This window comes from Oceanospirillum sediminis, from assembly GCF_014164585.1.
GTDB classification, from domain to species: domain Bacteria; phylum Pseudomonadota; class Gammaproteobacteria; order Pseudomonadales; family Halomonadaceae; genus Oceanospirillum; species Oceanospirillum sediminis.
In genome coordinates this window covers 1-115343 of record NZ_JACJFM010000004.1, presented here as the reverse complement: position 1 = coordinate 115343, position 115343 = coordinate 1, and the positions used below count along the sequence as shown (strand labels likewise).

At 46.0% G+C, this 115343-nt stretch carries 113 protein-coding genes and 1 tRNA gene; 72 read left to right on the top strand and 42 right to left on the bottom strand.

The features are described from left to right. The first annotated feature begins 420 nt into the window (after positions 1 to 420). The 21 genes from H4O21_RS04630 (at position 421) to H4O21_RS04530 (ending at position 26015) form a co-directional block, all read left to right on the top strand. Positions 421 to 723: a hypothetical protein gene (locus H4O21_RS04630; RefSeq protein ID WP_182807684.1), complete on the top strand. Its 303-nt coding sequence runs from the start codon at positions 421 to 423 to the stop codon at positions 721 to 723. 237 nt (positions 724 to 960) lie between these two features. Further along, positions 961 to 1611 carry a hypothetical protein gene (locus tag H4O21_RS04625; RefSeq protein ID WP_182807683.1) on the top strand — a complete coding sequence of 217 codons (651 nt, stop codon included), beginning with the start codon at positions 961 to 963 and terminating at the stop codon, positions 1609 to 1611. Between the two features lie 2 nt (positions 1612 to 1613). Beyond that, on the top strand, positions 1614 to 3128 hold the full coding sequence (locus H4O21_RS04620; RefSeq protein WP_182807682.1) for a hypothetical protein: 1515 nt from the start codon (positions 1614 to 1616) through the stop codon (positions 3126 to 3128). 110 nt (positions 3129 to 3238) lie between these two features. Beyond that, positions 3239 to 3961: a hypothetical protein gene (locus tag H4O21_RS04615; protein ID WP_182807681.1), complete on the top strand. Its 723-nt coding sequence runs from the start codon at positions 3239 to 3241 to the stop codon at positions 3959 to 3961. A gap of 256 nt (positions 3962 to 4217) precedes the next feature. Next, positions 4218 to 5177: a phage tail tube protein gene (locus tag H4O21_RS04610; protein WP_182807680.1), complete on the top strand. Its 960-nt coding sequence runs from the start codon at positions 4218 to 4220 to the stop codon at positions 5175 to 5177. 220 nt (positions 5178 to 5397) lie between these two features. Next, positions 5398 to 5760 carry a hypothetical protein gene (locus H4O21_RS04605; RefSeq protein WP_182807679.1) on the top strand — a complete coding sequence of 121 codons (363 nt, stop codon included), beginning with the start codon at positions 5398 to 5400 and terminating at the stop codon, positions 5758 to 5760. Continuing rightward, the gene (locus tag H4O21_RS04600) at positions 5760 to 6104 is read left to right on the top strand and encodes a DUF1799 domain-containing protein (RefSeq protein ID WP_368737522.1); all 345 of its coding nucleotides are present in this window, start codon (positions 5760 to 5762) and stop codon (positions 6102 to 6104) included. Before H4O21_RS04605 ends, H4O21_RS04600 begins: the two co-directional genes overlap by 1 nt. A gap of 98 nt (positions 6105 to 6202) precedes the next feature. Beyond that, positions 6203 to 13489 carry a coiled-coil domain-containing protein gene (locus tag H4O21_RS04595; protein WP_182807677.1) on the top strand — a complete coding sequence of 2429 codons (7287 nt, stop codon included), beginning with the start codon at positions 6203 to 6205 and terminating at the stop codon, positions 13487 to 13489. Continuing rightward, positions 13489 to 14853 carry a hypothetical protein gene (locus tag H4O21_RS04590; RefSeq protein WP_182807676.1) on the top strand — a complete coding sequence of 455 codons (1365 nt, stop codon included), beginning with the start codon at positions 13489 to 13491 and terminating at the stop codon, positions 14851 to 14853. The genes H4O21_RS04595 and H4O21_RS04590 overlap by 1 nt, the downstream gene beginning before the upstream one ends. Continuing rightward, complete coding sequence (locus H4O21_RS04585; RefSeq protein WP_182807675.1) at positions 14853 to 15677, top strand: hypothetical protein; 825 nt, start codon at positions 14853 to 14855, stop codon at positions 15675 to 15677. The genes H4O21_RS04590 and H4O21_RS04585 overlap by 1 nt, the downstream gene beginning before the upstream one ends. A 16-nt stretch (positions 15678 to 15693) precedes the next feature. Further along, the gene (locus tag H4O21_RS04580) at positions 15694 to 16410 is read left to right on the top strand and encodes a hypothetical protein (protein WP_182807674.1); all 717 of its coding nucleotides are present in this window, start codon (positions 15694 to 15696) and stop codon (positions 16408 to 16410) included. Between the two features lie 32 nt (positions 16411 to 16442). Next, positions 16443 to 17432 (top strand): hypothetical protein, encoded by a 990-nt coding sequence (locus H4O21_RS04575; RefSeq protein WP_182807673.1) that lies wholly within the window; start codon positions 16443 to 16445, stop codon positions 17430 to 17432. A 6-nt stretch (positions 17433 to 17438) separates the two neighbouring features. Further along, a complete protein-coding gene (locus tag H4O21_RS04570) occupies positions 17439 to 17927 on the top strand; it encodes a hypothetical protein (RefSeq protein WP_182807672.1) in 489 nt (162 codons plus the stop codon). A 279-nt stretch (positions 17928 to 18206) separates the two neighbouring features. Further along, positions 18207 to 19508, top strand: a complete 1302-nt coding sequence (locus H4O21_RS04565; RefSeq protein ID WP_182807671.1) for a diguanylate cyclase domain-containing protein — start codon at positions 18207 to 18209, stop codon at positions 19506 to 19508. Between the two features lie 205 nt (positions 19509 to 19713). Next, entirely contained in the window at positions 19714 to 21981 is a 2268-nt protein-coding gene (locus H4O21_RS04560) for a methyl-accepting chemotaxis protein (protein ID WP_182807670.1), read from the top strand. A 196-nt stretch (positions 21982 to 22177) separates the two neighbouring features. Then, positions 22178 to 22825: a hypothetical protein gene (locus tag H4O21_RS04555; RefSeq protein WP_182807669.1), complete on the top strand. Its 648-nt coding sequence runs from the start codon at positions 22178 to 22180 to the stop codon at positions 22823 to 22825. Positions 22826 to 23046: 221 nt separating this feature from the next. Further along, complete coding sequence (locus tag H4O21_RS04550; RefSeq protein ID WP_220495507.1) at positions 23047 to 23610, top strand: isochorismatase family protein; 564 nt, start codon at positions 23047 to 23049, stop codon at positions 23608 to 23610. 23 nt (positions 23611 to 23633) lie between these two features. After that, complete coding sequence (locus H4O21_RS04545) at positions 23634 to 24047, top strand: GFA family protein (protein WP_255487134.1); 414 nt, start codon at positions 23634 to 23636, stop codon at positions 24045 to 24047. 128 nt (positions 24048 to 24175) lie between these two features. Then, complete coding sequence (locus H4O21_RS04540; protein WP_182807668.1) at positions 24176 to 24484, top strand: DUF1272 domain-containing protein; 309 nt, start codon at positions 24176 to 24178, stop codon at positions 24482 to 24484. A gap of 38 nt (positions 24485 to 24522) precedes the next feature. Next, entirely contained in the window at positions 24523 to 25521 is a 999-nt protein-coding gene (locus H4O21_RS04535; RefSeq protein WP_182807667.1) for a GlxA family transcriptional regulator, read from the top strand. Between the two features lie 287 nt (positions 25522 to 25808). Continuing rightward, complete coding sequence (locus H4O21_RS04530) at positions 25809 to 26015, top strand: cold-shock protein (RefSeq protein ID WP_182807666.1); 207 nt, start codon at positions 25809 to 25811, stop codon at positions 26013 to 26015. 281 nt (positions 26016 to 26296) lie between these two features. On the opposite strand, the gene H4O21_RS04525 is transcribed toward H4O21_RS04530, so the two are convergent. Both H4O21_RS04525 and H4O21_RS04520 read right to left on the bottom strand, forming a co-directional pair. Further along, positions 26297 to 27274: a SapC family protein gene (locus H4O21_RS04525; protein ID WP_182807665.1), complete on the bottom strand. Its 978-nt coding sequence runs from the start codon at positions 27272 to 27274 to the stop codon at positions 26297 to 26299. A gap of 601 nt (positions 27275 to 27875) precedes the next feature. Then, a complete protein-coding gene (locus H4O21_RS04520; protein WP_182807664.1) occupies positions 27876 to 28805 on the bottom strand; it encodes a LysR family transcriptional regulator ArgP in 930 nt (309 codons plus the stop codon). A gap of 172 nt (positions 28806 to 28977) precedes the next feature. Here H4O21_RS04520 and H4O21_RS04515 point away from each other — a divergent pair, with 172 nt between their 5' ends. After that, positions 28978 to 29604 (top strand): LysE/ArgO family amino acid transporter, encoded by a 627-nt coding sequence (locus H4O21_RS04515; RefSeq protein ID WP_182807663.1) that lies wholly within the window; start codon positions 28978 to 28980, stop codon positions 29602 to 29604. Positions 29605 to 29954: 350 nt separating this feature from the next. On the opposite strand, the gene H4O21_RS04510 is transcribed toward H4O21_RS04515, so the two are convergent. The 8 genes from H4O21_RS04510 to gloB all read right to left on the bottom strand — a co-directional run bounded on the left by H4O21_RS04510 (position 29955) and on the right by gloB (position 41151). Then, on the bottom strand, positions 29955 to 31610 hold the full coding sequence (locus H4O21_RS04510; RefSeq protein WP_182807662.1) for a hypothetical protein: 1656 nt from the start codon (positions 31608 to 31610) through the stop codon (positions 29955 to 29957). Positions 31611 to 32045: 435 nt separating this feature from the next. After that, positions 32046 to 32858: a phosphatase PAP2 family protein gene (locus H4O21_RS04505; protein WP_182807661.1), complete on the bottom strand. Its 813-nt coding sequence runs from the start codon at positions 32856 to 32858 to the stop codon at positions 32046 to 32048. A gap of 48 nt (positions 32859 to 32906) precedes the next feature. After that, positions 32907 to 34454, bottom strand: coding sequence for an ABC transporter ATP-binding protein (locus H4O21_RS04500; protein WP_182807660.1), 1548 nt, complete (start codon positions 34452 to 34454; stop codon positions 32907 to 32909). A gap of 9 nt (positions 34455 to 34463) precedes the next feature. After that, on the bottom strand, positions 34464 to 35504 hold the full coding sequence (locus H4O21_RS04495; protein WP_182807659.1) for an ABC transporter permease: 1041 nt from the start codon (positions 35502 to 35504) through the stop codon (positions 34464 to 34466). A gap of 1 nt (position 35505) precedes the next feature. Beyond that, the gene (locus H4O21_RS04490) at positions 35506 to 36594 is read right to left on the bottom strand and encodes a microcin C ABC transporter permease YejB (protein WP_182807658.1); all 1089 of its coding nucleotides are present in this window, start codon (positions 36592 to 36594) and stop codon (positions 35506 to 35508) included. A 6-nt stretch (positions 36595 to 36600) separates the two neighbouring features. Further along, positions 36601 to 38421 carry an extracellular solute-binding protein gene (locus tag H4O21_RS04485; RefSeq protein WP_182807657.1) on the bottom strand — a complete coding sequence of 607 codons (1821 nt, stop codon included), beginning with the start codon at positions 38419 to 38421 and terminating at the stop codon, positions 36601 to 36603. A 191-nt stretch (positions 38422 to 38612) separates the two neighbouring features. Further along, entirely contained in the window at positions 38613 to 40367 is a 1755-nt protein-coding gene (locus H4O21_RS04480) for a lytic transglycosylase (protein WP_182807656.1), read from the bottom strand. A 22-nt stretch (positions 40368 to 40389) separates the two neighbouring features. Then, positions 40390 to 41151 carry a hydroxyacylglutathione hydrolase gene (gloB, locus tag H4O21_RS04475; RefSeq protein WP_182807655.1) on the bottom strand — a complete coding sequence of 254 codons (762 nt, stop codon included), beginning with the start codon at positions 41149 to 41151 and terminating at the stop codon, positions 40390 to 40392. A gap of 101 nt (positions 41152 to 41252) precedes the next feature. On the opposite strand from gloB, the gene H4O21_RS04470 reads away from it, so the two are divergent. From H4O21_RS04470 to H4O21_RS04395, 16 genes are all read left to right on the top strand, one after another. Beyond that, positions 41253 to 42044 (top strand): class I SAM-dependent methyltransferase, encoded by a 792-nt coding sequence (locus H4O21_RS04470; protein WP_182807654.1) that lies wholly within the window; start codon positions 41253 to 41255, stop codon positions 42042 to 42044. Positions 42045 to 42188: 144 nt separating this feature from the next. Beyond that, positions 42189 to 42641: a ribonuclease HI gene (gene rnhA, locus H4O21_RS04465; RefSeq protein WP_368737521.1), complete on the top strand. Its 453-nt coding sequence runs from the start codon at positions 42189 to 42191 to the stop codon at positions 42639 to 42641. Positions 42642 to 42720: 79 nt separating this feature from the next. Beyond that, positions 42721 to 43428, top strand: coding sequence for a DNA polymerase III subunit epsilon (dnaQ, locus tag H4O21_RS04460; protein ID WP_182807652.1), 708 nt, complete (start codon positions 42721 to 42723; stop codon positions 43426 to 43428). Positions 43429 to 43449: 21 nt separating this feature from the next. Then, positions 43450 to 44220: a hypothetical protein gene (locus H4O21_RS04455; protein ID WP_182807651.1), complete on the top strand. Its 771-nt coding sequence runs from the start codon at positions 43450 to 43452 to the stop codon at positions 44218 to 44220. 10 nt (positions 44221 to 44230) lie between these two features. Then, a complete protein-coding gene (locus tag H4O21_RS04450) occupies positions 44231 to 45163 on the top strand; it encodes a type II secretion system protein N (RefSeq protein ID WP_182807650.1) in 933 nt (310 codons plus the stop codon). 42 nt (positions 45164 to 45205) lie between these two features. Then, positions 45206 to 47188, top strand: coding sequence for a type II secretion system secretin GspD (gene gspD, locus H4O21_RS04445; RefSeq protein WP_182807649.1), 1983 nt, complete (start codon positions 45206 to 45208; stop codon positions 47186 to 47188). Next, positions 47181 to 48689, top strand: coding sequence for a type II secretion system ATPase GspE (gene gspE, locus H4O21_RS04440; RefSeq protein WP_182807648.1), 1509 nt, complete (start codon positions 47181 to 47183; stop codon positions 48687 to 48689). Before gspD ends, gspE begins: the two co-directional genes overlap by 8 nt. 2 nt (positions 48690 to 48691) lie before the next feature. Next, positions 48692 to 49903, top strand: coding sequence for a type II secretion system inner membrane protein GspF (gene gspF, locus H4O21_RS04435; protein WP_182807647.1), 1212 nt, complete (start codon positions 48692 to 48694; stop codon positions 49901 to 49903). 156 nt (positions 49904 to 50059) lie between these two features. Beyond that, complete coding sequence (gene gspG, locus H4O21_RS04430) at positions 50060 to 50536, top strand: type II secretion system major pseudopilin GspG (RefSeq protein ID WP_368737518.1); 477 nt, start codon at positions 50060 to 50062, stop codon at positions 50534 to 50536. A gap of 3 nt (positions 50537 to 50539) precedes the next feature. After that, the gene (locus H4O21_RS04425) at positions 50540 to 51133 is read left to right on the top strand and encodes a pilus assembly FimT family protein (protein ID WP_182807646.1); all 594 of its coding nucleotides are present in this window, start codon (positions 50540 to 50542) and stop codon (positions 51131 to 51133) included. A 52-nt stretch (positions 51134 to 51185) separates the two neighbouring features. After that, complete coding sequence (locus tag H4O21_RS04420; protein WP_220495506.1) at positions 51186 to 51680, top strand: type II secretion system protein M; 495 nt, start codon at positions 51186 to 51188, stop codon at positions 51678 to 51680. Positions 51681 to 51747: 67 nt separating this feature from the next. Continuing rightward, on the top strand, positions 51748 to 52158 hold the full coding sequence (gene gspI, locus H4O21_RS04415) for a type II secretion system minor pseudopilin GspI (RefSeq protein WP_182807644.1): 411 nt from the start codon (positions 51748 to 51750) through the stop codon (positions 52156 to 52158). Then, positions 52155 to 52811, top strand: a complete 657-nt coding sequence (gene gspJ, locus H4O21_RS04410) for a type II secretion system minor pseudopilin GspJ (protein ID WP_306667865.1) — start codon at positions 52155 to 52157, stop codon at positions 52809 to 52811. The genes gspI and gspJ overlap by 4 nt, the downstream gene beginning before the upstream one ends. Beyond that, a complete protein-coding gene (gene gspK, locus H4O21_RS04405; RefSeq protein WP_182807642.1) occupies positions 52812 to 53870 on the top strand; it encodes a type II secretion system minor pseudopilin GspK in 1059 nt (352 codons plus the stop codon). It begins immediately after the preceding gene. After that, positions 53867 to 54553 carry a type II secretion system protein GspL gene (locus H4O21_RS04400; RefSeq protein WP_182807641.1) on the top strand — a complete coding sequence of 229 codons (687 nt, stop codon included), beginning with the start codon at positions 53867 to 53869 and terminating at the stop codon, positions 54551 to 54553. The genes gspK and H4O21_RS04400 overlap by 4 nt, the downstream gene beginning before the upstream one ends. Before the next feature lie 226 nt (positions 54554 to 54779). Beyond that, entirely contained in the window at positions 54780 to 55436 is a 657-nt protein-coding gene (locus H4O21_RS04395) for a GNAT family N-acetyltransferase (RefSeq protein WP_368737517.1), read from the top strand. A 76-nt stretch (positions 55437 to 55512) separates the two neighbouring features. Here the strand turns inward: H4O21_RS04395 and H4O21_RS04390 are convergent, their stop codons facing one another. From H4O21_RS04390 to H4O21_RS04375, 4 genes are all read right to left on the bottom strand, one after another. Then, positions 55513 to 58047, bottom strand: a complete 2535-nt coding sequence (locus tag H4O21_RS04390) for a S8 family serine peptidase (protein ID WP_182807639.1) — start codon at positions 58045 to 58047, stop codon at positions 55513 to 55515. 67 nt (positions 58048 to 58114) lie between these two features. Further along, on the bottom strand, positions 58115 to 58282 hold the full coding sequence (locus H4O21_RS04385; RefSeq protein WP_182807638.1) for a hypothetical protein: 168 nt from the start codon (positions 58280 to 58282) through the stop codon (positions 58115 to 58117). Positions 58283 to 58791: 509 nt separating this feature from the next. Then, entirely contained in the window at positions 58792 to 59403 is a 612-nt protein-coding gene (locus H4O21_RS04380; protein WP_182807637.1) for a peptidylprolyl isomerase, read from the bottom strand. Positions 59404 to 59540: 137 nt separating this feature from the next. After that, positions 59541 to 60110, bottom strand: coding sequence for a lysophospholipid acyltransferase family protein (locus tag H4O21_RS04375; RefSeq protein ID WP_182807636.1), 570 nt, complete (start codon positions 60108 to 60110; stop codon positions 59541 to 59543). A gap of 402 nt (positions 60111 to 60512) precedes the next feature. On the opposite strand from H4O21_RS04375, the gene ercA reads away from it, so the two are divergent. The 4 genes from ercA (at position 60513) to H4O21_RS04355 (ending at position 66265) form a co-directional block, all read left to right on the top strand. Beyond that, a complete protein-coding gene (ercA, locus tag H4O21_RS04370) occupies positions 60513 to 61676 on the top strand; it encodes an alcohol dehydrogenase-like regulatory protein ErcA (RefSeq protein ID WP_182807635.1) in 1164 nt (387 codons plus the stop codon). Further along, on the top strand, positions 61660 to 63087 hold the full coding sequence (locus H4O21_RS04365) for an ATP-binding response regulator (RefSeq protein ID WP_182807634.1): 1428 nt from the start codon (positions 61660 to 61662) through the stop codon (positions 63085 to 63087). The genes ercA and H4O21_RS04365 overlap by 17 nt, the downstream gene beginning before the upstream one ends. A gap of 238 nt (positions 63088 to 63325) precedes the next feature. Then, on the top strand, positions 63326 to 64369 hold the full coding sequence (locus tag H4O21_RS04360) for a tetratricopeptide repeat protein (RefSeq protein WP_182807633.1): 1044 nt from the start codon (positions 63326 to 63328) through the stop codon (positions 64367 to 64369). Between the two features lie 606 nt (positions 64370 to 64975). Further along, the gene (locus tag H4O21_RS04355; protein WP_182807632.1) at positions 64976 to 66265 is read left to right on the top strand and encodes an NAD(P)/FAD-dependent oxidoreductase; all 1290 of its coding nucleotides are present in this window, start codon (positions 64976 to 64978) and stop codon (positions 66263 to 66265) included. Positions 66266 to 66329: 64 nt separating this feature from the next. Here H4O21_RS04355 and H4O21_RS04350 read toward each other — a convergent pair whose 3' ends face one another. Then, on the bottom strand, positions 66330 to 67889 hold the full coding sequence (locus tag H4O21_RS04350; RefSeq protein ID WP_182807631.1) for a DUF4139 domain-containing protein: 1560 nt from the start codon (positions 67887 to 67889) through the stop codon (positions 66330 to 66332). Between the two features lie 595 nt (positions 67890 to 68484). Here H4O21_RS04350 and H4O21_RS04345 point away from each other — a divergent pair. Beyond that, entirely contained in the window at positions 68485 to 69603 is a 1119-nt protein-coding gene (locus tag H4O21_RS04345; RefSeq protein ID WP_182807630.1) for an NAD(P)/FAD-dependent oxidoreductase, read from the top strand. A gap of 32 nt (positions 69604 to 69635) precedes the next feature. Here H4O21_RS04345 and H4O21_RS04340 read toward each other — a convergent pair whose 3' ends face one another. Then, complete coding sequence (locus H4O21_RS04340) at positions 69636 to 70406, bottom strand: MBL fold metallo-hydrolase (RefSeq protein ID WP_220495505.1); 771 nt, start codon at positions 70404 to 70406, stop codon at positions 69636 to 69638. Between the two features lie 7 nt (positions 70407 to 70413). Next, the gene (locus tag H4O21_RS04335; RefSeq protein WP_182807628.1) at positions 70414 to 72078 is read right to left on the bottom strand and encodes an HD domain-containing phosphohydrolase; all 1665 of its coding nucleotides are present in this window, start codon (positions 72076 to 72078) and stop codon (positions 70414 to 70416) included. Positions 72079 to 72367: 289 nt separating this feature from the next. Here H4O21_RS04335 and thrS point away from each other — a divergent pair, with 289 nt between their 5' ends. The 8 genes from thrS (at position 72368) to H4O21_RS04295 (ending at position 79603) form a co-directional block, all read left to right on the top strand. After that, complete coding sequence (gene thrS, locus H4O21_RS04330; RefSeq protein ID WP_182807627.1) at positions 72368 to 74263, top strand: threonine--tRNA ligase; 1896 nt, start codon at positions 72368 to 72370, stop codon at positions 74261 to 74263. 24 nt (positions 74264 to 74287) lie between these two features. Next, positions 74288 to 74827: a translation initiation factor IF-3 gene (infC, locus tag H4O21_RS04325; protein ID WP_368737520.1), complete on the top strand. Its 540-nt coding sequence runs from the start codon at positions 74288 to 74290 to the stop codon at positions 74825 to 74827. A 112-nt stretch (positions 74828 to 74939) separates the two neighbouring features. Then, a complete protein-coding gene (gene rpmI, locus H4O21_RS04320; RefSeq protein ID WP_182807626.1) occupies positions 74940 to 75134 on the top strand; it encodes a 50S ribosomal protein L35 in 195 nt (64 codons plus the stop codon). A 30-nt stretch (positions 75135 to 75164) separates the two neighbouring features. Beyond that, positions 75165 to 75521, top strand: a complete 357-nt coding sequence (gene rplT, locus H4O21_RS04315; protein WP_182807625.1) for a 50S ribosomal protein L20 — start codon at positions 75165 to 75167, stop codon at positions 75519 to 75521. 120 nt (positions 75522 to 75641) lie between these two features. Continuing rightward, positions 75642 to 76625: a phenylalanine--tRNA ligase subunit alpha gene (gene pheS / locus H4O21_RS04310; RefSeq protein WP_182807624.1), complete on the top strand. Its 984-nt coding sequence runs from the start codon at positions 75642 to 75644 to the stop codon at positions 76623 to 76625. A 90-nt stretch (positions 76626 to 76715) separates the two neighbouring features. Then, positions 76716 to 79094 (top strand): phenylalanine--tRNA ligase subunit beta, encoded by a 2379-nt coding sequence (gene pheT, locus H4O21_RS04305; protein WP_182807623.1) that lies wholly within the window; start codon positions 76716 to 76718, stop codon positions 79092 to 79094. Between the two features lie 4 nt (positions 79095 to 79098). Further along, positions 79099 to 79413, top strand: a complete 315-nt coding sequence (gene ihfA / locus H4O21_RS04300) for an integration host factor subunit alpha (RefSeq protein ID WP_182807622.1) — start codon at positions 79099 to 79101, stop codon at positions 79411 to 79413. A gap of 113 nt (positions 79414 to 79526) precedes the next feature. Next, positions 79527 to 79603, top strand: a tRNA-Pro gene (locus H4O21_RS04295). 93 nt (positions 79604 to 79696) lie between these two features. Here the strand turns inward: H4O21_RS04295 and H4O21_RS04290 are convergent. The 16 genes from H4O21_RS04290 to H4O21_RS04215 form a co-directional block, all read right to left on the bottom strand. Next, the gene (locus tag H4O21_RS04290; protein WP_182807621.1) at positions 79697 to 80833 is read right to left on the bottom strand and encodes a tyrosine-type recombinase/integrase; all 1137 of its coding nucleotides are present in this window, start codon (positions 80831 to 80833) and stop codon (positions 79697 to 79699) included. A 12-nt stretch (positions 80834 to 80845) separates the two neighbouring features. Further along, positions 80846 to 81052 carry a helix-turn-helix domain-containing protein gene (locus H4O21_RS04285; RefSeq protein WP_182807620.1) on the bottom strand — a complete coding sequence of 69 codons (207 nt, stop codon included), beginning with the start codon at positions 81050 to 81052 and terminating at the stop codon, positions 80846 to 80848. Further along, positions 81049 to 81381: a hypothetical protein gene (locus H4O21_RS04280; protein WP_182807619.1), complete on the bottom strand. Its 333-nt coding sequence runs from the start codon at positions 81379 to 81381 to the stop codon at positions 81049 to 81051. Before H4O21_RS04280 ends, H4O21_RS04285 begins: the two co-directional genes overlap by 4 nt. Then, positions 81362 to 81670, bottom strand: coding sequence for a hypothetical protein (locus tag H4O21_RS04275; RefSeq protein ID WP_182807618.1), 309 nt, complete (start codon positions 81668 to 81670; stop codon positions 81362 to 81364). The genes H4O21_RS04280 and H4O21_RS04275 overlap by 20 nt, the downstream gene beginning before the upstream one ends. Before the next feature lie 98 nt (positions 81671 to 81768). After that, positions 81769 to 81948, bottom strand: a complete 180-nt coding sequence (locus H4O21_RS04270) for a hypothetical protein (protein WP_182807617.1) — start codon at positions 81946 to 81948, stop codon at positions 81769 to 81771. Further along, entirely contained in the window at positions 81926 to 82279 is a 354-nt protein-coding gene (locus tag H4O21_RS04265; protein ID WP_182807616.1) for a hypothetical protein, read from the bottom strand. Before H4O21_RS04265 ends, H4O21_RS04270 begins: the two co-directional genes overlap by 23 nt. Positions 82280 to 82293: 14 nt before the next feature. Further along, complete coding sequence (locus H4O21_RS04260) at positions 82294 to 82626, bottom strand: hypothetical protein (protein WP_182807615.1); 333 nt, start codon at positions 82624 to 82626, stop codon at positions 82294 to 82296. An 11-nt stretch (positions 82627 to 82637) separates the two neighbouring features. After that, positions 82638 to 83456, bottom strand: a complete 819-nt coding sequence (locus tag H4O21_RS04255; protein ID WP_182807614.1) for a hypothetical protein — start codon at positions 83454 to 83456, stop codon at positions 82638 to 82640. A 24-nt stretch (positions 83457 to 83480) separates the two neighbouring features. Beyond that, positions 83481 to 83729 (bottom strand): hypothetical protein, encoded by a 249-nt coding sequence (locus tag H4O21_RS04250; RefSeq protein ID WP_182807613.1) that lies wholly within the window; start codon positions 83727 to 83729, stop codon positions 83481 to 83483. Between the two features lie 79 nt (positions 83730 to 83808). Continuing rightward, complete coding sequence (locus H4O21_RS04245) at positions 83809 to 84162, bottom strand: hypothetical protein (RefSeq protein WP_182807612.1); 354 nt, start codon at positions 84160 to 84162, stop codon at positions 83809 to 83811. Positions 84163 to 84271: 109 nt separating this feature from the next. Continuing rightward, complete coding sequence (locus H4O21_RS04240) at positions 84272 to 85417, bottom strand: hypothetical protein (protein ID WP_182807611.1); 1146 nt, start codon at positions 85415 to 85417, stop codon at positions 84272 to 84274. A gap of 113 nt (positions 85418 to 85530) precedes the next feature. After that, positions 85531 to 85698, bottom strand: a complete 168-nt coding sequence (locus tag H4O21_RS04235) for a hypothetical protein (RefSeq protein ID WP_182807610.1) — start codon at positions 85696 to 85698, stop codon at positions 85531 to 85533. Positions 85699 to 85874: 176 nt separating this feature from the next. After that, positions 85875 to 86366, bottom strand: a complete 492-nt coding sequence (locus H4O21_RS04230; protein WP_182807609.1) for a hypothetical protein — start codon at positions 86364 to 86366, stop codon at positions 85875 to 85877. 17 nt (positions 86367 to 86383) lie between these two features. Continuing rightward, on the bottom strand, positions 86384 to 86659 hold the full coding sequence (locus tag H4O21_RS04225; protein WP_182807608.1) for a hypothetical protein: 276 nt from the start codon (positions 86657 to 86659) through the stop codon (positions 86384 to 86386). Positions 86660 to 86805: 146 nt separating this feature from the next. Next, positions 86806 to 87189, bottom strand: a complete 384-nt coding sequence (locus tag H4O21_RS04220) for a hypothetical protein (protein WP_182807607.1) — start codon at positions 87187 to 87189, stop codon at positions 86806 to 86808. Positions 87190 to 87329: 140 nt separating this feature from the next. Next, complete coding sequence (locus tag H4O21_RS04215; protein ID WP_182807606.1) at positions 87330 to 87950, bottom strand: hypothetical protein; 621 nt, start codon at positions 87948 to 87950, stop codon at positions 87330 to 87332. Positions 87951 to 88059: 109 nt separating this feature from the next. On the opposite strand from H4O21_RS04215, the gene H4O21_RS04210 reads away from it, so the two are divergent. Next, the gene (locus H4O21_RS04210; RefSeq protein ID WP_182807605.1) at positions 88060 to 88896 is read left to right on the top strand and encodes a hypothetical protein; all 837 of its coding nucleotides are present in this window, start codon (positions 88060 to 88062) and stop codon (positions 88894 to 88896) included. Here the strand turns inward: H4O21_RS04210 and H4O21_RS04205 are convergent. The 3 genes from H4O21_RS04205 to H4O21_RS04195 all read right to left on the bottom strand — a co-directional run bounded on the left by H4O21_RS04205 (position 88885) and on the right by H4O21_RS04195 (position 89998). Continuing rightward, on the bottom strand, positions 88885 to 89223 hold the full coding sequence (locus H4O21_RS04205; protein ID WP_182807604.1) for a hypothetical protein: 339 nt from the start codon (positions 89221 to 89223) through the stop codon (positions 88885 to 88887). The genes H4O21_RS04210 and H4O21_RS04205 overlap by 12 nt on opposite strands. Before the next feature lie 231 nt (positions 89224 to 89454). Then, a complete protein-coding gene (locus H4O21_RS04200) occupies positions 89455 to 89727 on the bottom strand; it encodes a type II toxin-antitoxin system RelE/ParE family toxin (RefSeq protein WP_182807603.1) in 273 nt (90 codons plus the stop codon). Continuing rightward, complete coding sequence (locus tag H4O21_RS04195) at positions 89720 to 89998, bottom strand: type II toxin-antitoxin system RelB/DinJ family antitoxin (RefSeq protein WP_182807602.1); 279 nt, start codon at positions 89996 to 89998, stop codon at positions 89720 to 89722. Before H4O21_RS04195 ends, H4O21_RS04200 begins: the two co-directional genes overlap by 8 nt. A 206-nt stretch (positions 89999 to 90204) precedes the next feature. Between H4O21_RS04195 and H4O21_RS04190 the strand changes: the two genes are divergently transcribed. After that, on the top strand, positions 90205 to 91182 hold the full coding sequence (locus H4O21_RS04190; protein ID WP_182807601.1) for a hypothetical protein: 978 nt from the start codon (positions 90205 to 90207) through the stop codon (positions 91180 to 91182). Here the strand turns inward: H4O21_RS04190 and H4O21_RS04185 are convergent. Beyond that, complete coding sequence (locus H4O21_RS04185; RefSeq protein ID WP_182807600.1) at positions 91104 to 92132, bottom strand: hypothetical protein; 1029 nt, start codon at positions 92130 to 92132, stop codon at positions 91104 to 91106. The two genes, H4O21_RS04190 and H4O21_RS04185, sit on opposite strands and share 79 nt — an antisense overlap. 248 nt (positions 92133 to 92380) lie before the next feature. Next, positions 92381 to 93565, bottom strand: coding sequence for a type I restriction endonuclease (locus H4O21_RS04180; protein WP_182807599.1), 1185 nt, complete (start codon positions 93563 to 93565; stop codon positions 92381 to 92383). Between the two features lie 619 nt (positions 93566 to 94184). Here H4O21_RS04180 and H4O21_RS04175 point away from each other — a divergent pair. Both H4O21_RS04175 and H4O21_RS04170 read left to right on the top strand, forming a co-directional pair. After that, positions 94185 to 94874: an SLATT domain-containing protein gene (locus tag H4O21_RS04175; protein WP_182807598.1), complete on the top strand. Its 690-nt coding sequence runs from the start codon at positions 94185 to 94187 to the stop codon at positions 94872 to 94874. A 45-nt stretch (positions 94875 to 94919) separates the two neighbouring features. Then, a complete protein-coding gene (locus H4O21_RS04170) occupies positions 94920 to 96659 on the top strand; it encodes an AIPR family protein (RefSeq protein WP_182807597.1) in 1740 nt (579 codons plus the stop codon). A 369-nt stretch (positions 96660 to 97028) separates the two neighbouring features. Here the strand turns inward: H4O21_RS04170 and H4O21_RS04165 are convergent, their stop codons facing one another. Then, positions 97029 to 97658 (bottom strand): LexA family protein, encoded by a 630-nt coding sequence (locus H4O21_RS04165; RefSeq protein WP_182807596.1) that lies wholly within the window; start codon positions 97656 to 97658, stop codon positions 97029 to 97031. Between the two features lie 140 nt (positions 97659 to 97798). Here H4O21_RS04165 and H4O21_RS04160 point away from each other — a divergent pair, with 140 nt between their 5' ends. The 15 genes from H4O21_RS04160 (at position 97799) to H4O21_RS04090 (ending at position 109451) form a co-directional block, all read left to right on the top strand. Beyond that, positions 97799 to 98014 (top strand): transcriptional regulator, encoded by a 216-nt coding sequence (locus H4O21_RS04160; protein ID WP_182807595.1) that lies wholly within the window; start codon positions 97799 to 97801, stop codon positions 98012 to 98014. A 41-nt stretch (positions 98015 to 98055) separates the two neighbouring features. Beyond that, a complete protein-coding gene (locus H4O21_RS04155) occupies positions 98056 to 98535 on the top strand; it encodes a phage regulatory CII family protein (protein ID WP_182807594.1) in 480 nt (159 codons plus the stop codon). 12 nt (positions 98536 to 98547) lie between these two features. Then, a complete protein-coding gene (locus H4O21_RS04150) occupies positions 98548 to 98925 on the top strand; it encodes a hypothetical protein (RefSeq protein ID WP_182807593.1) in 378 nt (125 codons plus the stop codon). Positions 98926 to 99372: 447 nt separating this feature from the next. After that, positions 99373 to 99531: a hypothetical protein gene (locus H4O21_RS04145; RefSeq protein ID WP_182807592.1), complete on the top strand. Its 159-nt coding sequence runs from the start codon at positions 99373 to 99375 to the stop codon at positions 99529 to 99531. A 171-nt stretch (positions 99532 to 99702) separates the two neighbouring features. After that, positions 99703 to 101004, top strand: coding sequence for a helix-turn-helix domain-containing protein (locus tag H4O21_RS04140; RefSeq protein ID WP_182807591.1), 1302 nt, complete (start codon positions 99703 to 99705; stop codon positions 101002 to 101004). Beyond that, a complete protein-coding gene (locus tag H4O21_RS04135; RefSeq protein ID WP_182807590.1) occupies positions 100968 to 101729 on the top strand; it encodes a DnaT-like ssDNA-binding domain-containing protein in 762 nt (253 codons plus the stop codon). Before H4O21_RS04140 ends, H4O21_RS04135 begins: the two co-directional genes overlap by 37 nt. Beyond that, complete coding sequence (locus H4O21_RS04130; RefSeq protein ID WP_182807589.1) at positions 101659 to 102531, top strand: replication protein P; 873 nt, start codon at positions 101659 to 101661, stop codon at positions 102529 to 102531. The genes H4O21_RS04135 and H4O21_RS04130 overlap by 71 nt, the downstream gene beginning before the upstream one ends. Further along, positions 102509 to 103186, top strand: a complete 678-nt coding sequence (locus H4O21_RS04125; RefSeq protein ID WP_182807588.1) for a hypothetical protein — start codon at positions 102509 to 102511, stop codon at positions 103184 to 103186. Before H4O21_RS04130 ends, H4O21_RS04125 begins: the two co-directional genes overlap by 23 nt. Before the next feature lie 908 nt (positions 103187 to 104094). After that, complete coding sequence (locus H4O21_RS04120) at positions 104095 to 105003, top strand: hypothetical protein (protein WP_182807587.1); 909 nt, start codon at positions 104095 to 104097, stop codon at positions 105001 to 105003. 580 nt (positions 105004 to 105583) lie between these two features. Then, positions 105584 to 106360, top strand: coding sequence for a nicotianamine synthase family protein (locus tag H4O21_RS04115; RefSeq protein ID WP_182807586.1), 777 nt, complete (start codon positions 105584 to 105586; stop codon positions 106358 to 106360). 67 nt (positions 106361 to 106427) lie between these two features. Next, positions 106428 to 107801: a PD-(D/E)XK nuclease family protein gene (locus H4O21_RS04110; RefSeq protein WP_182807585.1), complete on the top strand. Its 1374-nt coding sequence runs from the start codon at positions 106428 to 106430 to the stop codon at positions 107799 to 107801. A 201-nt stretch (positions 107802 to 108002) separates the two neighbouring features. Continuing rightward, positions 108003 to 108257: a type II toxin-antitoxin system Phd/YefM family antitoxin gene (locus tag H4O21_RS04105; RefSeq protein WP_182807584.1), complete on the top strand. Its 255-nt coding sequence runs from the start codon at positions 108003 to 108005 to the stop codon at positions 108255 to 108257. Continuing rightward, positions 108247 to 108510, top strand: a complete 264-nt coding sequence (locus H4O21_RS04100) for a Txe/YoeB family addiction module toxin (RefSeq protein ID WP_368737516.1) — start codon at positions 108247 to 108249, stop codon at positions 108508 to 108510. Before H4O21_RS04105 ends, H4O21_RS04100 begins: the two co-directional genes overlap by 11 nt. A gap of 322 nt (positions 108511 to 108832) precedes the next feature. Next, positions 108833 to 109150, top strand: coding sequence for a type II toxin-antitoxin system RelE/ParE family toxin (locus H4O21_RS04095; RefSeq protein WP_368737515.1), 318 nt, complete (start codon positions 108833 to 108835; stop codon positions 109148 to 109150). Continuing rightward, positions 109137 to 109451, top strand: coding sequence for a helix-turn-helix domain-containing protein (locus H4O21_RS04090; protein WP_182807582.1), 315 nt, complete (start codon positions 109137 to 109139; stop codon positions 109449 to 109451). Before H4O21_RS04095 ends, H4O21_RS04090 begins: the two co-directional genes overlap by 14 nt. An 82-nt stretch (positions 109452 to 109533) precedes the next feature. On the opposite strand, the gene H4O21_RS04085 is transcribed toward H4O21_RS04090, so the two are convergent. Continuing rightward, a complete protein-coding gene (locus tag H4O21_RS04085) occupies positions 109534 to 110409 on the bottom strand; it encodes a phage antirepressor N-terminal domain-containing protein (RefSeq protein ID WP_182807581.1) in 876 nt (291 codons plus the stop codon). A gap of 685 nt (positions 110410 to 111094) precedes the next feature. Between H4O21_RS04085 and H4O21_RS04080 the strand changes: the two genes are divergently transcribed. Both H4O21_RS04080 and H4O21_RS04075 read left to right on the top strand, forming a co-directional pair. After that, the gene (locus tag H4O21_RS04080) at positions 111095 to 111358 is read left to right on the top strand and encodes an ATP-binding protein (RefSeq protein WP_182807580.1); all 264 of its coding nucleotides are present in this window, start codon (positions 111095 to 111097) and stop codon (positions 111356 to 111358) included. 266 nt (positions 111359 to 111624) lie between these two features. After that, positions 111625 to 113607, top strand: coding sequence for a hypothetical protein (locus tag H4O21_RS04075; RefSeq protein WP_182807579.1), 1983 nt, complete (start codon positions 111625 to 111627; stop codon positions 113605 to 113607). On the opposite strand, the gene H4O21_RS04070 is transcribed toward H4O21_RS04075, so the two are convergent. Together H4O21_RS04070 and H4O21_RS04065 are read right to left on the bottom strand one after the other, a co-directional pair. Beyond that, positions 113608 to 114708: a D-alanine--D-alanine ligase family protein gene (locus H4O21_RS04070; protein WP_182807578.1), complete on the bottom strand. Its 1101-nt coding sequence runs from the start codon at positions 114706 to 114708 to the stop codon at positions 113608 to 113610. Positions 114709 to 114713: 5 nt separating this feature from the next. Then, a complete protein-coding gene (locus H4O21_RS04065) occupies positions 114714 to 115217 on the bottom strand; it encodes a tyrosine-type recombinase/integrase (RefSeq protein ID WP_255487143.1) in 504 nt (167 codons plus the stop codon). Positions 115218 to 115343 lie beyond the last annotated feature (126 nt).

Here is a 115343-nt window from a genome sequence, read left to right as displayed (position 1 = left end):
GCGCTAACATACAGCTATCCTGAAAATAAATGAATTCAAAGCCCTGATGCTTCTTAAGAGCATCGGGGCTTTTTATTGCCTGCTATTCAGAGCAAAACCAGAACCGGGCAGCAATACTGATGTTTATAAAAGGTTAACTGGTAAGCCTGAAATGCTGTGCAATACTTCAAATGTCAGGCTGTGCATAGCAGAGCCAGATAACGCAACGGATTAACGCTTTGTTGAGCCTTGCCGGTATCAGACTCCCCGTATGGAGCCCTTAGCAGTATTAACTTTCCTGAAGCGATTAATATCTGTCGGGTTTCGTTTTGCCCTGATCTGTTTATAAGCTGTCAGGGCTTTTTTATGCCACCTGATTTTCACTGAACACTGACCGAGGAAGCCAACAGGCCTGACGTCAGACTGACCTCAGGGAATCTTATGACAAAGGCCGGAACTGTAAGTCGTGGAAGCAGCACTGCTATGGAACGTCATGCACAAACGATTCTGGCAGGGGTGATCACTATTCTGCTGAGCTGGGTAGGGGTCACACTGACCGATTCGGCATCCAATATTGCTCGTTTAGAGGAACGCCTTGTTGCTCTGGGGCGAGAGGTTCAGATGCTGAGAAATCAACTGGGCAACCAGTATACGCAACGGGATGCTGAGCGTGATTTTTCTGCAATTCGTGCTCGTTTGAATGAGCATCAGAACCGCATTAATCAACTGGAACAACAAAATTGATGTAACCTCGGAGTTCGGGTTTTACACCACTCTTGTTTTCTATTTCTGATCCGGAATTTCACAGGTCTCCATTGACTAAAACGCTGATGAAATCCCTCCGGGTCACTTTCCAAACTCAACAGCATTCAACCGGGTATTGCACCTGGTTCTGACTCTGTTGTTATTCAACATTATTTATGAGCAAGTTTTACGTATCAGGCTTGATACGCGTTTGCTCATGCTCTGGAGATTTTTCTTATGAGTTGTACTTGTACTCAGGATACCGCATGCGATCACGCTATGCCGGGTTCAATTGAAGTTAAAGGTGATCTGATTCTGCACGAAGGCAGCACGCTGAATTTTGGTTGTTGTGAAGATCCTTGCGATGATCAATCTGGTGGCGGAACTGGTAGTGATACAGATACTTATCTGGATAGCGTTACTACTGATGCGACTGGTCTGTCGACACTGACCATGAACACAGGCACCACTTTTACCATCCAACAGGCTGTAACCAGTGTGAACGGTAAAACAGGTGATGTGGTGATCGACCCGGTAACTCTGGGTGTTATGCCATATCAGCAGCTGACAGAACTGAATCAGACAGCAGGTGTGCCAACCACGGTAAATTTCAATACTCAGGACTTCAGTCTGAAACGCGATGTGCATGCACTGATTCTGCGTGATGGTTCCGCAGACAGTAATATTGTAACTATTGCGGGCTTTGATAGCGCTGATGCCGATGACTTTAACGCCTCTGCTCGTACTGTGTTTGACGGTACTATGCACCCGGAACAAAAACAGGAATCTATCTCAATGATTAATGTTCGGGCCACAGGTAGTGGTCGCGCATTTTCTCATATGATCAGTTTTTCTGAGCTGAACGATATTCTGGTAGAGGAGATTTAATCATGACTGATATTACAATTAACAGTACAACACTGACATTCCCGAAAATCTGGTACTGTAACGCTGAAACAGGTGACGATTTTGATACAGGCGATGGTAGTGCCTCAGCGCCTTTTAAAACTCTGGCACGTTGTAACGAATTGGCATCTGCAGGCGACGCCATCAAGCTGCAAGCTGTTTCTGATCCGGAAACTTACCGTTATCCTGCTAATTTCAAACTTGAAAAGAACATCTCTTTTATTGGCGAAGAAAATAAGGCAATTATCGGAGCCAATGATAGTGAATCATTTTTCTCAAGCTCGAATGCCGGGCTGATTCGATTCTATCAGTGTACTTTTAAAGGGAAAGAAGGCTTTAGAAGCTGTAGCCAGGACTCTGTTATCGAGTGTTATGCCTGTGTGACTGATCTGAATATTTCAGCTTGGGGCTATCCTTATGGCGCATTGGATAATTTACGATTCTTTAATTGCTTAGTATTAGGCGCTAAAGGCGAAAATGCATATGAAAATGGCGTACGGGATCATGCTACATTTTACGATAGTGTAATTCTGGCGACTCAAGGTCTGGCTGGATATGGAGATATTCGCCTGGTTCGTTCATGGGTTAATGGGCAATTCTTCACTGACTCAGTGGAGGGAGCCTTTACCCCAATGACATTTGATGAAAACTATTCGATCAATGGTGATTATACCTTAACGTCTGGTTTCTCATCTGGTCATTCAGATGTCGGGGTTTATTCTGGCGACTTTAGCTGGGATGGTAATGGCGCTTCAAACCCGGTTATGAGTTTCTTGTTCAGAAATGCCTCCGGTGCTGCATTTAAATACGACGCGGGCAGTTTCGTTCAGGTCAATGCATCAGAACCAACTGAAACAGATTTTATTACTCACGGTATGAACTCTATCCCTGATATTTCTATCTCTGAGCTGGCAGCCTGGGAGCCATCTGGTCAGTTTGCTCTGGAATACTATGACAGCGGTGCTGACAGTAATTCTGTAAAACAACTGCGTATTACCTCTGTTCCAAAAGCCAGGATTGCATTGCCAAAAAATACCATCAGTGTAAGCGGTGTTTCTGAGCTGAACGGCATTAATATTGTGCAGAATCTGGCGGCGACCGGTGCCAGCCGTTTTGTTGTCAGCGTTGATGGCAGCAGCTGGAAAGCCTGGAATGGTAGCAGCTGGGTGGATCTGAATGCTCTGGCAGTTGATCAGAACAGTGCTGATTATCTGATGGCTAATGGTATGACAGAAGCACAGGTGGCAGCACTGAGCTGGACTGAATTGCAGCAGCTGTATACCGGTAACCCAACAGCCATTGCTGTGGCTTATGCGGTAGAAGCGAAAGCGATTAACGATACAGCCGAGATCGATCATGTTGAGCTGACAGTGACACATTCTGGTCAGAAATGGGTGCGTGACCATGGCCAGATTGAACTGGAAATTACCGGCTCACATTTTACTGCAACCCCTGCTATTAACTGTACTTATAAGGTGAATTATCAGGATGCAATCTGACGGCCTGATTCGCTTTTTTGCCCTCTGTAACCTGCGCTGATGCAGGTTTTTTTATGCCTGCAGTTCGGGTCATGTTCTGATCCGGACTGCAGCGTAACCGGACACCGGATATGAATATTCAAACTTTACTGGAAAACGGTGGCGTCACCGTGATGCCTTCCGGGCAGATCAGCCGTGGCGCTGATGACACAGAACCGGCTGTTTTTGCCTTACTGGGAACGATTCTGACAGGCTCCGTTTACCCACTGGCATTACCGGGTGGTATCAGCAGTACGGAATATCTGCTGTATCAGCCGATTGGTCAGGAATATATTGAAACCGACGGTTACCGGATTATTAAAGCCGAAACTTATCGGGTGTCGGTTTTTGCGGATAGTTTTACCCGGGTACAAACGCTGAGTCAGGCACTTAAATTTGCCGTGGCCGATCATAAACCTGCCGGATTATTTGCATTTGCTCTGCTGAATATCTGGTCGGAATTTTATTCCGGATCGGGTTTATACCGGGTTGACCTGGATATTCAGGTCTTGTCGCTTCCGGCTGCCGTGCAGTGGCCTGCAGTATCTTTTCATCGGCTGGATGCCAGAGCCACAGACAATGAACAGTCGCCTGGTCTGAGTCAGTCAGTGACCGAGTCCTGTGCTCTGATTCTGATCAGCCCTGAAGCTCAGGTGGACAGCCTGCGTCAGCAGGTTTCGAACCTGCTGTTGGGGCAACTGCCGGATGAACTGGCGGATTGCTACCACTACAAAAAAGGCAAGCATATACAGACTCTGGGGCCTTTAACCCTGTGGCAGGATGTTTATCAGTGGCGTCGTTATTTCAGATCCTGAGTCTGTAAGTTGAGACAGATTATCTGACCTGCTGAAACGACGGAATGGATGCCGCCACGTTTTAATAACGGATTATGACAGAAGCATTCTGCTGCCCTGTTCTTCCAATCGAATCTTTCTGACCTGAAATGGAACCATCCTTCAGGTCTTACCCTGCATATCAGACCAAGCCTTAATTGAATACAGGAACGAATACGCTCCGACGGTTGGCTGACGTCTGCATGATGCATTATTAAACCGAAAATCGGAGATTTTTATGCCAACACCTCTGCTGTTTAAAAACAAAGTTCTTCTGGCAAAAGCTGAAACCACTTACGGCACAGACCCGACCCCGGATGGCAGCAACGCTATTGTGACCAAAAACCTGAGCATCAGCCCTTATGAGGGTAACCGGGTCAGTCGTGAAATCGATCGCGCAACTCTGGGTAATGATCTGGAATTTAACACCGGCCCTTACGTTACCGTCACCTTTGACGCTGAACTGGCGGGCGCTGGCGCTGCAGGCACAGTGCCAGGCTATGGTGTACTGCTGCGTGCCTCTGGTCTGGAAGAGACCATTACTGCAGCTCCCGATCCGGCGGCTAAAGTGGTTTATCAGCCTGTATCCAGTCAGTTTGAAAGCTGCACACTGTACTTCCAGCAATCCGGTCAGCTGCACAAAGTTACCGGTGCTCGCGGTACGGTGAAATTCTCACTGCAGAAAGGCGCAATGCCGAGCATGAACTTTACCTTTACCGGTATCTGGCATGCTCCTGAAACGCTGGCCAGTGCACCATCAGTGGATACATCAGCCTTTAAAACACCACTGCCGGTTAACGCTGCTAATACTACGACTTATAACGTTCACGGCTATAGTTGTCGTGCTGAAGGCCTGGATATAGATCTGGCTAACAACGTGGTATATCGCAACGTGATTGGTGGTGAATCAGTAGAAATTACTGACCGTACTCCAACAGGTCAGGTTACGGTAGAAGCGCCTGATCTGGCGACAAAAGACTTCTTCGACGCAGTTGCCAGTCACGATGGCGTTACTACCGGTCCGGTAGAGCTGGTACACGGTACTGTGGATGGCAGCATCGTTGAACTGAAAGCCCCGAATGTACAGCTGTCCTCTATCAGTGCAAATGACTCAGACGGCATTCTGACTTATCAGATGGATGCTCGCCTGATCCCGACCAATGCCGGTGATGACGAACTGCAACTAATTGTTCGCTGATGCCCACTCTGCTCAATCGCACGGCCGTAACTCCGGCCACCTGGTTTCGTGAATAGTGCAATCTCATTGCGCTGCGAAACATCGGCTTAACCTGCCTTACGCGGGTTAAGCCTTTCTGATCCGGCTTCTGGATAGATAAAGCCACGGATCGTTTTACCTTACTTCCTTTTATCACAAGCACTTAACGCTTTTCCTGTTATTAAAATCTGGAGAAATATTTATGTCTTTTGTACTGGCACCTCGTAACGAAATTAAAACCCGTGTTGCACTGAACATTCCGGGTGACTTCGGCAAAACAGAAAAAGCGCATATCGAGGTCACCTGGACCCGACTGCCTGTGTCTGACAAAAAAGCGATCACCGAAGAGTTTCAGGCTGGCACCTTGAATGACGAAGATGCACTGGATCGTCTGATTCTGAACATCAACGGCTGTCAGACACCAGAAGGCGAGAAAATCGCATACACCAGCAATCTGCTGATTCAGCTGCTGGAGGAAGATTACATCCGTAAAGCACTGGTGGATGAAATGATGGCCCTGCTGTACGGCAAAGAAGCGCTGGAGGCGATCCGCAGAAAAAACTAATCGACTGCGGAGAATACTGGGCGGGGCTACGTAGCGGCAGTCAGCAATCGGATGTTGATGAAGACTGCCAGTTCTTTCAGCTGGACAAACAGCCAGAAGACTCGCCGCCCGAGCACATGGACGTGTTACCAGAAAACTGGCTGGCACTGCAGATATTCCTGCAATGCCAGACCCAGTGGCGGGTGATAGCCGGTATGGGTGGAGCATTTTATCAGGGTCTGGATTACCCCTCTGTTGATGTCGTAATCCGGCTTCAGGCCCCAAAGAAAAAGCGCAGAAAAACATTTCAGGCCGTGCAGCTGATCGAGCAGGGAGCACTGTCGCGCATTAATGAAAAAAATTAACCGTATGTAGCTTCGCAAAGAGGCTTCCTTTTACGTCTGAAGCAAGAATATGAAAGCAATGGATTTATTAGTTATTAAATCTATAGAGGGGAACTGATATGAGCTTACCAGTAATAGCAAGAACACTTATATCAAACTTAGATAGTGTTGCAAAAGCATTAGGAGAGTTTGCTGGCAAAGTTGGTACAGATATAGTTAAAAGCATTCATGCTACGAATGAGATACAGATTGCATCTCAAACACTAGGTATGTCTGCTCAAAAGTTCAGTGAATTCCAGTTTGCAGCCAACTCTGTAAATGTAGATGGTAAAGAATCTGCTGCGATGCTAACTAATGTTACTGCAAAAATTTTTGCATTGGCAGATGGGCGAGATAAAGAACTAGCTGCAAAATTAGGTGGACTTAATATCAACTTTAAAGAGTTAACAAAGCTATCGCCTGATAGGCAACTCATTAATTTATCTCGCGCTATTAATAATCTTGATAATCAGAATGAGCAGGTTTTTGTAGCTAACGCATTTGATAAGTTGTTACCTAGGTTACTGCCTATACTGGATGATAATGGTGAAAAGTATGCCGAACTTGTTAATCAGGCAAGAGATCTTAATGTATCAATATCTGACGCTGATGCTGCTATAATAGCTCAATCAGCCAGATCTCTTAAATTATGGGAGGCTGCAAAACAGGGTTATATTGATAAAGCTGCATTAGAAAGCCATTCTTTTTTTAAAGGTGGTTTTGAAGCCAATACTGCAAGATTAGATCTTGCTTTTGAAACTTTTTTTCCTGAGCATGAAACGCAACGTTTATATGATAATGCTAAAGACTTAGCTGGCATATCTAATGAGATAAATGTTAGTCTTGATAAAAATGGAAAAGATGATTACCTTACTGTTGTCGATTCTATATCTAAGACAGAGGTAATAATAAATAATTTAAAAAATAAGATTGATAATATCGATCATTCAATTAATTATCTTCAAGCTGGTGTCGTTGATGGTAAATATGATGAAGGCCTGGTTGATAAAAATATATCTGCCTATAAAAAAGCATCTAATGCCTATAATCGTGATTTGCAGTATTATAAAAATGAGTTGAATGATCTTAAAATCACTTTAAGCGAGTTTGAGAAGGTTAGTAAGGACCGTGCTAAGGAAGTCGATGCACACTCAGATTCACTTGATAAACAAGGAAAGTTGATTGATGATAATAGTAAGGCTTTATCTAATCAAATTGATGTTGTTACGCAGTCAACCTCTGGTTTTTATAAAGCATCTACCTTTTTGGGTGACTATAACTATACCCTTGATCAATCAATAGGGTATATCAGCAGGAATACTTCAGAGCTAAACAATTTTCATAGGATTTTAGGTGAAACTAAAAGTTCTGTAGGAAGTGGTATAAATCTTCTTTCAATAAACCCGGGTATGAATGATATAAGAGCAGCTTCTTATGAAATTAATGAAGTTGTTAAGCATACAAATATTGCAGCTCAATCATTTGATGATATTGGAAGCAGGCTTGAGGTTGTAGATAATCGAGTTGGCGGGATACTTAATAGTAGTAAAACTGTAAGTCTTGGCTTTCAAGTAAGGCAAAAAGAGCATGCTGAGGTTTTGGAACATACTTCAGATAAGGTAAATGCAAACTCAGAAGCAACAGGTTTGCTGAATGAGAGATTAGAAAGTGCTACTATATTAATTGAAGGGTTTAAAAATCAGTCAAAAGAATTACCATCTTACCTTCTGGATAGCAAAGCTGGAATGGATGAGTTAGGTGACTCTATATCAAATAACTCGATAAAACTGGAAGAAGGCGAAGAAAAAGCAATTAGTTTTTCTCAAGTTTTAGACTCTACATTACATGATGCTTCAGGCCAGTTAGATGGCATTTTAAAAAATTCATTTGACCAACTCGACGGTGTTTTTGAAAACTTCTGGGATGATTTCAAACTTGATTTTGACGATTTAGGGCAGAGTATTGAGGGTTCTTTCGAAGGGATGCTGAAAAGTATAGAGCAATCGTTTTCTGACTCTTTGAAAGAAATGGCTCATGAGGCCATTACTCGTCCAATTGTACTAGGCATTCAACAGGCGATTTTGGGGGACAACGGAAATTCTGCTAATACTTCTGCATCTGGTTCAGGAACAGGTGGTTTAAATCCTATTTCATTGCTTAGCTCTGATGGTGGAGTCAGCGGTTGGTTATCCAGCACATCTATTAGCGATGGTTTTGCATCTGTTATGGGGCCATCAAACTCACTATCAGGTAATGTAGCTGCTGTAAAATCAGGAGGCTTTACCCATATTCAAGGGCCGAGCAATCTGTCAATGGGAGTTTCTGCTATCGGCGGTTATGCCGCAGGGGAGCTGCTGTTTGATGGAGAGGGTTACTCAAGTCAGTTAGGCAGTATTGGATCGATGGCAGGGAACTACCTAGGAACAACGTATCTTGCCACTATGACGAACTTAGGTTCATTCGCAGGTCCAATTGGTGCTATAGCAGGTGCCCTTGTTGGAGCTATTGCAGGATCAATGTTCGCAGAGAGCAAACCTGAATTTGATTTCAGAACCCGTGACAGCGGATCAACAGATAAACGTAAATTTGAAGATGAAGAATCAGGTGTTATCGCACAATCAGCATTTGGTGAGCTAGGCTTTGATGCTGAGAATACGAATAAGCTTAAAAAAACCTTTGGTGGTTTTGATAAAGCGACCTCATTTCTGACAGGGTTGGCGGCAATGGATAATACTGTTGCTGCTTTGGCTCAGTCCGATGCTGAGCTACAGGCGATGATAGATATAGTCCAGCAAGTCAATATTGAGGCTGATAATCCTAAAGGTGTGTTGGACCAGATTTCAGATCGTTATCTGTCTGCATTAAGCCAGACAACCAGCCGATTGACTAGGGGGTTAAGTGCTGAGTTGGTAACGATGACTCGCCAAGAATACAGTGTTATAGATGATGCGTTTTTTGATTATAGCTTTCAGCAATGGAGTGTCAGTATTGAGAACGCTCTGTTAGAAGAGTTTTTGAAACTTGATTTGGGCAAAGCCATCCCTGCAATCACATCAATTATTCAAATGGAGCGTATAGGCGATGCAATTGGTGGTGCTGTTACAGATGATTTGTATCGTGCATTAAATGATGGGGTAGCAGAAGGCGCTGATTTATCTGAATTAACAGCTCACCTGAGCGGAGCGATGACCGCTTTGCCTGCACTTGAATCATTAAATAGTAGCTTTGATATAACGGCTATTGGTGCATTAGAAGCTGCCAGTAATATTGTCGAATATGCAGGTGGGATACAAAACTTATTATCTTCTCAGCAACAGTATTATGATCTTTATTATTCTGAAGCAGAAAAAACAGCGGCTCAACAAGAGTTAATGGCAGCACAGTTTGAAAAGCTGGGTATGGCATTACCTGAAAGCAAAGATGGTTTCCGGGAGCTTGTTGATGGACTTGATCTGACGACAGAAAAAGGACAAAAGACTCATGTTGCATTGATGGCCTTAGCGCCTGCATTTGCTGAATTTGATGAACAAATACAAAAGACCCGGCAAACCTTTCAATCCATTTCTGATAATGTCAGTCAGTCGTTAAAACCGGTACTCAGTTCTGCTGAAACACTGGAAAACACTCTGGCGAAAATAAATTTATCTGATAAAACACTTACTGATGCGCTTGTTTTCATTCAGGGACTCAGTACTGATGAGCTGGCATCGGAAGCTGAAAAGTTTGGACTGAATCCTGAAGAATCCGCAGAACTGGTCAATTCACTTGTTGAAGCCAATAATCGTCTTCGTGAATCTTATCGCTCACTGCATCAGCAAATAGGTGAGATGTTAAATCCGAAAACATCGGCTGAAAAAGCAGATGAATCTCTGATGGCGTTGGGTTTTAGTAATCAATCTGTCCAGAGTGTTCTGGAAGAGCTATATGATCTCAGTTACGAAGAGTGGGAGAAAAAAGCCGCAGAGCTGGGAATTGGCGTTGAAGATTTTCAACAGCATGTCAGTGATCTGGTTGCTGTACAGTCAGAACTTGATGCTGAGATTAAAGCCATCACAGATACATTCAAAGAACTTGTGTCCAGTGTAAAAAGTGCTCTTGAACCTGCTGAAACACTGAATGGTGCATTAGGAAAACTGGGTTTGTCCGGAAAGACTGTGACAGAAGCCCTTAATGAAATCAGTAGTATGAGTGCTGAACAATTGCAGTCCATGACAGAGGGGTTGGGTCTTGATGCTAAAAAGTCAGCCACCTTGATCAATCTTCTGATTAGTGCCAATGAACGGCTGCGTGATTCTTATCGTTCCATATCTGAGCAGATGAAAGAGGTACTCAATCCTCTGTCCTCTATGGACAAAGCGAATCAGGCTCTGAGTGCTCTGGGCTTTGCTGATCAGTCCATTCATTCTGTATTGAGCTCTTTGTCAGAGATGGATTATGAATCCTGGGAAGCGCAAGCGAAATCTCTTGGTATTGACCTGGAAGTTTTTCAGGGGTACGTGGGGGATCTGGTCGCTGTTCAGTCTGAGTTAAGTTCGACAATCAGTGGCATTTTGTCTGGGGTAGAAAACACCCTGACACCTGCGAAAACGCTTGATGAAGCACTTAATGAGCTGAGTATGACAGGCGAAACTGTTACATCCTCTTTGAATCAGATCAATAGTATGAGTGTTGAAGAGTTACAGACAACTGCTGAAAACCTCGGGCTGGATGCGGGAGAAACGGCTGATCTGATTAATATTCTGATTAATGCTAATGAGCGTCTGCGTGAATCTTATAAGTCTCTGCACAACCAGATTGATGAGTTACTTAATCCTCAGTCAATGGCAGAGAAAGCAGGGACATCTCTTGTTGCATTAGGGTTTGAAGGGCTATCGATTACTGATGCTCTGACAGAGTTGCATAGCCAGAATTATGATGTGTGGGAAACCAGTGCCAGCGAACTAGGAATCAGTTTTGATGATTTCATTGGACATGTCGGAAATTTAGTAGATGACATGCAGGCTGAGGTAGAACGTCTGGATCAGATCCGTTCAGGATACAGTAAAATAGGGCTGGATTTTGATGCTGTTCTGGGAACAGATGCTTCCGGGAGCGATAGGGATTCTGCTCAATCTCATCTTGATTTCCAGCAGGGCTTTGCGGATAGCCTGGGAATCTCCCTGGATGATGTTGGTTCGGAATTCAGTACCGGGTTTGATCAGTATACTCAGGCTGCTTACAGTGACTTAGAGCTTCTGGATGTCCAGCGTGGTAACCTGGCGCAAAAACTGGAACAGTTCAGTGATCTGGATGGGTTCTCAGCAGGTATGAGCATTAGTGAATTCAGGATTGCTTTGAAGCAGGCTGAGGAGGATGCCGCAGCTGGTTTAATTTCTGCAACTGAACTTGGTCAATGGGCCGCTGCAGCTGTTGTGATGGGGGAAATGGATAGCGTAGTCAGTCAGATCGCCAATCTGGATGTTTCTGCACTTTCAGAGTTATACCCCCAGATAAAAGATCTTGAAGATTATCTAACCAGTCTGAATGAATATTATGCCGATCAGCTTAAAGAAATAGAAGAAAGATATAGTAATCAGATCGGGCTTCTTAAACAGCAGCGTGATATTGCAATAGATCTTAAGAAGTTTGTTGATGGTATACGTTTATCTGAGTGGGACCCGGCTGGGCCGCAGGAAAAACTGATATTTGCAGAGAAGGAATTTAATCGTCTGCTTGAAGCTGCTAAGGGTACGGATGAAGATGCTATCAAAGCTGCCGGAGAGCTTCAGTCTGCATCCAATACCTATTTGCAGCATCTGGATGGTTACTATGGGCGCTCAGATACTTATACCGACAAGTATACTGATGCAATGGATCGTCTGAATAATCTGGGAATTGAACTGGAGACACGTTCTACAGAAGAAAAAATTGAGGCGCTTAATCAGCAAATGCTGGCGGAACAGAAAGCGTTAAAGATTGCTGCAGAGAAGGAAGTTCAATGGGCTGAGAGCCAGAGTAAAGCACTGACTGGCATTGACGGTTTGCTAGCCGGATGGCCTGCAAAGTTTGAAGATCTGTTTGACAATGCTGCGACTAAGATTGGTGGAGAAGTTGCTGGAGCGCTGAATAAACCGCAAAAACCAGAGATCAATCTGGAAAATGACAGTGATGTTGATTCGATAATGAGTCGTGCGGAAGCCATTGATATTCTATATCAATCTTTAATAGCTGATGTTTCTCATAACGATCTTCTGAATGCAAAAAATATTCTGGGTATTCGGAATGACCAGGAGCTGAGTGATTTCCTATCCAGAACCAACGGTATGGGATATTACGATGCTATTGGTGTTATTAAGGAATCAGTGAATGGTGTACCAACTGAAGACTTCCACTCAGCTGCTGTAGTCTTAGGGATCTCTACTTTCACCGAAGTAGCAGAGATTGTTAACGGATCTCTTGATCATCTCCTTAATGAGAAAAAAGCACTACTGACTTTCTCTGAAATGATGTCTGCTCTGAAAGCAGAAGGGCAAGATAGCCTGGTTGATCTGAATGGGCAGCAGTTATCGGAACAAAGAGGGCTGGTTTCTCTTGGTAATCAGCAGTTATCAGAACAAAGGTGGCTTGCTTCCCTTAACTCCCAGCAATTGTCGGAGCAAAGGGGGCTTCTCCGTCTTGAGCAAGAGGAGTTAAGTTGGTCAATTCAGCAGTTTGAACAACTAACAGGAATGAATTCGATATTAGGAAACTGGCCTGCAGAGTTTGGTGTTCTGCTTGATAAGCATGCCAGTCAGATTAGTGCCATAGTTACTTCTGCGATTCCTGATCCTGTTGTGACAACCCGCTATACAGGCTCGTCTTCAGGTAATTCAGGTACTACATCTGATTCTTCTTCTGGAAGTAGTGTCAACACAGCTGATACTTCCGGAGCTGGATCACCTGATATGACAGAAGGTCAGGCTATAGCCATTGTTAAACAAGCCGCTGCGACTGAAAAATGGGGAAGTGTACCCGGTTATCTTGAGGCTGTCGGTGTTCTGGGAATCAGCAGTCAGGCTGATATAAATGCGATTGTTGATGGATCTCATGCTAAAGGCCTGGGTCGGGTGCCTTTCAATGGTTATCGTGCTGCTCTGCATAAAGATGAAATGGTACTGCCAGCAGATATTTCAGATCATATCCGCGCTTCTATGCGTTCAGCTACGGATCAGCATAATCGTACAGACCCTGAGATGTTACGAGAACTTCAGCAGTTACGGGCAGAAGTGGCTTCTCTCCGGGCAGAGCAAAGTCAGGCGAACCAGACTGCGCAGCGTCAGAGAGACGATCAGCATCGTGCGACAGAATCTGTTGCTCGAACTAATCGCAAAGTGGTGGAGGTGGTGTAATGATTACGGATGATCAGTATCAGCACTGGTTGCGTCAGCCTAATGAACCCAGAGTTCTTCTGGCTGAGCTGGAACATAGTGCCGGTAAAGAATATGTTGCTAATCACCCTTATATCAGTCATCCGGGTGATAGTGTTCCAAACCAACCGTACAATGATATTTTGTCGGGTGTGTTTGATATAACCAGTCGCCTGGATGCCTTACTGGCAGTCGGTGATCTGCAGTTAACAGATGATAGCAGCATCAGTCATTGGCAGGAATATCTCTGGCGAGGGTATCCGGTTGTTCTGAAACTGGGGGCGCCGGACTGGTCGCTGGATGATTTTCGCATTATTGCCAGGCAAACAAACGGTGGTGTGCAGGAAGCTCGTCGAGGACGAATGGTGTTGAGTCTGTATGACGCCTCAGCCCGATTAGATAAGTCCATTGAACGGCCTGAAATTAACGGTAAGGATCGCCCTGAGCCTTTAATTCTGGGCGATGTTTTTGGTGTTCCGGCTATTCGAACGGATACTCAGAGTCTCAATTATATTGTCAGCTGGTTGCCGATAACCTCTGTAATTGTCCGGGATGGTAATGGACCCGTAATGAGCCACAGTCCTGATTATCCCAGTGGACAATTTGTAACCCAATCCTATACGCCCAGGTCTATCTCCTGTGAAGTCAAAGAGCCGCATAATACTGCGGCTCTTGTGTTTCAGTGGGTCGCTGATCGTTATGGTCTGACTCTTATGCCGGTGTCTGTGCCTGATTATAAACTGGGATTGTATTACGACGGAGAAGTGACTGGTCGGCAGATTCTGGATGATGTCTGCAGATCAATTGGGGCACACTGGTCTATCACATTACAGGGTGAACTGCAGGTCCGGCAGCTCACCCTGCCAGGGCCGGCTGATTTCGAACTTTATGCTGATGATATTGCTCAGGATCAGGTTGCTCTGATCAGAACAGAAGAACCCTGGCGCGAACTCAGGTTTAACTTTTCTCGTAATCACACCCCTCTCTCTGAAGTAGCCGGATCGGTGAATGACAATGACCCGGCTATGGCCGAGCGCTTAAGGCAGGACTGGCTGACTGAAACCCGCACTCATAACCTGCCGGATTATCCTCTGGCACCGGAACAAAGTCTGGATACAGTTATTGCTGATCGAGCGGATGCTGTTACAGAAAGTACACGCCGCATGTCGATACGTGCAGAACGGCATGAAGTCTGGGAACTGGAGGTTTTTATTGTCTGGAGCGGAGATATTGTCGGCTCTGCCGTTCATATCAATCATTCACGCCTGACAGGGCGGATTGGCAGGGTGATAAGTGCCCGTATGTCGCCTACGCAGGATAAAACAGTGCTGGAGGTCTGGTACTGATGACACAAATGAGAATTCTGGCCCGGAATCTTCATGATGTTGCGACACTGACCGCAACGAGCGAAGCAATGCCCGTGGCTTACACTCAACGTTCTGAACGCCCTATGGTATGGCGCTCGGCTAACTTACAAAAACAGGTTCTTAATGCTGTTTTACCTCATGGTTCCTATATCAATTGTATTGCAATAGCCCGGCACAACCTTGGTGCTTTAGGTAATGTGCAGATTGAGATTCTACAGGATAGCAACCTTGTACATGACAGCGGTGATATTGCTACCGCAATGCTTATTCCGGCAGGTGTCTGGCGGGCAGGAATTGATCCATGGGGAGCGTCCTATAACGATAAACTTCCTGGCGGTGCATCTCTGGTTCTTTACTGGCTGGATACTCCCATTATTGCAGATAGCTACCGAATCACTATGACGTCGTCATCTGATAATGACTATTTTGAAGTCGGACGTATTTTTGCCGGGTTGTCATTCTCGCCATCGGTCAATATGAGCTACGGTCTTCAGCTGGAATGGCTGGAAACAGGCGAGCATGTGCAAACCGAAGGTGGTTCGCTAAGAACAATAGGCACTGGAGATCTCCGGCGATCCTTTACCTTAAAGCTGGATTGGTTGAATGAAACGGACCGGCAGAAGCTGATTACTGAGCTTGTTAAAAACAGAATGAACAGTGACCTGCTGGTTTGTTTGTATCCGGAATCTGACGGTGTTCATATTCTTGAACACACGATGGTCTGCAGACGTATTAACTCTGTCAGACATGTTCACTCCCACTATCAGAACTGGCAGTCAGAACTGTCATTTATGGAAGTCTAACAAGAGGGTATTTTCTATGTCGGAAACAATAACTATCCGAACTCCTGGGCCTATTGATCTTACACAGTATAAAGTTCAAGTCGGCGATACGACTGAGTTTATTGAAAAAATAAACGGTACTCAAGTGGATGTAGAAAACTGGGCGCAACAACTTACATGGTGCGCCAGTGATTTGCAGAATGCAGTCAGTCAAATTGGTGATCGCTATGCTGATGTTGTACAAAGAAGTAATCAGGTTTCAGAAGACTTACAAAGTGCTCGTGACTTAATGGATGTGAGTTTAAACCCGGCTATTGAGGATGCAGTAGAATATATTTCCAGCTTATTCTCGGATGGTAATGCAAGTGCTATCTTAAACCCTGAATTAAAATTAAAAGCATCATCAGATATATCAAAGTCAGAGCCAGTTGTTTTGAATAGTAATGGTACAGTATCTCCTGTAGGGATTGACGGAGGATATATTGGAGCATTAAATAAAATAACAAGCGAAGATACCTTGTATCGCGCTGCTGTTTATGTTGAGCGTTACTCTGCTTTTATAGTAGCTTATGCTAATTATAAGTGTATTAAGTTTGTTATGGTTGGAGTATCTGGGGGGGATGCTTATGTTCTTGATGAAGGTGTTGTTTTTGTTGGTAATTCCTTTGTCCATATGTATGAGGATAGGGATGGGAATATCGATGTTTTTTTTGTGGTGGTCCACATAGTAAATCAAAACTCTATACAAAAATAACTATTAGCGAAACGACTGCGATTGTTCAACCTGTGCAAAATTTAGGAGAGTTGAATTCAGTAGGTGGTTTTTTTGAAAAAACAAATACAGGACAATTTATTTTTTTGGGGAGATCTCACAGTGGCGCGTTAGCTGCTGCAATATTATCAGTTAACAATGGTAAGGCAGTTGTTGAGTACTCTGAAAATATCAGTTGTAAATCTATAGTTAGCTTTGTATCTGCTTTAAAGTGTGATCACTCCACAGGAAAAATTTTGTTTTGTTACTGTTATCATGAATCATCTATACGTTATGCTAATACAATTAAGCCAGACTATTTGGGTGGTTTTACATTAGGTGATGAGTTAAATGTTAATAATGTGGCTGATTTGGATCAGCGTAGTAGTAAAACATATTTGTTTTTTTCTTCTCAGCTTAGCAAACTTTTTGTTTGTAATGCTATTAGCAGTAGCCCATATTGTATAAGGTTAATGGTTGTTGATACGTCTGGTGATTTGATTTCTATTAGTGCAGTCTCTGAAATTGGAGAAAAGCAGCATATTTATAATCCTGTTTTTTTCTTTGATGATATTAGTGGACGGTATGTTTTTTTTTGGGGGACTAAATATCCATATCAGCGGTACTATTGTTTGGCAGATTATGCTGATGGGAAATTCGTTTTCGACTCTCCAGTTATGTATGATAGCTCTGGTAGAGGTGAAAGTGTTGTTGTGTATAGTAAAGCAATATCGTCAGCAGTTGTTTTTGATAGGTATAAAGAGGATATTAAATCGGGGTACTCAAGGGTAATTCGCCCTGCAGGATCGAATGCTAAAGACTATATAGGTCTTGCCCGACGTGATGCTCTTGTAGGATCTGATGCAAGTGTGGCGGTTGAAGGAGATATAGTTGATGGCTTTTCTGGTTTGTCAATTAAAAGTGAATACTGGTTAGCTCCAGGTGGTGGAATTCAGCCATACAATACTGGGTTGTCAAAAGTAGGAATTGCTGTGTCTGATACAAGCATTCTTATTAGGAGGTAACATTGAATGTATATTGTAAAAAGAAAAATTGATGATGTTGTTTTCGCATATAGTGAAAATAAGCCTGTTTTTAGTTCAGGTGTGCTATCTGAACCATTGATTGCTTTAGATGTTAAAGAGTCAGATTATATCATCGAAGAAGTTATGGCTCCTGAATTTAAATTTTATAGCAATATATTTCGTTATGATAATGGATGGTTCATATCTGATGAAGAGATGTATGCTGAATTACAGGAAATAACTAATCCTGAGCCCGTTCCTTTAATCCTTTCTGCACGACAGGCAAGGTTAGTGCTGCATAGCATCGGCAGGCTATCGGATGTTGCGATTGCTATTGCTGCATTGCCAGAGAATGATCGGGAATATGCAGAAATAGAGTGGGAATACGCGACTGAAATTCATAGGGAGCATCGTTTTACTGGGATGCTGGCAGATATGTTGCGACTAACTGGTAACCAGGTCGATCAGTTATTTATTGATGGTGTGAAATTATAGCTCTGCTCAGAATGTATGAGCTTTCTGAATAAATATAATGCTATCAATGGTGTCGTATATAGAATTTGCTCTATTTTCCCCGCATCGACTCTCAACAAAATAGTCGAAATTTCCTTCTGATATTGCATCTTTGGCCGATACCCATTAAAAGTTATTCTGGTTACAGATAATCAGATTTTCCATTGGGTTAACGTCAGGATTTGACCCCTTCTTTATTTTCAACGCTGTGCCGCTATGGATGTTCAGGCTACAGGGCTATGAACTATATGAGGCCGGGTTTTGTATACCGAAACCGATTTCTCCCATCTGACCGTATTAGAAAGCCACCAGGATATTGCCAGTTTTGAGCTGGTGCCGGATATTATCTGGATTTTTGATCTGGATCGGCATGGGTTCTGGTGGGGGAACAGCAGTGCACTGAAATTCTGGGGGCTGGATCACCTGCAGCAGCTGATTGACAAGGATTTGTCGGCAGATACAGAAGGGGCACGTAAGCGTACTGAGCAGACGTTTTATAAAGCGGTCGCTCAGGGCATGACTCTGGACCCCTGGACGACGTATCCGGGCGGTAAGCCCCGTGTGCTATTGATGCGCCATAAAGCGGTATTGCTGGGGCCTGAAAAGCACCGGGGGATTATTGCCTTTATCAGTGAGGAAGTGAATCTGGGAGAAGATCCGGAGACCCTGTTGTTTGCTGAAGCGATTCGTTATACCTCGGTGGCAGTTACCAGCTTTACTCTGGATGGTGCTCCTTTATTTGAAAATCCTGCGGCGGCAGAAAAGTACGGTTATCTCTCAGAGCAGGCGATGCCAGAGGGAATGACTGAGTTTGAACGGCGCTTTTCCAGTCCGGAAGAAGGACGATTCCGGCTGGAGCAGGCCAGAGCGCGTCAGGATGGTCAGCAGGAGCATCTGATGAAAACTCAGGCAGGGGTTCGCCGCCATACTGTGGATATCCGTACCAGCCGCCACCCTTTGACCGGAGATTATATTACGCTGGTTTCTGAATACGATGTCACTGACTTGCATAATGCGCTTAAACAGGCTGAAGCAGCGGGGGATGCGTTGAAAAAAATGGCGCATTATGATGCTCTGACCGGATTGGCCGGTTTGCGTTTATGTAAAGATCGTATGGAGCAATCTTTCAGCTTTGCCCGTGATAATCAGGCGCAGGTCGCATTGATGTTTATTGATCTGGATGGGTTTAAAGCGGTTAATGATAATTATGGTCATGATGCCGGAGATCATGTTCTGAAGACGGTTGCACAGCGATTGAGAGAGAAAACCGGGCCTCAGGACACTGTTGGGCGCATTGGTGGCGATGAGTTTCTGGTTATTCTGCCGGATCTGGAGAAAAACCGTGATTTTTCTGCTATAGCCGGAGATATGATTCAGTCACTGGATATTCCTATTCAGATCTGTAGTGAAAACTGTCAGCCACAGCTGGCCTACATTGGTGCCAGTATAGGTATTGCGTTATATCCCGGATCAGGCCAAACGGCAGAAGGTTTGCTGAAAGCTGCGGATCAGGCCATGTACCGTATTAAACGCAGTGGTAAAAATAACTTCTCCTTTGCCTGAAGCGAATTGAGATTTTGCAATCTTGTTGTTAGCAGCTTATGCATCAATTCATGTATAAGCTGCCTTACCAGCCTTTTTTGCCATCATTTTTCTGTATTTCATTAAACTAACAGAGACTTGTTTGTTTCTCTTTGTAAAATTAACATTAGATTTCTATTGAAAAAAAGTTTCTAAATAAGATTTTACCTAAGAGAAAGAGGCCTGTATGTTCCGACACCTTCGTATCAGAACCCGGCTGATTATCGGCTTTTCTGCATTGATGATTCTGGTGTGCACTATGGTCATTCCATTTTTGTTAACCGATATGCAGCAGTTGATATCAACCGCAGAAAAAAGGGAACTTAAAGGTCTGTTCAGACAGCTGGAAGGCAAAATCCACGGAGAGGAAAGGCTGGCCAGTGCTCTGGCAACCTATATTGCCCAACAGCCTGAGGTGCATGATTATTTGAGTCGGGGTGATCGTCAGGCTCTGATCAGAAGTACGCAGCCTGGTTTTAAACAGTTGAAAGAAACCTTTGGTTTGCGCCAGTTCCAATTTCATCAACCGCCCGCCACCTCCTGGTTGAGAGTGCATAAACCGGCTAAATTCGGTGATGATTTATCCGGTTTCCGGGAAACGGTCGTAGAGACCAATCAGCAGAAAAAACGGGTCAATGGTATTGAAAAAGGGGTCGCCGGGTTAGGTATTCGAGGTGTCGCTCCTGTGATCATTGATCAGAAACACTGGGGCTCTGTTGAATTCGGCTTTTCTCTTGGGCAGAGCTTTTTTGATCAGGTGAAAGCAGATACCGGTGTTGAGTTGCAGGTGTTTAAATTGGATGGCAACCAGGCAGAAGCTTATGTGTCGACTCTGGGCAATGCCGATCTGCTGGCACCGGCTGAAATACAACAGGTAATTAGTGGAACTGTTGTTATCAGTCAGGTTAATAGAGGGAATCAGAGCTATGCGGTTTATGCTAATCTCCTGCATGATTTTTCCGGAAAACCGGTTGCTGTTGTAGAGATTGCTATGGACCGGGGGGATTATGTGGCCATGTTGAGTGAATCTGTGATGCACTCTGTTGTTATTGCTCTGATCTTTATTACTGCCGGAATTCTGCTGGCTGTCATTATCACGCGCAGTATTGTTTCTCCTCTGAATAAGATGCGTCAGGCGGTTGATAATATCTCTTCTGGTGACGGTGATCTGACGCGCACACTGCGGATTGAAGGGGATAACGAATTGGGTGAGATTGCCCAGTCAATCAATCTGTTTATTGCCAATATTGAGCAACTGGTTAAGAGTCTGATGAAGTCCGTGGCGGCGGTGTCCAGCTCCGGATCAGAACTATTTGATATTACGGAACAAACCATTACCTGTGCTCGCAATCAGCAAAACAGCACCGGTGAGGTAGCGGCGGCAGTCAATGAAATGACAGCAACAGCGCAGGACGTTGCCATGCATGCAGGCAGTACTTCTGAGGTTACAGCCAGTGCCAGCCAGCAGGCAACTCAGAGTTACACTGTTGTTAACGAGAGCATCGAAACCATTCATCATATGGCCGATAACGTGAACTCAACGGTTGAAATGATTAATCGGGTGAACCAGCAGTCTCAGGAGATTCACACTATCCTGGATGTGATTCACAGTATTGCTGAGCAAACGAATCTTCTTGCTTTGAACGCAGCCATTGAAGCGGCTCGCGCCGGTGAACAGGGGCGGGGGTTTGCTGTTGTAGCGGATGAAGTTCGTTCCCTGGCCAGCCGGACTCAGGAAGCGACAGGGCAAATCAATACTATGATCACCGAACTTCAGCAAGTGACGGGTGAAACCACAGAAGTGATTAATGAAAGTCAGCAGCATGTGAGTGCTCTGGTTGAAGTAGCCAGTGAGTCTGGAAATGCGCTGAAAGCGATTTCAGAAGGCATGCAGCAGATTAATGATACGGTTTATCAGATCGCCAGTGCGGCGGATCAGCAAAGTCAGGTTTCGGATGAAATTAATCACAGTGTGATCAGCATTGCCGATGGCGCAGAAGAAACCTATCAGGGAGCCGGAAAAATTATGCAGAAATCCTCTGCTATGGGCTCTGAGATGACCGCTCTGATGAGTCTGGTTCGTCGCTTTAAAGTCAGTAAAGATCCGGCGACAGAGCTTGCTGTAGCCCGTAGTGCCCACCAGGCCTGGAAAATGCGTTTGAGAACTTTCCTGGATACAGGCCAGGGCATTTCAATGAATCAGGCCGTCTCGGCCCATGAATGTGATTTTGGCCTCTGGTATTACGGTGAAGGGCATGAGGTATGCAGCCATAACTCAGACCTGAAAGCCATTGAACAACCACATGAACAGTTACATCAGTTAATTAAACAAATCATTGAACTGAAAGAAAAAGGTGATATGCGACGGGCCGAGCAACTGTATCGTCAGGTGTGCGAATTATCGGATCAGATTGTTGCCGGAATGGATTGTGCCATCGCACAGTATGCCCGTTGATCATCGCTGCTTTGCTGACGTATTGCGTTAGCAATCCAGAAATCAGATATTCTGGTTAAGCAAGGGGGGATTAAAAAGAGTTAGCAATAGGCTGACTCTTTTTTTCAGGATGATCTTGAACTTTTTAAGCGTAGAGCGGGAGCACCACTGAAAGATATCCGGCGTATAAACGAAAAATTCTGTCCGGGCTTCTCTGATGACCTATAAAAGTGTGTTACCAGCTTCGGCTTTACTGGTTCTGGTGATGTTTACCCTGCTTACCAGCTATGGCATTGTGCCTGGTGGAGATCTGTTGCTGGAGCAGTTAAAGCATTCTCTGCAGGATATGCCTGATGGGTTGTTATTTCTGATTATTCTTGCGGAATCTTTAATTTATCTGGGGTTTTATTTTCCTGGTCAGTTCTTCGCTGTTGTGCTGGTCGTTATGGCTGGTCCCGATTTTGGTGATATGTTGCGTCTGACTTTTATTATGGTACTGGCCGCAACCACAGGCTCCTTTATCAATTATTCGTTAGGTCGGTTATTTTCTCGTCCATCGCTTTTGGCTGAAGGCAATAAATTCCGACTCAGAAATCTGTTACTGGCGATGTTGCATACCAATGCGCTGGCATTTTATATGTTTGCGCAGGGCGCTCAGCGGCATAGTATTGGTGTCATCTGGCTGGCCGGATTACTGAACCTGCCTTATTATCTGCTACTGATTGCTGGCACTGTGTTGCTTAGTGATCAGGTAATGTATGTCGCTGAAACACCTCAGGTACTGGCTGTATTTCTGGTTGCATGGCTTGTCGTGGCTGTATTTCTGGACTGGCGTGCTGCCCACAAGGTGAGCAGTGCGGCATAGTGCTGCCTGAGTTTATCCCGTCTTATTTCTGGTGAATCAGAATAACCGCTTTCTGTTTGGTGTTGCTGATTCTCAAGCATTTTTGGGGAGCGATCAATGCTCTGTTAAGCTTTATCATTATATGTCCGTTCTTGTCCGGTATCTGTCCTGGCTGGCTCTGATACTGTTTTCTCAGATTATCAATAATGTCCCTGTTGGTTCATGATAAAGAGATACAGCAAATGCCAGACTTAACTTCCGACTTAATATCTGATACCGCTCTGTTAGTGATTGATGTACAGGAATCTTTCAAACACACTAAATACTGGCAGGATGATGATTTTCCCCGGTTTCAGAACAATCTGACTGCACTGATTCAACAGGCCCATCAATTGAACTGGCAGCTGATTTATGTGTTGCACAATGAGGATGATGGTGTTTTCTCACCGGAGTCCGGTTATGTCCGTCTGATGCCTTTTCTCTCATCAGAACCCGGTGATCAGATATTTAATAAACGAGTGCACAATGCGATGACCGATAGTGGTTTGCATGCATGGTTGCAGGATAAAAAGATCAACAAACTCCGGGTCTGTGGTATTCGCACAGAGCAATGTTGTGAAACCACCACAAGAATTGCCAGTGACCTGGGATATCAGGTGGATTATGTACTGGACGCCACTCTGACCTTCCCCATGATGCATCCGCTAACGAAAGAGGTGGTCACACCGGAGCAAATTTATAACCGGACAGCTCTGGTATTGCATCAGCGTTTTGCTGACATCACATCTGTGCAGGACTATTACTGATTATCAGTAGAGGAGTGATCAGTATGACGACCAACGTTGGTATGCCTCTGCATGGACGTTGTCTGTGCGGACAGGTGCATTATCAGATTTTGAAGCCGATTGATCGGGTATATCACTGCCATTGTGAAACGTGTCGTAAGGCTCATGGCAGTGCCTTTTCCAGTGTGGCGGCTGTGGCTGAGGACGCTATGGTGATATCCGGGACAGAGTATCTGAGCCGGTATGAGTCATCACCGGGGAAATGGCGTTATTTCTGCAGGCACTGTGGTACTCAGGTATATGCCCGGCGATCAGAGGCGAGGCATTATATTTTACGGCTGGGTTCTCTGGATACTGAACTGGATTTTCCGGAGCAGGAACATATCTGGTTATCTGATAAAGCCAGCTGGTACGAGTTACATCGCCAGTGTCCTGAATATCAGCAATCAGGCCCATAATACAGGCCAGGTTATTCTGGTTCATAACGTTTTTCCTGTAGCGCGTTTTTACTTATGGCGCTTTTGTTCTTATCGCTTCTGACTGGCAAAGCGCTTAATCCGGATAATCATTTAAGGGAGAACACCGTATGCTGGAACTCAGACCAAATTGTGAGTGTTGTGATAACGATTTACCTGTCGATGCCACTGATGCGATGATCTGCAGTTACGAATGCACATTTTGCAGAGATTGTGTGGATATGATCCTGCATAATGTTTGTCCGAATTGTGGCGGAGGCTTTTCACCCCGGCCGATACGCCCGTCAGTGGCGCGCCGGGAAGGTGTCAGCCTGAGTTTTCATCCGGCTTCTGAACGACGGGTACATACGTCGTTCAGTCGTGAAGCCTTGATAGCATTCAGTGAGAGAGTCAAAGGAACTCCTCCGTCTGAGCGTTAGGGATCAGTTCTGGCTGGAGAAACGTAAGCGAGGGATAAATGAATACACATGTACTGACAGAGCAAGCGCTGTCCGGGAGCAAAAAACGTTCTGTGTATTTGCTGGTATTGCCTGGCGTGCATCTGATGGACCTGGCCGCTCCAGCTCAGATCCTGGGGCATCTTTGGCTGGAGAATCATCTGCAGCTGCACTATATCTCAACGGATACGCGCATTCAGAGCCACCAGGGGCTGGCATTCAGTGAACTGGAACCCCTGCCTGAACAGGTCAATGAGGATAGCTGGTTATTTCTGATTGGGACTTTTCGGGCGGTGTTGCATCTGGAGCAGCCCTATTATCTTCAGGCCAGAGACTGGCTGGCGCGGGTTGCTGATCAGTTTGAGCTGATCGGCGGTATCTGTTCAGGCTCTTTGCTGGCGGCTTACGCCGGGTTATTGAAAGGCAGGGCCTGTACTTCACATCACGAATTGCTGGATGAGCTGAAACGGCTGGCACCAGATGCACGGGTACAGGAAGACTGTATTTTTGTCCGGGACGATAAGTTCTGGACCAGTGCCGGGATTACGACAGGCATTGATCTTTGCCTGCAACTGACTGCGGATTGCTACGGACATGATCTGGCAACCCGTATTGCCAGAGATATGGTAGTGTTTCAGCGCCGTAGCGGGCAGGAACCTCAGCTGAGCTTCTGGCTACAGCACAGAAATCATATCCACTCCCGTATTCACCGTGTACAGGATGCTGTGATGGCCAGACCGGGTCACTCATGGCGTATTGCTGAACTGGCAGATATTGTCCATATCAGTGATCGTCAGCTACGGCGTTTATTTAAAGAGGCAACGGGGTATTCATTGCAGGATTGGATTCAGCTGGCCAGACTGGAGTTATCCCGTCAGCTATTGTTACAAACCCGTTTTCCTGTTGAAGAGGTGGCCAGTCGCTGTGGTTTTGAATCGGAACGCAGCCTCCGGCGTTTATGGCAGAGATGGCAAGGGATTAGTCCGGGACAGTTCAGAATGCAGAATTTCCAGGAGTGACCAGAGCCGATAAAGTACAGAAGCCTCTGTTCTGACAGAGGAAAATAGCCTGTGAAATGAGGCGGAGCACCTATGGGTAAAAGGGTGAATAAAAAAAAGTGATTAATTATGTTTGCTATTTTCTTCAAACCGCATTACTCTTGCCCCCGGCTTGAAGTTTAGCCAGAAAATTATGCCTGCTGTTACGAAGATTCATCTCGTCCTGTTTACCATAATTTAAGTGTTAGTTTCTGCCATCCGGCCAATATGGCTTTTTAATTTTTAAATTTAATTTACAGGATATAAATATGTCTCGTGTAACTGGTACTGTTAAGTGGTTCAACGAAGAAAAAGGTTTTGGTTTCATTCAGCAGGACAACGGTCCTGACGTGTTTGCACACTTCCGTCAGATCAAAGGTGAAGGTTTCCGTACTCTGGCTGAAGGCCAGAAAGTTGAATTCACTGTAACTGAAGGCCAGAAAGGTCCACAGGCTGAAGAAATCGTAGCCGTGTAATTACAGATGAATCAATGATGCTGACGGTAATACGTCAGATCAGATTCAGAAAAAGAGCAACCTGTTTTCAGGTTGCTTTTTTTTTGCCTGAAATAAAGTAGAAATGTCGGGATGCAGGAAAAAGCAGTCTGAAGAGTCGGGAGTCATTTTTACAAGTGACCGGGGGATACTCTGTAATCAGCCAGAGCAGGGCGCAGAGGTGTTTCAGAAAGAAGCTATGGAAGGCGAGGCGGCCGTTGTACCTCGCCCTGTCCGGTGTGCAGAAGCTGATTAAAGGCAGGTTATGCAATCCAGCCCAGTACTGTACTGGTCGATCTTTCCAGTTTCTCAGCTAATTCAGGCAGCTTATTATTTTGCTGGCAAACTTTAGCCAGATCGGCACGGGCTTTTACCAGAGCTTTTCCTCTTTTTCTGCTCTGAAGTTCTTCAATAGTGACTTCATTCTGCTCGCATACCTGCCGGATCAGCGTTTCAAGCAGGTCTTCTTTTTTAGCTGACTTTTTCTTTTTGTCTGCTTTTTTAGCTTTTTCTGCGCCTTTCTTATCAGACTTTTTCTGATTTTTTTTCTTCGGCTTTGAAGATTTAGTGTCTTCCTGAGTGTTTGATTTTTTCTCAGGCTGTTCTGTTTTTGCCACCGGGGCTGGCTGGTTATTCAAAAACTGCAGACTATGCAGATGATTCTGCAATAATAGTCTGAGCACGGGTGATAACTGCTTAACTTTCTCTTCCGATGGTTGTTCTGTCAGTAGCAGATATTCGCCACGGGCACTCAGAATATCCAGCTTATCCAGCTTTTGTAGCTCATTTTCAGTCGCTACGAAAAGTTTCTGAATCGTATGAATCTCATTATTGATCTTATTCAGTTGCTGGGTCGGCTTGCCTTTTGAGGTAACCAGCTTACGGCCATTCTCATTAAACTGAGGGGCATTAGTATGATAAGCCAGATGAAAGATATTTTTCTCAACAGCCCAGGTGAAAGGGTACATAGCCAGGTAGTCCGGGCACACAGGAAGACCCAATTGACCTGATGGGCTAATGACGGGTTTACCTTTATGACTGAGTAATGCTTTTATCTCCAGGCGGCCTTTGGAAGATTTTCTGAAAACAACCGGAATATATCTGGCCAGCTTCAGTGCTTCCTGTAAATGAACAGGAACGGATGAAAGTCTGGCTGCAAAAGGATAGTCCTTCTGTTCCTGATAGCGAATATTACTGTCGTTTTGGAGCGAGAAAACTCTGATCGTTTGCTGTTTGGTCATAAATCTTCAATTTTTGTTGTCAGTCAGAGCTGAACGCAGCGAATCAACAGGTTCTGGTTACAGATCTGACTCAGCACGGTTTTATCTATCGAGCTTCAGAGAGTATGCTGCTCTGAGCGATAGTGCCCGGAATTCAAAGGGGCATATAATACCCGTCATCTGCCCATGCTGCCAGTCAACAGGACCATTGCGTTGGACTCCGGTCTAAAATATCTCGTTTCATCGGCATATATCATCATCTGATGCTTTCAGGGGCAATGGTTTTTTAAAATCCAGTCTGGAAAATACCGGGTGCTATCCTGATCTTAATATCCAGGATTAGTTCTGGCAGCTTACGGCTTTCCGGTCTGCTTCTCATTTCCCTGGATACAACGTGTGTTGTGTTATTTGACCTGCTTAACTTGTCAGCGCTTCTATTCATTATCTTGCTGGTATTTTCAGGATAGTTATCCACAGAAAAAGTGGGTAACTATGTGGAATAATTGAAATTCTGCTGAAAAAGTTGCTGTGTGACGGGACTGTCTGGGCTTTCGCCTTATTTTGTTCAAAATATAACCATATCAATCATCTGTGGTTCTCTGGGATAACGTATGATCAGAAATCATTCAGGGTGAATCAGATCATTATGTTGATCGAAAGCATCCAGATACTGACTGGCAGCCGCTGTCAGTGTTCTGGTTAGCTGTTGAACATGTTCCGATTTCAGATTCCACACATGCCAGTACAAAGGAATGGCCAGATAGCAACCGGGTAACAGCTCTCTGACAGCACCAGATGCACGCTCCCGGGTGCTCTGTTGATCAGGAATCATGCCACAGGCCAGCCCTCTGATAACCATCTGAAAGTAAGGATCAGATGAAGGAATCCGGTGTTTCGGGTAATCACCCGGGTTCAGATTACAGAATGTTTTCAGAAATCGGTTCTGAAGCTCATCTTTATTATTGAATTCAGCAACCGGTGCTTTGCGAAAGCCTTCAGCTGTGACACCTTCAGGAAAATAACGCTGGATATAGTCCGGACTGGCCAGACAGCGATATGGCATTACACCCAGGGGAATACAGCTACAGCCCTGCATCGCTTCAGGAGATGAGGTGATACAGCCGATCACTTCTCCGGTTTTCAGTAAGTGATGTGTTTGCTCCTGATCATCCACTTTCATATCCAGTAGCCATTGCTTTTGTTGCAGCAGGGATGTGATTGCATCCATAAACCAGGTCTGAAGACTGTCTGCATTAATACCGATTGCAACTCGGGTGAAGCCCTCTTTGTGATCCGGTGATAAGGAAGTAAACAGCTCATCCTGCAGCATCGCTATTTTTCGGTAGTACTTGATCACCTGGTGCCCGGCATCTGTAGCCTGTACCGGATTGGCCCGGATCACCAGTGTCTGGCCCAAACGTTCTTCCAGCTGTTTCAGGCGCTGAGAGACCGCGGACTGAGTGATATGTAGTTTTTGAGCGGCTTTATCAAAGCTTTGTTCTTCAATAATGGCGCTCAGGGCAGCCAGTTGGCGAATGTCCAGTGTATGCATGATTATAAATTTTATTAATGAAAGATAAGAATCATTAGTTTTACTTACTTCAAGGGATTTCGCAAACTGGTGTCATCAAAGGAAGCCATGAGGATGACGCAGCTCTTTATATGACTGAGCTCTGTATATGACGACGGCTTTGTAATCGTGTTTTTGTGATCGGGTGATAGATATGAGTTTTACATTGAGTTCTCATTTACTGGCATTGATTCAGGGACTGGGTACCAGTGCAGGGTTAATTATGGCGATTGGTGCTCAGAATGCATTTGTTCTGACACAGGGCCTGCGTAGGCAATATCACTGGCCCATTGCCGGGATCTGCAGCTTTTTTGATGCTTTACTGGTGACGGTTGGGGTTGCCGGGGTCGGTGCTCTGGTCAGTGAATCTGAGGCCTGGCTGATGGTCGCCCGCCTGGGAGGCGCAGCATTTTTACTCTGGTATGGGTTCCAGTCTCTGCGCTCGGCAATGAACACCAATAGTATGGGTAGCTCTACCCATGAACTGACCAGTTTACGCAGCGCCATACTAACCACACTGGCTATTACGCTGCTGAATCCCCATGTTTATCTGGATACTGTGGTACTGATTGGCAGTATCGGTGGGCAATTCCCGGCAGATGAGCGTCCCTGGTTTGCTATTGGGGCAATCAGCTTTTCTTTTATCTGGTTTTTCAGTATCAGTCTGGGAGCCAGATGGCTGGCCCCTTTATTTAAAAAGCCTGTTGCCTGGCGAGTTCTGGATGCCAGCGTCTGTATCGTGATGTGGTCTATAGCAGCCAGTTTGTTGCTGGCTATTTGATGGAATGATAAGGAGCGGATGCCGGGATCTGAGAGAGTAGCAGATGCTGGTGTCCGATGATTCGGTACGCCAGTTGGCCCTGTCTATATGGTTTACGTACACTCATTATCCGGCCAGCTGCTGTAAACAGCGTTCCGCACTGGCAGTCGGTATGCGAGCCTTTCTTAAAACACGACTTATACCAACACTGATCACATGAGCAGAAACTGTGGACATGTAATTCGTCAGAAACATATACCACAGAAGTTTGCTCATGGACTTCTTTGTTTCAGCAGTCTGAAAAACTCGGATGATCAATGGCAGAAGTTATAGCCTTGAATGAAGTATCTGCCAGGGAATAAATGAATATCTTATGATGATGTATTACCTGAGTTTATCGATGGAAACAGATTGGTCTTTAAGCTGAATTGATCAGAATACGAGGGCTGAACAGGGTTTGTATTATCGGAAATTTGTTGTAAAAGCTGAATCATATGATCCCGGTGTCTTGTCATCATTTGATTCAGACTCCGGGAAAATTGGGATGATGGACCTGCAGTGTCGATATTTACAGCTTGTAAAGACGTTTTTTCAAGGGGATTAAATACTGATGTATCTTCAGCTGAACCCCTGCTTTCTTGATTAGAATAACTTTGTGGACCAAGCATGGCTTGTCTGGTCAGGACTGCTACAGTGTTGCGAACATCACGAAGAGAATCCTCTTTACTCTTTAATTCATAAAACTCTGAATTGACTGAACTCATTAGCCCCACTTGCTCTCCTACCCTGGAGCGAAACACGAGATCTCTGGCATGGCTGTCCTGGCGAACAGAATCAACAATATCAAAAGCTTGCTGATGCTCAGACATATCGATTGGCTGACGTTCATTCCCTGTATTTCCAGAGGCTGAAAATAGCGTTTCCAGACCTGTTTTACTGATTGTTAAATATGCTCTCTGATCACTGCGTTCCATGCCTTTGAGGTCGTCGGTCATCTGGATAAGCTGTTCGTCACTGAACTGATATTGATCTAACAGGGTTAAAGTTTCATCCAGCATCTGATCAACGGTCGATTCAGAGTTATTGTCTATGGTTAACAACGCGGCAGCCGTGCCAGGTTTTTGTCCATCAAGCCAGACGCTGCCGGTATGCATATCAGAACCGGCTACTTGCTGCTTAATGGTCAGTGGAACTGCTCCATTTTCAGTTAAGTCACTCAGGAAAGATAACAGAGCGCCCTGTGTTTCTTCACTCTTTCCTTCCAGAGCATTCATTAAACGCTCGCCCTGTTTATGATCCCAGCCGAAAACATTTAATAACTGATTCTGCTGTTGTTCATCAAATTGCTCCAGCTTATCCATAAATTGATTACTATCAGGCGATTGAGTGACTGCAGATATAAAGTGATGTAATGGGTTTGCAGTCACAGAGCCTACCTGAGGGCTGATTCCCATAGAATCGTAGGTGAAGTCACCATCCGGATGATAAATGGCTTCAGATAACTCGCTGGTTTTGTCCAGAATACGATCCCGGGTTTCTTCATCTGTCTGAGCTAATGTCTGAATAAAATTTTCAAGGTCAGGAGGATCGCGATAGAAAAAGTTATTGCCCGGATTAACATTAAAACCATCCAGGGTATTAATCAGCTGGGAAAGCTGTTCATCGTCCATCTCCTCCACCATCGTGAGAAAATCATCTGAAAACAGCTCATCGCCATGAATGTGCTGGGTACCCGCAAGAATAGTATTCTGCTCATCGTCTAAACGGGATAATAAGGTCTGTACTCGCTCTGCTTTTTCAGGCGACATATTATTAGTATGTGTACGGAAACCAAAGCGGGCACCGCCATCCTGTGGTGGCTGGTTCATTGTTTCAGCAGTGCTGAAGGCTTGCCTTGTGGTTGTTCCTGTAACGGGAGGCTGGTTATTCAATCCTGATACTGATTGAACAACAGGTTGTGTATTCAGTGATTTAGCAGGAGAGTTTAAAAAGCTGGATAAAAATGATCCACCAGAAAAGATATTCATAATATGTCCTTAGGGGGATTTGCTCTCGCCCATGAAGTCAATTTATATCTGGCTAACTATCCTGGCTATATAGGCACCGATTGAATATCCCCTGAAAAGGAATGTCAGATAAACAAATTCGTATACGTATCTGAACAACAGTATTTCTATAAACACCCACCAGAAATTTCTCTTCTGCAGAAGACTTTATTCTTCAGCCCTTGCGAAAAATATCGAGACACTGTTGTAAGTATGTATGATCCAGTGAATATACAGAGAATATGGCAGTCTCTTGAAAAGATACCTTTCAGTTGCTTAAGTCAGATAATATTCAGCCTGTTATTTCACAGGCTAAATGAAAGGCGACAGAGAGAGTATGCCCTCTGGTCGTTGAATAATGTCTTCTGGTTAATCCAGACAGATAAACGCTCTGACCTGGTTTTTAGCTGAAAAGCATCAGGGGGTAGAGCTCACTCCCGGGCGCATCAGGCGGATAGTGGTTACTGTTAACATGACAATAAGGACTGATTTAAACCAGAATGTCGGTTCCGGGTATGGCCAGCTCATCAGAACCAGGAGACTGATGACCAGAACCGCAGATATACAGTAAAGAAGAGTGAAAGAGCGGGAGCCTTCTTTGCAGAGAGCTAAATAGGGGGCTGCGAGCTTTCTGACCATATGCAGGCCAGAATAGCCTGTTATCCAGCCGATCGCTCCGCCCATAAACAGATCCAGTGGCCAATGAACACCAATGGCTATTCTGGATAGGGCGACCATACATCCTGCCGCTATCAGAGGCAGAGTTATCTGATATTTGTCTTTAAACAGATAAGCCAGTGTGGCTGCAATAAAAGCTCCGGTGGCCGTATGGCCAGAAGGTCTGGATGGGGTTGTTTTATTCGTTTCGATAAAATGAAAGCTTTCAATGGGCAATACCAGATGCGGACGAGTCACATCCAGAAACTGTTTCAGGCCATAGACAAGGGCAAAACAGCATAAACCTGATATCAGAAGATGGGGGAGTAATACAGGATATTTACGCACAAACAGCAAAAGGATCGCAGCAGCGCTCAGAGTTTCACCAAAGTGAGTGGTTACTTGCCAGAACGTGTCTGGTAAATAGCTGAGTAAACTATTCAGCCAGTAAAACAAAGTCTCATTACTGCCGGTTAACCAGACCAGCAGGTAAGCTGCCAGGTGGGCTCCAATGACAGTCATTGCCAGATAATCACTCCTGAGGTTCATACTCAACTCATTGTCCTTACTCAACTTATTGTCCTGTCATTGTGCTATGGGTTGAAGGTGCCATAGGATGAACTATCTGTGATCCAGCCTTATGGTCTGATGGCACATGGCTTCAGCGGTAGCCGGGTCATGGGTGATCAGGATATAACTGATCTGATGTTTCTCCTGCAGAGATTTAAGCAGTGCTACGACCTGTTTCTGAATACTCTTATCCAGTGCTGAGGTCGGCTCATCCAGTACGATCAGTTTAGGTTTGAGTATCAGTGCCCGGGCAATGGAAATACGCTGGCGCTGACCGCCAGAAAATTCGTGCGGGTAGCGATGGCGCAGATCTGAATCCAGTCCGACTTCGGCCATGACATCACAAACAGCCTGTTCGATATCTTCTGCTGATTGCTCCGAGTGAACCCGTAAGCCTTCAGCAATGATATCACCGACGGTCATCCTGGGGCTCAGGCTACCAAAAGGGTCCTGAAGCACGACCTGAAGGTCTTTTCTGATGCCTCTTAAGGCTTTACCTGATAGCTGGTGCAGAGGCTGGTTATCAAAAACGATGGAACCTTCACTTCTGATCAGGCGCAGAATTGCCATACCTAACGAGGTTTTCCCTGAGCCACTGGCACCCAGAAAGCCGATGCATTCGCCCTGCTTCAGTTGGAAGCTGGCAGCAGTGACGGCTTTGATATAACCGTGAATCCGTTTCAGAATGCCTTTGCGCACCGGGTACCAGACATTCAGGTTATCCACTGTCAGCAGGGTTTTTGCCTGATCCTGTAATGGGACAGGTTCACCTTCCGGGGCGGAATGGATCAGCATATGGGTGTAATCCTGCTCCGGCGCGGTAAAAATCTGTTCAGTATTGCCCTGTTCAATAATCCGCCCATGTTGCATCACGCAGACACGCTGGGCATAGTCCCTGACGATGTTCAGATCATGGGTAATTAACAGCACTGCCAGCTGATATTTTTGTTGCAGGCTCTGGATCAGATCCAGAATCTGGCGCTGGATGTGGGTATCCAGTGCAGTGGTGGGTTCATCGGCAATTAACAGTTCCGGGTTATTGGCGATTGCCATGGCGATCATCACGCGCTGGCGTTGTCCACCTGACAGTTGATGAGGTAGAGCATTGATTCGTTCTGATGCCTGTTCAATGCCAACTTCTTCTAAGCGCTGGATGACTTCATCGGTCAGGGCCTGTCCACTGACCGGGCGATGCAGCTGAATGATCTCTGCGATCTGTTTACCGATAGAGTGTAACGGATTCAGAGAGGTCATCGGTTCCTGGAAGATAATACCGATCCGGTTGCCCCGAATACCCTGTAACCGCCGTTGCAGGCTGATGTCATTCTGAATCGCAAAAGGAGCCTCATGCTGAGACGGGCTGACTTCAAGCAGAGTATCCTGATCAAAACAGATTTTACCCCGATGAATTCGGGCGCTGGATGGCAGTAATCCGGGAATAGTCAGAGCGCTGATGGACTTGCCTGAGCCACTTTCACCGACCAGTGCCAGAGTCTCGCCTTTATGAATGTGAAAACTGATATCTTCAACCACGGGAGCCTGACCATGGAATCCCAGGCTGAGTTGTTCGACAGTAAGTAGCGGGCTGGATTCGATCATTCTGTTTCCTTATCCCTGCTGTTCCGAAATGTGGCGAGGGTCAAAAGCATCCCGAATGCCTTCGCCAATAAATACCAGTAGTGTCAGCATAACGGAGAGTACAACAAATGCGGTCATGCCCAGCCAGGGGGCGTGTAAGTTGGCTTTACCCTGGGCTACCAGTTCGCCCAGTGATGGTGATCCGGGGGGCAGACCAAAACCCAGAAAATCCAGTGCGGTCAGGGTGGTGACACCACCGGTAAAAATAAAAGGCATAAAGGTCATGGTGGCGACCATGGCATTAGGCAGCATATGACGCCACATAATCAAACGATCCGGTACGCCCAGCGCTTTGGCCGCTGTGACATATTCCAGATTCCGGCAGCGCAGAAACTCAGCCCGAACCACATCGACCAGTGCCATCCAGCTGAATAACAGCATGATACCTAACAGCCACCAGAAACCGGGCTCAATAACACTGGAGAGAATAATCAGGATGAACAGCGTCGGCAGGCCTGACCAGATTTCGATAAAGCGCTGGCCCAGCAAGTCAATTTTACCGCCGAAGAACCCCTGCATAGCGCCCACAGCAACACCGACAATCGTGCTGCCAATGGTCAGTGCAATAGCGAATAACATAGAGATACGGAAACCGTAGATGACACGGGCCAGAACATCCCGTCCCTGATCATCGGTGCCTAACAGGTTTTCACCGGTTGGTGGACTGGGAGCGGGCTGCTCCAGTTCATAGTTAATGGTGTCGTAGCTATAACGAATCATCGGCCAGATCATCCAGCCGCTTTCTGCTTCAATTAATTCCAGCAGATAAGGGTCGGTATAATCCGCTTCAGTGGCAAAGTCGCCACCAAAAGTGGTTTCCGGGTAGACGGTCAGTACCGGGCTGTAATAATCGCCCTTGTATTGAATTAGTACCGGTTTGTCATTGGCGATAAACTCCGCCAGCAGACTGAAAATAAATAACCCTGTGAACAGAATAAAGGAATAAAAGCTGCGTTTACTGGCAATAAAACTGGCCAGTCGCCGTTGAGTAATCGGAGATAACTGGTTCATCTTATTGATTCTGCGCCTCAAAGCTGATTCTTGGATCGACCAGAATATAGGTGATATCACTGACCAGCTTCAGTAACAAACCGATCAGAGTGAAAATATACAGGGTGCCAAAAATAACCGGATAATCCCTCTGCATAACCGCTTCAAAACCTAACAGTCCCAGACCATCCAGAGAGAAAATGACTTCAATTAATAACGAGCTGGAGAAGAATATTCCGATCAGGGCGGCAGGCATTCCGGCAATAATCAGCAACATGGCATTACGAAAAACATGGCCATACAGAACGCGATGTTCCGTGGCACCTTTTGCTCGGGCCGTCATCACGTATTGTTTGTTAATTTCATCCAGAAAGCTGTTTTTAGTCAGCATAGTGAGCGTGGCAAAGCTGGAGATCACCGAGGCCAGCACTGGCAGGGTAATATGCCAGAAATAATCGGCGATCTGCTCAGGGAATGACATCTGATCAAAGTTATCTGATGTCAGACCTCGCAGTGGGAACCAGTCAAAGTAGCTGCCACCGGCAAATAACACAATCAGCATGATTGCGAACAGGAAGTTAGGGATAGCGTAGCCAACGATAATGACACTGGATGACCAGACATCGAAGCTGGAACCATGTCTGACGGCTTTGCGGATACCTAGCGGAATAGATACTGCGTATACAATCAGGGTGGTCCATAACCCCAGAGAGACAGAGACCGGCATTTTTTCCAGAATCAGATCCAGTACACTCTGATCACGGAAGAAGCTATCGCCAAAATCAAAGGTCAGATAGTTGCCTATCATCTGAAAAAAGCGTTCGTGAGCGGGTTTATCGAAACCAAATTGCTGTTCAATCTCAGCGATCAGCTCCGGATCAATACCCTGGGCACCACGATACTCCTGCCCTGAGCTGGATGAACTCTGGATATCGCTCTGTTCAGCTGCTCCGATCCGGGTACTGGACTGGCTGTCAATGCCATCCAGTTGGGCCAGTACCTGCTCTACCGGTCCACCGGGTGCGGCCTGAACAATAATAAAGTTGAGCAGCATGATACCGAACAGCGTCGGTATCATGAGTAACAAACGACGGGCAATATAGCTCCACATACCGGATTACTTCTCCTCAGACCACCAGGTGTCGGTTGCCAGGCTGTAAGGAGGGTTGTTCTCCGGGTGTTTCAGCTGATGCCAGTAAGCCACACGAAATGCTGGCAGATTCCATTGCGGGATCAGGTAATAACCTGACAGCAGAACGCGATCCAGTGCCCGTGTGGCAGTGATCAGGGATGTACGATCTTTGGCTGTTATCACTTTTTCTACCAGAGCATCGACGACAGGGTTTTGTATGCCTATATAGTTGCTGGAATCCGGCTTGTTAGCATATTCTGAATGCCAGAACTCTCTCTGCTCATTGCCAGGGTTATTAGACTGACCAATGACAGTGGTCGTCATGTCAAAGTCAAAGCTACGCAGACGATTGATATACTGAGTGGTATCGACCACACGCAGGTTCAGGGTAATGCCCAGACGTTCCAGATTTTTCCGGATCGGATTCACGACACGCTCGAATGTAGAATCATACATCAGCATTTCAATCGTGACTGGTTTACCTGAAGTATCCACTCGCTTACCATCCACAACGTTCCAGCCCGCTTCCTTCAGCAGTTTTGATGCCTGGCGGAGTTGCTGGCGGTTCTTACCATCTCCTTTGGTTTTAACCAGTTCAAACGGTGTGGTGAATAATGCCGGGTCTAGTTGGTCTCTGAATGGCTCCAGCAGCTTCAGTTCATCGGCAGAAGGTAAACCGGAGGAGGCCAGCTCAGAGTTGGAGAAATAGCTGTTGGTGCGGTGATAAGCACCATAAAACAGGTTCTTATTGGTCCATTCAAAGTCAAAAGCCAGGTTAAGTGCTTTTCGTACCCGGATATCTTTGAAGGTATCTCTGCGCAGATTAAAGATAAAGGCCTGCATGCCAGTGGGGTTCTGATGCCTGATCTCTTCTTTGATAATACGGCCATCTTTCACGGCTGGAGAGTTGTAGGCTGTAGCCCAGAATTTAGAGCTGTTCTCACGGCGGAAATTCAGATCTCCGGCTTTAAAAGCTTCCAGAGCAACAGTGCTATCGCGGTAATAGTCGTAAATAATCTCATCGAAGTTATAGCGACCCCGATTCAGAGGCAGGTCTTTGGCCCAGTAATCCGGATTGCGGGTATAGGTAATGGAGCGGCCACTGTCTATTTTACCTACCTTATAAGGGCCTGAGCCCAGAGGTGCATCCAGTGTGGTACGTGTGAAATCTTTATCTTTCCAGTAGTGAGCCGGAAGAATAGGAATCTGGCCGATAATAAGGGGTAACTCACCGTTTTCTGTGGTCTTAAAATTAAAACGTATCTTATGGTCGCCGTCCTGGGTGATTTCGGCAATATCAGCGTAATAAGCACGATAGAAAGGACGGCCATCTTTCATCAGAGTGGTGAAGGTGAAGATAACATCCTCTGCAGTCACCGGGTGACCATCATGAAATTTTGCTGCAGGGTTAAGCTCAAACTCTACCCAGCTGTTGTCATCGGCCAGAGTAACCGTTTTAGCCAGCAGACCATATTTGGAGAAATGTTCGTCTGAGGAGGCTTCCAGCAGAGTGTCGTAGATCAGACCAATGCCGGACGCGGGCACGCCTTTTATAATAAAGGGATTCAGAGAATCATAACTGCCCAATGCGGATTGACGGAAAACACCGCCTTTAGGCGCGTCGGGATTGACATAATCAAAGTGAGTAAAGTCAGCCGGATATTTAAGTTCACCATGCATTGCCAGGCCATGCTGTGGCGTGGCGGCCTGACTGATGTCGATACCGGCGATTACGCCAGATATCGTTAAAAATACACAAACGCTACCCGTGGACGCCCATTTTCTGATCGTTTGCTTAAGTGGCATTGTGTGGCTCCTGCTCTGATTTTTCTTTTATTGATCAATATACTACGACAGTACCGGTCGAAGGCAAGTATTGAGTTTCAGGAATATTCTTTATTCTCAGGCCTTTTCCAGCTCATAAAAAAGGGTACCTGATACGTACCCTTTTCTACTGACTTTATGTTTTCAGAATAGTTCGTTTGAACTGTACAGGATCATTGATTCCGGGTGACATCGACGTAAAGCGTCAACTTCTGCCCTGGCTGAAGGTATTTCTTTTTATTGATCTTATTCCAGCCCACAATCTGGTTAATACTGACCTGAAATTTACTGGCAATACGAGCGAGGGAATCACCCTGGCGTACTTTATAGCCTACTTTGCGAATGATTTTTCTGTCATTTGAAGCCGTGCGTGTGCTTTTGCTGGCACTGATATGGCCTTTGGACCAGATAATCAGTTTCTTGCCCGGTCTCAGAATATCGGTTGGTGCCATACCATTCCAGCGGGCAATCTGCCGCATGCTGACTTTGTGTTTTCTGGACAGACTCCAGAAGCTGTCACCCGACCTTACCTTATATTCAATGCGTTTACCGCCAGTGCCACTGCGGTCATAATCCTGCTTTCTTTGCAGACGCTGACCAGCACTTAATGCGTAATGTCCTGCACTGGCTTTAGGGATAGGGATCAGCAGTTTTTTGCCTGCTCTGATACGGTTGCCACGAATATTATTTGTCTGGCGTATCATCTGAGGGGTGGTATTAAATTTTTTGGCAATTCGGATCAGGCTATCACCTGATTTAATAGTGTAGCGTTGCCAGCCAAGACGCTTTGATGATGGCAATTTAGTCAGCTTTTTCTCAAACGCTGCGGCTTTTTCTACGGGTACCAGGAGGCGGTGAGGCCCATCCGGTGACGTTGCCCACTGACTGAACCCCGGGTTCAGCAGATAAAGGTCGTTGATCGACATATCTGCCATTCGGGCTGCTTCGGCCAGGTCAATCTGTCCTCCCGTCTCGACAGCAGCAAAATAAGGCTTGTTGGCAATCGGTTTAAGCTTCAGGCCATAGTGGTCTGCATCCCTGATCAGTTTTGCCAGGGCAATCAGCTTGGGGACATACGCCTGGGTTTCAGCCGGTAAGCGAAGATTCCAGTATGAAGTATCTTTGCCTGCCTCACGGTTTTTACGAATGGCTTTGTTTACATTACCTCCACCAGCATTATATGCTGCCAGTGCATGTAACCAGTCACCTTTGAAACGGGTGTTCAGCCTTTCCAGATACCCAAGGGCCTTGTCTGTAGAGTCAAGTACATCCCGACGGCCGTCATACCACCAGTCATTTCGCAAACCAAAATAACGTGCTGTTGAAGGAATAAACTGCCACATACCGGATGCACGGCCATGAGAATAGGCAAATGGATCATAGGCACTTTCAACAATCGGCAGGAATGCAAGTTCTCCGGGCAGGCCGCGTTGCTCAATCTGTTCTACAACGTGGAACATATAACGTTCAGCACGAGTGAAAACCCGTTCCAGGTATCTCGGGTGCTTTTTATACCAGTTAAGCTGAGCCTGGATTCTGGGATTGTTCTGGTCCAGATCCAGTTTAAAGTTTTTCAGCACCCTGTCCCATAAGTGGAAATCATTCAGTACAGGTTGTTGCCAGTTTCTCCACTGAGAGACTGGTGCGTTGCTGAGTTCTGTTGCCAGTCCGAGATCACTGACATTCTGAAGACTGCCAGTTCTGTATCCCTCAAGCTCCGCCAGAAGTTCCGAGGCATTTTTGCCGTCAGGCGCTGAAGTTATTCTGCCTTCTTCGGGTAAGCCCTGTAGTCTCGGATGAACCTCGGAATTCAGAGGCTTTTCTTGCTGGCTGACACAACCAGATAACAGAACGGTCAGTACCAGAGGAATAAGAGTGTACCGGCTCTTAAAGCTTGAGCCGGACTGAAATCGGGTTGATGAAAACATAAGTACAGATCACATAGTCCTGTCAGAAATTGTCCTTCCACTGGCGAATTGCGGCAAATACTTCAGCAGGTGCCACAACCAGGGTGCCTTTTTGTTCAGTTGCTGATGCAATGACAGCAGGCTGATGGCTACGAAAGAACGGATTATGACATTTTTCATCGGCAATTGTCGTCGGAAGTGTAGGCTTATTTTCTGCTCGTAACTGATTTGCTCGGGTAACTGCCTGAAGAACATAGTGATTATCCGGCTCTACAGCCTGAGCAAATTTCAGATTGGCCAGACTGTATTCATGGGTGCAATACACCTGAGTATCATCAGGCAGGACAGCCAGTTTTTGCAGAGAGTGATGCATCTGATCGGCAGTGCCTTCAAAAATGCGACCACAGCCTCCCAGAAAAAGCGTGTCACCACAAAATAGTGTGCTGGTTTCTTCGTTGTAGAAGGCAACATGGTCAAGCGTATGTCCGGGGACAGCCAGGGTTCTGAACTCATAGCCACAGACGGCTACCGTGTCATTTTCGGCACATACTATATCGGTATGCTGGTTATCAGCGCCCCAGGCTTTTACAGACCAGGCTTTTTTAAGTTCATCAATACCATCGGTGTGGTCATAGTGATGATGAGTCACCAGAATTCCAGCCAGAGTCAGTCCATCCTTCTCAAGGGCTTTCTGAACGGGGGCGGCATCGCCGGGATCAACGACCCAGGCTTCATTGCTGTCAGGTTCTCTGATAAGCCAGATATAATTATCGTTGAACGCTGGAATGGGTTTAATCTCTAACATATTCAGTGACCTTCCGGTTGCTGCCATGAAATTCTTTCAGGCATGATTATAAAGTGATCCTGTTGTTTGTGAACGGGACACCTGAAAAAAATGGAGTGTATGTGAAATTCAGAGGTTTCAAAAAAGATAAGCGCCACCTGGCGGCATTTCAGAATGATCTGGAATACTGGTGGCGGCAACCCCTGGGGAGGGCTCTGCTTGACACTCAGCAAGCCCGCCTGGAACCATTTCTGGCCAGGACGTTCGGTTATCATTTTCTTCAGCTGGGGGTGTCGCCTTATGTGTCACTGACCCATCTGAGTCAGATCAAGCACCCTATGACCTGGTCTCCATACTGGGTCAGGGATGCGGGACAGTCTGTTGTGGTATCAGATGCTCATGCTTTGCCCTTGCCTGATGACAGTGTTGATGTGGTTCTGGTGCATCATCTGCTTGATTTTGTTGATAATCCTCATATGGTACTCAGAGAAGCTGCCCGTATCACACAGCATAAGGGGCATCTTATTATTGTTGGATTCAATCCTGTCAGTAGCTGGGGAATTTGTCGATATCTGCCCTGGAGAAAGCGTAATGTGCCCTGGAGTGGCCGTTTTATAGGTCTTAAGCGATTACATGACTGGTTAACGTTGCTTGATTATCGCATTGAAGATGTTGAAACAGTGATGGCCCGACCGGCAATGAACAATAGCCGTTGGCTGGAAAGAACTCGCTGGCTGGAAAATATCAGAAGTGGCGGCCATCTGGGAGCCAGTTATATTGTCTGGGCAAAAAAACAGGTAGGGTGTGCTACACCGATTAAAAAGAGCTGGCAACAGAATCAGTTTATCCCCGGAGTGGTTGCAACGCCATCAACCAAGGGTGTTTCAAAACAAAGTTCAGGTTTTCCAGAGTGATATTTTGTCAGTGCTCTGTAAATTAAACTGGCATAGGGTTGTGTACTTATTGGTATCCTGTATTAATATGCATCCCCTTGTCTGCTCAGTATTTTTCATAGTGGGCAGACGCTGGAGCTAAGACATTCTGATGATTATGCAGGTATCCTTTTGACAAAGCAGGTTCATATTTATACTGACGGTGGTTGTAAAGGCAATCCGGGACCGGGTGGATGGGGAGCCATTCTGCGCTATGGAGACGCAGAAAAAGAGATCCGGGGTGGTGAAGAGGGCACAACGAACAACCGGATGGAGCTGACAGCAGCTATTGAAGCGTTAAAGTTGCTGAAACGTCCCTGTGATGTAGTACTCACTACGGATTCTCAGTATTTGCGCCAGGGGATTACCCAATGGATTCATAACTGGAAAAAAAGAGGCTGGAAGACAGCAGATAAGAAGCCAGTTAAAAATAAGGATCTTTGGATAGCGCTGGATGAAGCCGTTGAGATGCATAATGTCGAGTGGAAGTGGGTGAAAGGCCATGCTGGTCACCCGGAAAACGAAAGAGCTGATGAACTGGCGAATATTGCCATTGACGAACTGAAGAGCAAACGCTGAAGCCCATATCGGCAAGGCCTGGTTAGATCATGTTATACATTACACTACATATTTCAGAACAGAGCAGAGTTAAGGCCCCATGAGACAAGTTGTACTGGATACTGAAACCACGGGCCTGGAACCCTCCCAGGGGCACAGAATTATTGAAATCGGTTGTGTTGAACTGATTAATCGTAAGTTCACTGGTCGTACCTACCATCAGTATATTAAGCCGGATCGTGCTGTTGATGCTGAAGCGGTTGAAGTACATGGTATTACGGATGATTTTCTGGCTGATAAACCTGATTTTGCTCACGTAGCCGCTGACTTTTTTGAGTTCATACGGGGCAGTCAGCTGGTGATTCATAACGCTCCATTTGATGTCGGTTTTATTAACCATGAGTTTATGTGGCTGGATCAGGCTCAAGGGACGAGTTACGGAAAAGTAGAAGATTATTGCCAGGTGCTGGATACTCTGGTGCTATCCAGAAAAATGAATCCGGGTTCCCGTCATTCCCTGGATGCATTATGTAAAAAATACGGCATTGATAACTCCCATCGTGAGTTACATGGCGCTTTGCTTGATTCTGAGATTCTGGCCGATGTTTACCTGATGATGACAGGTGGACAAACCGCACTGAACCTTGCATCGGATGCAGAGTCAGAAGGGGAAGGTGGCGAAATTACTATTCGTCGACTGGCTACAGATCGCAGATCTCTGCCTGTGATCACTGCCGATTCAGAGGAGATGAATCGGCATAATGAAAAAATTGAAGCGATTGATGGTTTGTGGAAGCAGCTGCAGTAAAGTCAGAAAACAAGGATATTTATGACTCTGGATTCAGGTAAAGTACGTCAGCAGCTGGTCAGAATCTTTTTACTGATTTTTATGCTTGGCTTATTAATTAATTTGCCAGTTCGTGCTGTGTGGCCCTATTTAGAAAAGCAGTTGTCACTGCCGGAATCACTCAATATCAGCTTGTTGAATGGATCTGTCTGGCAAGGTGATGCTCTGATTCGCTATCAGTATGATAATTTACAGCCTGAATTCAGGGTATGGTGGCAATTCAGTCTTATTCAGTGGTTTCGCACCGGATACCCTGTTCAGCTTACTCTGAAACACCCTGGTACTTCCCTCGTTGCCAGGATTTCTCCGGAAGGCTCTGAGAGTATACGACTGAGGCTGGAAGGCATATTGCATCCTCTGTTGCTGAACCCTTTTCTTAAAAAACATAATGCCTGGATAGAAGGCGATATTGCTTTTCGCAATGTCAGCCTGATTCTGGGACAGAGGGCCGTGAAAGATACCTCCGGGGCTATTACATGGCAAGGTGGTGAAACCTGGTTTCTGGGCAATAATAAACCAGTGAAAATCCCCTACCCACCTCTGGCTCTGAGATTTAATTCTGATCCGCAAGCCAGTCGAGCTGATTTAACTACGCAGGATAGTGATGACGCTCTGGCGATAATAGAACTGAACAATGATGGCTGGTTGAGCGCCAGTATTCTGGGACGATTGAAAAAATCAGTTCCGGCATTACCTGTACCTCGCAGAGCGGATGATGATGCTCTGTTCCGATATAAAGAAAAGATCTGGTGAGGGACAGCTGATGAAACGTGCATTTAATCTGTTGTTATTATCCTGTCGCTGGGTTCTGGTTATTCTGCTGGCCTGGCAGTTATCTGTACTGGTATGGAAGCTGGTTTATCCGCACCAGACTGCCAATTATTCTGTGTCGGATATGGACCGATGGATTGTAATGGCGGGTAAGCCACTGTCTGCAGATCAGCGCTGGACAGAAGCAAGGTTATTTGCTTCTGTTCCTGTCAGAAAACCTGAACCCAAACCTGTTAATGTGCCAAAAACACTGATAAACATGGTGCTTAAAGCCGTTTTTGTTGATAGTTCTGCTGAGAAATCCGGTGCAATTATTGCCACGCTTCAGGGCAAAGCAGCCTATTACCGCATTGGTGATGATATTCAGCCCGGTATTACTCTGGTGGATGTACAGCCTGATCATGTTGTGATCCAGCGCAATGGCAAAAAAGAGTTTTTGCCATTTAAAGAAATAGCGAAAAATAACAATGGCTTACTGCAGGACCGGTCGACACCTGAGCCGATTGATAGTTTCCGTAATGCCATTCATAAAGCGCCTGGCCTCCGGTCCGGTCAGGCCCAGAACGCAGTAAAACAGCTGCCTGCTGGCAGTCTGTCACGGGATATTCAACACCTGACACCAAAAGCATTTATGAAAAAATACCAGAAAAAACTGGAAGACAATGCAGATCAGGTGCTGGGTGAAGCGGGTATTATGCCGTCACCCGCAGGAGGGTATGTGATTGGTCAGAGTCCCTATACGCCCTTACTGACGTCTGCCGGGCTTAAAGTCGGTGATGTGATTATGTCGGTTAATGGGCAGACTCTGGGCAACCCCTCTCAGGATGCCCGATTGGTCGGTTCTCTGGCCAATCAAAGAGAAGTTGAAGTGGAAGTCAGGCGTGGCAGTCGTCAGTTTGTTGTTTCTTTACCGATAGGTCGTTAATTACCGATTGTTCAGCCATCGGTACAAAATTCCGGAGCCAACATGGAATTCAGGTTACTCAGAAAAATAATTACGTTGTTTTTACTGCTGAGTTCAGTCGCAGTATTTGCTCAGACACAGGTCTTTTCTCCTGCTCAGTCGCCCTCTCAATGGCGAGTTAATATTCAGGGGGCTGATATCAGTGCGTTTATTAGTCAGGTCGCCGATATTACGGGTAAGAGCTTTATTGTTGATCCCAGGGTTAAAGGACGGGTGACGGTAATATCTCGCAGCTCTATGCCCTCTGAGGCTGTGTATCAGCTATTTCTGTCTGTGCTGAATGTTCATGGCTTTGTTGCTATTGAAACTGACGATGGTGCAGTCAAAATTATTCCTAATGCCACCGGAAAGCAGGAATCAAATACCGCAGAACAAAAGCGAGGTGATCACTTTATTACCGAAGTGGTAATGCTGAAAAATGCTTCAGTAGCAGAACTGGTGCCCGTGTTGCGCCCTCTGGTGCCTCAATATGGTCATATGGCCGGAGTTCAGTCGGCCAACGCGTTGATTATCTCTGATCATGCTACCAATATTGCCCGACTGAAGCGGGTGATTGCTAACCTGGATAGCCGACAGGATCAGCAAATCGAAGTGATTCCTCTGCAGCATGCCTGGGTAGGCGATATTGCTAAGTTGCTGGAAGATCTGCTACCGGAAAACAGCGGAAAAAAAGTTAAGTCAACCGATCAGCTGACTATCGTAGCCGATGAGCGTTCTAATCGACTTATTCTGAAGGGCCCTGAAGCAGAAAGAGAGCAAACCCGAGAGCTGGTCAGACAGCTTGATCAGCCATTTGAGAACAAAGGGGTTACTCAGGTTATTCAGCTTAACTATGCTGAAGCGACTAAAGTCTCTGAACTCTTGTCCAATCTGATTGATGATAAAGCTTCAGGCGGTAAAGAGAAAAATCAGGAGCAGGAATCAACCCGGTTTCAGGCAGATGAATCTCTGAATGCGCTGGTTGTACGCGCCGAGCCTTCGGTGATGTCCGATATACGTAATCTGGTTGCGCAACTGGATGTGCGTCGCTCTCAGGTACTGATTGAAGCCGTAATTGTTGAGATTACCGGTAACAACGGTGAGCAGCTGGGGGTGCAGTGGCTGATAGGTGATTCAGATACGGGGAATCCGGTTATTGGCACTAATTTTAATAATGTCGGCGCTTCTGTTTCTGATATTGCTACTGATGTTGCTGCCGGGACAGCAGTGTCAGTGGGTAAGCTCAATGGTGCTTTTCTTGGCGGAGCGCTGGATATTGGCAATGGTATCGATGTCGGAATGATTGTTCAGGCTCTGGCCAGTACGTCTAATGCTAATCTGCTGTCGACTCCCAGCGTGATGACGCTGGATAATGAAGAAGCTGAGTTTAAAGTCGGCCAGAACGTGCCGTTTATTACCGGGCAGAGTACTGATTCGTCAGATACCACAAACCCTTTTACTACGATTAAGCGGGAAGATGTCGGGGTAACGCTGAAAGTAAAACCTCAGATTAATTCCGATGGCAGTGTCAGGCTGGAGGTCTATCAGGAAGTTTCTTCTCTGGTGCCGTCAGATAATCCTCTGGCTGCGGGCTCGGCTGACCGTATCACCAATAAACGCTCTGTTGATACGACAATTCTGATTGAGGATGGCGAAACCATTGTACTGGGTGGACTGATTCAGGATGATGAAACCACGTCAGAAAGCAAAGTACCTTTGTTGGGTGATATTCCTGTATTGGGTCATCTGTTTCGCAGTGAACAGAAAACTAAGGTCAAACGTAATCTGATGATTTTCCTCCGGCCTAAAGTTCTGACCAGTAAAAAGCAGATTGCCCTGGTGACAGATGATAAATATCAGGGAATCTATCGTGTAGAAGCCAGCAAGGGGGATATCAGTGAACGGAATGTATCTGTTGAATCTGATGTTAATGCCTTGTTTGATCGCTCGCAGTCAAATGCAGTAGGACCTGCAACCAGCGATAACGGACAGTCGAATAATGAGTGAGTCTTTACCTCTATTACCGGTTGCGCGCCAGTTGCCGTTTACTTTTGCTAAAAAGCAGGGCGTTTTACCTGAGTATAGTCCTGACGGATTAAGGTGTATTGCCAAAGATCCAGTGAACTGGGCGGCAGTGGGTGAAATGCAGCGTCTGATGGGAGAGATTCTATCGGTGGAAACGGTTTCTGACGCTGAGTTTGAGCGATACCTGACACGCAGTTATCAGGCGGATTCTTCCGAGACTTTGCAAATGGTACAGGGTATTGGCGATCAGATGGATCTGGCCAGTCTGGCGGATTCTGTGTCAGAGACAGAAGATCTGCTTGATCAGCAGGATGATGCGCCTATTATCCGTCTGATCAATGGTTTGTTACAGGAAGCGATTCGCGAAGAAGTCTCTGATATTCATATCGAGACTTTCGAAAAACGACTGGTAGTACGCTTCAGGGTTGATGGTGTTCTCAGGCCTGTTGTTGAGCCTAAACGGGCTTTGGCTCCTCTGTTGATCTCCCGTATTAAAGTGATGGCTAAGCTGGATATTGCTGAAAAACGTATTCCTCAGGATGGGCGTATTTCATTACGCCTGGGTGGTCGGGAAGTGGATGTCCGTGTTTCTACTATGCCATCCAGTAATGGGGAGCGGGTTGTACTGCGTATTCTGGATAAAAATGCCGGGCGTATGGATTTACAGCAGCTGGGTATGTCTCCGGTGTTATTAGAAGGTCTCAAACAGCTGCTGTATAAACCTCACGGTATCTTTCTGGTAACCGGGCCTACCGGGTCCGGTAAAACCACGACCCTCTATGCTTCCCTGACAGAATTAAATGATGCCTGTCGGAATATCCTGACAGTAGAAGATCCGATTGAGTATAACCTGGAAGGCATTGGGCAGACCCAGGTCAATTCTAAAGTGGATATGACATTTGCCCGTGGCTTAAGAGCTATGCTACGGCAGGACCCGGATGTGGTGATGGTGGGTGAAATCCGTGACCTGGAAACTGCCGAAATTGCGGTACAGGCCAGTTTAACCGGTCACCTGGTGTTATCGACGCTGCATACCAATACTGCTGCGGGCGCTGTCACCCGTATGCAGGATATGGGAATTGAGCCTTTTTTACTGGCCTCCAGCCTTTTAGGTGTGCTGGCGCAGCGGCTGGTACGAGTGCTATGTCACGATTGTAAGGCACCTTATGAGCCTGATGAATCTGAGCGCCAGCTACTGGGCTTGTCGCCGGGGCAGCGGGCTGTTATTTACCATGCCTCAGGCTGTGAGCATTGTAATTATCAGGGGTATAAAGGCCGGACAGGTATTTATGAGCTGCTGACGATTGATGATCATATTCGTACTCTGATTCACAAGCAGGAAGGTGAACAGAGTATTGAACGCTATCTCAGACCGGATAATGGCCAGAACCGCTCATTCAGTATTCGCCAGGATGGTATGAGACTGGTACTGGCCGGTACAACCACTCTTGAAGAAGTACTGCGAGTAACCAGGGAAGACTGAATATGGCCGCGTTTGAATATCAGGCACTGAACACTTCCGGTAAAAAGAAAAAGGGCGTTATTGAAGCGGAAAGCCCTCGTCACGCCCGGCAGTTATTGCGTGAGCAGGGGCTGATCGCAACATCGGTGCAACAAGCTACTGAGAAAGAGAGAAAGGCAGGCCGTTTTTTGGGTGGACCAGGGATGTCCAGCAAGGAACTGACCCTGTGTACACGTCAAATGGCGACTTTGATACAAGCGGCTATGCCTCTGGAAGAGGTGTTGAAGGCCGTGTCAGCCCAGAGTGAGCGAGCTAAGGTCAAGAGTCTGTTACTGGCCGTACGCTCAAAAGTACTGGAAGGTCATACTCTGGCAGACAGCATGGCTGAATTCCCCAATGCTTTCCCGGAAATGTACCGGGCAACCGTAGCCGCAGGGGAGCATGCCGGGCATCTTGGACTGGTGATGAATGAACTGGCGGATTACACCGAAAGCAAAGAACAATCCCGGCAGAAAATACAACTGGCTTTGCTGTATCCTGGATTACTGACCCTCGCATCCATTGGTATTGTCAGCTTTTTGTTAGCGGTTGTTGTGCCCGATGTTGTAAAAGTGTTTGTCAGAACAGGAAACGAACTGCCACCATTGACGGCGGGACTGATTGCCGTCAGTGATTTTCTCAATGCCTGGGGGCTTTATCTGCTGCTAGGATTGTGTTGTGGTTTTCTGCTATTTTCATCGTCATATCGCAAACCGGGGTTTCGTCGTCAGGTCGACCGCTGGGTCGTGGACTTTCCATTGAGCCGGAAGATCAGCCGTGACATGAATGCAGCCCGTTTTGCCGGGACCCTGAGCATTCTCTCTCGCAGTGGCGTGCCTCTGGTTGAAGGCTTGTCTATTGCAGGCAGTGTGATGCCTAACTATTACCTGCGTGAAGAAATCTCCCATGTGGCGCAAAAAGTTAAGGAGGGCACATCTCTGTTTTCTGCGCTGGAATCGGTGGGCCGCTTTCCACCTATGATGCTGTATATGATTGCCAGTGGTGAACGCAGTGGTGAACTGGACGGTATGCTGGGGCGGGCAGCTAAACAGCAACAGCAATCGCTGGAAGCTCTTATGGCGACTGTGGTCGGGTTATTTGAACCCGTCGTGCTGATTGTCATGGGCGGCGTGGTGATGACCATTGTTCTGGCTATTTTATTGCCGATCATGAATATGAATCAGTTAATCGGTTAACTGCGTATAGTGTGTTTACAGCTTGCAACATAAAATTTTGCCTGTTTTTCATAGAGATAACTTAACATAATATCCGTTCTTGTTTTAACTTGTCTGCTTAATTTGACGGATCTGTATTCAGATTAATGAATTTATAAAATATCAGGGAGAAGTATTGTGCATACATCTGATGAATCAATGAAATGCTCTCAGACTGTAAAAGAGAGAGAAGCTTGTGAGCAGAAACAGAAAGGCTTCACTCTGATTGAGATTATGGTCGTTGTGGTGATTCTGGGGGTACTGGGTGCCCTGGTAGCGCCCTCTATTCTGGGGCGCCCTGATGAAGCCAGGGTGACGGTTGCTAAAAATGATATCCGACAGATCGGTAATGCTCTGGATATGTATAAACTGGATAACTTTAATTATCCATCTCAGTCTGAAGGCCTGAAAGCACTGGTAGAAAAGCCGGAGAGTGCTAAAAACTGGAATGCAGATGGCTATCTGGATGCTGCACCTGAAGATCCATGGGGTAATGCTTATATCTATGTGCGTCCCGGTACGAAGAGTCGTCACTACGATCTGTATTCTCTGGGCGCTGATGGCCAGGAAGGCGGAGAAGGTGTAAACGCTGATATTGGTAACTGGGATAACTGATCGTTGACCTGTAAAGTCCCTCAGGCCATGGAGACTAAGGCTGAATGCAGACACTGTGCAAAAGCTGACTGTGAGCATGGTTTTACCCTGATCGAAATTATGGTGGTTATGGTCATCATTGGCGTTATGCTGACAGCGGTAGTGTCTCTTCGGGGAGGTGGACAACAGCACAGGTATTTACAGGATGAAGCTGCCCGGCTTGTTATTCTGGCGGGACTTGCCCGTCAGCAGTCGATTCAGGCCGGAATGCCTGTGCGCATTTTGTTCAGCAGTAGTGGTTATCGTTTTGAGTCCTGGTCAATTAATGACTCAGACTCTGATGATGACAATAATCGCACCAGCAGTCTTTCTCCGGAGAAACCAGAGGGGCAATGGCAGTCAATTGATACTGGTAATCTCCGCGCCTATCAGCCCGAGCGACAGGTGCTGTTTACACTGATTACTGATCAGTCACGGGATAAGAGAAGTATTATTCTTTTTCCAGATGGCACATCAACCGCGGCCCGTATACAGATTCGCCTGCCGGATTGGATGCCCTGGATTGAATTGAAAACAGACGGCTTTTCGGTGTTGGAACAAACCCAGTATGAAAAATAGTCTCTTTTTCAGATGGATGAAAAAAGAGCAAGAGATGAACGAGGGCAGTCCGATGTTGCAAAAAATATCACTACCAGATACAGAGCAACTGATCCCGGCAGGTGTTCGCCAGTGGTGGCAGCAACAGTCAGAGCGGGACCAGAAAGCGGTAATGCTTCTGTCCTTATTTCTGGTCCTGGTTATGTTCTATGTGCTGATATGGCAACCGGTAGTGTCGTCTGTCCAGAGCAGGGACAATAAACAGCTCCGTCTTGAGTCGCGCTCAGAAAATGTTTATCTGCGTAAGTATGATCTGATGAACCAGTATGGCACAACAGATGTATTGCCGCTGGCTGAATGGCTGAAGCAGCGTTCCAAAGAGTATGGCATCAGAGTGGCATCACAAAATAAAGACCGGGCAGGACAAATTTTATTAACGGTGACTTATAGCCAGCAACAAAAAGTCAGTGCTTTCTTACAACGTTTTTCGCTTTATGCTGATCTGGTGGATGTAAACGTCAATCAATCCCGAAGGGAGTTGATCATTCGCTATCGGGAAAAAGCATAACGCTAATATGATGGCTTATGGCAACAGAGCAGAGCAGGCAAAACCATATAAAAGTTATGTGAGTCTTATGACAAGACGACAGCAAAGATATAATTCATCCGACGCTGCAGATAAAAGGCGCATTGCTGGCTTTACTCTGCTTGAGGTGATGATTGCTCTGGCAATTCTATCCGTGGCATCTGCTGGTCTGGTGTCGGCTACCGGGGGCTATTTGCGCCAGACTCAGAAAATAGAAGATAAAGTTCTTGCCGCCTGGGTTGCTGATAACTGGTTGAACGAATTACGCCTGACTGAACGTGCGCCGGATGTTGGGATGCTGAAAGCAGAAGCCTCTATGGCTGATCGACAATGGGATCTGCAGGCCGATGTTATTCAAACAAACTCTCCTTTGCTATATCGTCTGGAAATTGAGGTTCGCAGGCAGGAAGATCCTGAGGCTGTACTGATTCACCTGACCGCATTTTTGAGAGCAGAATGATGGCCCGACATAGTCTGAGAAACATCAGGTGCCATATAAACCGACAGAGTAAAGAACAAGGCTTTACTTTGATGGAGTTGCTGATTGCAGTAGCTATTTTTGCTCTGATCGGTGTTGCCGGTTACAGAATGCTGAACAGTGTGGTTTCTGCATTTCAGAAAACGTCAGTGCATGCTGATGAATTTTCACAGTTACAACAAACTGTTGCACTGATTGATCAGGATCTGAAACATATTGTTGCCCGTAAAATAAAAGATGAACTGGGAGGGGATTTACCAGCCGTAGCAGCCGCTTATCGAGGAGGTTTACCTTTTGAGTTTACTCGCAATGGACGGTGGCGTTTCCCGGATGAAATACAATCTGAGCTTACTCGGATTGGTTATCAGGTCGAAGATGGAAAGCTACAGCGTTTGATATGGCCTGTGCTGGACAGAGCTCAGGATACCCGCCCACAGGTCCAGACTTTGCTGGAAAACGTATCGGGACTGCAGATACGTCTGCTTGGCAAAGAAGATGAATGGAGTGACAGCTGGCCAATGGAGAATAACCAGGGGCAAACGGATATGTTGCAGTTACCCAAAGCCATTGATCTGAGCTTCCAGACCAGGAACTATGGTCAGATTCAACGCCTGATTACTCTGGATGGGCTGTAAATGGCGTTAAATCAAACTAATTTATCTGAATTAAGAATTCTATTCCGGGAACCTTCTTCTGTCTGTTATGAGCGAGGGGTAGCCCTGATCAGTGTTTTGCTGATTTTTGCGATCGCTTCTGTGCTGGCAATTCGTATGATGAGCAGCGGCTCCATCCAGGTTGAGCAAGCGGGTAGTTATCTGCATCGTCAGCAACTTGAAGCGTATTCCCGAGGGGTTGAAAGCTATGTTCAGGCTTTACTGCTTCAGGACATCAAAGAAGACAACCTCAAAGGTGATCAGGCATCGGATCATCGGGGAGAGGCATGGGCAAAGCTGGAGCGCTTTCCCCTGGACCAGTTTGCAGAGCAGGGGAATGATGCCGGTGAAATTCTGCTGAAGCTTGAACCTGTGGACCATCTGTTTAATGTCAATGGCCTGATTGATAAGGAAGGTAAGAGAGACAATGAAGCATACAGCTACTTCAGACGCCTGATGTCTCAGTATGATGTGTCGCAGGGCGTAGCAGAACAAACTCTGGATTGGCTGGATGATGATGATAACAGGGTAGGGTTGTTAGGGGCTGAAGATAATGAGTATCTGCTGAAAGAGCCACCGTACCGGAGTCCGGATGCACGGATTACAGATATTTCGGAATTACTTCTGATTAATGACGCTCCCGTAAAAGCCTGGTCAGAGTTACGGGAGGTTATTATGGCTTTTCCCGGCCAATCCAAAGCAAACCTGAACTGGATTAGCCCGGAACAGCTGGCTTTAATGCTGAATAAGTCATTGGTTGATACCGAACAGTGGCTGAAAGACAGAGAAGATACTCCAATCAGTAGTATTGAGCAGTTTCTGACCGATAAGGGGCTGGATGCTGGTCTGAAAAAACGCCTGGCGGTGAGAAGTGAGTACTTCCGCTTAAGGGTTATTGTTACTATCCATGAACAGAAAAGCTGGCTGACCAGTATTATTTTCAGGGATTCTGAAAAAGAAACGATCCGGGTGTTATCCAGAAATTATCTGCCTTTCGGGGAAAAGCGTGTGTTGAAAGAGAAAAGCAAGGAAACAGTATGAATGCAGCAGTAATACTGTCACTGCAGCTGGATAGTGAAAAGCCTCTGAGCTGGCTATTGGTTGATGACGGACATGAAGGTTTTTCATCGGATCTGGATGGATTTAAGGACTGGTTGTCAGATCAGAAGCAGGTTATGTCTCTTTATGTACTATTGCCAGCCAATGCTGTCAGCTTCCATCATGTAGATATTCCTGCAGGTGTGCGACGTTCAGCGAATCAGCTTATCCCAGTTCTGATAGAAGAGCAGCTGGCGCAGGATGCGGACCAGGTTTTTGTGCACTTTAATGGCCGTATTGTTGATGAACCTGTGGATAATCGCAAGCCTGATGTCAACACCGTGGTATGTGACAAACAATGGTATGAGTTACTTAAAGAGTCATTAAAAAGCCCTAAGCTGAAATGGCAGGCTTGTGTGCCGGTGCAAATATGTCGCTTCCAGCAGTCGGAAAGGCAGAGGGTTAAACACTTACCTCTCCCTGCCCCTCATGATGAAGATGTTCTGATCTGGCCGGAAGATGCGGTGGCGACAGAAGCTGATTTTCAGAAACTACTATCTGAACTCAGGCTTAGTTCATGGAATATGATTCGTCCTGATAAAGTGTCCATAGGGGCAGGATTTGATATTGTAGTTATGCTGATTGCCGTTGCCGGTTTGTATCTGCTTAACCTCTGGCTGGGTTAGATACTCTCGCTTTCTGACTGCTCAGAGCTTTATATGGTTTGAATTTCCACCCCATTGAGTCCTCTTTCTTGCGCCTTTATATGTCGCCATATGCTGCTTTCGATCCCCATGATAAAACATATTTGTATAAATATAGCGTGACATTAACATAAAAAAAAACTATTTTTGTCGACCAAATTTGTCTGGTTGCTGTGATGTCGGATAAATTGTCAGTAAATTTCAGGTTGTGGACCTGACCCAGCTTATTGAAGGATTTGGTGGAATTATTATGATTCGGGATGTGTGCCTGGATGATGCTGAAAGATTAGCGGAGATTTATAACTACTATATTGTTAATACGCATGTATTATTTGATGAAAAGGAGATTTCTGTTGATTTTATGAGGGAAAAAATCCGTCAGGTAACGGAGCAGGGGATGCCCTGGCTGATTGCAGAAAACGATACAGGAGAGGTGCTTGGGTTTGCTTGCGCTAAGCAATGGAGAGAGAAGAATGCCTATCGCCACACTGCTGAGCTGACGATTTATCTTGATCCGGTTATTCACAAAAAAGGACTTGGGACGAAAATGTTCAATGAACTATTTAAAGAGCTTAAGTCCCGTTCGTTTAATATGGTCATAAGCCTGATTACTCTGCCAAATGAGGCCAGCATTGCGCTGCATGAAAAATTTGGCATGGAGAAAGTCGCCCACTTTGGCGAAATGGGCTACAAATTTGATCGCTGGATAGATATTGGTTACTGGCAAGGCAAACTGTCAGAAATGGATGACCATCCTGAAGCCGTCGATCCGACCATGACTCAGTGTTCAGAAACATCTGAAGCAATCGATATTTCAGATTACCCTGTTGCTGCTAACTGCGCAGACGATCTGTGTAATGCATAATAATCGGGTTTATTCTGGAATTTTACTGATAAAGGCCTTTACTGAAAGGCCTTTGTTTATGCTGTGATTCTGATTATTAGCGGGCCGCGCTTTCATAAAATACTTTTGGCTTTCCTTCTACCATAACCGGATTAATATCAGAGACGTCAACAGTGAAGCGATAGCACTTATAGGCTTTATCCAGGTTTCCGGGTTCAAAAAAGCGAAGGATGACATCTTTCAGAATGCTGGTTGGTCTCTGGACTTTACTTGTTTCGACATAAGCATTATCAAACTCATATCTGGAACAAACCTTATCATTTTCGCACAGGACCTCAAACACATCACTGAACACGTCAACCAGATTCATGATATTGGTTCCGACGTAATTGATAGCCCGGTCATCATCATTCAAGCCATTATTTTTGAACTCGTGGTAAATTTTTTCCAGAGCTCTGCTGACGGATTGATGAATCTCTTCCCGCAAAGAGGCTTCTTTCTGATTGCTGTTATCTCCTTTGCTGGCACGGTTAATATAGTCGCTGACGACCGGATTACCCGTTGCAATACTGACCTGTTGCTCGATCAATCCTGCCTTATTCCATGGGCTGAGGCCTGAGATGACAACTTCGATCTGAGGAACAACAGAGCCATTGTACAGTTGTACTTCGCCAATGACTTCTCCGGCTACAGCAACCAGGTCGACCAGTAGTTTTTGATACTCGCCTAAACGATGCAGACTGACCTCATCCTCCATATATATGCGATAGTCAAATTCATCCTTATCTCTGATGTATTTTGTATTCAGTCTGCCATTATCGTGCAAATTCAGATTATATCTGGCTGCAATCATTCTTTGTTGAGAAGTATAGAATTCCTGTTCAATAACAGGCCTTTTATCCGGTGGAAGCTGATAGTAAAGGCAGGATACCAATAGACGATATAAATCCCGTTTACCTGCTCCATGAGGTTTTATCGCATAGGTGGGGGTGCCATCGATTTTAACGACCCAGGTCAGTAATTCAGCATTATCCCAGTCATCATGTTCAACAATATATCGGAACAGTCTCTGATCAAGAGAACCATCCTGATATTCAGCCAATCTCTGAATAAAGTAATCCATACGCGCTTCAATCTGAAAATCAAAACCTATACTGCCCAGACAGTAAATAAGTTGTCTGGCTGCCCTTGGGTCTGATGCAGACATGGGCAGAGCGGAAGTCTGTACAGAATGAGTGCCCCCCGAAGCGGATACTGTCGTTGTATTCTGAACACCTTGTTGTCCAATGTAATGTTGAGGTTGTCCTGTTACAGAGCTTTGCGGCTGAATTATCTGATAACCTGAGTGGTGGATATCCGGTGTCACCAGTCCATAAGCAGGAATGCCGGGTTGAGCTATAGCGACTGTCTGATGATTCTGGTGGTCGTATGGTGTCGCAACAGGCTGGGGAGCTACCTGAGCTGTATTATGCTGAGGTGTTGAGGTTTGTGCACTAATCCTGGGGTGGGGCTGAGTCGTTACTGGGGATGATGGCTGCGGATTAGCAACAGATGTTACTGTTCGAGGGCTATGTTCACGGGGGATTGTACCTTCGGTGGCAGGAGCTGAATAACCGGGTGTATCCTGACTTGCAGCAGGCATTTGATGTTCTGTCATTGTTTGTTCCTCTGATAATTGAGTTATTCTGGCAGGCCGATTGCCTGATCCGGGCTGAAAGCAATCAGATTGCGGGTTGATCTGATATCTGGCGAAAAAGATTTTCATCATAGCCAGAGGGTTAATTCGTCCGGCCAGAACTCTTGCTGGTTCCAGTTTCTCTTCTTTAAAGGCAGGTGCTGCACTGTGCAGAATCAGCTCTCTGATCTCTGTTGGTGAGACGGTAATATTGAGTGTTTTCTGTAGAGATAAAAAAAGCGCAGCAATGGCTGTCACAACAGGTGCCGCAAAACTGGTTCCGGTTTTCGTGCACAGAGTATGATTCAGGCCTGCTCCGGGAATGTCCTCACCGGGTGCCAGTACGGCACTATTCTGATAAGCCTGACCAAAATTACTGAATTGAGATGGCCGACTATCCCAGCTTGCAGCTCCGACGGCGAGAACACCGGGAAGACAGGCGGGTGTATGAACCGTATCGCTGCCGTTATTTCCAGCGGCTGCGATAATCAGACGGTTCTCCTGAAAGGCTCTTTTACAGGCATCTGCTAAAACGCCTGGTACATTGTTGAAGCGTGTTGTATCACCACCACTGATATTAATCAGATGAGCTCCCGAGTCGCAGGCATGATGTATTGCTCTGGCCAGCACCTGTTGGCTGGAGGGAAGCAGGTCTCCCTTATCTGTTGCCTGATAAACTTCTATCGGAATTAAGGCTATTTTCGGAGCGATTCCCTGATAATAGCCATCCGGGCTATCGCCAGAGATTACGCTACAGATATGAGTGCCATGTTCTGCTGCATGCTGACTGGGATGCAATTGCTGATGACGAAGGAATGGATGATGATGCTCAACACCGGAATCAAGGACTGCAACCTTTATATCAGAGTGGCCCCGGGTGTGATGCTTCAGTTCAGATAAACCAGGCATCAGCAGACCGGCATTCCAGCTTTCCAATGAAAGAATTCCTGTTTTCATCCGCTTTCAGTCCTGCTGTAGTGTAGGGGGAGGAGAAAACCGCAGAGTTTTCTCCTTTTAAGCTGTATCAGATAACAGCACCCAGAGCGCCTTTGGCAGCTTTACCCAGAATATCCAGCCAGCCGGATGCTTTTACTCCGCCGTCAGCCGCGCCATGACAGATCAGTTCTGCACGTTGCTGGCGGTTATGGCTACGGGTTTGTTTTGGCTGATTGTGAGAGATTGATTTCATCATGAAGTCCTCTTATCCATTAATTTTGATTGCACCCCGGTTTATCAGGGCTGACCTGTGTTAAAGGCCTTTTCTATAGTGATTAATCTTCCGTAGAGTTATCAGAGGGAACTGATTCCCGTATAAAATATGAATAATTCTGCATAAGTATTACAGTCTTATACAGTCAATAGCGGGAGAAAAAGGATATAAATGTCGGGGGGTTTATGTAAATAGTTACTTTAATGTAAATTGACAGGGGTAATATATAGTGGCATAGATGATGTTTCTATATCTTTCAGGTCAGCTGCTGAATAATAAAGTCACTTGAGAAAAATAGAATTTCCCAGACCAATAAAATAAAATGAGATGAGGCTTATGTTGTAGTGCGTTCTTATTTTTAATAGGGAATTAAGATATAAAAAAACATTGATGAATAAGCTGCAAACCTGAACAAAAGTTTATTGGCTGAAAGCTGCACTATTCTGCTAGTGGCTGGAAAGTATCAGGATACTTTTGTTCAGGTATCTGTATTACTGTTGACGAACGATTCTTTTTACACAGGTAAATGCAATGGCTTTTTCAAGCATAATGACTTCAGCGGGCACATCTCTGTGTTGTCGTAAACGTCCGGTCTGAACTTTGCTGATGGTATCAATGACGTCCATGCCGCCGACGACTTTACCAAAGACGGTGTATCCCCAGCTATCTTTTCCTCTGGCACCATAATCCAGAGATGGGTTATTGACTGTATTGATAAAAAACTGAGAGGTGGCAGAGTCGGGAGCAGAGGTTCTGGCCATAGCAATTGTGCCTCTGATATTTTTCAGGCCATTATTGGATTCATTTTTAATTGGTGCGTTGGTTTCTTTTTCCTGAAACTCGATAGTCAGTCCACCACCCTGAACCATAAAACCATCAATTACCCGATGAAAAATAGTCTGGTCATAGAAACCATCGCTAACATATTTCAGAAAATTCTGAGAGCTGATTGGTGCATTTTTTTCATCCAGCACCAATACAATATCGCCTTTATTGGTATCCAGGCTGACACAGGTAAGAGGCTCATTGGCCTGAGCTGTTCCATAAAATGGCAGCCAGGACAGAGCCGCTGTCAGAGTCAGTGTCTTCAGAGGCTTATACATATTGTATTCCTTGTTTTAATTCTGTCTGATCATACTATGTGGCTTCAGTTAAGCGCTTGAACAAAAAAATCCTGTATATAGAGTCGTCGTATTCCTGCCAACTGCTGGAGAATACCGGGATGCTTTTGTTCAAATTATTAATCGTATTTACCTCGAAAGGCCTGGTAAAAAGATTGAATTTCTTCAAGATCTTTTTCATAATTGCCAGTGGGCCAGAAAACAGGCCCTATACCACCTCGTTTATTGGCATAATCTATGTAGGCCATAACAATAGGGACATCAGCACCCTTTGCCATATGATAAAAGCCGCTTTTCCAGCCTTCAACCCGTGCCCTTGTACCTTCTGGTGCTATCATGATCAGTAGCTTATCGTTTTCCTGATAACGCTCAATAATGCTATCGACCATGTTTGTTGATTTTGATCGTTCGACGGGTATACCTCCCATCCAACGCATAACAGAAGCAAAAGGAAATTTGAAAATAGACTTTTTACCCATCCAGTAAACTGGAAGGCGTAGCCTGAAAGCCATCATAAGGCTGATGGGCATATCCCAGTTTGTTGTATGGGGAGCGGCAATCAGTACTGCTTTTGGTGTATTTTCGGGAAAAGAGCCTTCAACTTTCCAGCCTGTCAGTTTAAGAACCAGTATTGAAAAAGCCTGTAGCAGATGACTGATGACTGGTGTGTTGAACATCGTATGATGCATGGGGGTTCCTGAGTCAGAAGTAGATAACAGATAAAGTAGTGGCAATATATTCTCCCATAAAGTTTAGCCATGTTTTAGTTGCTGCTTTCTGAAAAAGGACTGCTTTTGACGCGATAAAGCCAATAAAGTGTTCACAATATTTTCCTCCTGATGTCACCTGTGTATGGGAAGTTCGGCTATATCCTCCAGAGTTGTAGTGATATTCTGCTCCATAGCATCAGTTTGTTGTTGTGAAAACAGTACTTTTGGGTCCTGTTTATAGTACTGGGCATCAGTTAGACTCAGCCGTTGATAACAATAACAATTGCTGGTAACCGGTTTTACCTGATGTGATGACGATTCAGGGCCTGAGAGAGGGGTTGTCATGTTTTATGGAAGCGCCGGAGCCAGGAGAGCAAACATATGGCTAACGATATCTCGAATCTGCGGAAATTTGTCTCGCCGGAAATTATATTCGGAGCAGGGGCTCGCAAATCTGTCGCTAATTACGTCAGAACATTCGGTTCAAAAAAAGTTTTACTGGTTTCTGACCCGGGGGTCGTTGCTGCAGGCTGGTTACAGGATATTATCGGCTGTCTGGAAGAAGAGAATATAGACTACTTTTCTTTTACAGAGGTCTCGCCGAACCCTCGTACTGATGAAGTAATGCTTGGAGCAGAGCGTTATCTGGAGCAACAATGTGATGTCATTGTCGCTGTGGGCGGCGGTAGTCCGATGGATTGCGCTAAAGGTATTGGTATTGTTTCGGCAAATGGTGGTCATATTCTTGATTATGAAGGTATTGATACAATAGATTTGCCTATACCCCCTCTGATTTTTATTCCTACCACGGCAGGTACATCGGCTGATGTCTCCCAGTTTGCAATCATTTCTGACCAGGTGGATAAAGTTAAAATTTCCATTGTCAGTAAGGCTGTAGTGCCCGATGTAGCTCTGATTGATCCCGAAACAACTCTGACTATGGACCCTTTTCTGACGGCCTGTACAGGCATTGATGCTATGGTTCATGCAATAGAAGCTTTTGTATCGACAGGTGCTGGTCCTTTAACGGATATGCATGCGCTTGATGGGATGCGGCTGATACATCAGCATCTGCCCGATCTGGTTGCAGATACAGCCGACCTGAAACTGCGTGAGCAGGTTATGCTGGGGTCTATGAAAGCCGGGCTGGCCTTTTCTAATGCGATTCTGGGAGCTGTTCATGCCATGTCTCATAGTCTGGGTGGCTATCTTGATCTGCCCCACGGTCTGTGTAATGCCATGATTGTTGAGCATGTGGTTGATTTCAATTACCGGGATGCAGAAGATCGTTTTAAAGTGATTGCTGAAACTCTGGGGACGGACACTCGTGGTCTGAGTAGCAATCAGGTGCGCCAGCGTCTGGTTCAGCAAATTATTGACCTGAAAGAGCGTGTTGGTCTGACTCAGAAACTGGCTGCCAGTGGAGTCAGTAAAACAGATATTCCCTGGTTATCTGCCCATGCCATCTCAGACCCTTGTATCCTTACTAATCCCCGACGCTCCAGTCAGCGTGATGTAGAAGCGGTCTATGAAGAAGCACTCTGATACTTCTGCTACAGCTGCCGGGCAGACGGAGGAGCAGGCGGTAACCAGTCTGATCGGCCTGGGGCAGCAGTCAGCCCGTAAAAGCTACTACCCTGAATTGATTGCTCGTCTGGATGAACTTCAGGAAGAGAAAGTCCGTTATAAGAGACTGAATGAAGAGCTGGAACATTTAAATGAAGGCCTGGAGCAGAGGGTCGATGAGCGCACCCGAGAATTAACCGTTCTGAATGAGCAATTGTTGCAGGAAATTGCCGAAAGAGAACAGATTGAATATGAATTAAAACTAGCCAGAGATGCAGCTCAGGAAGCTAATCGGAATAAGGATAAATATTTTGCAGCAGCCAGTCATGATCTGCTGCAACCAATGAATGCTGCTCGTTTACTGGTTGCGGCATTAAGGGAGCGTCAGTTGCCAGACATAGATTCAGCTATGGTTGAGCAAGTCCATCTGGCTCTGGAAAATGCAGAAGACTTACTGACGGATCTGCTGGATATTTCTCGTCTGGATCAGAATGCGGTCATACCGGATATTAATGAGTTTTATCTCAGGCAGATGCTGTCTTCTCTATACGCAGAGTTCTTGCCTGTTGCTGAGAATAAAGGTTTAAGCCTGAAAATGGTCACCAATTCTATGGCTGTACGCAGTGATTCCAGATTACTGATGCGTATTGTCAGAAATCTGATCAGTAATGCTATTCGCTATACGCCATCGGGAAAGGTATTGGTAGGGTGTCGAAAAGAAGGGCTGCATGTACTGATTCAGGTGTGGGATACCGGGGATGGTATTCCTGTTGAACAACAAGGCCATATATTTAAAGAATTTAATCAGCTGGAACAGCATCGGGGGAAAAATCGTCAGGGTCTGGGGTTAGGACTTGCGATCGTGGAGCGTATCTCCCGGATGCTTGAGCACCCGGTATGTATTCGTTCTGTAGAGGGTAAAGGGTCGGTTTTCTCAGTGACTGTCCCTCTGGCCGCTGAGAATACCGTAGTAACCGGAAAAGTTCGCTATTCAGAACCTGTCCCTGAGCTGTTGCATAACAGGCACGTACTGGTTGTTGATAATGAAGACTCTATCCTGTTGAGTATGGACGCTTTGCTGACTCAGTGGGGCGGGCGGGTTATCTGCGCGAATAATGCTGAAGAGGCAATGGCTCTTTGTCAGGATGAGAGCTTTATACCTGAAGTTATTCTGGCTGACTTTCATCTGGATGACGGGCTATTAGGTACAGATTGTGTAGCTGTACTCAGAAACTATTTTCAACTGGATATACCCGCTGTCATGCTGACTGCTGATCGGAGTAATGAATCCAGAAAACTGTTCAGCCAGCTAGAGTTGCCGGTATTGAACAAACCTGTCAAGCCTGGCAAACTTCGGGCGTTATTGACGCATATTCTTACCCGGCATTGATATTCAGGTGTTTTGTATAGTATTTGATTTATGTCATAAAGTGCTCAGCTTGTTATCACTTCTGAAAAATTCTGTTCTACTTTAATCAGAGCATCCGTTTTTCTTCTGAATCCTTGATTCCACAACGCAGGCTTTCTGTTTCTATAGTGATAAAAATATTAACAGACTATCGAAATAAGCCTGCATGCAAATATACCTGAACGATAAAAATAAATGCAGGTACATGGAGGTGATACAGATGGTAAGTGTACAAGCAGAAGTAAAATCTGAGATTTATCAGCTATCTGATTTTTATCAGGTCAAAAATGATAAAGCATCAGGATTGATTGACACCCTGATACTGGACCGCTATACAGAATTTGTGCTTAAAGAACAGGGGTTTGATGTCATTATCGGGGCTACGGGCATTGAAACCACTCTCTGTAATTTAAGCCGTCAGGCCGGAGTTGAGCCGGTGACTCTTTCTGCATTCAGACAGCTGGCCAGCCGGTTTCCCGGTCGTATGTGTTTCCTTAAACTGAGCTTTGATCGGCGCCAGTCTGCTCCGGTGCTGTTCACTGCTGTGATTGAACCCTGGAGTTATGTGATTGACTTTCTGCAATCAGTGCCAGGTATTAATCTGTCCCCTGTGGCACTTGAACTCTGCACCAGTCAGAGTGATGTTTGTTTTATGATGGCATTCAGTTCCAGTGATTCAGGGCAGTTGCGGACCAGGGCATATTATCTGACGGACAGAAAAGATCACCCTGCATCTGATCCTGTACTGGCATCGGTTGATCTGTCTGAACCTGTAGGGAAAACACAGTATCGTTCTTATCGCATGGGCGTTGACTGGAAGGATGCTGCAGCTGATGAACACTGGGAAGAGATTATTTCCAGTGCCAGAGAGATTATCAGTGATAAGCACAGTTTGTGTGTCAGTAGCTGCCAGAAAGAGAAGACTCCACAAAGGCAGAAGCTGTATGTCTTACGTCATGATTATCGCAAATCGATTAATAACCCGTACCAGTTATCAGATTACAACCCTTATTATGAGGAAGGAACACGTTTATTGCGGGAAAATTTCTATCACGAAGCGATACGCTCGTTCTCAAATGCCGTCTGTTATAAACCAGATGATGCGCTGGCACTGAACTCCAGAGGTTTTTGCTACATTCAACTGAAAGAATTCGGGCAGGCTGTTGAGGATTGTAAGAAAGCCAGAATGCTTGATGGGCGGATACCTTCACAGAACCTGGATTATGCTTTGCTGTATTATCAGAATCAGGCTGAGCCTGTCTGATTCTGATTAAAGGGATCGTATACTCTGTTTCTGAAATGCGTACTCTCTGAAGAGGGTACGCGCTTGCGTTGAGTGATTCCTGACAGTATTTTGCTGGTTGCCCGGTCTTTACTTTAAGTTAACACAGTTATCCCTTTCCTGTTACAGACTCAATACTATCTCCCCGGTACTATAGTCATGGCACTGCTGATACATATAGTCTTCTTTCTCATTCTTACAGAACATGCGCCGGGTAAATGAGTAAAAGCTTTCTTGTAGTATTCTGCCTTGTCATCAGGCTGCACTGATGAGTGCTGAAAGACTGACTGGCACACACATTCTGAGTGCTTCAGGTGTAGAGTTAGTGTGCGAAAGAAGGCTTTACTTTCAGAGTTTATAAGACGAAAGTAAGGGGTGTCAGCCTGAATACCGCTCTGACAAGAGTCTTTTGATCTCTTTCAGTCAATGGCAGAAGAGCGATTTTTAAAAGTGCTTTTATTATGAGCATCCTGTTTTACTCGTCTGATGCTATGGGACTGTCTGTCTGCTTCGGATACTGGTTATTACTGTTTCAGTTATTTTATCCGACAGAAGCCAGTCCCATATCATTAAACAGGTGCATTAACGATGAAAAAAATTCTGATTATTGGTGGAGGGGCCGGAGGCCTGGAGCTGGCGACTCAGCTGGGGCGAAAATACGGTAAAAAAAGATTAGCGGAAGTGACTTTGGTGGATAAAAACAGGACGCATATCTGGAAACCGTTGTTACATGAAGTAGCAACTGGGTCGCTGGATACCAGTACTGATGGCGTAGTGTATCATGCTCATGCTGCTAAACATCACTATCGGTTTCAACTGGGTGAGTTCTGCCATCTTAATGCAGAGAGTAAAACCGTGACGCTGGCGCCTTCTTTTGATAGTGAGGGTGAACCTGTATTGCCTGAACGGCAGTTGAATTACGATATTCTGGTATTAGCCGTTGGTAGTGTCAGTAATGATTTTGGAACTCCAGGGGTTGCTGATCATTGTTATTTTCTGGACTCCCATCAACAGGCTGAACGTTTCCATCATGGACTGTTGAATAACTTTATTCGTATTAATCAGCAGGAAAGAGCCGAAGAGCTGCACATTGCCATAGTGGGAGGTGGGGCAACGGGGGTTGAGTTGTCTGCTGAGTTGTACCATGTCGCAGATTTGCTGAAATCTTATGGCATGCCGGGGATGAGCGCCCGGCAGCTTAAAATCAGCCTGATTGAAGCCGGGCCAAGAATTCTTCCTGCTCTGCCTGGTCGTATTTCGTTATCTGCGCGAAAAGAACTGGTCAGACTGGGAGTGGAAGTCAGAGAGTCTGTTCGGGTAGCTTCAGCCTGTAAAGATGGTTTTGTGACAGCGGATGATGAGCTGATTAAAGCTGATATGATGATCTGGGCTGCAGGTGTGAAGGCGCCAGATTTTATTGCACGGCTCGATGTCTTTGAAACTAACAGAAATAATCAGATTCTGGTTGAGCCGACATTGCAGGCTAAGGGGTACTCTGACATTTGGGTGATTGGTGATTGTTGTGCCTGTGAACAGCCTGATGGCAGCTGGGTTCCTCCCAGGGCTCAATCGGCTCATCAGATGGCCGAGAAGGTCCGGCTAAACCTGACAAAAGTGTTTAAAGGGGAAATACCGGAGGCTTATCTTTATAAAGATCATGGTTCTCTGGTTAATCTGAGTCGTTACAGTACGGTAGGCAGCCTGATGGGTAATCTGACCAGTAATAGTATGTTCATTGAGGGACGTATTGCCAGAGCCGTCTATATCTCCCTGTATCGGATGCATCAGATAGCGATTCATGGCTGGCCAAAAGCCGTGTTAATTATTCTGGCAGAAAAGCTGGGCAAGGTAGTGCGGCCAAAAATGAAACTTCATTAATGACACAATAAGGTATGCCAGATACTGTCTGGCATACCGGCTTTATCGCTGTTGATTTTATAAGTCATCCTGCCGGGTTAATACGGTATTCGTAATGATATGATGCTTTCGTATCAGGTTTAAGTTTGACAGATACTTTACAGACACCATTACCTTCCTGACTGACATGAACAATATCAGCTTCCCCTCCAGCGGGCCGCAGGCTCAGTCTCAGAGTGATTTCCTGGTTTTCTGAGGTCTGGCACAACGGGATGCGTTTATAATCGTTATCCTTGCGGTAAAGCAGTGGTTGAAGCAGAATATCTGCCGTCATTGCTGTGTCCTGGCTGTTAATTAACTCCAGCTCCCCTTGTAACCAGCCTGCTTTGTCCCAGCGGATGGTTTTATTATTCGCTGATAAGCCAAATGCCCGTCCGATAAGAGCTGTATGTTCCTGGTGTTTATCCAGGTCAGGGATACGAACCTCTCCAATAAACTGACGCAGACCGGATGTGTCAGGCTGGTAAAAACGCATAATACCTGCTGGCATAGGTGTTCCCAGCCCTGACTCTTCTGTGTTTGTCAGCTTAAGTCTGATATCGGCTTTGAGTTGTTTGGTATTATGACTGAGATCAATAGGAAGCGTGTAGGATTTTTCAATACTCACTTGTTCGTGGCTGAAAAGATTCACCTGTTTGCTCTGTCTGGCCGAAAGGTCAATCTCTCCGGGTAATGTAAATAATTTATAGTCACCCAGGTTTTCCATTCCTCCTGCCGGAGCTGCTGACATAGCCATCATGGGTGCATTGTCAGACTCCATTCTATTGTGTTTATACATTGGGGCAGCACGGCTGACTTCGCCGGCTAATAGCTGTATTCTTGCTTTATTCAGGGGAACCGATGTGTTGTTTCGTAGTGTGACCCAGGCATCCAGATTAAGTGTCTGGTCTGATACCAGATCGGCAACATAACTGGCGTCCCAGCCAAAACCATTGCTCAGATAAGTCAGTGCGACGGGGGTTCTGCCGTTTATATCTGATTCAACTTGTATAGATAATGCTGGTGACTCGCTCAGGTTATCCGGAATATGGTTAAAGCTGATCATGTCAGCATAGTCATCAAGGGATAAAGCCAGTATACGTTCATGCTCCGTACCCGGTATCTGAGTACTTATCAGTATGCGACCGTTTTGAACGGTTAACAATTTTGCCGTAACGAAATAAGGGCCCGTACTACTACCAAAATAACGGCCATTAAGTTGAAGCTGTATCGTTTTACCTGTATTAGCTTTAAGTAAAGCTTCCAGTGAAATCAGGTCGTAAGTATACGTTCGCTCACGTACTGTGAAGCCGGAGCCATCGAGCAGAGTACTATCAGCAATAATTTCAGGTGTCACACCCTGAAAATGTATGTTCTGTACACCTGCTTTCAGGTCAACAGACCGTCCATCCTGTATCAATGCCAGGCCTCCCTGGTACAGCGTCAGATTTAGTTTTTGTCTGTCATGAGGTGTCGATACGATGAGGTTTGCTTTCTGACCCGGTGGTGTGCTGTCTGATGATATTGCTTCAGCTAAGGCGGCGAACGGGAATATTACGGCTATTGCAGCAGCCAGAGCAGGCGAAATGCCAACCATACGTTTCATATAATTACTTCCTGATATGATATCCAGTATATGATTATATATTGTCGCTACCGGCCATAAATACTATCTGAAAGCTGCAGTTTGTATTTCTGTTTATGCTCTTCATTCAATAATGGTATTAATTGTTTCGGTATGTAACTGAATGGTATCTGGTATGATGTAATGCGCTGTAATTGATACTTTTTATTTATAATTATTATCATCAGGCAAGTTTACATATAAATGAGTGGACTGAATGTGCCTATTTTTGCACATGCAGACTATTCATGATGATTAGTTTCTGCTGGAGTCTGTGTTGTTATTCTGACTCTGGGTAATATATCTGAATAAACGTATATTGAGATTCTCCTGCCGTTAGTTTGAGAATACGATAGTCTTTTATAGAAAAGCCTTTGTTCAGGTGCTTAATTGACTGAATACTGAAGTGTTATAAAAATGGAGAGTTATTTCTCGCAATGCTCAGTATCTACAGGAACTGAATTAAGATGACACATCTGCTGATGTGTCATCTTACATGGCCGGGGTATAAGTCGGATTCTTTCCGCTTATTATCAAAAGTGCAACGCACAGTGGAACGGTTGAATAGCTAATCCTGATGAATATTAATGTCACAATTTTAGGTGCGGGTCCTGCAGGATGTGCTCTGGCTGCTGCCCTTATCAGGCAAGGGGTCAGTTCCATCTGCATTGTAGACCCGGATAGGGGAAGGGTCGAAGACTCTTTTGGAGAATCCATTGTTGCTCTGACCCGTAATCAGATAGAAGCCGCTGGTTTCAGATTTATTGAGGACGATCATTATAGCTATCAGGGGAATTGCAGCTCCTGGGGTAATGAACTGCTTAATTTCAAGGACTTCTCATATAAGGTTAAGGGTGGCTGGAGATTAAATCGCCAGAAGTTTGATGCTGTTTTAAAAGATGATGTCCGGATGATGGGGGTGGATATCATTGCAGGCTATCGATTGGAAAGCCTGAAGCGAAGGCTGCAGAAGTGGGAGCTGACACTGGCTTGTAAGGAAGGTAATGTTCAGGTCGTTTCTGATATGGTGATTGATGCCAGTGGTCGAAATAGTATCCTTGGTCGCTGCTTTGATATAGAGCGCAGGGCTTTTGACAAGCTGACTTGTCTGGCAACCTGGGTTGATGAGGATATCGCTCAGGATAATCTGTTGAGTGAATACTCGTATGTAGAAGCTGTGCCATATGGCTGGTGGTTTATTAACCAGGTTAGTGAGCAAAAAACGCTGATAGCACTTATGACTGACCTGCCTCTGATCAGGGAACAATGTCTGAATGAACCTGAAGTGTTTGCCCGGTTGCTATCTGAAACAAAGCGAGTTCTTGATTATACCCGAGGTCCTGATCGTAACGCTGAGATCCGACCGTTTTCTGCCAATAGTGACAGATTAATGACGGTTGCAGGCCCTGGCTGGCTGGCAGTAGGAGATGCCGCTATTGGTATGGATCCTTTAACATCTTCTGGTATTGCTTGCGCCTTTGATGATGCTGAAGTAGCTGCAGATCTTATTAATAAATGGTTATTTCATCGGGAAGATGATGTTCTGAGAAGTTACTGTTCACATATCGACAGAGCATTTCTCCGATATATGAACCAGAGGCATGTGCAGTATTCATATGAACTTCGCTGGCAGACTGAGGCTTTCTGGTCTGTCAGACAGCATCGAATCAAACAGGATGCTCCAATCGGGCGCTGATAATTAAGTGTGCTACAAGAGATAGCCGACAGTTAATCAAACTGGAGGCTATCGCCACTTTTAATGCAGGTCAGCTGATAGTCTTTAAGTTCCTGGTGTAAGTCTTCGGATATCTGTATCTCAAGGCCTGGCTTAATATGGGATATGAGTAAGTGAGGCTTGTGCTTTAGCTTCTTAAGGTCTTTTGCCAGGGACCTGGGGGTGTAATGCTTCGCCAGTGTACCCAGTTTTTCCATGCTATTAGGGTATCCAGCTTCTATCATAAGTGCCTCAAGGTTATCCAGTTGGTTCAGGGCGTGCCACAGAGAGTCGTTTGTTGCAGTGTCGCCGCTGAATGCAAAGTGCTTGCTGTTTTCACTGGTAACGATAAATCCTATGCCGGGTACGATATGTTCGACAGGAACGACTGTGATAGATCGTTGGTCTATGGTTATGACATCCCCGGCAGATACCTCATTAAAGGACATTACGCCATTATCTTTGGTTGGCAGTTCAGAAAAATCAGGCCAGATCACCCAGTTAAAAATATGATCTCTCAGAGCTTTGATTGTTTCCGGCAGACCATAAACCTGAATAGGTTGTTTGATCTGACTGAATATACTATCCACCAGAAAAGGCAGGAAAGCGATATGGTCCAGGTGTGAATGCGATATGAATACGTGTCGTATTCTGCTCATTTGTTGCAGCTGTAAATCGCCAACACCACTGCCAGCATCAAGAAGAATATCATCATCGATCAGAATGGACGTTGTCCGATTGCCAGGGCCTATACCCCCGCTGCAACCAAGAATCGAAATCCACATTGCTTTGTTATCCTTCTTCTGTTGGTTCTGCGTATTCTTTATCCAGACCTGGCAACGATTCATGATTGACTTCATCAATCTGTTCAGGTCGTAGAAATTTCTCTGCGTATTCTTTATAAACTTCGGAGTGGACAAATAGTCTGTAAATGTCCGGATCCAGGTGGTCATCTTCAACCATTCGTCCCATAATGGTCAGGGTCTGGCTCAGTGGCATCGGTTTTTTGTACGGTCTGTCAGAAGATGTCAGTGCTTCAAATACATCGGCAACCGCCATAATTCTGGCAGGGATAGACATCTGATTACGAGTCAGTCCCCTTGGATAACCTCTGCCATCCATACGTTCATGATGCCCTCCTGCATATTCTGGCACTTTTCTGAGGTGTTTAGGAAAAGGCAGTTGCTCAAGCATTCTGATTGTCAGCGTCATATGATTGTTGATGATATCTCTCTCTTCTGCCGTGATTGTTCCCCGGCGAATAGACAGATTTTTGACTTCATCGTCACTTAACAAATTCTGAGTATTATTTTCAAGGTCTGTCCAGGTCAGTTTAGACAGGGCTTCTACCCGTGCTATCTGCTCATCAGGCATAAACTCTCCTCCCTGATTGCAGCGCCTGACGTAGGCCAGATCTTCAGATAACGATTTCACCAGCTGTTCATAGTTTTCAATTATAGACGCATGATTGGTTTCGCCATTTTCCAGAGCGGCAATGCGCTGTTTCAGCATATTGATTTCCAGATCCCGCCTGAGTATTTCAAAGCGTGCTGCGACCAGTTCTATACGGTCATGTATCGTTTCCAGTTTGGTTGCTTTTTCAACAACATGCACAGGTGTACTGATTTTTCCACAATCATGAAGCCAGGAAGCGACTTTCAGTTCATAGCGATCAGCATCTTCCATAAAGAAATTCCGGAAGTAGTCCATATCGCTGTGATGAGCAGCTTCGGCAATCATCATGGTTGCTTCAGGAACCCGGCGGCAGTGGTTGGCCGTGTGTGGTGACTTTTCATCAATCGCTGTTGCGATCATTTTGATGAATGCGCTGAACAGATTTTCCAGTTCATCAATAAGACGTTTATTGGTCAGTGCTACAGCGGCCTGGGAGGCCAGTGATTCAGCCAGTTTCTGATCCTGTTGGGAAAAACTGATGACTTCTCCGGTTTCAGTATCAATTTTATTCAGTAGCTGGAGCACAGCGATAATGTCATTCTCATGATTGGTCATAGGGACTGTCAGAAAAGACTTTGATCTGTAACCTGTGCTTTCATCAAATTTTCGGGTACCTGAAAAATCAAACTCAGTGACCTCGTAGGCATCCTGAATATTGATTGTCTGTCCACTGAGGGCTGCATAAGCAGCAATCATCTGCTGGTTAGGGTTTCCATCTTCCAGAAATAATGGCAAAGGCTTGAAGTTAGAGCTGATAGGGTGTCCGGTTTTCCCTCCCAGGGATATTCCCAGAGATAGTGTGCGGACAATGGTGAACTCCAGACTTTGTTGTTTTTCGTTATACAGATAGAGGGTGCCTCCGTCAGCTTCTGTCAGATCCTTAGCCGAGACAAGAATAGTTTCCAGAAGACTTTCCATATCCCTTTCAGCGGATAAGGCGATGCCGATATCGTTCAGTGTGTCCAGCATCATCAGAGACGAATCACTGCTATCTGTGTACATATTTTTCTCAACCGTGCTTAGTCCGTTTAGTGTAAAAGCATCTTATTTGTTGAAGGGAGGGATTCTGGCACGAAAAAAGATTTTTTTCTGCCAGTTTTGTCACAATTTGCTTTCATTAAGTTTAGCAAGCAAGACAATGTTATGTATGTAAAATCTTTCATTTAATTGCAATAGCTTAGCCGTAAATGAAGTGTTATTATCCGCCGCCTTCAAGTAAATATGTATTTCTAATCAGAAATCGGCGGGCCTTTGGTAGGGGTCGGCTTTAATTGATATAGGATCTGGTGTTATGCCTGTAGTAACTCTTCCTGACGGTAGTCAGCGTTCATTTAATCAGGCAGTTACAGTTTATGATGTAGCTGCAGATATTGGTGCTGGTCTGGCGAAAGCCGCCCTGGCCGGTAAAGTAGACGGTGTTCTGGTAGATACGTCTTACCAGATTGACAAGGATGTGCAGCTGGCGATCATCACGGCTCGTGATGAAGAAGGCCTGGATACCATTCGTCACTCTTGTGCGCACCTGATGGCTATGGCTGTTCAGGATCTGTTTCCAAGTGCTCAGGTGACTATCGGTCCTGTTGTGGATAATGGCTTCTACTATGACTTCGCCTTTGAGCGTCCGTTTACTCCAGAAGATCTGGAGAAAATCGAAGCGCGCATGAAAGAGCTGGCGAAGAATGACTACAAGGTAGAGCGTTCTGTGCTGTCTCGTGATGAGGCGGTAGCGCTGTTCGAAGAGAAAGGCGAGAAGTATAAGGTTGAGATCATCCGGGATATTCCGGGTGAGGAGCCGCTGTCTTTCTACCAGCAAGGCGATTTTATCGATCTGTGTCGTGGGCCTCACGTACCGTCAACTGGTCATATCAAAGCTTTCAAACTGATGAAAGTTGCAGGTGCTTACTGGCGCGGTGACTCCAATAACGAGATGCTGCAGCGTATCTATGGTACCGCCTGGGCCGACAAAAAAGCCCTGAAAGCTTATCTGCATCGTCTTGAAGAAGCTGAGAAGCGTGATCACCGTAAACTGGGTAAGCAGCTGAGTCTGTTCCATATGCAAGAAGAAGCACCAGGTATGGTGTTCTGGCATCCGGAAGGCTGGTCCCTGTACCAGACCATCGAAGATTACATGCGTCGCAAGCTGGATCTGCATGACTATAAAGAGGTTAAAACGCCTCAGGTGGTTGAGCGTACACTGTGGGAAAAATCCGGTCACTGGGATAAGTTTCATGAACAGATGTTCACTACTCACTCTGAGCATCGTGACTACGCTGTTAAGCCGATGAACTGCCCGTGTCATATCCAGGTATTTAACCAGGGGCTGAAGTCGTACCGTGAGCTGCCACTGCGTATGGCGGAGTTCGGCTCTTGTCACCGTAATGAGTATTCAGGTTCTCTGCACGGTCTGATGCGAGTGCGTGGTTTTACTCAGGATGATGGTCATATCTTCTGTACTGAAGATCAGATTCAATCTGAAGTGTCCGAGTTTATCGATCTGCTGCATGAAGTGTATGCTGACTTTGGTTTTACCAATATTGAGTATAAGTTGTCCACTCGTCCTGAACAGCGAGTAGGTTCTGATGAAGTCTGGGATAAAGCCGAAACTGCGCTGTCCGATGCACTGAATGCCAAAGGTCTGGCGTTTGAACTGCTGCCTGGTGAAGGTGCATTCTACGGCCCTAAGATTGAATTCTCGCTACGTGACTGTCTGGATCGTGTCTGGCAGTGTGGTACCATTCAGGTAGATTTCTCAATGCCGGGTCGCCTGGGTGCCGAGTACGTGGATCACGAAGGTGAACGTAAGACCCCGGTTATGCTGCATCGTGCAACTCTGGGTTCTTTCGAGCGCTTTATTGGTATTCTGATTGAGCACTATGCTGGCGCATTGCCAACCTGGCTGGCACCAAAACAGCTGGTAGTCATGAATATTACGGATAAACAGGCCGATTATTGCCAGCAAATTGAAAAAACTCTGAGAAATAAGGGTTTCCGTGCATCTTCGGACTTGAGAAACGAGAAGATCGGCTTTAAAATCCGTGAACATACGATTCATAAAGTTCCTTACCTTGCCGTTATCGGTGATAAAGAGGTTGAGGCTGGAACAATCGCGGTGCGTTCAAGATCAGGTGAAGATCTGGGCAGCATGAGCATTGAGCAGGTTGAAGCGTTGTTGAGCTTTAACCGCTAACAATAAAATAGTGGAGATTTAGCTATTAAGCGGAATAACCCTAGAGGTCGCAACGTTGAAGTTGCACCGATCAACGAGAATATTCGTGCTAAGGAAGTGCGGTTAATTGATGCAGAAGGGGAACAGGTTGGTGTTGTTCCTTTGTCAGAAGCATTAGCAGCCGCTCAGGAAGCCAATCTGGACCTGGTTCAAATCGCTAAGTCTGATCCGATTGTATGTAAAATTATGGATTACGGTCGGTATCAGTATGAGCTGAAAAAGCAGAAAGCTGCTCAGAAAAAGAACCAGACACAGACTAAAGTCAAGGAAGTTAAGTTCCGTCCTGGTACGGAAGATGGGGATTATCAGGTAAAACTGCGCAACCTGATACGTTTCCTGGAAGACGGTGATAAAGCTAAAATCACGCTGCGTTTCCGTGGTCGTGAGATGGCTCACCAGGAACTGGGTATGAAATTGATGAATCGCATCGAGGAAGACCTGGGGGATATGGCTGTTGTTGAGGCTCGTCCAAAAATGGAAGGGCGTCAGATGGTCATGGTGTTATCGCCTAAGAAGAAAAAATAAGCCTGATCTTTCGTGTGAAGTCGCTTTTTTCGCTCAGATTACTTCTGTCATGAAATAAGTGACTTTTCTGTTGATCAGATTAAGAAAAATCGAATGCGGAGTATTGTTTACAATGCCGAAAATTAAATCAAACAGCGGCGCTGCAAAGCGTTTTCGCAAAACGGGTAACGGAATCAAGCACAAGCAGTCTTTCCGTAGCCACATCCTGACTAAAAAATCGACTAAGCGTAAGCGTCAGCTGCGCCCTATGAAGCAGCTGGTTGCTGCGGATCAGGCGTTAGTAAAACGCATGCTGCCAAATCTGTAATTTTTTTAATTCTAACGTCAGGAGTAAGTTATGCCTCGCGTAAAACGTGGTGTAGTGGCGCGTCGTCGTCATAAGAAAGTTCTTAAGCAAGCTAAAGGTTACTACGGTGCTCGTAGCCGTGTATTCCGTGTAGCTAAACAGGCTGTTATCAAAGCAGGTCAGTACGCATACCGTGACCGTCGTCAGCGTAAGCGTCAGTTCCGTGCTCTGTGGATTGCTCGTATCAATGCTGCAGCTCGCATTAACGGCCTGTCTTACAGCCGTTTCATCGCTGGTCTGAAGAAAGCCAATATCGAGATTGACCGTAAGGTTCTGGCCGATCTGGCTGTTCATGAGAAAGCGGTATTTGCTGCCATCGTTGAGAAAGCGAAAGCAGCGCTGGCTTAAGATCGTTTTCAGGTGCATAAGGCACCAGATAATGATGATGACCGTGCGAACAGCATGAGTCTTTGAATAGGGGAAGGCGCTTACGTCTTCCCCTATTTTTATTTGTGGAGCCCACTGACGATGGAAAATCTTGCAAGTCTAGTAGAGCAGGCCCAGACGGCCATTGCTGAAGCCGGCGATGCTCAGGCACTGGATCAGATCCGAGTTCAATATCTCGGTAAAAAAGGTGAAGTAACCCAGCTGTTAAAAGGTCTGGGTAAGTTGTCTCCGGAAGAACGCCCTGTAGCCGGTGACAAAATTAACAAGGCGAAAGATGCTTTGTTGCAGGAACTGAATGTGCGTCGTACTGCATTGGAAGAAGCCCGTATGCAGGCGAAACTGGCAGCAGAAACGATTGATGTAACCCTGCCCGGTCGCGGTCAGACCGTAGGTGGTCTGCATCCGGTCACAAAGACTATTCAGAGAATTGAAGATTTCTTTGGCTCAATCGGCTTCAGCGTGGCAGAAGGCCCGGAAATTGAAGACGATTACCACAATTTTGAAGCATTGAACATTCCTGCGCATCACCCGGCGCGGGCGATGCACGACACTTTCTATTTCAATGCCAATACCGTTCTGCGTACTCATACTTCACCGGTTCAGGTGCGCACAATGGAATCTGAAAAGCCGCCTATTCGCATTATCTGTCCGGGGCGCGTATATCGATGTGATTCAGATCAGACCCATTCGCCGATGTTCCATCAGGTTGAAGGTCTGCTGGTCGACAAAAACATCAGTTTTGCTGATCTGAAAGGTATTCTGGAGCAGTTCCTGAAAGCCTTCTTTGAAGATGATGTAAAAGTACGTTTCCGCCCATCTTATTTCCCGTTCACTGAGCCATCCATTGAGGTGGATATTGATCGCGGTGATGGTAAATGGCTGGAAGTTCTGGGTTGCGGTATGGTTCACCCCAAAGTATTTGAATACTCGGGTATTGACTCTGAAGAGTATACCGGTTTTGCGTTTGGCATGGGTGTTGAGCGCCTGGCTATGCTGCGTTACGGCGTTAATGATCTGCGTCTGTTCTTTGACAACGATTTACGTTTCTTAAACCAGTTACGCTAATTCAGACTGACACTGATTCCGGTGTCTTGACCGGAAAAAGTAATCAACCTGAGCCGTACTAACGTATTTTGCAAGATTCAGGAAAGAAAAATGAAATTCAGTGAACAGTGGCTCCGTGAATGGGTGAATCCATCCATCACAACGGAAGAGCTGGAAAGCCTGCTTTCTCTGTCCGGTCTGGAAGTGGATGGTGTAGAAAAAGCAGCAGATGATTTCTCTGGTGTGGTGGTTGGTGAGATTCTGTCTGCCGAGCAACACCCGAATGCTGATAAGCTGCAGGTGTGCTCTGTCAGTGATGGTAATGAAACTTTTCAGGTTGTATGTGGTGCGAGCAATGCTCGTGCAGGCCTGAAAACCGCTTTTGCGAAAGTGGGTGCTGTGCTGCCGGGCGATTTTAAGATCAAAAAAGCCAAACTGCGTCAGGTTGAGTCTTTCGGTATGCTGTGTGCGGAAGATGAACTGGGTATTTCTGACGATCACGGCGGTATCATGGAGCTGGCAACAGATGCTCCTGTGGGTGCTGATCTGCGTGAATACCTGAATCTGAACGATACTATTCTGGAAGTTGATCTGACTCCGAATCGCAGTGATTGTCTGGGTATTGCTGGTCTGGCCCGTGAAGTGGGTGTATTGACTCAAACAACAGTTACCGTACCGGAAGTAGCAGCTGCGTCGGTGAGTATCGATGAGACCTTTGGTATTGAGCTGATTGACAATGACGCTTGTCCTCGTTATCTGGGCCGGGTGATCAAGGGTGTTAACCCGACAGCGACAACGCCGCTGTGGATGGTTGAGAAGCTACGTCGTAGCGGCGTACGTGCTATTGATCCGGTAGTTGATGTAACCAACTACGTTCTGCTGGAGCTGGGTCAGCCAATGCACGCTTTTGATCTGGCGAAGCTGTCTGGCGGTATCCGTGTACGTCTGGCTGAGCAAGGTGAAAAGCTGGAACTGCTGGATGGTTCCGAAGTTGAACTGAATGACGATACACTGGTGATTGCTGACCATGAAAAAGCCGTGGCTATGGCCGGTATCATGGGGGGGGAGCAGACTAAGGTTACTGAAGAGTCCAGTGATATCTTTCTGGAGTGCGCTTTCTTCGAGCCGATTGCTATTGCCGGCCGTGCTCGTTCTTATGGTTTACACACTGATTCCTCTCACCGCTATGAGCGTGGTGTAGATTTCACACTACAAGCTAAAGCGATGGAACGAGCGACCAATCTGCTACTGGAAATTGTTGGCGGTGAAGCTGGGCCTGTGACTGAAGCGGTTGCTGAAGACAAACTACCAGCCCGCGATGACGTAATTCTGCGTCCAGAGCGTCTGAACCAGATTCTGGCTATGGCGATGCCAGCAGAGAAGGTGGAAGACATTCTGACTCGTCTGGGTCTTGAGCTGAGCACTGAAGCAAACGGTGCGTGGCGTGCTAAGGTACCAAGTCACCGTTTTGATATCAGCATCGAAGAAGATCTGATTGAAGAAGTAGCTCGTGTTTATGGCTATGACAATCTGCCTGTTAAGAGTCCAACTATGGCTCTGGGCATTGAAGCTCAGCCGGAAGCGATTAAACCGATCCGTCTTATCCGTCAGTCTCTGGCTGCTCGTGGTTATCAGGAAGCGATCACTTTCAGCTTTATTGAGCCAGCCCTGTCCAATCTGTTTGATCCGGTTAATAAGCCTATCGCGCTGGCTAATCCTATTTCGGCTGATCTGTCTGTGATGCGTACTACTCTGATTGCTGGTCTGGCAAAGACAGTGCAGTACAACCAGAATCGTCAGCAAAGCCGTGTTCGTTTGTTTGAAACGGGTCAGTGTTTTATCCAGCAAGGCGAAGAGATGGTTCAGGACCCTATGCTGGCTGTTATTGCTACCGGTAGTCGTGACCCTGAAGGCTGGACCGGTCAGTCCGATGCAATGGATTTCTTTGACCTGAAAGGTGATCTGGAAACCTTGTTGGCTGATAGTGGTATTCTGGATCAATGTCGTTTTGAACCTGCTGAGCATCCTGCTTTGCATCCAGGCCAGACTGCAAAGATCATTCGTAATGACAATGTAATCGGTTATATTGGCGCTCTGCATCCTAAAGTTCAAAAAGAACTGGGGCTGAAGAGCACGGTCTATACATTCGAACTGAAATTGTCAGACCTTCAGGATGGCGTAGTGGCTCGTTTTGAGTCTCTGTCTAAATATCCAGAGGTTCGCCGTGATCTGGCTTTCATTGTTGATGAGACAACTCCAGTTGCTCACCTGATGGCAACAATTCGTGCCAATGCAGGTGAAAATCTGAAAGATTTAAGTCTTTTTGATGTTTATCAGGGCAAAGGTGTTGAAGAACAACGAAAAAGTGTTGCTTTGGGCTTGACGTGGCAGGATGCATCACGCACTCTAAATGATGAGGAAATCAACGATTTAGTTGATCAGATTGTATCCTCTGCACAAGAGCAGTTCGGAGCAAGCCTGAGGAGCTGATAAAATGTCCGCGTTAACTAAAGCTGAAATGGCAGAAAAGCTGTACCTGGAATTGGGATTGACCAAGCGTGAAGCGAAAGACATGGTTGAACTGTTTTTCGAGGAAATTCGCGAATGTCTGAAAGATAACGAGCAGGTAAAACTATCCGGTTTTGGTAACTTCGACCTGCGCGATAAGCGTGAGCGTCCGGGGCGTAATCCTAAAACTGGTGAAGAAATTCCTATCTCTGCACGCAGGGTTGTTACTTTCAGACCGGGGCAGAAGCTCAAGTCCAGAGTAGAAGGTTTCGATGATCTACCAGAGCATACTCGTCAGTAACAGGCTTTAGCTTCAGGTTAGTGCCTTGAATTATTTTCAAGCCTAACCTGTTGATACTGTTGCAGAAAATAGTTGCTTTCGCTTTCTGTGATAGTATAATATGCAGCATGTTTCGGGACGTAGCGCAGCCTGGTAGCGCACCACAATGGGGTTGTGGGGGTCGGAGGTTCGAATCCTCTCGTCCCGACCATCGTTTTATCTTGAAAAACAGCAACTTATAATGAGTTGCTGTTTTTTTTCGTCTGCTCATTCCCAAAATTTTCCTAAAATATTCCCAAAACTATTATTCCTTCTGGTCCATTTTCTGGAGTCTGGGATTCACTAGTGCCGCTCGGGCTGCTGTCCATTTCTGATCATGCCCGGATAGATAATGTTCTGTCATACTGGCATCAGCATGTCCCATTAAGGCCTGCACTTCCTGAGTTTGCGATCCGGCTTGTTCCATCAAATATCCCCCCAATGAACGTATCTCATGAAACGTCGGTTTGGCTTTTTCGTGTAGAGATCTGATGCTTTGTATTTTATCTCTCAGTTTCCGGAATTCCCGTGTCAGGTAATCTGGTTTTACTGACCAGTCATTGTTTTTACGGGTTGTGTGATAAACCTTTGAGGGCAGTCTATGAACAATGGATGGTGACTGAGGAGGCTGTGCCAGACTTCTGTTTATGACCTCCTGTAATGCGGGTGTCACTTCGATGGCAATGTAAGCCGTATCCGTTTTGTTACGGGTTTTCTGACGGATTACATACAGTACACCTTCCCTAATATCACTGTGCTTCATGCTGGCGATCTCATTCCGACCCTGACAGGTAAGAATGGCCAGATCCATCGCAATCTGAAACCAGGGATCAGCCAGTTTGTAAATGGCCCTGAACTGATCCAGTGTCAATCGCTGGCGTTCTTTTTTATGGTGCAGATCGTGAGACAAAGTAGGAGTGACAACATTCTTATCAGACCAGCCTTTGGTCTGGGAAAAGTTAAGAATCTGGGATAATACAGAGCGATGTTGTTTATATGAGTCTCCTTTAAAGCCCTTACTAAGCCAGTCGGCAGCATCTGCTGTTGTAAAACCTTCCAGAGGTAAAGCCCCCAGATCACGGTTGATACGGTTTACCCGATAGATTTTCTCTTTCTTGCTGGCTTCGACCAGCTTTGGGTTATCCTCGATTCGTTCCTGTATAAAGGCTTCACAGGCATCGGCAATTGTCCTGTCTGCTGTCCCCATAACCTGAGCCACCAGATCGGCATCCTTGCATAATCTGGCATTCAGTTTTCTGGCTGCAGCTTGGGCTTTAGCTTTGTTTTTACCCATACCATGCAGTGTTTTTGTATCAGGGCGACGGTAGGTGAAGTAGCCATTCTTTTCGTACAGGTTGGGTTCAAGGGATTTGTTTTTACGTTTTCTTGGTCGTGCCGCCATAGCTCATCCTGTTTATACGCCTTTTAATACATTGTCGGCCAGCTCATCGCCGGTATAGTTCACTTCTGCTTCAACATCGATATACCATTTCCTGCCAATTTTTTTGGCGGGTAATTCACCGTTAACGCATAACCGGCGAAGAGTACACATGGTTGGCGGATCTCCGATAAAGCGTTCTTCAACCCATTGGTGTAAAGGCATCAGCTTGCGTTTAATCATGGTCTGGCTCCTGATCTTTTTCCGGAAGTACGAGTTTTTCTGTGTGTATTTCTTCTGGATGGCACTTTCTTTTCTGGTGGATGCTCGTTCATCAGCTGGGCAATAAACGTCAGCCCCTGGGTGGTCACTTTGGTGGTCTGGGTATAGATGGTCTGACGGCCTCGTTCGTACTGGCCATCAATCACCACAAAGAAGCCCTGAAACACCAGAGAGTAAGGTGCAATCGTGCCCTGAAAGCCCGCATGGGCTCTCAGATATTTGTACAGGGCATTACGTCCGCCGGGAAAGTTCAGCCGCTGAGCGGCTTCTTCAACCGATAGCTGGCTCATAATCTGGCTCCTGTTGATCCTCTGACTGGGTCCTGTTCAGGCTCTGTTCGGGCATGGGCAGTGGTTCCGGTTCTGTGCGTGCAATACCGGATAGCTTATGAGCAAAATCCAGTGCCATATTCTTGTTGTAGGTGCGCCTGCAATCCGGCAATGGCCAGTACACCAGGTTGTTTTCATCCCGGAAGGCCTTGACCAGCATGCAGCCGATTTCGATGTGATGGGGTTCCAGATCCTCATCACACAGTACTGTGATCAGAGCGGCTTTGGGTCCTGTGATGGTGTAAGTCATGGTGATCATCCTTGTATAAAAAAGCCCCGCAAACAGTGCAGGGCTTCAGATGGTGTTCAGTAAGTTCATCGTTCGTTCGGGTGGGGTATGTGGAGGTCTCATAACGCCGGGAATTTCCTTCTGGCAGCCTGAATCGCCATCTCTTCAACCAGTTTCAGGCCGTTTTCAATGGCTTCTTTCAGGGTATAACCTTCAGCCATTAACAAGCGCTGATGGCATCTCATTTCCACTAACCAGAAGTAATTGCCCTGGGCATCAAGCTGCGGAGTAAACTTCATTGCTGTCTGTCCTCTGACCGGTGTGCTGAGTGGGTGTGCCTAACCAGACGGTGGTGAACTCCTCGGCCTGATAGACCGCCAGTACGATGCTGTCCCCGAGGCTGTAGCGTTCGGGCATATCATCAGAGCGTCCGGACTCTCCGGCCAGCCAGCGGTTGATGACCTTCTGAGGGATGCGTGAGCCGATCTGCAGTACTTTTGAGTTCAGGCCCTGCTGGGTGAGCCAGTATTCCATCTCAGGGCTGGAGGTGGTGTCGCTCCAGTCCGGAAGATCCGGATGCTGCCAGTGACCATCGGTATTGCGGGTAACAGGGGCGGGTTGAATTGTCATTTGATGTGTTCCTTTCACGATTGGGCTTTGTATTTGAATGTCAGGTAACTTGCCAGAGCATCATGCTCGTGCCGGGTGGTGTGTTCCTTATCGAATATTGCATCAGGGTTTTTCCGTGTGAGGCTGTCGAAGTATTTGGTTCTCTTGTTAATCTCCACCAGCTTGTTGGGGCAGGGCACTTTCTTATCCAACTCTGCCTGAAACTCTTTCATGGTTTCACTGAGCTCTGTATGAGCATTTATGTAGTCTTCGGAAGTCTGCCTGGCTTTGTCTTTTGCTCTTGAGAGCACACTGAGTTCTTTCTGAAGAGCGTGTCTGATGATCTCTTCTGTTGATCGGGTCTTCATTACCTGTGCCTCTAACTGGTAACGGGCCGACCATCCGGCGGCCTGATCAGTGATTTAAGCCGGGCGGTCAAAGTGCCCGGTTCGGTTGTGGTTTGTGGGGATGAGGTTGTGTGGCGCTGAGTTTCAGTAGCTTCCGAAGGCGTGTTTTGCTCTGTAGCCATATGAGCGGATGCCGTGGCCATACCCTCTGACAGGGCGGAGACCGACACCGTTAACGCCAGTTCAATCAGTACCGCTACCAGAAGATAAGCTCCGGTCATCACCTGATCTGGATCAGCCTTCAGTTGTCTGGCGATGCGCTCAAACAGAGCAGATGCCGCTGTGTTGCTACTGGCCGGTAAAGCACTCAGCTGCAAACGCAGTTCAGAGATCTGCTGCTGAATGGCCGGTAGCTTATCCAGTGTTTTCAGTGCCCGGCTGCGGTAGCCGTTCTCACTATCGGTTTTAGCGGTGGCCTGAATGCTGTCAGCCTGTAACTGAAGCTGTCTGATCTGGCTGGTGAGCAGCTGATATTCCAGACTGCCGGTATGCTGCCGGTGTTGTTGTTGCTGCGTATCGCCAATCAGCGCACCGGCACTGGCCGCGATGCTGAGCAGGGTCAGTAATGCCCAGGTGACGAAGTAAACGCTGGCAGAGAAATGCCTGCCCTGACTCCAGCCCCGGATGCCATAAGGCAGTGCCGCATACTGAACCAGAGCCAGCGCAATAGCCACGGCACCATAAGCGATGCCGGTGGCGGTATCATCCGCCAGCTGCAGCAACAGACGGACACTGAAATAACTGCTGGCAGTAAACAGCACAGCGGTAGTGATCAGCCAGATCAGACGCATAGTGACCTCCTGTAAGGTTAAGGATCAGTTTTCAGCCGGGATGATGATCGGGTGTTGCCGAAGGATCTCGATGACATGATCGTGATAAGCCTGCCCCTGACTGGCCAGGATGTACCCCAGACTCAGCGAGGCCAGATTCGCCAGTAGTTTAGTGGCCTGCTTTTCATCTTCAGCAGAACTGATCAGCTGTTTGACATACGCGAGCTGAGCGCTCGATTTCTCGGTCATGGTTTGTTGGGTTTGAGGGTATTGCCCGTGTCGGTATAGCGTCATAAGTGCTCCTTCATCGCGACAGTAAAAGTAACTTCCGGTTTTGCGCATAAAAATGAGGCTTTAAAAACAGAGGGTTATGTTAGTTAAGACTGACAGGGGCATCGGCATACATGGCATCGCGCCATTCGGTGATCTGCTGGTAGACCTTCTCCAGTGTCGGCCCCTGAAACCAGCGGACCTGAACATGTACCGGGTTCCAGTGAACACCCTCTTCTGGGTCTGGCTCGGTATGCGGTTCCGGAACTGCGCCCAGTACGACAAAGCGATCCAGCAGGCCGTTCTCAATCACGGCCATCACATCCTGTTCACCGGGTTCAAACTCTGAGAGCGCATCGCGCAGGTGATTCGCCACCGCCGGAGGTACCCGTTCAGCGGCCATAGTGGAGAGATCCAGAATGATCTCGGTCTGAATCAGCGGTTTTTGTGTATCCATCGTCATATTCCTTGTGAGCAGGCGCTGTGATTCCCCGGAGACCAGAGGTTCCGGTTTTGCGCATAAAAATGAGGCTTTAAAAACAAAAGGTTAGAAGAACAACAGAGATCTACTTGCGATACACTCCGATCAGAGGTCGCCAGGCTTCGATACTCTGGCGGACAATCTCCTGATCGGTCAGGCATTCGCGCCAGATGGGCTGGCTGTGCTCCGGCTCTAAGTAGATGGCGGCAGCATAGCGGGTGGAACCGTCCTTCATCTGCAAGTGGCAGTAACAATCGGCTTCCGGAGGCTCTTTGACCAGAGGTGTCATCCCTTTGGGTTCCAGTCCCATCAGGATTCCGGCCCCGCCAGAGAAACGGAAGTACAGGGTATGATTCTCCGGATCTTCACTGACCTCCAGATCCGGCAGATCCTGAATCAGGGCCACATAGCTGGCGGCGTAGGTGCCTTTAAGCGCCGGAGGTGAGACCGGCAGCAGATCACTGATGCCGGTACCACTGCCTTTGCAGGTATGACAATCCAGGTGATACGCCACATGATCAGTGATCAGCTCATGAAAGCCTCTGCCCAAGCAATCCGGACACTGCTCCGGCACTCTGATCTCTGTCTTCTGGTAGCGGCGACTCTCCAGCGGGCTGACCAGATCCCGGACCTTCTGAGCGGAAGGAATATGCTCATCCTGCAGTTCTGTCAGCCCTTCGACAGCCGGGCGTCGGATCAGCAAGCGGCCATCGGTGGCATAAGCATACTCACCGATATTGAAAGGTAACCTGAGATCCCGTTCCTCGGTCCAGTCGCTGGCACAGAAGGGGAACAACGGTTTAGCGGCGTCCCGGGAGGCTTCCGGAAGCGTCTCCAGAAAGCGTGTTCTGTGGCAATCCGCCGAACAGACCGGATCACTCACCAGCCCCTGAGACGGACTGCCACACACCGGGCAGAACCGGGGCTTACTGCCATGAGCAATACGATACTTCAGCGGATCATTCAGCCAGGGGCTATCCGGATCAGGGCGACCACCACTCATGGTCAGTCGCTCCGTGATCCACTTCATGGCGGCTGTGGCACCGTTCAGCCGGTTCTCCAGTAGAGCGGCCTGCATCACGGCCAGATTATCCAGCGCGATATTACGTTCTGCTGTTAGCAGATCATGGGAGGCTTTCAGTTGATCGGTTGCACTGGTCAGCGCCTTATGAGCACCGGTACTGGCCTCAGCGGCCTGATTTAAAACGGTCTGTAGTTCACACAGAGACATCACATACTCCTTGTACGTTATGAATAGAAAGGTAAAAAACGTGGGGTAAAAAAGACCTGACCGGCATCCGCAGGGAAGGACACCCGCCAGGTAAGGGAAAATCGGGACAGGGTTCAGAACAGACTGAGTTGCTCTTCCTGATACTCCGGATCGCCGGGAATCGGATCACCGGAAGTGGATTGATCAGACCGATCTGAACCGGGTGCTAACTCCGGATGTTCAGCAGAAGGCTTTGCTATGCTGGCCGGTTCCGGAGCGTTCAACGATAAAAGAGGTTCCATAATCATCACCCTCAGGGCGAAAGACAGGCATAAAAAAGCCTCGTTAACCTCCGCATGGGGATGGAAAAGGAAACGAGGCAAAACTGGTATAAAACAACCTGAAGGAGTCGGAATCTTCACAAAACGACCTGAATATCTGAGATTCAGGCCGTTCTGATCAGATCCTGACGACCACTTCATTGTGCAGCATCGCTATCCGAATCACTCTGGCGGTTCGATGATGTTTTCAGGGAATCCTCCAGCCAGTTCTCTTTCAGCCGGGGCTTCATGGCATGGCTCAGTGTGCCCTTCAGGATAAACCCCGCGATCACCGAGAACACCATGACAGCGACGCCCACATACCACTCCAGCAGGAGCAGGACCATGACGGTCAGGATCGTCCAGTCACTGCGGTCAGCCTGGGTGAACGGCTGATCAAGGTGCTTGCAGAGATACTTCATCGGGATCAGCAAGATGCCCAGAGAAAACAGCGCAAACAAACCGATCTGCATCGCTGCCAGCTGCAGTAGCAACTCATGCTGAAAATGGCTGCCCAGACCGGCTCCGGCGATAATCACCGCATGGGGCAGGCTGAAGGCCATCGGGCCGCTGTTCTGAAAGGGAGAGCGTTCAGAAGGCGGGTGTTTTAACGATGAACCCTGAGCGGATTCCGGTACGAATCGTGTCATAGTGGCTGACCTCCTGATCAGTTCAGACGTTCGGGTTTACAGGTTAAAAGGGGCAGAGGATCTTCTTTTATCAGCCTGACCAGATCTTTCAGAAACAGATCAAAATCGTCTTCACCCTTAACGGAATAGAGCATGCCCAGAGTGAGGCTGGCGATGCTGGATGCGATCAGAATCCTGTCCCGGTCGCAGGCGGCGTCATTGATCAGCGTCCCGACCGTTTCAACAGAGCCGGTAATGATCTGATCCTTCAGGGCCTCAGCGTCAGAATACTGAGGCTGCGATGCATTCTTCATAATACAAATCCTTTAAAAAGGCCCCGCTAACGCCCGATCAAGGAGTTAAAGACGCGCAGGGCAAACCGTGGACAGTGGGGTATCCATGTGCGGTAAAGAGGGGAAAATCAGATTACTGGACATACATCCAGTATAGAAAAAACAGACTATTCAGCAGGCGGTTCAATGGGTGTCAGAACCCGTGGAGGATGAAACCCCTGAACAATGGCCTGCAGGTACACACCGGCCATGGAACGATGTACTGGCGGATAAGCATCCAGAGGTTTGCCGTTATGCATCCGGGTCAGCTGGATATGGTTACCATCTTCTTCAATTAACCAGCTGAGTTTAGGTGGCCGGGATTCGATCCGTTTTCTCAGGCGCTTCTGCTGAAGCTTAAAATCATCGGCGCGGGCAATCAGCAGAGCTTTCTGATCCTCCCGGAGGGCTTTCTCTGCCTGCTGCCGGAGCAGGTTCTCTTTGGCTTCCAGCATCTGTAGATCGATCTGATCCAGTGAGGTCGCTAACGGTGGTGAAGGAACTTCTGACATAGGGCGTTCTCCTTGTCTGTATGGGTGAGGTGTGAGGTAGTGGTAAAGCGATTGGCCAGAATGGCATCACTACGGCACCGGGCTGGTCATTAATGGTGAAGAAAAACAGAAAAGTGGTCTGAATCAGGGAGGATCTGGTATCAGGCGCTGGCCGGTGCAGAGACGACTTGCTGATAATACTGATGAATGCCCCAATGGACAGCCTGACAGCACCAGATAAAACAGTCACTCAGCCGGTAATGCACTTTACTTTGAGCAAGGCCCAGAAGGTCTAATCCGGTTGTGTCTGCATCCCAGAACTGTAAAGCTTCCATCAGCTCATGACGGTCTGTACAGCTCAGAAACTCATCTTCTATCTGTTCCTGCAGTGCTTCGATCCAGTCCGGATCATCGTCAGAACCATCAAACCGGTTATGAAAAGCTTCCTGAATGGCCTGATGTACCGGAGCATAATCAAATACCCGGACAGACTGATCATCTGAGTGAGGAGCCGTCAGGTTACTGGCCAGATACTCCGGATCGTGCCGGAGCTGAGGAGAATCTGAATGCATAAATGCACACATATCCTGACTGACAGAGAATACATAACAGCCCATATCGCCACTGATACAAAGGTGATAAGGCCAGGTTGTAATACTGAAAGCTTTATCCTGTGTACCATCTGAAAAGCTCAGATGACGATACAAACGGTCTTTCTGGTGAACGGTTAACTGATGGCAGGCCACGTCCTGCAGGAAGGGTTCATTATTGGGTGTTGTCATATAAACCTCTTAATACATGAGCTGAAAAAAGTGAATCGACAGACAGGAAGCAGGGCTTACAATGACGGACAGACGAATTCTGACTTGTTAATTGTTCATGGAAGACAATATGAAACCCTGTTTTATTATCACGCCGATTGATTCGACGGATTCTGAAGTCCGTTTACGCACGGATCGCTTGCTGGAAAAAGTGTATACCCCCACTCTGACTGAATTTGGATTCAGACCGGTGATCTCTCATCAGATTATTGACACTGGCAGCATTCATAATCAGATGTTCAAACACCTGATAGAAAATGAATTAGCCATTGCAGACCTGACCGGACTGAACCCGAATGTGTTGTATGAAGTGGGGATACGCCACAGCTTCAGAAGAAAGCTGATACTGCTGATGGAAGAAGGCACTACACTGCCCTTTGACCTGCACAGCCAGAGAGCCATTGTGTATCGTAGTACGGATGAAGGGCTGCGTGCTTTGCGTACAACGCTCACAACAGCGATTAAGCAAACACTTTACGCCACCCATGCTGAAAACCCGGTCACTCAGGCTATCGCACTGGGGGACATTTCTCTTCCAGAAACGGCACCGTCAACCTTTAACCTTGAGAAACAGCAAACCGAAAATGCCCGGTTTCAGCTCCAGTTGGCAATCAGTCAAAGCAGAGCATCTGCATCAGCGAATTTGTCGGATGGAATATTCTTTTTTCCTCCGGTCAGAGATGACTGGCCCATTAATCAGGCGGTGCACTTCTCAGCGCCTTTTGAGCATGTTGCTATGATTGACTCTCATATCAGGCAATATCGGCCAAAGACCTGTTCTAAGGATAGCCGGAATAATTACTCCAAAAAATATACGGTTTATGTGGGTGACGAATTCACCAGAGATAAACTGACTGAGCTTCTGGAAAAACTGTGTATAGACTTTGAACTGGAGCTAATAACCTAAGTACTCCATTCTGAATGCCGGATCGCGCAGCCTTATATAGAGTGGATCAGGGATGGTTCTGGGAACCTGACGGATGGTTTTTGTCTTGCTTTTAATGGCTGTGAAAACCTCCGGATCGATAAAGGATGCCGTGGCCGGAAAACTCCCCAGCTCTGGCCAGTCCTTCATATAATCCAGAATTAACAGCGCGATGATCAGTGCATCCTCATTGGAAAAGACCAGGTTAAACACCTCCTGACCGCTGGCGGCACACAGTACCATCTGGTTCTGGCCTTCGGGTTCAACCCAGTTAAGGATTGTGCGTTTGGCCGGGTAGTGACTTCTCATAATGTTCTCCTGTTAATTAAAAAGAAAACGAAGGGTTGGTAAACAGACAATCGAATGATGCTGTCTTTAGAAAAACAGGGAGTTTGCTGGAAAAGTGCGTTAACAGCAGAAGAGGTCCGGCCGTGTACGGCACAAGACGAGTGGAGCTATTTTATATGCTCAATGCTTTTCAAAAATGAATGAAGGCTTACCTGACAGCCTCAGATACCCATAACATACAAAAGCAGCAGGCTAACGGAACAGCTCACTATGAGAGCCAATTCTGGCCAGCTTCAGAGACTGAGCATCAACCTTATAAATCAGCACCAGATCCGGCTTGATATGGCAATCTCTGTATCCCTGCCAGTTACCGGATAATGCATGATCGACATACTTCTCGGCTAACGTCTCCCCGAGCTGAAGCTGCTTGATCACATGACCGGCTTCAACAATATCGGGTATAGGCAGCTTAGCGATTTTCTTAAAGTCTTTCTTAAATTGGTTGGAATATTCCAGCTTAAGCATTGTCGAGCTTGCCTGTATCCAGATCATCAAACAAAGCCTCTACGCTGTCGGCCTGATTACCCTGACTGGCCTCCAGCTCTGCAATGGCTGCGGCTGTTGCCTCATTGGGCTGTCTCGCCTTTAGCTCAAAAGGGATACCACCATGATTAATCACCGCTTTGGCAAACAGCTTGATTGCCTGAGACGGGCTGAGACCAATGTCTTCACAAACGCTGGTAAAAGCCAGTTTGGTTTCTGGATCAATCCGGGTGCTAATAGTTTCAGTCTTCATAATGCCACCAGAAGTATTATTTTGTCTTACAAAGTAATACATAGTATACCAACCTGACAACAGCAAAACCATTAAGGCCAAAGCGATGAGATCGCCTGAGGCTTGCCCTCCCCGCCCCCCTTCCTGATAATCTGCTAATACACGGCCACCATCGCCAGACGGTCAAAACCAGATCATAAAACTGTGGCACCACTCAGGGAATCAGGATGACAGAGCAAACACCCGACAACAGCCCGAAAAACCTTACCGACATATTGAAAGAACTGGCAGGTTATGAAGATTTCTTCAAAGAAGAAGAGAAAACCAAAGACCTGGTCAACTGGGTACATGAAGAAACCGGCATCAACAAACTCTCCATCCGGCTGGCGATAAAACACGTGGCCCCGCTGGTGATCGCCGGGGTAGAGAAGGCCGCCGGACTGGTGGCCGACAGCTGGAAAGCGAAACTGCACGAGCGCCTGAGCCGCTACAGCCATGATAACTGGTACTTTCGCCTGTCAGAAAGCCTGCTGAACATCCTGAAAACCCGAACCAACAAAAGCCTGGATCAGGCCCTTAAAGCCCCGGACAGAGCCAGCCTGAACACCCTGCTGAAGGATGACGTTCACTGGGCGAACCTCAAAGCCGAACAACAAGGCCTGATTCAGATACTGAACCTGCAGACTGAACACGGCGAAACCCTGGCGGACACCCGAAACTTGATGCAGGACGCCATTCAGCACCTGCGCTTTCAACTGGACCTGAAAACCTCGGACTACTTCCAGCAAGCTCTGGACGCTCATCCCCCCGAAAAGGGCACCGCAAGCTGGTTAACCTACACCTCCCGACAGGCCGAACTGGTCGGGCGGAATACCGAACTGCGCCTGCTGGATCAGTTTTTAAACCAGAGCGACAACTTCAGCTGGTGGGCGATCACCGGGGAAGGCGGTGTCGGCAAAAGCCGGTTAGCACTGGATGCCCTGATTCAACAACCCCTCTGGTACGGCGGCTTTCTGCCAGAGCACAAACTGGACACACCCGACGCCCTCAGAGGTAGGGCATTCAAAACTGGAATCAATAAATTATTCACTCTGCTGATACATGTTCTATCAGGTTTTTGTGTGTTTTACCCTTTAGATTCCTTGAAGTGGAATATGCCGTTATCTCTATATTTATCTGAGAATAGAGCAATATCCATAATATGATATGAATTTTCTGTTGGATCATCATTTTTATTATTTAAATATTCAACGAACTGCCTGCTGTAATTGGGGAATAAATCACTAACAAAATCTAAGTCTCCATTACAGTCTTTATGCTCTATGTTTCTTGAAGATAATTTGTTTGGATAAAGCAAGTTAAATGATTTTGAAAGCTTCCAATGATCAGTGATAATAGTATTATCAAAATATTTATTATGCCTGTGAAATATATTTGTTAGCAACACATAGTCTACTCTATTGTACTCTATGCGATCCACAAAGCTATTTTCTGTAAACAGTCCTTGAGATCCATGTAAATACAAAAACCAGCGCATCATATCTATAGCATTATCACAACATACTATTAATATATTAGTGTCTGATTCGTTAGAGTTTTTTAGTTTTCTTTGCGCAGATTTTAAATAGTCTTTGAGTTTATTGTCCATGCTTTTTTCTATACATATTTTTTTTCCGGATCCTTCAATTATATCTGATATTTTTTTAATGGTATTATCTAAAGCCACTCTATCTTTAATTCTCCCTACTGATTTTAATGTTATATCTTCTTTGTTTTCTGGTTGATAAGATGGACACTTTACTTCTACATTAATTTTTCGATTCTTTATCTTGATCGAAAAATCTATATCTTGAGGTGGTGTCACTTGTTCCTCATAATTAAATGAAATATCGTTTCTGCTCAGAAGTTCATTCATTGATGTTAACTCACAAGCAGTTTGTATGAATTGAGCTTCATTGAACTTCTTAGTGTTAAACTGTAGCTTTTTGTCGATTAGCTCTTTTGCTTTATATTCTGTTGTCACAGCTTTAAGCTTATTGATAATTTTATTGAGATCTTCGATATAACTGTCATAGTTAGCACTTGGTATTGATAGATAGTGGTTGTCTGGCTTTATTTTTGGCAACAATTCTTTTAAAGAAAAATTTTCGCTCATTTTTTAATGTCACTTATAATGTTTTGTGATGATTGAATAGTTTAAAAAAGATCATGTAATATTGAATTAACCACCTACAGATTTTATCTGCTGAGTGGTATAATAATTAAAATATGTTGTTTTAATAAAATAAACTCTCGTCTAGTTAATTTTTACATATATAGTCACTAAATTTTTTATCGTATATTAGACCAGATAACATTGAGGAGCGCCAAAGGCCAGCTAAGCTAGCCTTGGCCCTATCATCATCATGCTTCAGCGATTTTGCGCTTAAAGTTGGCGTCATCTGAACAGTAAGCCAGCGCATCAAAAATCAGACCTGGAATACGAGCGATATGCTCTGGTTGCATGATAATCACGCTGTCACTAGCACCAAGCTCAAGGCCAGCCCGTTCGATCTCTCGCTTGCGTTCATCTGTCATAGGGATGCAGAAAGAGACACTGGGTTGTTTCTTGTCACCCTGATAACGCATCAGCCAGCGGTTGACCTTGCCCTGAAACAAGATTGAGTAATAGCTTTCCGTATCCTTTGCAGCCAGCTCTGTATCTGCTCCCAGAATATCCTGAGTAATCTCAAACAAACGGCGCTCAGCATAAGTTGTGATGATCTTCGCATTATTCGGATCAACAACATCGGCTTTCTCATCAGTTTCATCTGTTGTTGATACTGCGACTGGCTCAGGCTGAGTCGGTATTTCTACAGGAGGAGGAGCTACAACGGCACCTGATGACAGGCCGCTGACGACCATCTCACTGACTGACCGCTGAATAGCCTGTTTCACAATAGGTGTAACACTGTCAATAAAACGAGCATTAAACTGACGTTGAATACCGGCCTTACTCGCTACATAGCGAACAAAGTCGGTATCAGGAGAGCGAAGTGCAGAGCTGATTGCATCAGTAAATGCATTCAGGTAGATAGTTTCTTCTGCCAGAATGCGCAGAGCTTCTGGTTGAAACTCATCGTGTTTGAATTGCTGTAGCCTTGTCACCAGGGCTGGATCAAGAGTTGTAAAGTCCACTGTCAAAAATGGATCTTCATCCATCATGTTCTTATTTGCCAGATCCGTAAAGAAACGCCATTCCCGGCCATTAGTGATCGCACCAATTGTGACCTCTGGTGTTGCATTAAAATAACGTGACAGTTGCGGGCAATGGTTATCCAGTTTTTCTCCGTGGGCCTTTGCCTCGATAAACATTACCGGCACGGCATCACAGAACAGGGCATAATCAACACGCTCACTGGCCTTAGCACCCGGAAAGTCGGCATTATATTCAGCCTTCACACGGGTAGGGTCAAAGGGTGAAAATCCCAGAATATCCAGTAATGGCAGGATTAAAGCCTGTTTAGTCGTTTCTTCTGTTGTGCAATGTGAGCCTACATTGCAAACGTGTTCAGCATGGTTTTTTATTCTTTCCTCAAATCCGGACATAGTGCCCTCCGTTGTCGCTGAAATGGGATTTAAGCCCCAGTTATAAGCAACATAACAGAAAGCAAAATATAACCATCCTAGGGACAACCCTGGTTTTATACTTAACTTGATAATAAATGTTTAACACTTTTTTTGCAGTCAAACATAATGAGGTCAATATATTAAGACATATAATGTCGCTTTTCTTTATGGGCGAAAATATAGAGTGGTATATACATTAGCCAGATACTGAATTTTAATTGTAAAAATGACCGTCAACCGTGTAATCTCAGGTACATTGGCAAGTTGTAGAGCCAGATCGGGGAGTACCAGCCCCAAATCCCGAAGCTTACCGGCGTTTATGCCCCTCATTACACTGACCATCTTCAAAACTGAAATCTGACAAAAGTTTATTATCCCGACATTTAGCGTCTTATTTTTCCTTGTACCCCTCGATAACTCTAAATCCTGACTTAATTAATATGTCATTGTGAGGGTTGGCTAGCTAAATTATAGGTTGCTAAGTCATCTTTATATATTGAAAATCGAGTTTTGGGAGGTAAAAGCTTGGCTAATCCTAATACCTTGATAAAAGTACCTGTCCTATATTTTCTCGGCTTAATTTACTGGTGTTTTTAATATGTGGGCTTTTTTTTACGGTTCAGCAAAAAAAATAATTGGGGAAAACAAGGAAATAAGAGAGAGGGAAGAGCCTGCTTTTAAATTCTTGAAGTCGTTACATGTTGCTGCAAAATGTAGATACAATGCCAGTATTAGATTAAAGCATCAGTCTTCATTTTCTTTTGTCACTGCAACAGTACTATCTTTGGGGTTGATATTGATGCCGCTTTTGAAACTGGCTGGTGTAAGGTTCTCTATTAATGACTTATTGCTGGATGCGTTTCAAATTTTTTTAGCTGTTTCTGTTCTTGTTTACTCTGTTGTAATATCAAAGTCTAAATATGATGTTAGATCATCTAATATAAATGCATGTGGAGATAAGATTAAGTTTCTAGCGAGAGAACTGGAGTATGAATTAGGTCAATGTAAAAATTTAAATGCTTTTGACTATCATGATTTTAGAGATAGGTATTATAGTATAGATTCTGACATTGAAGATCATACATTGTTAGATTATGAACTTGCTAGATTGAATATGCCACAGTACTTCGAAGTTACAGGAGGGGTTAGATTTGTAATTAGACTTTGGTGTCTATTGAAATATCTATATATTTATATGGTTCCTTTAATTGTAATTTTTTTAGAAGGAGCTGTAATTATTATCTCCCTTCAACCTAGTACACCTCTTGATTTTATACATGTAAATTAGTTTGTTTCTTTGTATGTAAATTATTGTTTTCAAAACTGGTGATTTATGAGTAATTGGAAAGATGCTTATGCATCTAGAGAAGATTTAAAAGAGTATGGTGATAATGGCTTAGCTCTATTTGCTTTAGCCCTTCGCTTTGGTGTGGATGATCTAGAGACAATAGCAGGTGAAGCTATAACTGATGGCAATGACGATAAAAAACTTGACATGGTTTATATTAACCATGAAGAGGAGTATGCAGTAATAGCACAATGTTACTACTCCTCAAAGGATAAGCAATCAGCACCATCCAATAAAGCAAGTGATTTAAACACTGGTATTGGCTGGCTCTTACAAAGGGATATTAAAGAGGTTCCTGATCGAATTAAATCAGCTGCTGTAGAAATTAGAGATGCAGTTAGAGAAGGAGCGGTAAAAACAATTTACATATGGTATGTTCATAACTTACCTCAATCAGAGAATGTAACGTCAGAGCTTGTCACAGTTCAGTCAACAGCTGATACGGCAATAAAGAGACAGTTTTCATCTGCAAAGGTAAATATACATTATGTAGAAGTCGGAGATGAAACTTTAGACACATGGTATGAAGAGTCTTTATCACCAATTCTTGTCAATGAGGAGCTAGAAGTAAAAACTGATGGAGGATATTCAATTAGTGGACCAAACTGGAATGCATACTCTACTGCTATATCAGCCCAGTTCCTATATAGACAATATAAAAATCACAAGACAAAGATTTTTTCTGCAAATATAAGGGATTATTTAGGATCAAGATCAACTGATTCTAATATAAACAATGGAATAAGGCGTACAATTGATTCTGATCCTGATGATTTTTGGGTTTTTAATAATGGACTGACAATTCTGACTCATAATTTTTCTGTTAATGATGAAAATATCATTTCATTTAAAGGATTTTCTATTGTAAATGGTGCTCAAACCACAGGAGCTATTGGGTCTCTTAATAAACTACCAAGTCCAACAGCAAAAGTACAAGCACGATTTGTCTCCACTCAAGATGTAGATCAGGAGTTGATTCATAAGATAATACAATATAACAATAGTCAAAATAAAGTTGAAGCATCTGACTTTCGTAGCACTGACAGGTTTCAAAAAAGGCTTAAAACTGAGTTCTCTCATATACCAAATGCTGAGTATGAAGGTGGACGACGTGGAGGGGCAGGAGATGCTATTCGAAGAAGGCCAAACCTTTTGCCATCTTATACAGTTGGTCAAGCACTTGCCTGTTTTCATCAAGATCCTATAGTTGCATATAATCAGAAAACAGCAATATGGGTAAGCGACCGTCTATACTCTAAATACTTTAATGAAAATACAAAAGCTGCTCATATAGTATGCGCTTATTCTCTTATCAGGGCTGTTGAAAGTCGAAAGAAATCATTAATGGATAAATCGAGAAAGGGTTCACTGCAAAGCCATGAGGAAGAGTTTCTAAAGTATTTCAGACAGCGTGGAGCAATATTTTTATTATCATCTGCAATTGTTAGCTGTTTAGAAATAATATTAGAAAGAAAAATCCCTAACTTATATCGTATATCTTTTGGGGGATTAGTTTCACCTTCGCAGGCGGAAGCATATTGGGAGCCTATCGTAGATGTTACAATCCCATTTTGTACTCAGTTGAATAAGGCTCTTTCTGGCGGTTTGAAAAACAATACGACGGTGAAAGAAGTGGTATCAACCTTTCGTTCTTTGGTTCAAGCTACTTCTATTTCAAATAAAGGAATCTATAGCACTTTTTCAGAAAGAATATCAGCCCCATAGATATATGCATTCTTATATAACCCCGCCTAGCCCATTCCAGGCGGGGTTCTTCACATCTGAAATCTGCATTGTTAAAGAGCGTTGCTGCACTCATTCCTGATGCAACATGGCCCCTCAAAGTCTGAGGCCCCGGGAGCCTTGTCCGGCTCCTTGAGATGATCGTATTCGATCTCTCTGGGGTGTAATGTAAGTAAATCTATCTTTGTTCGTCAAGCAAAAAGAAAGAATATATTTCAATTAATTGTAAGCCTTGCTTTCTTTCTGGTGTGGATTGTCAGGTCTGGGAGACAGAATAAGACGTATGAGGGGATAGATAGCTGCCTGAAAAGTAATGTGTTTCAGGCAGCTGCGGGAATGGAAGGGACTGAATCAGAGACGGATACGCATATCGGCCACAATAACACCGAGAATTCTGCAGCTTCCATTGATCTGGAGGTAAGGTTCTGCCCAGGCTGAGTTCAGGGCTTTCAGGAATTTGCCTGTTCCGGGTTCTTCAATATAGCGTTTGAAGGTGGCTTCACCGCTGTCGATCAGAGAGGCAATCACATCATCACCGCTTTTTGCTGCGCGTTCCGGATCAACAAAAATCAGTGTGCCCGGTTTGTACTCATCAATCATGGACTCTCCCACGACCCGGAGTACAAAGGTATTGGCACTGGCCCCGGCGGGGCGCGGGTAAAACTCGGTATCTTCGTTAATTTCTACAAAACTTTCTGACCACATCCCTGCCTGTACCCATGATATTAAGGGGGCCATCCCGGCCATTTTCGGAGCAGGTGCAATATTACTCTCTGAGCTGTTTTCAGGCTCATCACCCAGTAATACGCCCCGACTGACTCCGTACCTTGCTGCCAGTGTGCTGAGCATTTCCAGAGAGGGGGAGGTTTGTCCCGACTCCCACTGACCGACAGCCGGTCTGGAAACACCCATTAAATCAGCAACCTGTTGCTGAGTCATTCCGGCATCTTTGCGGAACTTCTTTAATCGTTCGCCAAGCATAACCAATTCTTCGTTGCTTACTTTGAGGATATTTTGAAAGCAATGCTTTCTATTGTCATCGAAAGAATATGTAACGTATGGCTTGACGGGGAAGGTAAGTAAAAATTACTCTACTGTTATTCCAGTAAGGAGATCATGACATGAAACCCGAGCAAGCGATGCAAAAAGCTATTCAAATTGTAGGCCGTTCCAACCTGGCCCGCGCTTTAAAAATCAGTCCGCAGGCAATCAGCCAGTGGAAGCGTGTACCGGCTAAGCGGGTTAAAGCGGTTGAACGCCTGACAAAGCATCAGGTGCTGGCTGCTGAAATGCGTCCGGACATTTTTGAAAGCGAACATCTCTCCAGTATCCGCTGACCTCTCTGCCAATCACATGTTTTTAAAGGAGTAAATCACACATGGGAGCCAAACCCAGAGAACACGACGGCGGTACGTTGTCGCTGTCGCAGGCCTGTTATCACGCGGTGTATGCGTATCCCGGTAAGGTGGCGGCGGTGGCGTCTCAGGCCGGTATCAATCCTGGTACGCTGGCCAATAAGCTCAATGCCAATGTGGAGTCCCATAAGCTGACGGCAGATGAGGCGGTGCTGATTGGGCGTATTACCCGCGACAACCGCATTCTTAATGCCCTGTGTTTTGAGATGGATGCCGTGTGGCACTGGCTGGAGGAGGTGAAAGACGCGCCGGGTGATCTGGATGTGCTCAGTCAGGGGGCCAGTGTGCTGGATGCGTCGAATCAGTCCATTCAGGAGCTGATTACCGCGTTAGAGGATGGTCGGGTGGACCGGCAGGAGGCACGGCGTATCAATGCGACCGTGATGGAAGCTCAGCGACAGCTGACGGTGTTGCGTCGTCTGTCTGAGCGTTTTATGGACTGACAGGAGTCTTTTATGTCTCGTTTTATACCTCGTTTTATACCTGAGCCTCGCCCCGGGCGCGGTGATGATCTTAAACCCTCTCCCGAGTTACAGGCGCAGGCGGATCAGCTGTTTGCGCCCATTGTGCCGGAGTCGCAATCCACGTTTGAGTCCCGCACCGGGGATGTCGTCAACCAGAAAATCACCGTCGCCATTACCGCTTTAGAGGAGGCGCTGCGCTGTATGCGTGCGGGCAATCCTTATGGGGGTAATACGGCGGTGTACTGCCATCTGTCGGAGCAGGGCCAGGCAATGATGCAGACGCCCACGTATCAGCGGTTAATGCTGTTGCGTCTGGCCCTGCAGGATCTGGAGCGCTGTACTCAGCCGGTGGTGTCCAGCCGGTTCTGATGTCTGCGAGGGTGTCTGCGGTGTTTATCTCAGCCTGATGGCGGCAGAAGCGTTAGCCGGTAGCGGTTAACGCCTGTGCGGGCTATCGGGCTTTTTTTGTTTGTAGGGCGCATTGGTAAAGCGTGTTTGTACAAGGTGTTTACAGGGTGCGTGTGTCTGGTGGGCTGGTGATCCCGGTGAGTGATCGGTGCTGCGGCTTGTGATCGGTGTTAGCAGCATCTGTCCGTGGTCGGTGCTGCGACCTGTGCCTGGCTTGTATGCCGGTGCTCTGGCAATCGCTCTGTGGTTATAGCCCTGGGCAGTGAGTCCCGTGAAATAAATCCTGTGCAGTGAGTCTTGCGGAATAAGGAGGCTGTGATGACGTAATCCAATCAATAAGGCCGGTATCTGCCGGTCATTGTCTGTCCCCTGTGCTGCCTTTGTGGGTGGTTCGGGTGAGCTGTGCTGATGCGTAAAACCAGCCTGGCGGGTGAGGTTTGTCCTGCAAAAGGTGGTCTGGTGTGGCGATGGGCTGTGCGGGTCGATTCTGGCCTGCGCCTGTTCTGCGCGGGTGTTACGCCGGTGCTGATCGTCCGGGCCGGGGTTGTCGGCTGTTGTTCAGCATAGCAGAACCGGCCGGTGGGGGTTTTGTGTCTGTTTTTAAGGAGGTGTCGTGATGCCGATGTGCCGTGGCCCGTAACGGGGGCTGATGTTTTCTGACCAGCGTTGTCTTGTTCTTTCACTGTGCCATTCGGGCTGCAGGGGAGTTGTTGTGTGCCCGAAAGGAGGGTTTGGAGTATGAATTCGGAACTGATTGCCAGCTTGTTATCCCGCACTATTGCCTATCATCCGGTGTTCCGGGATGTGGCGGGGTCTACCGTGGGAGCGGTATTTTTAAGTCAGGCCTATTACTGGTCTACGGGCCAGCGTATCCCGTCAGAACGTGCCGGATGGTTCTATAAAACCGGTAAGCAGTGGCAGGAGGAAACCCGGCTGTCCCGTTCAGAGCAGATCCGCGCCCGGCGTGATCTTAAAAAGGCCGGTCTGCTGGAGGAGAAGCGCCGGGGCCGTCCGGGCCGTCTGTTCTACCGGCTGAATATTAAGCGGCTGTTTGAGCTGATCAGTCTGCTGACAAAGTCCTGCTCGGGTGGTTCGTCTTCTGGTGAGGGGAACGGATCGAAGGGCGCGGCCAGTGCGGGAGATCCATCTGGTCAGGTTCAGGCAGGCCATCTTCAGACAGAGGGTAATCAACCGGTGCAGGGCCAGTCTGTTCTGGCTAAGGGTGTTCAGGCACGGGCAGAAATCCCTTTGTATTCCGCCAGTTTGCAGGATTCTGCACTCTCAGATTATGAGGCTAAAAATCCGTTTAAAAACAGCAGTATGCAGGATTCTGCAGTATTAGCGAACGGAGCATATTGTCTGAATTATCCACACAATGACTCATCGAAAAAAGCCAGTGAAATCAACAGTATGCAGAATGCTGCATTCTTAAATTCATGGGATCAGCACCTGAATACCGGCCCGTTCACCGCCAGTCAGGAAAATGCCTTTAATAACAGCAGTTTGCAGGACTCTGGCGTTAGAGATCAGGTTTCTGCGTTAACAATGCAGGATTCTGCAATCAAAGCGCAGAATCCTGACATTAAGAGTGCAGAATCCTGCGATCTATATACAGAGATTACTACAGAGAATACGTCACAGATTACTGCTGCTGCTGTGCCAGCGGTCGGCTATGAGGCTCACGATTATCACGAGGCTGTTTTAACACCGGCAGCCGCATACAGCACTCAGCCGTCAGAAGAGGTTATTCAGGGTGGTTCGATTCAGAGCGGTCAGCAGGCGTGGTCTGGTTCGAATCCGGGACAGTCGAGTGATCGTCAGGCTAATGAGCATCCGATTGACGATCAGAGCGATCAGAATATTCCTCATGATCATGGTCAGCAGAATCATCAGAGCCAGCAGAGCACCCCGAATCATCAGGGGCCATTCCAGCCACAGGCAGAGATCACCCCACAGGACAGAGTTCATCAGCAAACCCAGGGCACAAGTCTGGCCCGTTTCCCATGCAGGAGGGCTGGGAACCGGATACCCAGCGTCTGAAAGCCCTGTGCCGTATGCGCGGTGTGTCGCTGAAGCATCTGTCCCCGGCGCTGTATCAGGATCTGCTGCGGGAGTTCCGTACCTACCGGGCCAGCGAGGGCCTGTCCATGAGCCAGCACAAGTGGGAGCTGAAGCTGGTGGATCAGCTGATGTGGAATCAGCGCAACCGGCCAGAGCTGTTTGCCGAACCGGGCGATCTGTCACGGTCAGCGGGGCCATCGATCAACAGGGAGTCACGTTATGCCAAACCAACCTCCGGCGTCTGCGGACGCAGTAAACCGAAAAATGCCGCCGAACGTCTGGCCGCCAGCTGTGCCGGGGCCTTCGATTATTTCCAGTCAAAGGCCAGCCGACAGACGGAGTACCGGACAGATGACCTGCCAACCGCTCAACGGGCAGACGATAGATCAGGCCAGTGTTCAGGGGCAGGCACAGGAACCGTCCAGCCAGCAACGGCAGCAGTTCAATCAGCAGCAGGCCACGAGACCACAGGGCGACAGGATGCGGGACACGGCATCGGTCAGCCGGTTGTTGCAGGCGAGGTTTCCAGGGGTGCAGGAGCCGAACACTCAGGAGGCATCACCACAAGCCCGGCCAGCAGCGTCAGTGAGTCCGGCTGGGAATACGACCGACAGAGCGCTGCCGAATCAGAACATGCAGACAGCGTCAGTGAGTCCGGTGACATCTGGAGCAACCCGAATCTCTGGCCAGTCTCCTGGGGCTGAGAGTCATCAGGCCAGCACTGAGACTGTTCCGGCAGATGTGTACGCGATGTACGGGCCAGAACCCTCGGCAGGGCATCCGGCATCAGATGCTGATCAGGCGGATGTTGGTCAGGCTCAGACAGAGTCACCAATCCCTGATCCTGAGCCACCACAGCCAGAGGTGCTGGACGCTGGGCCAGAGCAGGAGGCGAAACCTCCGGATCGTATCGATCAGTTGTTTATCCGGATGCAGGTGAACTACGGCCACATCTGGAGTAGCCGTTTCGGTTCTGCCGAACTGATGCGGGCCGGTAAGGCGGAATGGGGCAATGCACTGGCGAGGTGTTCAGACGAACGGCTGGAGATCGGGGTAAACCGTTGCTTTGCAGAGTACGACAAAGCGCCCTCGATGACGGAGTTTGTCCGCTGTTGTCTGCCAACACCGGAAGAGTTCGGACTGCCAGATTCGGAAGACGCCTACCGGGAAGTCTGCTGTAAGGCTCATAACCCGAACCATCCGGAGGTGATCGCAAACTGGAGTCATCCGGCAGTGTACCTGGCAGGCAAGGCCACGGGCTGGCATGACCTGCAATGCGGACTGAGCGGGGTTCGGAACCGATTTGATAAACACTATCTGCAGCTGTGCAGGCAGGTGATGTCCGGGGCAAGGCTCACCATCCCACAGCCCAGAGAGAAAGCACTGGAACAGCACCAGAACGGACGCTCTGTACGCACAGAACATGAGAAACGAACGGCACAGAGCTATCTGGATCAACTGAAATCACAACTGGGAATGCGACATGGGAATACCTCACAGGATTGATACGGAGAAGACGCAGACAACAGGCCAGGGGCAAACGGCCTGTCATCTGCCGATCGCGGGGCATGATGCGATGGATACGACAGAAGGATCACGACACACGAACACCGGGCAGGCTGCTGCTAAACCGTCAGCTAAGCCCTCAGCTAAACCGCGAGCAAAGGCCAGACGAAACACTCAGGCTAAGGCCCGCTCATCAGCAGCCAGTGCTTCAGGCGCTCAAACCTCTCAGAGCAGGACTGGTCCGGGCAAGACCGGTCCGAAGAAACTGAAAGCGATTCCGGCCATAGATGCGCGTCTGCAGATCTGGGCCAGATGGCGACTGATGAACGAAGACCGTGGCGAGGGTGAAGCCAGCGGCAGCTCAATGCTCGGAGCCATTATGGACGGCGGCGGGCAATATATCCGCTCGACCAATCCTTCGGCCAACAGTATGCCAGATGAAGTGTTCGATATGGATCGGGCTGTAACTAAACTGCCCATTGAACTACGCATGGTAGTCGAGACGAAATACCTGGATGATCATCTGGATGCACCAGAGAAGATGTCAAAATGTGGTTGCTCCAAACGGCACTACTACAGCCGTCTGTATCAGGCACACCATGAGCTGCTGTTTATGATCAGCACACCAGAGCAACTGCGGGAACGGATGAAGTAACGACAGGATCAGCCCCGGATCAGGGAGCGATCCGGCAAGCCTTACGGTGTAGGTGATTGGGGGAATGACTACACCGGATCAGCAAAGTGATTGTGTTTCTGACCTTCGGGGCATCAGACCGCAGGTCGTTTGTCTTTATGGCTCTGGCTGGGGGGAGTGTAGTGGTAACAGGTATGGCTGAATGGATCAGATGAATTGCTGATTTGTCGGTTCGATGGCGGGTCCTTCCTGATCTGTCTGGTGTACGGGTGGCTGAACCGCAGGTTGTGTGGAGATGGGCAAATGTTGGAGGGGGTTATAATAATACTCTGCAGATCAGAGACTGCCTGACCACTGATGACAGACTGTTCCGGATCGCTGGGCGGTACCGAGCATCCTCCCGGGAAAAGCGCGGGTCCTTTCCAGCACTTTATTTTTATACGGGGCATCAGACCGCGAACATTTTCTATTTATACGACGCGTAAGGGGGGTTGTAGTAGTAGCTCCTGAACAGAGATGGATAACAGAGTCAGACAGAGAGATGAGAAAAACAGATCGGAATGACTGGCACTTCAGTCAGACTGGTCTATGTTAATAATATTGTTTGAATATTGAACGACCTCCATTGAACCAGCCGGGCTGCTCTCATGCTTGGACTGGCTTTTTAGCTGGGCAATGCTCTGATTAAAAGTATTTATGAGGTTTTTTGTATTTAAATGATGACATCTTGAATTTAGCTTATTTTTATTGTTTTTTATTATTTCGTACTATGCTGCCATTCAAGATCCCTTCTTACCTTAAATAAAATACCGCACAGGATAATAATGAGCATGATGCTAATTCGTAGTAAAAGTGTACTGATATATACTTTAGTATTGCTTTTTGCCTTTCTAAGCTTACAATCCCGTGCTGCGAGCACAGGCGATACTATGTTTATTTCTACTCAGATGAAAAAGCTGAGTGGCAAAGGGGCATATCTCTATCGAGAGTTTACGATAGGATCGACCAGCAGCTTTGAGTTTATATTTGCCTCGGATTATCAGGCCCAGGCAATCATTATCGATAAGTCAGATCTGAGCCGCTTCATACAGGGTTCCAGTGTCAATTACTACGCTGGCTTTAACAACAAGTATGGTATCACCAGTGTAACGCTATCACCCGGTAAGTATGCTGTTGCGATCAGAAATACCGTCAATGGCGATAATGTAATTTCGTATGAGCTGGATTATTCTGAGGCGAAGATTGACGGCTATGAGTACGTTTCTACAGACATCAAAGAAGTTACCAGTGTGAACGGAAATGGGTGGCTGGTACAGCCTTTCACCGTCACAGATGGCTATGTTTATCAGGTTGATGGTCTGAGTACAGGGCTTAAGAGCTATGTGATCCCTGCCAGTGATATAGCCAGCTTCAAGGCCAGAGGCCGGTTTAACTATTATACCGATTATTCCTCTGGCTCTGTAAATGGCAGTCAGCCAGGTGCAATGGTGCTTAACCTGTCTGCAGGTAATTATGCGCTGGCTTTCTATAACGACGATTCAGATAGCAAAAAACTGGTTTATCGGTTTAGCAGGTACAAGCAGAAAGCATCTTCAGGTAATGGCAGCACCGCCAGCTATGCTGACCGTGTATTCAATGATATTGAAAACAACTACAGCTATTACTTCCCTTCATCCACTCGTTATGGGAGTGCCACTGATGGGGAATACTACTATCGTTCATACACTATGAGTACAGGTAGAACGTCATTTGTTCTGGAGTGGGATGGTGATCTTTGGTATCTGATTGATGGTGGAGAGTGGAACTACTGGGGACCGATTTCAAACTGGTCTTTGTAATACGTTCAGATCCTCTGTCTTATTTCAATAGCAGCTCTGGCTTATATGCCAGGGCTGTTTTTGTATCTGAAGACTTAATCGTATCTCATCATAATTCTTGCGGGTCCTTTCTGGCACTTTCATTTATGCGGGCGCGTAGAGTCGCGAAGTTTTTGCAGACACCAGAACCCCTATGCCTTCCTTCCTTTTTAAAATGGGGGAATGGGTGAGGTGAGAGTCAGGGTATGTTTATGATGGATATACCATCGAAAGCAGCTGACAATCGCAGTTCGTAGATGTGCTTTTCTTTATTGCTTATCAGGTGTGGTTGTCATAACCATGCCTCTGAATTCTTCTCTGGATGTCGTTTTGCAACTCTGGCCAATGCCGCTGAAACGGGTATGAAGGTATGTCTATGATGGACATACCTTTGTAATCAGACAAAAGAGTCCTGATTTCATAGAGCATCGCTTTAATCCACTGGCTGCCAGTTGCATCGAATAAAATAACCGAAAGCTAACAGCCAGGGTTTTCCCTTATACCGTCGCAACTTGCCTGTTGATACCATCTTTAAACCTTATAAAAACAGTGGATTTAGACGATGGATCAGATAGTAGAAAGCTTGTACTTGTTTTACGACCACCTCTGTACCCTGCAAAACCCCGTGATACAAACACCTGCAGTTAAAAAAATTTATGACGAATTCGTTGAATTGCTTTCCACTCCGATGACAGAGGCTGATGTTCAGTCTATCGCAGAGCAGATCACTTTTCGTAAGGACCTGACGCGTTTACATGGGGAATTGCATCTGAGATCAGAGAAGAAAGTCGCTGAAGATTATCTGGAGGGTCGTATAGATGACCTGTTTCAGGATACCTGGTTTGATAAGCACCTGCCCGTCTTACTTAAATCTCAGGTAGAGCATTGGGAGAGGTTGGGTTTTGATTTCAGTCAGCGTGATAAAAAGCTGGCGATGATTGGCGGTGGAGCATTACCCCAGTCTCAGATTCATTTTACTATTTATTCTGGAGCACCTGTTACCTGTATTGATCGCGATGATGAGGTAGTGTCTCTGGTCAGGCAGGTACTGAATAAAATGAAACAAGGTGATCTGCCTGTTATTCAGGCTGAGGGTAATCAGGCAGACTATAGTGAGTTTGATCTGGTTACAGTGGCTGCGATGGTGGAAGACAAAGCCAGTGTTCTGAAGCAAATTCGTGCTACATCAGATGCCTGGGTATGCGTACGTAATCCTTTGCTATTACATCAGCTGGTCAGAGAACCTATCCATCAGCAAGATGCTGAGACACTGGGTTTTCGGCTGGCGGGCACATGCCGTATTGCAAACAGTATAAGCACCGTTTTCCAGCCGGTGTAAACTCGCAAACATAAGCGTATTTATCTTGAATATCAGATAAAACTAACTCCTGAGCCAAGGATGTATCATGGCCAAATTAACCAAAAAACTAAAAGATCAAATGGCTGAGTCTTTAGAAGCCATTAACGAAGTATTGCAACAGAGAAGAAAAACGGAAAATCCCCTACCGGAGCAAGAGACCAATATTTTCCGTATTCTGAAACTGGAAAACCATGAAATCCGCCACGGGGCATTTCTGGACTTTTTATTGGACCCGGAGAGAAATGTGCATCTGGCCCTGGTGTTTGCCCGCTATTGGCTGGAATGTATCGCAGATGATATAGGACTGGATGATACGGCAATTACTGACATTATTAATGGCGATGATTTTAAAATCTGTCCTATTGAGGGGGAGCATAAGTATAGCGAAATACAGGTCAAAGGCTCCAGAAAGCTACGAATCGATCATGCATTAGAGCTTAGAACAGGCAATCGCCGAAGGGCTTTAGTTTTTGAGTATAAACATAATGGTGTGGTTCAGAATGACCTGGAGGCTTACCAATCCTTCGTCAGAAGCAAGTATCCAGGGAAATATTCTGACGTTCATTTTTTTATTCTGGAATTAGGGGATAAGGTTCATAGCAAAGACAGAGAAGGTGCTTTCGAGTACCTGAACAAGAACACTCTGATTACAGCCATAGAAAATACACTGGACGAGGCCCGACGACGGGATATGCAGGCTACTCGTCTGTATCTGGAGCAATATCTGGACATTCTTAATCCAGAGGTTGAGAGTGATTTTGTCTGGAATGGTATGGAGACGTTGCTATGGGATATGTGGAACCCACAAATCAGTGAGTGTGATGATTCACTCGAGGTATGGAGTGAACTGGTTGATGAAATGATCAGTCATCCTGATGATGTGGAGCTGCTTGATACTTATCACGAATCTGACTTGCTCGGACAACGAGTAATCCAGACTCTTTCGCAAAAAGGAATCAGCTGTCGACGTAATAGTCAGTGGATCAGAATTAAACTGCCGGATAGCCAATACCCGCACTTCTATCTGACCGCCTGGTTATGCTTCAGCAATGACGGGCCTTGTCTGGCAATCAACCTGGCCAGTTGGCAGGATAAGAAAATATCAGAAGAGATTGCACAAGCCCAATACCAGAAGGTACTGCATCTGGTGAAAAACGACGGAAACTTTGCTGGGCTGACAGAAGAGTTGTCGGATCTGGGGGATTACAACCGGATTTGGTGGAGTACAGAAGGAAAAATCTTGAACAAGGTAAAGCGCCGGACTTCTGTTCGCCGTCAGTACGATACGGTTATTTCCTTGCTTCGGCCGGTTAGCCCTGATGACCTGAAAGCCATTTGTATCGACAACGGTAATCCTCCTGTATTTGAGGCTTATATCAGTAATCTGATGGATCTGTTTGTTCAGGCTAATCAGAAGTAATGTATAGTCTCATAAGCTTTAAGGTGCGGTTGTCATAACCGTACCTTCGACAGCGACTTAGATGGTCGCTGTGACTTATATGAAACACCATAACGCCTACAGTACTTTTAATCTGGTTTTACTCTGTACTTGATATTGTACATATCTGAACACTGGGTTAGACTTGTTCAATAAGCTGTACATGTCTGACAGAGGTCTGCTATGCGTATTGTTTCTTTTACTGAGGCCCGTAACGGTCTTAAATCTGTACTGGATGGTGTTGTTAACGATGCGGACTGTACAGTGATTACCCGAAGAGATGCTGAGGATGCTGTGGTTATGTCAATGGACTACTACAACAGCCTGATGGAAACCGTTCACCTGCTGAAATCCCCGGCTAATGCCGCCCACTTGAACCAGTCGATAGAGCAGTATAAGGCGGGTAAAGTCACGGAGCGGGATCTTATTGATGAGTAGGATGCTGGCCTGGACAGATGCTGCCTGGGGCGATTATTTGTACTGGCAAAGTCAGGATAAGAAAACGCTTAAGCGTATTAACAAACTCATTGTAGATACTAAACGTTCGCCTTTTGAGGGCATTGGTAAACCTGAAGCATTAAAAGAAAACCTGTCCGGTTTCTGGTCCAGACGTATCGATGAATCGAATCGTCTTGTGTACGCCGTAGATGACCACCATATCACGATCATTTCCTGCCGTTATCACTACTAAGCGTAATAAAGCGTGAATCAGGCTTCTCAGATTTTTAACCCCAAGGGGTGGTCGTCATAACCACCCCTTGCATCCTTCAACCAGTAACCTTAACCCTGAAGATAAGAGCGCGGCACCTTCGACAGCAACTCAGGTGGCCGCTGTGACAACTCCAGCAAATGCCGCATGGCCTTCACTTCCTCAACCACAGCGCCGATCTCTTTCACCTGCAACAGCTCCTGTGATTTCTACTTCTGTACCAGCATTAGAATTAAATAGAAATTATCGGCTAAAATTGTGCCTGTACGCATTATGCGTATGCTTTGAGTATAAAAGCCTATTTGTGGAATCCTCTCTGTTTGAGAGATACCGGGAAGAACACCTGACCGATCAGGAGTATCGTGTATTCCAGGCGGAGCTGATGCAGAACCCGAAAAAGGGCGATGTAATCCAGGGGACAGGTGGCTTGCGGAAGATCAGAGTATCAGGCAAGGGTAAGGGAAAGCGTGGTGGTTCTTGTGTCATCTATTATTTTCTGGATGAGTACCACCGTTTTTATCTGCTGACGATTTATAGCAAAAACGAAATGTCTGACCTGACCACAGATCAAAGAAAGCAACTGAAACTGTTTATGGAGGCATGGCGCAATGAGCAAGCGTGACCTGTTTGCAGAACTCAGCTCAGCACTGGTTGAAGCCAAAGCCCATTCAGAAGGCAAAATGACCCTGAAGACTCATCAGGTTGATGATATTAACGAGCTGAATATCTCTCCGGAAGAGATCGTTGGTATCCGTGAAAGCTTCAATATGTCGCAGGGAGTTTTTGCCCGATTACTGCACACTTCATCCCGCACTCTGGAGAATTGGGAGCAAGGTCGAAGCGTGCCTAATGGACAAGCGATTACCCTGCTCAAGCTGGTACAGCGCCATCCAGAAACCCTGGAACATATCGCTGAATTATAAAACCGTATCCTCTGGCTTCAGAATCAGCCAGAGGATAATGCAGTGGGGCAGAATGGCTTCTTACAGAGACTCTTCTACAACCTTAACCCTGAAGATAAGAGCGCGGCACCTTCGACAGCGACTTCGGTGGCCGTTGTGACAACTCCAGCAAATGCCGCATAGCCTTCACCTCCTCAACCACAGCGCTGATCTCCTTCACCTGCAACGGCTCCTGTGACTTCTTAGCCTGTAACAACGTCCGGATTAAATGACTGGTAGCGGTCAGATAGGTGTCTGGCCCGCACAACTCATCGGCCCGATACTCATGCCAGCCTTTATGCCGGGGCAGACTAATCGAGCTACAGCTATCCGGTAATAACGACTCCTGCCTGGGTAACCACTCACCCTTAACCGCATAAGCCGCGATAAAGTTTCTGGCTTCCGGAAGCTGATCCTCTGTCAGGTCGTGGCCAGACTTTACATCAAACGCACGATGCAACTGACGCCAGATCCGGGCTATAGCTGAACGACGGGATTTATCTGGCAGGGATTTAACTTTGCCTTCGATCAGGCAGGATAACTGTTGGAATGAATCGGGAGAGATTGGGGAACGGGGATTAACAGAGAAGCCTTTTTGCCAGTAGTCGGAGAGGACTTTGAAGCATTCCCGTTTGTACTGGAGAATGTTCTCTCTGATTTCTGGTTTGACCCGATTAGTATCAACCCCGAAGAGCCAACCGTTGATAAATTCTAACGGCAGGCATGTATATTTATAATTTTTCCCGTCCGCTGCAGTTGAGTCCATTATGGACTCAACTGAACTCAGCACTTCATCTCGCTGTATACGCTTGCGCTGAGCGTGCCACTGAATCCCCATGTTTTCGCAGATAGGCTTGATAGCAACGTAGAGTTGATTGTTATGGGGGATAACTGAAATTGGTTGGCCGTGGAAGTCCACGGTAGAGATTTGATTGGTCATAGCTGTGACCTCGTATGTTTTTTAGTTTCAAGCAAACCAGTTAGTAGCTGGCAAGCCGGGTCTCAACTAGAGCAACATACGACGCTCCGGGCCTATTCCCCTTACGGGTGTTTTATTAACGCCTCTCAACCCGGCCATAAAAATGGCGCACGAGCACGTTGTACCCGAATTTCAGGCACAAAAAAACCGCAAGGCTAACGGATGCGGAATACCGCGTATGTTTTCTAGTGCGGTAAGAATCTGATAGTCAGGCGGTTTTGTCAAATTTATATCGAAGTTGCTGGTTGCCTATGCTTATTGATTGGCTACTGATGATGGTCTGGCTTGCTTCCGTTAAGAGAACGTGACTGATAATGAATTTTAGTCATTAAAAGAAATTGCGACATATATTGTCAGGGAATCTTTTGAAGGTCTTATCAACTAAGAACCTTAACTTTGAAACTCAGGTATTTAGCTGGAAGAAGCTCTAATTTAGCGACTGTTATTGTATTGTTTCACCATATGATCTTATGTAAATTTAGGCATCGGTGATGCTTTATGCATGTTTCTGATGAGATTTTGAAGAAATATCGAGGTAAAGCTGAGCCGTGTGCTTCAACTGTTTTGGTTGTTGTTGGATAGGGCTTTGCGAGCTTGCAATAAGTTTTTTCATTAAGTCGTATAAAAGTAAGGATAACTAATAATTATGACTGATAGATTATTTCTTCATAAGGCATTGGCTCAAGATGTTGCAATATCTAAAATAAAAAAATCACTAATTACAGAAAACAAGAGATGTATAGTTATACAAGGTCCTTCTGGGTCGGGGAAAACATGGCTGGCAGAAGCTATTTCACAAGATCTTTTTGAGTCTTCGCCAGTTTTTGCTGTTGGTGATTTAGTACGCATATCTGAATCATATGCACCTTTTGAAAGGCTTACGAGAAGAAAAAAAGGATTGAAAATTTAGCTTTTGATGGGGCTAAAATAGTTGCAGATGCAAGTAGCTATATTAGTGGCCTTGGTACCCTTGGCGCCAGAGTTTTTGACTGGGCTGTTTCTGCTACCTTAACTTTTAACAATAAAAATATTGATGATTTTACTGATGAAGAAATAAAGTGGATCAATAAGTTAAGGCGTGTATCAGGAAACAATCCAGTTGTTTTTGTTGCTGATAATATTCATTGGTGGGATAATGCGTCCTTCCAATTGTTGAAAAAAATCGAGAATATTAAAGTGTCAGATAATGACACCTTTCCTTCTAACATAAAATTTATAATCATTAGGACTATAGATCCCGCTCAAAGTGATAAAACAAGTAAGGCTTTTACTCAGTGGGTAATAAGCAAAAAACCTGACATAATTGAAACATATAAATGCTCAAAAGAACAGTTCTCTACTGCACTGAAGAGCTTTGGTGTAAATTCCTATATTCCTCCTTGTATTCTGCAAGATCTTTACTCTATTTCTTCTGGAAATCTAAAACTTGCAAAGCTAATAGCAGGAGCTATTTCTGATGGAGCTGATGCTGAATTTTTTTCAAAAGAAATAGTCCGATTAGGACTTCTTAGAACGCTACTTACAGAGCGATTTAAACACAGGGATGAGAACATTGAAATAGTTCTCGCAACACTTAAAAGTGCTGCTCTAATAGGTATGTGTTTCGACAAATCAGAGGCAGCATGTCTAATATCAAAAAAAAATGATAATAGCAATATTGCAGAGAGTTTTGCAAAAGCAAAAGATACTGGCTTGATAGATATTGATGGTGAGAAAGTATCATTTTCTCATCCCGTAATTGTTGAGTTCGTTCGTAAAGAGTTAACTGATTTTGAGGTCAGAGATTTGTCCTTAAAACTAGCACAGTGTCTAAGAGCTTTAAGACCTGCAGATTATAATCGTCAAGCTGATCTTTTTTTAGCTGCTGGTAATCGACGCGAATCAGCTGAAGCTATAGCCTTATATTACTTAAAGCTAAAACGTAGCCTTGAATACCCAGAAGATCATATGACTCCAGACTATAAAAGGCTACTATATGACTTTGATATGTTTTCAGTATGTGAAAAAATTGGTAAATCATATGAGCTGTTCGGCAAAGGAGATTATGATGAAGCAAGAGAAATACTTAAAACTACTCCTGAACCAGAGGAAAAAAGCTTAGCATTGGAAATGGTCTATACCAGATCTTTATGCCGGGTTGAAAGTGGTCGCTGTGAAGAAGTTGAGGCAGTTGCATTAGAACTAGAAAAGTATTTAGAACTTGAAGAGATGAGTGAATTTGTTGAAATATCAACTCGCTTTCGACTTTTACACCAGCAAGCTCTAGTCTTGTCTGGAGCTATTGAAAAAGCTCGCTTAAATTCAATAAGCTTGATGAGTTTTTTAAGAGGCAGAATTGCAATTGATTCAGATGCCAGATTAAAATACTATATTGTACTTAGAAAGTCTAACTCAATTCATGATCCATTCGTTGCATATACTCACTTAAAACAAGCAGTATCTTTTTTTAAACCTAAAAAAGTTAATGAACTTCCTGAGTATCCATTAGAGTACTATAGAACTCTTGTTAACAAATCTGGAGTTGAAATTCAACTGGGATTATGGCGCGATGCATGTATAACTTTAGATGAAGCTATTGGCTTAGTCTCATTATATGATTTTTTTGTATTTCCTAGGTTAGATGTAGCCTTAAATAATTTAAATCTTGCCCGTTGTCGTGAAAAATTAGACTCTCCTGAAAAAAGTGTCGAACAGCAAACACTAGTCGTAGCTCACAATGAGGCTCTATCAGATAATTTTCATCATAATCTGAATTTAATAGGAATGATGATCTTAGCAAATAACATTGAAGGCGCTTGTAGTGAGATATCAAGTCTTGAAATATATTTTTCAAATAGAAATATCTCAGAGCAATATATAACATTTCATCTTATTTGCCGTAAACAGGTAATATCTTATTTGAACGAAGACTGGGAGCTTTGTAATAAACAGCAAAAAGATATTGAACGCATGTTAAATGAAATTGATTGGCCTTCTAAGCCTGCTTTGTTGAAGCGAACATTGTTTTTCGGTGAGCTAATTAAAGATAAAAAAACTCTAGCCTTACAAGATTTCGACACATATTTTATAAATAAAGATCCCAGCGGGACAGGGCCTAGCTGGCCCCATTTCGGTAGAGGGGTTCTATTTTCAGAACTTCAGTTTTGGAGTGATTCTTAGTCAGATTTTCATCTGGTTATATCTGGTAATATTGGCTGCTATCATTATGGAAATAACATCCTTAAAATCATAACCAATTTTCTCAAAGAGCTGTACAAAAGAACTTCTCGGTAAAAGTGGAGGAGATTCATTGGTATCAAATATCCATGCTTCTCCATCTTCATCTATCCGCATATCAATTCTTCCTAATCCTTTCATGGAAAGTACATCAAATGCTCTTTCAGCAGAAGTTAATGCTCGTTTTGCTTGTAAGCTAGGAAGTTCATCAAATAAAAAAGTCTGAGCTGTTTTTTTTATATTTTCATCTACAAATGTCCGAGCTCGCTGGCCATAGCGTAGTTTATCTCCATCTGCAAACCCTATAAGACCAACTGCCTTTGGAGAAAGTGGGGCTATGATTGGCACTCCAACTTCATATCCCGTTTTGAATTCCTGTACAACACAGGATTGCCCAAAGCGATGTGCTCTTATAGAAACCACATTTGAAAAGTCATCATCTACAACTATAATACTTTCTTCATCAATCCCTTTTGAAGTCCCCTCCCATGCAGGTTTTATTATTACTTTTGTTCCAATATCAGGTGATGAGTTATGCATCCATTCTAAGCGTTCATATAAGAAATACCATGTTTCTGGAACCTTAATGCCACAAGATGATAAAATTTTATTTGCATGAAACTTGTGTCTGGCTACACTACAACCATGAGCTGGTGAATTCCAGCACGGAAGGCCAATCAGGTTACAAAATGATGGAATGAGAGCTCTACGACCTTCGCCTTCCCCACCTTCTGCTGTTGTTATTACCATCTGCCAACGATTAGATGATTTTATATTTGATTCGTTTGATGCCCATTTAATAAAATCAATTTCGTTATAGAAAGGTCGGACTGAAAAGCCAAGTTTCTCAAAAGTTTGCAACACAAAAGACACATCAGATTCTTTATAGTACTGCGATGTCATTGATAATCCATTCTCAGTATACTCTTGGATATCCCCATCAATCAAATTAGTAATAAATATTAATTCGACTTGGTGTGCTATATTTCGACATTCTAAAATCAATTCATCAAGGAATTCTTTGGACACATTAGATTCAATCATAATTATTAGTTATCCATTTTTAGTCCTCCTCTTAAAGCTGCTGCTGTGATTTGATTCCTCAGTTCTTCGTCGCTAACGTGCGTGTAGCGCTGTGTTGTAGTGATGCTCTGATGTCCCATAAGCTTTTGCACAAAGCGAATATCTACACCGGCATTCAGTAGTTCAGTGGCTGTGGAGTGTCGGCACATATGAGGCGTTGCATGCTCTTCCAGCCCACATTTATGGCTCAGTTCTCGTAGCAGTTTGCGTATGAATTGCGTTGATGCTGCTTTGCCTCGGCTATTCAGGAGCAGTGTATTAACATCTGTAGGGAAAAGTCGGTTACGCACTTTCATGTAGGTGTCGATCAGGCGCATTAGCTCCTGATCAGGGATAAACACTTTACGTTCTCTGTGTCCTTTGCCTTTGATACGGATCTGTCCTTTGTAAAGGTCCAGATCGTTCAGGGTGATGCTGGTCAGTTCTCCTACTCGGATGCCTGTGCTGTAAAGCATCTCCAGAGCCAGCAGTGTAGTGAACTGATTAAAGTTAAACTTCTCTATACCAATAGTTCGGACAGTTTCAGGAAGAAAAGAGGCTAGTCACATGAGTAGAAACTGCGAAAATATCATTCGCCAAAACCATATACCGCAGAA

What these genes read in the sequence shown, in the direction of transcription:
- H4O21_RS04385 (WP_182807638.1), bottom strand. Translation starts at nt 58,282, where the DNA reads ATGATGAAATCAATCTCTCACAATCAGCCAAAACAAACCCGTAGCCAT.
- H4O21_RS04285 (WP_182807620.1), bottom strand. Translation starts at nt 81,052, where the DNA reads ATGATTAAACGCAAGCTGATGCCTTTACACCAATGGGTTGAAGAACGC.
- H4O21_RS04125 (WP_182807588.1), top strand. Translation starts at nt 102,509, where the DNA reads ATGGGAATACCTCACAGGATTGATACGGAGAAGACGCAGACAACAGGC.
- H4O21_RS04290 (WP_182807621.1), bottom strand. Translation starts at nt 80,833, where the DNA reads ATGGCGGCACGACCAAGAAAACGTAAAAACAAATCCCTTGAACCCAAC.
- H4O21_RS04110 (WP_182807585.1), top strand. Translation starts at nt 106,428, where the DNA reads ATGGCCAAATTAACCAAAAAACTAAAAGATCAAATGGCTGAGTCTTTA.
- H4O21_RS04190 (WP_182807601.1), top strand. Translation starts at nt 90,205, where the DNA reads ATGACAGAGCAAACACCCGACAACAGCCCGAAAAACCTTACCGACATA.
- H4O21_RS04535 (WP_182807667.1), top strand. Translation starts at nt 24,523, where the DNA reads ATGAATACACATGTACTGACAGAGCAAGCGCTGTCCGGGAGCAAAAAA.
- H4O21_RS04520 (WP_182807664.1), bottom strand. Translation starts at nt 28,805, where the DNA reads ATGCATACACTGGACATTCGCCAACTGGCTGCCCTGAGCGCCATTATT.
- H4O21_RS04550 (WP_220495507.1), top strand. Translation starts at nt 23,047, where the DNA reads ATGCCAGACTTAACTTCCGACTTAATATCTGATACCGCTCTGTTAGTG.
- gspI (WP_182807644.1), top strand. Translation starts at nt 51,748, where the DNA reads ATGACAAGACGACAGCAAAGATATAATTCATCCGACGCTGCAGATAAA.
- H4O21_RS04185 (WP_182807600.1), bottom strand. Translation starts at nt 92,132, where the DNA reads ATGAGCGAAAATTTTTCTTTAAAAGAATTGTTGCCAAAAATAAAGCCA.
- H4O21_RS04170 (WP_182807597.1), top strand. Translation starts at nt 94,920, where the DNA reads ATGAGTAATTGGAAAGATGCTTATGCATCTAGAGAAGATTTAAAAGAG.
- H4O21_RS04115 (WP_182807586.1), top strand. Translation starts at nt 105,584, where the DNA reads ATGGATCAGATAGTAGAAAGCTTGTACTTGTTTTACGACCACCTCTGT.
- H4O21_RS04595 (WP_182807677.1), top strand. Translation starts at nt 6,203, where the DNA reads ATGAGCTTACCAGTAATAGCAAGAACACTTATATCAAACTTAGATAGT.
- H4O21_RS04215 (WP_182807606.1), bottom strand. Translation starts at nt 87,950, where the DNA reads ATGACAACACCCAATAATGAACCCTTCCTGCAGGACGTGGCCTGCCAT.
- H4O21_RS04420 (WP_220495506.1), top strand. Translation starts at nt 51,186, where the DNA reads ATGTTGCAAAAAATATCACTACCAGATACAGAGCAACTGATCCCGGCA.
- H4O21_RS04205 (WP_182807604.1), bottom strand. Translation starts at nt 89,223, where the DNA reads ATGAGAAGTCACTACCCGGCCAAACGCACAATCCTTAACTGGGTTGAA.
- H4O21_RS04485 (WP_182807657.1), bottom strand. Translation starts at nt 38,421, where the DNA reads ATGCCACTTAAGCAAACGATCAGAAAATGGGCGTCCACGGGTAGCGTT.
- H4O21_RS04105 (WP_182807584.1), top strand. Translation starts at nt 108,003, where the DNA reads ATGCGTATTGTTTCTTTTACTGAGGCCCGTAACGGTCTTAAATCTGTA.
- H4O21_RS04195 (WP_182807602.1), bottom strand. Translation starts at nt 89,998, where the DNA reads ATGAAGACTGAAACTATTAGCACCCGGATTGATCCAGAAACCAAACTG.
- H4O21_RS04155 (WP_182807594.1), top strand. Translation starts at nt 98,056, where the DNA reads ATGGGAGCCAAACCCAGAGAACACGACGGCGGTACGTTGTCGCTGTCG.
- H4O21_RS04500 (WP_182807660.1), bottom strand. Translation starts at nt 34,454, where the DNA reads ATGATCGAATCCAGCCCGCTACTTACTGTCGAACAACTCAGCCTGGGA.
- H4O21_RS04250 (WP_182807613.1), bottom strand. Translation starts at nt 83,729, where the DNA reads ATGACGCTATACCGACACGGGCAATACCCTCAAACCCAACAAACCATG.
- H4O21_RS04175 (WP_182807598.1), top strand. Translation starts at nt 94,185, where the DNA reads ATGTGGGCTTTTTTTTACGGTTCAGCAAAAAAAATAATTGGGGAAAAC.
- H4O21_RS04610 (WP_182807680.1), top strand. Translation starts at nt 4,218, where the DNA reads ATGCCAACACCTCTGCTGTTTAAAAACAAAGTTCTTCTGGCAAAAGCT.
- H4O21_RS04540 (WP_182807668.1), top strand. Translation starts at nt 24,176, where the DNA reads ATGCTGGAACTCAGACCAAATTGTGAGTGTTGTGATAACGATTTACCT.
- H4O21_RS04240 (WP_182807611.1), bottom strand. Translation starts at nt 85,417, where the DNA reads ATGTCTCTGTGTGAACTACAGACCGTTTTAAATCAGGCCGCTGAGGCC.
- gspJ (WP_306667865.1), top strand. Translation starts at nt 52,155, where the DNA reads ATGATGGCCCGACATAGTCTGAGAAACATCAGGTGCCATATAAACCGA.
- H4O21_RS04380 (WP_182807637.1), bottom strand. Translation starts at nt 59,403, where the DNA reads ATGTATAAGCCTCTGAAGACACTGACTCTGACAGCGGCTCTGTCCTGG.
- H4O21_RS04390 (WP_182807639.1), bottom strand. Translation starts at nt 58,047, where the DNA reads ATGAAAACAGGAATTCTTTCATTGGAAAGCTGGAATGCCGGTCTGCTG.
- H4O21_RS04450 (WP_182807650.1), top strand. Translation starts at nt 44,231, where the DNA reads ATGAAACGTGCATTTAATCTGTTGTTATTATCCTGTCGCTGGGTTCTG.
- H4O21_RS04605 (WP_182807679.1), top strand. Translation starts at nt 5,398, where the DNA reads ATGTCTTTTGTACTGGCACCTCGTAACGAAATTAAAACCCGTGTTGCA.
- H4O21_RS04245 (WP_182807612.1), bottom strand. Translation starts at nt 84,162, where the DNA reads ATGGATACACAAAAACCGCTGATTCAGACCGAGATCATTCTGGATCTC.
- H4O21_RS04580 (WP_182807674.1), top strand. Translation starts at nt 15,694, where the DNA reads ATGTCGGAAACAATAACTATCCGAACTCCTGGGCCTATTGATCTTACA.
- H4O21_RS04335 (WP_182807628.1), bottom strand. Translation starts at nt 72,078, where the DNA reads ATGTACACAGATAGCAGTGATTCGTCTCTGATGATGCTGGACACACTG.
- H4O21_RS04560 (WP_182807670.1), top strand. Translation starts at nt 19,714, where the DNA reads ATGTTCCGACACCTTCGTATCAGAACCCGGCTGATTATCGGCTTTTCT.
- H4O21_RS04120 (WP_182807587.1), top strand. Translation starts at nt 104,095, where the DNA reads ATGTTTATTTCTACTCAGATGAAAAAGCTGAGTGGCAAAGGGGCATAT.
- H4O21_RS04130 (WP_182807589.1), top strand. Translation starts at nt 101,659, where the DNA reads ATGCAGACAGCGTCAGTGAGTCCGGTGACATCTGGAGCAACCCGAATC.
- H4O21_RS04615 (WP_182807681.1), top strand. Translation starts at nt 3,239, where the DNA reads ATGAATATTCAAACTTTACTGGAAAACGGTGGCGTCACCGTGATGCCT.
- H4O21_RS04080 (WP_182807580.1), top strand. Translation starts at nt 111,095, where the DNA reads ATGACTGATAGATTATTTCTTCATAAGGCATTGGCTCAAGATGTTGCA.
- H4O21_RS04165 (WP_182807596.1), bottom strand. Translation starts at nt 97,658, where the DNA reads ATGCTTGGCGAACGATTAAAGAAGTTCCGCAAAGATGCCGGAATGACT.
- pheT (WP_182807623.1), top strand. Translation starts at nt 76,716, where the DNA reads ATGAAATTCAGTGAACAGTGGCTCCGTGAATGGGTGAATCCATCCATC.
- H4O21_RS04225 (WP_182807608.1), bottom strand. Translation starts at nt 86,659, where the DNA reads ATGAAGAATGCATCGCAGCCTCAGTATTCTGACGCTGAGGCCCTGAAG.
- H4O21_RS04400 (WP_182807641.1), top strand. Translation starts at nt 53,867, where the DNA reads ATGAATGCAGCAGTAATACTGTCACTGCAGCTGGATAGTGAAAAGCCT.
- H4O21_RS04375 (WP_182807636.1), bottom strand. Translation starts at nt 60,110, where the DNA reads ATGCATCATACGATGTTCAACACACCAGTCATCAGTCATCTGCTACAG.
- H4O21_RS04220 (WP_182807607.1), bottom strand. Translation starts at nt 87,189, where the DNA reads ATGTCAGAAGTTCCTTCACCACCGTTAGCGACCTCACTGGATCAGATC.
- H4O21_RS04630 (WP_182807684.1), top strand. Translation starts at nt 421, where the DNA reads ATGACAAAGGCCGGAACTGTAAGTCGTGGAAGCAGCACTGCTATGGAA.
- H4O21_RS04555 (WP_182807669.1), top strand. Translation starts at nt 22,178, where the DNA reads ATGACCTATAAAAGTGTGTTACCAGCTTCGGCTTTACTGGTTCTGGTG.
- rpmI (WP_182807626.1), top strand. Translation starts at nt 74,940, where the DNA reads ATGCCGAAAATTAAATCAAACAGCGGCGCTGCAAAGCGTTTTCGCAAA.
- H4O21_RS04275 (WP_182807618.1), bottom strand. Translation starts at nt 81,670, where the DNA reads ATGACTTACACCATCACAGGACCCAAAGCCGCTCTGATCACAGTACTG.
- H4O21_RS04625 (WP_182807683.1), top strand. Translation starts at nt 961, where the DNA reads ATGAGTTGTACTTGTACTCAGGATACCGCATGCGATCACGCTATGCCG.
- H4O21_RS04145 (WP_182807592.1), top strand. Translation starts at nt 99,373, where the DNA reads ATGCGTAAAACCAGCCTGGCGGGTGAGGTTTGTCCTGCAAAAGGTGGT.
- H4O21_RS04150 (WP_182807593.1), top strand. Translation starts at nt 98,548, where the DNA reads ATGTCTCGTTTTATACCTCGTTTTATACCTGAGCCTCGCCCCGGGCGC.
- H4O21_RS04545 (WP_255487134.1), top strand. Translation starts at nt 23,634, where the DNA reads ATGACGACCAACGTTGGTATGCCTCTGCATGGACGTTGTCTGTGCGGA.
- H4O21_RS04515 (WP_182807663.1), top strand. Translation starts at nt 28,978, where the DNA reads ATGAGTTTTACATTGAGTTCTCATTTACTGGCATTGATTCAGGGACTG.
- H4O21_RS04495 (WP_182807659.1), bottom strand. Translation starts at nt 35,504, where the DNA reads ATGAACCAGTTATCTCCGATTACTCAACGGCGACTGGCCAGTTTTATT.
- H4O21_RS04340 (WP_220495505.1), bottom strand. Translation starts at nt 70,406, where the DNA reads ATGTGGATTTCGATTCTTGGTTGCAGCGGGGGTATAGGCCCTGGCAAT.
- H4O21_RS04480 (WP_182807656.1), bottom strand. Translation starts at nt 40,367, where the DNA reads ATGTTTTCATCAACCCGATTTCAGTCCGGCTCAAGCTTTAAGAGCCGG.
- H4O21_RS04355 (WP_182807632.1), top strand. Translation starts at nt 64,976, where the DNA reads ATGAAAAAAATTCTGATTATTGGTGGAGGGGCCGGAGGCCTGGAGCTG.
- H4O21_RS04365 (WP_182807634.1), top strand. Translation starts at nt 61,660, where the DNA reads ATGAAGAAGCACTCTGATACTTCTGCTACAGCTGCCGGGCAGACGGAG.
- H4O21_RS04345 (WP_182807630.1), top strand. Translation starts at nt 68,485, where the DNA reads ATGAATATTAATGTCACAATTTTAGGTGCGGGTCCTGCAGGATGTGCT.
- H4O21_RS04070 (WP_182807578.1), bottom strand. Translation starts at nt 114,708, where the DNA reads ATGATTGAATCTAATGTGTCCAAAGAATTCCTTGATGAATTGATTTTA.
- H4O21_RS04135 (WP_182807590.1), top strand. Translation starts at nt 100,968, where the DNA reads ATGCAGGAGGGCTGGGAACCGGATACCCAGCGTCTGAAAGCCCTGTGC.
- H4O21_RS04235 (WP_182807610.1), bottom strand. Translation starts at nt 85,698, where the DNA reads ATGGAACCTCTTTTATCGTTGAACGCTCCGGAACCGGCCAGCATAGCA.
- ihfA (WP_182807622.1), top strand. Translation starts at nt 79,099, where the DNA reads ATGTCCGCGTTAACTAAAGCTGAAATGGCAGAAAAGCTGTACCTGGAA.
- H4O21_RS04260 (WP_182807615.1), bottom strand. Translation starts at nt 82,626, where the DNA reads ATGAAGACCCGATCAACAGAAGAGATCATCAGACACGCTCTTCAGAAA.
- H4O21_RS04525 (WP_182807665.1), bottom strand. Translation starts at nt 27,274, where the DNA reads ATGACCAAACAGCAAACGATCAGAGTTTTCTCGCTCCAAAACGACAGT.
- H4O21_RS04270 (WP_182807617.1), bottom strand. Translation starts at nt 81,948, where the DNA reads ATGAAGTTTACTCCGCAGCTTGATGCCCAGGGCAATTACTTCTGGTTA.
- thrS (WP_182807627.1), top strand. Translation starts at nt 72,368, where the DNA reads ATGCCTGTAGTAACTCTTCCTGACGGTAGTCAGCGTTCATTTAATCAG.
- pheS (WP_182807624.1), top strand. Translation starts at nt 75,642, where the DNA reads ATGGAAAATCTTGCAAGTCTAGTAGAGCAGGCCCAGACGGCCATTGCT.
- H4O21_RS04280 (WP_182807619.1), bottom strand. Translation starts at nt 81,381, where the DNA reads ATGAGCCAGCTATCGGTTGAAGAAGCCGCTCAGCGGCTGAACTTTCCC.
- H4O21_RS04180 (WP_182807599.1), bottom strand. Translation starts at nt 93,565, where the DNA reads ATGTCCGGATTTGAGGAAAGAATAAAAAACCATGCTGAACACGTTTGC.
- rplT (WP_182807625.1), top strand. Translation starts at nt 75,165, where the DNA reads ATGCCTCGCGTAAAACGTGGTGTAGTGGCGCGTCGTCGTCATAAGAAA.
- H4O21_RS04200 (WP_182807603.1), bottom strand. Translation starts at nt 89,727, where the DNA reads ATGCTTAAGCTGGAATATTCCAACCAATTTAAGAAAGACTTTAAGAAA.
- H4O21_RS04490 (WP_182807658.1), bottom strand. Translation starts at nt 36,594, where the DNA reads ATGTGGAGCTATATTGCCCGTCGTTTGTTACTCATGATACCGACGCTG.
- H4O21_RS04585 (WP_182807675.1), top strand. Translation starts at nt 14,853, where the DNA reads ATGACACAAATGAGAATTCTGGCCCGGAATCTTCATGATGTTGCGACA.
- H4O21_RS04620 (WP_182807682.1), top strand. Translation starts at nt 1,614, where the DNA reads ATGACTGATATTACAATTAACAGTACAACACTGACATTCCCGAAAATC.
- H4O21_RS04590 (WP_182807676.1), top strand. Translation starts at nt 13,489, where the DNA reads ATGATTACGGATGATCAGTATCAGCACTGGTTGCGTCAGCCTAATGAA.
- H4O21_RS04360 (WP_182807633.1), top strand. Translation starts at nt 63,326, where the DNA reads ATGGTAAGTGTACAAGCAGAAGTAAAATCTGAGATTTATCAGCTATCT.
- H4O21_RS04255 (WP_182807614.1), bottom strand. Translation starts at nt 83,456, where the DNA reads ATGCGTCTGATCTGGCTGATCACTACCGCTGTGCTGTTTACTGCCAGC.
- gspF (WP_182807647.1), top strand. Translation starts at nt 48,692, where the DNA reads ATGGCCGCGTTTGAATATCAGGCACTGAACACTTCCGGTAAAAAGAAA.
- gspD (WP_182807649.1), top strand. Translation starts at nt 45,206, where the DNA reads ATGGAATTCAGGTTACTCAGAAAAATAATTACGTTGTTTTTACTGCTG.
- H4O21_RS04530 (WP_182807666.1), top strand. Translation starts at nt 25,809, where the DNA reads ATGTCTCGTGTAACTGGTACTGTTAAGTGGTTCAACGAAGAAAAAGGT.
- H4O21_RS04230 (WP_182807609.1), bottom strand. Translation starts at nt 86,366, where the DNA reads ATGACACGATTCGTACCGGAATCCGCTCAGGGTTCATCGTTAAAACAC.
- H4O21_RS04570 (WP_182807672.1), top strand. Translation starts at nt 17,439, where the DNA reads ATGTATATTGTAAAAAGAAAAATTGATGATGTTGTTTTCGCATATAGT.
- H4O21_RS04350 (WP_182807631.1), bottom strand. Translation starts at nt 67,889, where the DNA reads ATGAAACGTATGGTTGGCATTTCGCCTGCTCTGGCTGCTGCAATAGCC.
- ercA (WP_182807635.1), top strand. Translation starts at nt 60,513, where the DNA reads ATGGCTAACGATATCTCGAATCTGCGGAAATTTGTCTCGCCGGAAATT.
- H4O21_RS04455 (WP_182807651.1), top strand. Translation starts at nt 43,450, where the DNA reads ATGACTCTGGATTCAGGTAAAGTACGTCAGCAGCTGGTCAGAATCTTT.
- H4O21_RS04265 (WP_182807616.1), bottom strand. Translation starts at nt 82,279, where the DNA reads ATGACAATTCAACCCGCCCCTGTTACCCGCAATACCGATGGTCACTGG.
- gspE (WP_182807648.1), top strand. Translation starts at nt 47,181, where the DNA reads ATGAGTGAGTCTTTACCTCTATTACCGGTTGCGCGCCAGTTGCCGTTT.
- gloB (WP_182807655.1), bottom strand. Translation starts at nt 41,151, where the DNA reads ATGTTAGAGATTAAACCCATTCCAGCGTTCAACGATAATTATATCTGG.
- H4O21_RS04210 (WP_182807605.1), top strand. Translation starts at nt 88,060, where the DNA reads ATGAAACCCTGTTTTATTATCACGCCGATTGATTCGACGGATTCTGAA.
- H4O21_RS04090 (WP_182807582.1), top strand. Translation starts at nt 109,137, where the DNA reads ATGAGCAAGCGTGACCTGTTTGCAGAACTCAGCTCAGCACTGGTTGAA.
- H4O21_RS04140 (WP_182807591.1), top strand. Translation starts at nt 99,703, where the DNA reads ATGAATTCGGAACTGATTGCCAGCTTGTTATCCCGCACTATTGCCTAT.
- H4O21_RS04160 (WP_182807595.1), top strand. Translation starts at nt 97,799, where the DNA reads ATGAAACCCGAGCAAGCGATGCAAAAAGCTATTCAAATTGTAGGCCGT.
- dnaQ (WP_182807652.1), top strand. Translation starts at nt 42,721, where the DNA reads ATGAGACAAGTTGTACTGGATACTGAAACCACGGGCCTGGAACCCTCC.
- gspK (WP_182807642.1), top strand. Translation starts at nt 52,812, where the DNA reads ATGGCGTTAAATCAAACTAATTTATCTGAATTAAGAATTCTATTCCGG.
- H4O21_RS04510 (WP_182807662.1), bottom strand. Translation starts at nt 31,610, where the DNA reads ATGAATATCTTTTCTGGTGGATCATTTTTATCCAGCTTTTTAAACTCT.
- H4O21_RS04085 (WP_182807581.1), bottom strand. Translation starts at nt 110,409, where the DNA reads ATGACCAATCAAATCTCTACCGTGGACTTCCACGGCCAACCAATTTCA.